Below are 115,343 nucleotides of genomic sequence, written 5' to 3'. Positions count from 1 at the left end.
GAGAGCCGGAACCAGACCCTGTCCATCCAGGGCAGCAGCGACGGCACGAGCTTCTCCACCCTGAAGACGTCCGCCACTTACTCCTTCGACCCCGGCGCCGCCAACACCGTCACCGTCGCCTTCCCGGCCTCCCAGACCCGCTACGTACGGGTCAACATCACGGCCAACACCGGCTGGCAGGCCGCCCAGCTCTCCGAACTCGAAGTGCACGCCGCCGACGGTTCGAGCGGCAACCTCGCTTCCGGCAAGACCCTGACGGCCAGCGGCAGCCAGAGCGGCTACGGCACCGCCAACGCCAACGACGGCGACAAGGCGACGTACTGGGAGAGCACCAACAACGCCTTGCCCCAGTGGCTCCAGGCCGACCTCGGCTCCAGCCTGAGCATCGACCGCGTCGTGCTCCGCCCGCCCGACGGATGGGGCGGGCGCAGCCAGACGCTCAAGGTCCAGGGCAGCACCAACGGAACCACCTTCACCGACCTGACCGCGTCCCAGGCGTACCCCTTCAACACCGCGAACGGGCAGTCGACGTCGATCACCTTCAACCCCACGACCACGCGGTACGTGAGGATCCTGGTCACCGCCAACACCGAGCACCCGGCGGCGCAGATCTCCGAACTGGAGATCTACGGACCCGCCACCGGCGACACCCAGCCGCCCACCGCGCCCGCCAACCTGGCCTACACACAGCCGGGCACGGGCCAGATCAGGCTCACGTGGACGGCGTCGAGCGACAACACCGGTGTCACCGGCTACGACATCTACGCCAACGGTGAGCTGCTCACCACCGTCGACGGTGACGTGACCACCTTCACCGACAACCGCCCGGCGAGCCAGACCGTCTCCTACCGGGTGCGCGCGAAGGACGCCGCCGGCAACCAGTCGGGGGACAGCAACACCGTCACCCGTATCGGCGAGTCCGGAGACACCCAGGCGCCCACGGCGCCGACGAACCTCCAGTACACCGAGCCCGCGGCGAACCAGATCAGGCTCACCTGGACGGCGTCGAGCGACAACACCGGGGTGACCGGCTACGACATCTACGCCAACAACACCCTGCGGGAGAGCGTGGCAGGAAACGTCACCACGTTCACCGACACCCAGCCGGCCTCGGCGACGGTGACCTACCAGGTGCGTGCCAAGGACGCCGCGGGCAATGTGTCCGGGCCGAGCAACTCCGTCACCCGAAACGGCAGTTCCGGTGGTTCGAACCTGGCGATCGGCAAGCCCATCGAGGGCTCTTCCACCACCCAGACGTTCGTGGCGACCAACGCCAACGACAACAACGTCGCCACCTACTGGGAGTCGGCCGGTTTCCCCTCGACGCTGACGACGAAGCTGGACGCCAACGCCGACATCACCAGCGTCGTGGTCAAGCTCAACCCGGACGCGGCCTGGGGAGCCCGGACGCAGAACATCCAGGTCCTCGGGCGTGAGCAGAGCGCCTCGGCGTACACCAGCCTTGTCGCGGCCCGCGACTACTCCTTCAGCCCGTCCTCGGGCGCGAACACGGTCACCATCCCGGTCACCGCGCGCGTCGCCGATGTCCAGCTCCGTTTCACCTCCAACACCGGCGCGCCCGGTGCGCAGGTCGCGGAGTTGCAGGTCATCGGAGCCCCGGCCCCGAACCCCGACCTCGTGGTCACCGGCCTGACGACCGCTCCGGCCTCGCCGGTGGAGACCGACGGGATCACTGTTTCGGCGGTCGTCCGCAACGACGGCACCGCCGCCGCGGCCGCCAGCAGTGTCGCGCTGCGGCTGGGCGGCACGAAGGTGGCCTCGGCCGATGTCGGCGCGCTCGCCGCGGGTGCGCAGACCACGGTCAGCGCCTCCATCGGGGCCCGTGACGCGGGCACCTACCAGCTGAGCGCGGTCGCCGACGACGGCGAGCGGGTCATCGAGCAGAACGAGAGCAACAACACCTACACCCGCCCCACCTCCCTGGTGGTGCGGCCGGTGGACAGCTCCGACCTGGTCGTCTCCTCCGTGGCGACCTCGCCCTCCAGCCCCTCGGCCGGGCAGAACGTGTCGTTCAAGGTCACCCTGAAGAACCAGGGAACGGTGGCGTCCGCGGGCGGCAGCCACGGCCTGACCCTGTCGCTGGTCAACTCCTCCGGAAACACCGTCAAGACCCTCACCGGTGCCTACAGCGGCGCCATCGGCGCGGGTGACACGGCCTCCGCCGTGGACCTGGGACCGTGGACCGCGGCCAACGGCTCCTACACGGTCAAGGTCACCGTCGCAGACGACGCCAACGAGGTCCCCGTCAAGCGGGAGAACAACAGCACCTCTCAGCCCCTGTTCGTCGGCCGCGGCGCCAACATGCCGTACGACATGTACGAGGCGGAGGACGGTGCCGTGGGCGGTGGCGCGGCGGTCGTCGGGCCCAACCGCACCGTCGGTGACATCGCGGGCGAGGCCTCGGGCCGCAAGGCGGTGAATCTGGACGCGACCGGCGAGTACGTCGAGTTCACCACCCGCGCCTCGACCAACACCCTGGTGACCCGCTTCTCCATCCCGGACGCGGCGGGCGGCGGCGGCATCAACTCCACCATCAACGTCTACGTCGACGGAGCCTTCAAGAAGGCGATGCCGCTGACCTCCAAGTACGCCTGGCTGTACGGGGCGGAGGCCTCTCCCGGCAACTCCCCGTCCGCGGGCGGACCGCGGCACATCTACGACGAGGCCAACATCTTCCTCGACGAGACGGTGCCCGCGGGCAGCAAGATCCGGCTGCAGAAGGACGCCGCCAACACCTCCACCTACGCGATCGACTTCATCAACACGGAGCAGGTCGCCGCGGTGCCCAACCCGGACCCGGCCCGCTACGTGGTCCCGGCCGGCTTCACCCACCAGGCCGTGCAGAACGCCCTGGACCAGGCGCGCATGAACACCGCGTACGAGGGTGTCTACCTGCCGCCGGGCACCTACGAGACCAGCAGCAAGTTCCAGGTCTACGGCAAGGCCGTCAAGGTGATCGGCGCCGGGCCCTGGTACACCAGGTTCCACGCCCCCGCCGCACAGGAGAACACCGACGTGGGCTTCCGCGCCGACAACACCGCGCAAGGCTCGGTGTTCCAGGGCTTCGCTTACTTCGGCAACTACACCTCGCGCATCGACGGACCGGGCAAGGTCTTCGACTTCGCGAACGTCGCGAACATCACGATCGACAACATCTGGAACGAGCACATGGTCTGCCTCTACTGGGGCGCCAACAGCGACCGGATCACCATCGAGAACTCCCGGATCCGGAACATGTTCGCCGACGGCGTCAACATGACCAACGGGTCGACGGACAACCACGTCACCAACAACGACGCCCGGGCCACCGGCGACGACAGCTTCGCGCTGTTCTCGGCGATCGACGCGGGCGGCGCCGACATGCTCAACAACGTCTACGAGAACCTCACCACCACCCTGACCTGGAGAGCGGCGGGTATCGCCGTCTACGGCGGCTACCGCAACACGTTCCGCAACATCCATATCGCGGACACGCTGGTCTACTCCGGCATCACGATCTCGTCGCTGGACTTCGGGTACCCGATGAACGGCTTCGGGACCGAGCCGACGACCTTCGAGAACATCTCCATCGTCCGGGCGGGCGGCCACTTCTGGGGCAACCAGACCTTCCCCGGCATCTGGCTGTTCTCCGCCTCGAAGGTGTTCCAGGGCATCCGGGTGAGCAACGTCGACATCGTCGATCCCACCTACAGCGGGATCATGTTCCAGACGAACTACGTCGGCGGCCAGCCGCAGTTCCCGATCAAGGACACCGTCCTCACGGACATCTCCATCACCGGCGCCCGCAAGAGCGGCGACGCCTACGACGCCAAGTCCGGCTTCGGTCTCTGGGCGAACGAGATGCCCGAGGCGGGCCAGGGCCCGGCGGTGGGTGAGGTCACCTTCAACGGCCTGACCATGAGCAACAACGCGGTGGACATCCGCAACACCACGTCCACGTTCAGGATCATCAACAACCCCTAGCGCCGAACCAGCACTTCGGCATGGCACCGGGGCCCAGAGCGATGGGTCCCGGTCGCCGTTGTGCCCTGTGACAGCCGCCTACGTTCGGAGTCCTGTCGCTCATTTACGAAATCAGCGCGAGATCTTGCGTTCAGTTGTCGTGGGTGGTTGAGTGTGCCACGCCTCGCAACGCATCAGTGATGGGGCGATTCCCACGTTCATGCCCGAAGGGGGCCACTCATGAGAAGTGCCCGGATCCGCCGTGCCCGCCGCACAGTTGCGGCCACTCTCGTTTCCGCGCTCACGCTGACCGCACTCGCCGCCTGCGGCACCAGCAGTAACGACAGCGACGACGAATCCGGGAACAACGCCTCGGCTGACCCGTCCGCGCCTCTGGACCCGAAGACGAAGGTGACCATCACCATCGACTGCATGCCCCCCACGGCGAAGGCGGCAGAGCTCAAGGAGTGGAAGGAGGACGTCGCCGAGTTCAACAAGACCTACCCGAACGTCACGATCGAGGGCCGGTCCACTCCCGGTCAGTGCCTGGAGCCGCCGCGGTTCACCGCCATGCTCAAGGCGAAGTCGCAGCCGGACGTCTTCTACACCTACTTCACCGACCTGCCGCAGGTGCTCGACCACGACGGCGCGGAGGACATCACCGCTTACGTCAATGACCAGACCGTGCCCCTGCTCAAGGACATCGACCCGAACGTCCTGGGCTCGCTCCAGCACGAGGGCAAGCTCTACGGCCTGCCCACCAGCAACTACACGATGGGCCTGCTCATCAACCGCAAGCTGTTCAAGGAGGCCGGCCTCGACCCGGACAACCCCCCGCGCACCTGGGAGGAGGTCCGCACCGCGGCCAAGAAGATCGCCGACCTCGGCGACGGCATCGCCGGGTTCGGCGAGTACAGCGCGGGCAACACCGGCGGCTGGCACTTCACCGCGCAGATGTACAGCGTCGGCGGCGACGTGGTGGACGCCGGCGGCAAGAAGGCCGCGTTCAACACCGACCTCGGCAAGCAGGTCGCCGAGAACCTCCACGCCATGCGCTGGGAGGACGACAGCATGGGCAAGACCCAGCTGCTGAAGTGGGGCGACCTGCAGAAGCAGATCGCCACCGACAAGCTGGGCATGTTCCTCGCCGCCCCCGATGACATCGCCTACATGGTCCAGCAACTCGGCGCCAAGTACGAGAACTTCGGCATGGGCCCGATACCCGGTGGCAAGAGCACCCTGGCCGGCGGCAACAACTACATGATCAAGGAGGGCATCTCCTCCGACAAGATCAAGGCCGCCATAGCCTGGCTGAACTTCAAGAACCTCACCGTCGGCAAGGGCCAGTTCGAGTGGGAGCGCACCAAGGCCGACAAGCTCCCCGTCGGCGTTCCGCAGCCCAACTTCTGGCTGAACGAGTCGAAGACCAAGGACGACGCCGCGCGCGCCGAGCACGCCACCATGCCGGTCGCCAACTTCAAGACGTTCATGGACAACCCCGTCGCCGGCAAGGCCGAACCGCCGAAGGCGCAGGAGGTCTACAAGATCCTCGACAACGTCATGTCCGGCATCCTCACCAACAAGGACGCCGACATCGACAAGCTCCTCGACACCGCGGAGTCACAGGTCAACCAGGTCCTGGCCAACCAGTGACCGACCTCCCGGCAGGGGCGGGCCCCGTCACCCCGCCCCTGCCGGGAACGCCGCGCCCACCACCGCGGCCCACGACCACGCGGCCCCCGCGAGACAGCAACCCGGCCATCAGCACCAAGGAGCGACGATGTCGGCCCCGAGCCTGACCCCGACCAAGGGGAACACTCCCCGCCCCTCGACCCACAAGAGGGCGGGCTCAGCACCACAAGGCGGCCGGTTCGCCAAGGAGTTGCGCCGCAACCTCACCGCCCACGGCTTCCTCATCGGCGCGGTCCTCTGCTTCGCGTTCTTCTCCTGGTACCCGATGATCAGGGAGTTCCTGCTCGCCTTCCAGAAGACCGAGGGCGGCGACACCACCTGGGTCGGCCTGGACAACCTCCGCACCGTCTTCAACGACCCCGCCTTCTGGCAGGCCTGGCGCAACACGGTCCTGTTCACCGTGCTTGCCCTGCTGCTCGGCTTCGTCGTCCCGTTCGTCGTGGCCATCGTCATCAACGAGTTCCAGCACGGCCAGGGCTACCTCCGGCTGCTGGTCTACCTCCCGGTGATGCTGCCCCCGGTCGCCTCTGTGCTGCTCTTCAAGTACCTCTACGATCCCGGGTACGGCCTGCTCAACGAACTGCTCGGCTTCCTCCACCTGCCCGCGCAGCAGTGGCTCCAGGACCCCGACCTGTCCATGCTCTCCGTGGTCATCGCCGCGACCTGGATGAACATGGGCGGCGCCACCCTCATCTACCTCGCCGCGCTCCAGGGCATCCCCGGCGAGCTGTACGAGGCCGCCGAACTCGACGGCGCCGGCCTCTTCCGCAAGATCTGGCACGTCACCATCCCGCAGACCCGCCTGATCCTGTCGCTGATGCTGCTCATGCAGGTCATCGCCACGATGCAGGTCTTCGTGGAGCCCTTCCTGCTCACCGGCGGCGCCGGACCCGAAGGGTCCACCACCACCGTCGTCTACCTCATCTACCAGTACGCCTTCAACTTCAACAACTACGGTGCCGCGGCGGCGCTCGGCCTGCTCCTGCTCGTACTGCTCGCCGCGTTCTCGGCGGCATACGTCAAGCTCAGCCGCGCCGACGACGAGTAGCCCGGGGAGACCACCATGTCCACGCGCACCCTCATCTCACCGGCCCAACTCGCCAAGCCCCGCGGCAAGTTCCTCTACTGGGCCACCTTCACCATCGTGATCGGCGGCTTCACCCTGGTCTTCCTCGGCCCGCTGTACTGGCTGGTCTCCAGCGGCTTCAAGGACACCCAGGAGGTCATCCAGACCCCGCCGACCCTCGTCCCGGACTCCTTCACACCGGAGAACTACAGCCGGGCGTGGGACGTCATGGACCTGTCCACCCTGCTCCTGAACACCCTCTTCTACGCCTTCGGAGCTCTCGCCTTCCAGCTCGTCCTGGACGTCGCCGCCGCCTACTCGCTGTCCCGGCTGCGCCCGGTGCTCGGCAAGGCCATCCTCGGCATGATGCTGGCCACGCTGATGATTCCGGCGACCGTGCTCGTGGTACCGCAGTACCTGACCGTGCTCGACGTGCCGATCTTCGAGCGGAACCTGCTGAACACCCCGTGGGCGATCTGGCTGCCGTCCGTGACGAACGCCTTCAACATCTTCCTGCTCAAGCGTTTCTTCGACTCCATTCCCAAGGAGCTGCTCGACGCGGCCGCCATGGACGGCGCGTCCCCGATGCGCATCCTGTGGTCGATCGTCCTGCCGATCTCGCGGCCCATCCTGGGCGTGGTCTCGATCTTCGCGGTCGTCGGGATCTGGAAGGACTTCCTCTGGCCCATGCTCACCCTGCCCGACCCGGCCAAGCAGACCCTGAACGTCGGTATCTACTCGCTGTCCAACGGCGTACCGGTGAACGTCCTGATCGCCGCCCTGACCATCGCCTCCGTACCGACCCTGCTCATCTTCCTGATCTTCCAGCGCAACATCATGAGCGGCCTCACCGCCGGCAGCCTCAAGGGCTGACACCGGGGGCCGGCCATCAGCCAGGCGCGCTCACTCACCATGAAGCCTTCGCCGCCGTCCCGTCGAAACCATGCCCCGCCGCATCCGGGACGGCGGCGAAGAACCAGACCTGCCCGAAAGGACCGTCACGTGGCAGCCCCTCATTCGCCCCGCACCGACGACTGGTGGCGCGATGCCGTCATCTACCAGGTGTACCCGCGCAGCTTCGCCGACGGCGACGGCGACGGCACAGGTGATCTCGCGGGCGTCCGAGCGAGACTGCCCTACCTCGCCGAACTCGGTGTCGACGCCGTGTGGTTCACACCGTGGTACGCCTCCCCGATGGTCGACGGCGGCTATGACGTCGCCGACTACCGTGCCATCGACCCGGCCTTCGGCACCCTCGACGAGGCCGAGAAGCTGATCGCCGAAGCCGCCGCGCTCGGCATCCGCGTCATCGTCGACATCGTGCCCAACCACGTCTCCGACCGGCACCCCTGGTTCCAGGACGCCCTGGCGGCGGGCCCCGGCAGCCCCGAGCGCGCCCGCTTCCACTTCCGCCCGGGCCGCGGCGAGAACGGCGAACTCCCGCCCAACGACTGGCCGTCGGAGTTCTCCGGCACCACCTGGACCCGAGTGCCGGACGGCGAGTGGTACCTCCACCTGTTCACCCCCGAGCAGCCCGATCTGAACTGGGCGCACCCCGAAGTCCGCCGGGAACACGAGGACATCCTGCGCTTCTGGTTCGAACGCGGCGTCGCGGGCGTACGCATCGACTCCGCGGCCCTGCTCGCCAAGGACCCCGCCCTCCCCGGCTTCGAGAAGGGCGTCGACCCCCACCCGTACGTCGACCTGGACGAACTGCACGACATCTACCGCTCCTGGCGGTCGATCGCCGACGAGTACGGCGCCATGTTCGTCGGTGAGGTCTGGCTGCCCGACGCGGAGCGCTTCGCCCGCTACCTCCGCCCCGACGAACTGCACACCGCGTTCAACTTCAACTTCCTCACCTGCGCCTGGGAGTCGAAGCGACTGCGCGCCGTCATCGACGCCACCCTCGCCGAACACGCCCCGGTCGGGGCGCCCGCCACCTGGGTCCTGTGCAACCACGACGTCACCAGGACCGTCACCCGCTACGGCCGTACGGACACCGCCTTCGACTTCGCGACCAAGGCCTTCGGCACCCCCACCGACCTGGGCCTGGGCACCCGCAGGGCCAGGTCGGCGGCCCTGCTGACCCTGGCCCTGCCCGGCTCGGTCTACCTCTACCAGGGCGAGGAGCTGGGCCTGCCCGAGGCCGACATCCCACGCGAACGCATCCTCGACCCCATGCACTTCCGCTCCGGCGGCACCGATCCCGGCCGCGACGGCTGCCGCGTACCGCTCCCTTGGGCCGCGGAGGCCCCTTACGCGGGCTTCGGCACCACCGCGCCGGGCGAGCCGTGGCTGCCGCAGCCCGAGGACTGGACGACGTACGCGGTGGACCGGCAGAGCCTGGACCCGGCCTCGATGCTCACGCTGTACCGCGAGGCGCTGCTCATCCGCCGCTCCACCCGCGGCTTCGGCGACGGCCCCATGACCTGGCAGCCCACCGAGGACGGAGTCCTGGCCTTCAGCCGTCCGCAGGGCCTGGTCTGCGTGGTCAACTTCTCCGCCAGGCCCGTCGAACTGCCCCCGCACCGCGAACTGATCCTCGTCAGCGACCCGCTCGACGACGACGGCCGCCTGCCTCAGGACACGACGGCATGGATCCGCGTGTGACCGTTCACGGCACGACGACGATCTTGCGCCCTTGTCCGGAGGCGAACTGCTCCAGTGCCTGCGGGTATTGCGCCAGCGGCAGTCGGTGGCTGATGAACACCTCAGGATCGAGCACCCCGTTGGCGAACAGTTCGGCCGCGCGCTCATAACTGTGCAGTACCGCCATGGAGCCGGTGATGGTGATCTCCTGGTTGTAGATGCGGTACGGCGAGATGGTGGCCGTCGTCGCGTAGTCGGAGACACCGAACTGGAGGAACGTGCCGGCCTTGGCGACCCGTTCGAGTCCGTCCTGGATGGCGGCGGCATTGCCGGTCGCGTCGACGACGACGTCCCAGCCGGCCGGCCGTTCCAATTCGTCGGCCGAGAGCGCCGTCCGGGAGGAGCCCAGCTTCTCGGCCGTCGCCAGCCGCTGCGGATTGACGTCGACGACGTCCACCGACGCGGCTCCGGTGCGCTTGGCCAGCTCCAGCATCATCAGGCCCATGGTGCCGCTGCCGTAGATCAGCACATGGGAGCCGAGCCTGCTCCTGAGCACGTCGTAGCCGCGCACGGCGCAGGACAGGGGCTCGATCAGGGCCGCGTCCTGGACGTCCACATGGTCGGGCAGGCGTACGCAGTTGGCGACGGGGGCCACCGCGTACTCGGCGGCGCCACCGGCCACGGTCACCCCGATGGCCCGCCACCGGTCGCACAGGTTGTTGCGGCCGACCCGGCAGTAGCGGCACTCGTTGCAGTACAGCGAGGGGTCCACGGCGACCCGGTCACCGAGCGCGAGTTCGGTGACCTCGCTGCCGAGGCCCACCACCTCGCCGGCGAACTCGTGGCCGGGCACGATCGGCAGCGTCGGCGCGAACTCGCCCTGGAGGATGTGCAGATCGGTCCCGCACAGCCCGCAGGCCGCCACATCGACCACGACCTCGCGCGGCCCGGGAGTGGGGTCGGGCACCGTGGTGACGGTGACCTTGCCGGGGGCTTCGATGACGGCGGCTTTCACTTGACTGCTCCTAGGGACAGGCCGCGGACCAGTTTGTCCTGGGCGGCGAAACCGGCGATGAGGACCGGAAGGGAGACCAGCGTGGCCGCGGCGCAGAGCCGGGCCAGGAAGAGGCCCTCACTGGTGATGAAGCCGACCAGGAAGACCGGCGCGGTCGAGGCGTTGGTCGCGGTGAGGTTCACGGCGAACATGAACTCGTTCCAGCTGAAGATGAAGCAGATCAGCGAGGTGGCGGCGAGCCCCGGCATGGCGACCGGCGCGACGATCCGCCACAGCACGGTGAGCAGCCTGGCGCCGTCGACCTCGGCGGCCTCCAGGATCTCCTTGGGCACCTCGGCGAGGAACGAGCGCATCATCCACACCGCGATCGGCAGATTCATGGCGGTGTAGAGGATGACCAGCGTCCACACGTTGTCCAGCATCCCGGCGTCCTTGACGATCAGGTAGATCGGCAGCAAGGCCGCGATGGCCGGGAGGAACTTCGTGGACAGGAAGAAGAACATCACGTCGGTCCACTTCTTGACCGGCTTGATGGACAGCGCGTAGGCCGCGGGCACCGCCAGGGCGAGCACCAGCAGGGTCGAAATGATGCTCGCCATCGCCGAGTTGAGAAGGAACGGGGTGACGTCCCGGCTGAACAGCAGCTTGTACTGGTCGAAGGTGACCGGGGCGAACGGGGTGGGCGGATTGGTCGCCGCGTCCGCCTCCTGGTGGAAGGAGGTGAGCACCATCCACGCCACCGGTGCGAAGAACGCCAGCGTGGCGAGCCAGGTGACGAACGTCCACAGAGGGGACAGCCGGGGCGAGCCGTTGCGGTCGTCCTTGCGGCGGACGATCTTCTTCAGGCGCGCGCCGGGCGCGGCCGTGGCCGGGTGAGTCGCGGCGTGGGTCATCGGGACACCTCCTCGCGGAACAGCGACGCGATGGTGCGCAGCGCGAAGGTCGCGATCACGATCGAGCCGAGCACGACGACGACTCCGGCGGCGGCCGCCTGGCCGTACTCGTACTTGCGGAACATGGTCAGGTAGATCTCGTAGGGCAGGTTGGTCGTCCGGGAGCCCGGACCGCCCTGGGTGATGGTGTAGACGGCATCGAAGGTCTGCACGACGTAGATCGTGCCGAGCAGGATGCCCAGTTCGATGTACTGGCGCAGATGCGGCAGGGTGACGAACCGGAAGGTCGCCATGGCCGAGGCTCCGTCGACGCGGGCCGCCTCCAGGACGTCACCGGGCTGTGCCTGCAGACCGGCCAGGAGGATCAGCATCATGAACGGCGTCCACTGCCACACCAGCGACAGCACGACCGCGGGCATGGGGTAGGAGGACACCCAGTCGATCGTGGGGCCGTTGTCCGCGCCGAACAGGCGGTAGACGGCGTTGAGGGTGCCGTTGAGCAGTCCGTAGTCCGGGTTGTAGAGGGCGTGCTTCCACAGCAGCGCCGCCGCGACGGGCATCACCAGGAACGGCGCGATGAGCATCGTCCGGGCCAGTCCGCGGCCCAGGAAGCGGCGGTCGAGCAGCATCGCCAGACCGAGGCCGAGGACCACGCTGATGAGCACCACGGACGCGGTGAGGACGATGGTGTTGAGCACCGCCGTCCGCAGGCGCTCGTCGGTGAAGACGAACGAGAAGTTGGACAGGCCGACGAAGTGCCGCTCGCCCGGCCTGAGGATGTTCCACTGGAAGGTGGAGATGACGATCGTGGCCACGAAGGGGAGTTGGGTGACGACGACGGTGAAGACGAGCGCCGGCAGCAGCGGGAGGCGGCGGCGCCACTGGCCGCTTCCCTTGGACATGCGTCGGCGGGTGGGCGGCGGTGCGGTCTTGGGCGGAGCGGTGAGCGTGGTCATGGACTTTCCTCTGCCGGTGACGGCCGGGGTGGGAGAAGGTGCCCGGCCGGCGCTGGGGCCGGCCGGGCGGTTGGAGAGGGTCACTGATAGTTCTTCGCGACGTCCTCGGCGAGCTTCTGGCCGTCGTTGAGCGCGTCGTCCACATCGGCCTTGCCGGCGATGGCGGCGGAGATCTCCTGGGTGACCTTGGTTCCCAGGTCCTGGAACTCGGGGATGGCCACGTACTGCACACCCACGGTCGGCCTGGGCTGCATGCCGGGGTTGGCCGGGTCGGCCTGCTCGATGGACTTCAGGGTGATGTCACCGAACGACGCGGCGGCCTTCTGGTACTGCGGGATCTCATAGGTGCTGGCCCGCTTGCCGGCCGGGACCCGCGACCAGCCGAGCTTCTCGCCGACCAGCTTCTCGTACTCCTTGCTGGAGGCCCACAGCATGAACTCCGAGGCGGCGTCGGCCTTCTTCGTGGTCTTGGGCATGGCCCACGCCCAACTCCACAGCCAGCCGCTGCTCTTGGTCTCGACGGTCGGCGCGTAGGCGTAGCCGACATGTCCGGCGATCTTGCTGGAGGCGGGGTCCTCCAGCGATCCGGCCGCGCTGGTCGCGTCGTACCACATCGCGACCTTCTTCTGGCTCATGGCGTTGAGGCACTCGGTGAAGCCGGCCTGGGCCGCTCCGGCCTCGCCGTGCTTCTTGACCAGGTCGACGTAGAAGTTCGTCGCCTTCTTGAACTCGGGGCTGTTGACCTGGGGCTTCCAGTCCTCGGTGAACCAGGTGCCGCCGAAGGTGTTGACCACGGTCGTCAGCGACGCCCCGAGTTCGCCCCAGCCGGCCAGACCGCGCAGACAGATGCCGCGCATGCCGGGTTCGGCGCCGTCGACCTCGGCCGCGATGTCGGCGATCTGCTGCCAGGTGGGGCGCTCGGGCACCGTGATGCCCTTCGCCTTCATGACGTCCTTGTTGTACATCAGGAAGGACGACTCACCGTAGAACGGCAGGGCGTAGAGCTTGCCGTCGGAGCCGGACAGCGAGGTGACCATCGGCTTGAGCAGGTCGGCCTTGTCGAAGCCCGCGTCCTTGTCGGCGTAGGAACTGAGCTCGTGCAGCCAGCCGTTCTTCTCCCAGATCGGTACCTCGTAGGCGCCGATGGTGGCCACGTCGTACTGGCCGGCCTGGGTGGCGACGTCCTGGGTGACCTTGTCGCGCAGTTCGTTCTCGGGAAGGATCGTGAAGTTCACCTTGATACCGGTGTCCTTGGTGAAGGTGTCCTTCGTGAGCTTGGCGATGTCCTCCATCTGCGGGTTGCCGACCATCAGCACGTTGATGCTGCGGTCGCCGTCCCCGGAGCCCGTCGAGCCCCCGGCCCCGCTGCAGGCGACCAGCACCGAGCCCGCGGCTGTCGCCGTGATGAGAGCGTGGACCATTCTTCGTGTGCGCATGACTGACTCCAGGAGTGTTTCGGGGCATGGGGAACCAGGCCCCCGGACGTGCGGGGTCGGGAGACGGATGTGAACTGCGGCTCAGACCCTGATGACTTCAGGGCCCAGTAGTGAGTAGCGGTGGGCTTCGGTGGCGGACAGCCCGGCGTCGGTGACGATCGCCTCGAACTCCGTGACCTCGGCGAAGCGGCAGAAGCTCGCGGCGCCGAACTTGGTATGGACCCCGGAGAAGATCTGACGTCTGGCGGTGCGCAGGACCTGGGACTTGACCTCGCTGACCGCAGGATCGGGGGTGGTGAGCCCGTGCTCGCGGGAGATGCCGTTCGCGCCGACATACGCCAGGTCGATGACGAAGCCGGAGAGCATGCGGGTCGCCCAGTGGTCGACCGTGGCCAGCGTCCCGCCGCGGACCCGGCCGCCGAGCAGCAGCACGGTGATGTTCTGGGCGGAGGCCAGGCCGCCGGCGGTGGCCAGCGACGAGGTGACGACGGTCAGCGGCCGGTCGCGGGGGAGGGCCGCGGCGATGAGCTGCGGGGTGTAGCCCTCATCGATGAAGACGGTCTCGGCATCCCCGAGCAGGGCGGCCGCGGCGGCCGCGATCCGCACCTTCTCGGGGACGTACATGGTCGTACGCGAGGCGAGCGTGGTCTCGAAACCCGCGCTCTCCACGGGATAGGCGCCGCCATGAGTGCGCCGGACCAGCCCCTGCCTCTCCAGGAGGTTCAGATCGCGCCGCACCGTCTCCTTGGAGACGTCGAGGTCGACCGAGAGCTGTCCGACATCCACGCATCCGGAACGGCGTGCCGTTTCCAGGATCCCGCGTCTTCGTTCATGGGCGTCCACGGCGACACCTCCGTTTCCCGGCTCTGGGCGCTGTCCCGCGCCGACTGCTTTACCGAGCCCGGCCCCCGCTCGGGCTCTGGTGGCCAAATTTCTACAAGGGGAAAGCGGGTGCGGCCAGGTTGGTCGTGGCACAGTTCACGACCGAATGTGCCCGTTTGCCGAAGCGCGGAGCCCCTGAGCGACGGGCTGAAGGGCCTGGCGGCGCGGGTAGCGGATGCCCGTGTGCCCGTCCGGGAATGCCCGATCCCTGCCCATTCACTTCCGGGCGGGGGTGTGCGACCGGCGAGATCCGGTTTCAGCCACTAGTTAGAACCTGTCACTAAGGTTCTTGACTCTTGCTATGTTTTCGCGTTAGAACATCTAACGAACGGCAAGGTCTCTAGCTCCCACTGGAGGGGAATCCCATGAGCGCGACATCCATGTCACCCATGCGTCAGCACCGGCGTGTGCCCCTGGCGGTGACGATCTCCGCGTGGGCGGCGCCTGTCATGGTGGTCGGGCAGTTCGCCCTGCTCGCGGCGGTGCCGATCGTGATCGCCCTGCTCCGGGCCCGTGATCGGGCGGTGCGCCGCGCGGCCGGGCTGGTCGCGGCGGTCTATGCGATCCCCCTCGTGATCTGGCTGACGCGGCCCGACGGCGCCCCGAGCCTGTCGAAGGACCTACACCCCGTGTTCCTGGGCCTCATCCCTGCCGCTTCGGCCGTTCTCATCGTGGCCGTTCACCGGGCCGGCCGCCGCTGAACGCACCGTCAGAAGCCCACCTGCCCGCCGCCCAGCGCCGCGCGCACATTCGATCGCTCACTTACAAGGGGAATGCCATGCTGAACATCCGCACCGCCACCGCGCTCGCGATCTCACTCGCCGTCACCGGTGTCCTCGGTGCCGCCGCCCTGCCCGCCTCGGCTCATCCCGGACCGTCCCGCCCCGGCGCCCCGACCTGTCGCGGGGAGGGGGTCGACCCCGCCGCCAAGATCCGCTACTCGACCGACGTGGTGATCGACGCGTCGATCGAGACGATCTGGAAGCTGCAGACCGACGTCGAACGCTGGCCCGCCTGGCAGTCGCCCGTCCTCAGCGCCGAGCGCCTCGACCCCGGACGGCTGCGCGAGGGTTCGGCGTTCCGCTGGACGACGCCCGCACCCGCCACGCCCAGCACCCCCGAGACGACGCTGGAAATCACCTCCACCGTCCAGGAGCTGAAGCGGCACAAGTGCTTGCGGTGGACCGGGCCGGCGGTCGGTGAGGGGCTGCGTATCGATGAAGGAGTCCACGTGTGGACCTTCACCAAGGTCAAGGGCGGCGTCCGTGTCCGCACGGAGGAGACCTGGACCGGTGAGCAGGTCGAGGCGGATGTCCCGCTCGCGACCGAGATCCTCGGGATGGGCCTGGAGGGGTGGCTGGACGACCTCAAGGCCGCGGCGGAGGCGCGGGGTTGACGATGTGCCGACCGGGCAGACGCAGCGAACCGCGTCTGCCCGGCGGCCAGTTGCGGACCTACAGGGGACGCACGGTGAGGATCTGCTCGGCGTGGCCGACAGGTCCGTCGATGTCGTGCAGGACGCTGCTGGTGAGCCCCTGTCCCGTCGGGCCGAAGGTGACGGTGGTGTCCAGACCGGTCCACGGGCCCCGTGGCTGCCGGTGCAGATGGATCGTCAGGTCGAGGTTGGGGAACATCCACGCGGTGGGATCCTGCTGCACGGCGACGCCGTTGGCCGTGTCGACGAGCGCGATGTACGAGGCGAGGGTGGTGCTCGGCTCACCCGCCACCAGGTCGAGGGGCGACGACACCCAGGCCGCCGCGCGGCCCCTGCGGGACGGAGGCATCCGGCGGACGTCGATCGATGAGACGTAGCCCCCGTTCCACTCCTCGTCCATCGCCCAGGGAGTGAGCTCCTCGGGGGCGGGGAGCCGCTCGTGGGGGCTGTCGGCCACGGACGAGGTGTCCAGGGATGCCAGCAGCCAGGCGCGGGCGCGGACGACCGGGCGACCGTTGATGACCACCGTCGCTTCGAGGAGTTCGATGGTCCGGCCGGGGCGAACGGTTTCGACGGCTATCTCGCACTCGTCGAGGGCGAGGCGGCCGAGGATGTCGTAACTGATCCTCGCGAGCGTCAGATTCCCGGGACGGTCGGCGAGGTGCTGCTCGATCGCGTGGACGACAAGCCCTGCGAGCGGACTGAAGTGCTGCTCATCCGTCTGCCATGCACCACCCGCGTGAGCCGTGGGCTTGTAGGTGTGCTCGCCTGTCCGCTCGTAGTAGCTGTCACGCGCGACGATGCCGGTGGTCACGGGATCCGTCTCCTCGGATGGGAAAAACCTAGGGATTGATGTATCTATCACGCATCAGGGTGGGGCGCGGGCCGCGGCCCCCTAGGGCCTGTCGTTTGGATCAGTCCGGCGTCGCGGGCCGCTCGGGCCAGCCGGACTGCACCCTTCCTGCAGCCGGCCTGATCCAAACGACAGGCCCTAGTGCGCGAAGAGGGTGCTGGCCAGGATCACGTGGACGGCGGTGCCGCCGAGGATGCTGAGCAGGGCGTTGCGGCGCCAGAGGTGCAGGCCGACGGTGGTGCCGAGCGCGGCGAGGGGGGTCGCGGCGCGAGCCTCGGTCAAGGGGAGGTCGTGCAGGCAGTACGCGACCAGGATGATCATGACGCCGGCGGGCATGCGGGTGCTGAGGTACTGAACGGTGCCGCTGGCCCGCAGCGGGGCGAGTGCGGCGAACGGCAGGGCACGCAGCGCCCAGGTGACGGCGGCGGCGACGCCGATCGCGGCGATGGCGTAGGTGGTGTCAGGCATGGCACGGCTTCCTGCTCGTGGTGAGGCGACGGGCCAGGAGTCCGGCGGTGAACAGGGCGAAGGCGGCCGGCAGCATCTGGCCCGGGAAGAGCAGGCGGGCAGCCAGGGCGCTCAGTACGGCGAGGAGCGGCGTCGGCAGGTCGCCGCGGAGATCGCGTACGGCGTCGATCGCGAGGACGGTGAACAGGGCGGTCAGGGCGAAGTCCAGGCCCGTGACGCCGGCTGGGATGAGGGAGCCGAGGAGCGCGCCGGCCGTCGCGCTCCCGGCCCAGTACAGGTGCAGCAGGAGTTGGAGGCACAGGATCCGTCGGCTGGTCCAGGAGCGGGCCTGCTCGCCGCTGGTCAGCGCATACGCCTCGTCGCAGAGCGCGAACGTGCTGTACGTCTTGCCGAGGCGGCCCGCTACCCGGTGCAGCGGGAACGACAGTGCGTAGAAGACGTGCCGGACGTTCACCATGAGGGCCGCGAGCGCGATCGACGCCAGCGGAGCCACGGCAACGACCAGGCCGATCAGCAGGAACTCGAACGAGCCGCCGAAGACGAGCGCGGCCGACAGGCCCGCCCACCACCAGTCCAGACCGGACTGGACGCACAGTGCTCCGAAGGCGAGACCGAGCGGAACGAACCCCAGGCCGACCGAGGCGGTGTCACGGAGTGCGACACGGGCATCCGACGGCATCCCGGCTGGCGGGGGAGGCGCAGCGAGAGCGGCAGGACGTGTTTGCATAAGGACATTTTAGAAGGATTCGCCGCTCATATGGTTTCGTATTGTGGCCCTATCCTGGATTGATGAGCAATGATGAGAGCCTGGATGCCGTAGATCGAGAAATTTTGTTTCATCTGCGCCAGGACGGGCGGCTGACGAACGTGGAACTCGCCAAGCGGGTCGGCCTGACTCCGCCGCCTTGTCTGCGCCGGGTGAAGCGCCTGGAGGAGACGGGCGTCATCGCCGGCTATCGGGCCGTCATCGACCCCACGGCCACGGGGCGCGGACTGGAGGTCCTCGTCGACGTCGAGATCTCCGCCCAGGACCGCAAGAGCTTCGAGGAGTTCGAGGCGACCGTCTCCTCCTACGAGGAGGTCATCGAGTTCCGCCGGATGTACGGCCGCCCCGACTACTTCATCCGCGTTGCCGTCGCCGACCACGCGGCCTACGAGACCTTTCTCACCGGCAAGCTCAGCGGCCTGCCCGCAGTCCTGCGCCTCACCTCTCACCTGACCATGAAGAAGATCAAAGGGGAAGGGTGAGCACTGGCCTTCGCGACACCATCTGGCGCAGTAGGCCGCCCCGGTTCCTGTTGTCCCGGCCGTGCCGGGATACTTGCGGGGTGTTGTTGACATGGATCGCCGAGGTGGCGGACGAGCCGCTGGTGCTGGAGCCGGCTGACCGGCGGGTGGAGTGGGAGACCAACACCTGGTGGCTGAACGCGGGGGACGACGACCGGCAGGCGTTGACCGTTCCTGAAGTGGTTGCCGCCTTCGAACGGACCGCTGAAGGCATTCGCCTGCGCATCCGCGAGATGGGCTTCGCCGGGGTGGCGACCTTCTACGTATGGCATGACGAGCAGGCCGGGCAGCTTCGGTGCTCGACCGGGACGGTGGCCGCGGACCAGCTGCCCTTTGGCGGGGCGTACGTCCCAACTGGCGATCTTGGGCAGGTCGTTGAGGGCTTTCTGAGCGACCGGGAGCCGGGCGTGGTGGCTTGGGCGGACCTGGAGGACGTCCAGGAGGAGTCAGAGGCCTGGCGTGAGCAGGAGGCCCGGCCCTTCCCTGTCTGGGTTCGCGGCGTCGGAGGCCGCTGATACCGGGGACCGGAGGGCGTGGTCAGGTCAGCCGTTGCGTGGGGCGACGAGGCCGGACTCGTAGGCGATCACCACGAGTTGGGCTCGGTCGCGGGCGTGGAGTTTGGTCATCGCGCGGTTGATGTGGGTCTTCGCGGTCATCGGGCTGATCACCATGGTGTCGGCGATCTGGTCATTGGTCAGGCCCTGTGCGGCCAGGGCGACCGCCTCGCGTTCGCGGCCGGTCAGCTCCGCCAGTGCGGCGCCCGTCGCGGTGGGGAGGGGCTGGGCGACGTAGCGGTGGATGAGCTTGCGGGTGATGGACGGGGCGAGCAGGGCGTCGCCGCGGGCGGCGACCCGTACGGCGTGCAGGAGGTCCTCCGGCACGATGTCCTTGACCAGGAACCCGGCGGCGCCGGCCCGCAGCGCCTCGAAGACGTACTCGTCCATGCCGTAGTTGGTCAGCATGACCACGTGTACATCGGCCAGGGCGGGGTCCGCGGCGATGCGGCGGGTCGCCTCGATGCCGTCCACGACCGGCATCTGGATGTCGATGAGTGCCACGTCGGGAAGATGCTCCGCGGCGAGCGCCACCCCCTGTTCGCCATCGGAAGCCTCGGCCACCACCTCGATGTCGTCCTCCAGGTCGAGCAGCGCGCGGAAGCCGCTGCGGATGAGTGGTTGGTCGTCGACCAGCAGGACACGGATCATGAGGCTCGTTCCACGGGAAGTTCGGCCTGGACGGTGAAACCGTGCTCGGCGCGCGGTTCGGCACGCAGACGGCCGCCCAGCGCGGTGACGCGTTCGCGCATGCCGAGCAGCCCCAGGCCGGGGACCGTGGCGCTGTCGGGGGTGGCCTTGCCGTCGTCGTCGACCTGGATGGACAGCGCGTCGGGTCCGTACTGGATCCGGACCGTCGCAGTGGTGGCACTGGCATGCCGGGCGGTGTTGGTCAGGGCCTCCTGGACGATGCGGTAGGCGGTGCGTCCCACAGCGGCCGGCACGTCGTGCCGTTGCCCGTCGACGGTCAGCGTCGCTTGCAGGCCCATGGAACGGGCGCGCTCCACCAGCTCCGGCAGGTGTTCGAGGCCCTGGGGCGGGGTCGTGTCGTCGTCCCGCAGGGCTTCGAGGGTCGCGCGCAGTTCCCTCGTCGCCTCACGGCCGGCCGATTGGATCGCCAGCAGTGTGTCGGGCACCTGCTCGCCGCGCCTCCTGGCCACGTGGACGGCGACCTCGGACTGCACCTTGATGATCGAGATCTGGTGGGTGAGGGAATCGTGCAGCTCCCGCGCGATGTGCAGCCGCTCCTCGTCCGCGCGGCGCCGAGCGGTCTCCTCCCGGGTGCGCTCGGCCTCCTCCGCCCGGCGCTCGGCCTGCCGCAGTGCCTCCCCGGCGGAGAAGGCCGCGATCAACCAGGCGATCTCCAGTACGTTCCGGGCCTGCGTGAACGCCTCGCGGGCCGGCCCGTCGTGGAAGAGCAGGGCGGTGAGCGGGAGAACGACGAGCAAGGACACGGATGCCGCCACGATCAGGGCACGATGCCCGGCCCGCACGGCGCCGTAGACCGCGACCAGGTAAGGGACGGCGAGCACTTCAAAACCCGCCGCCTCATACCCCACCGCGCACACGCCGGTGACGGCCAGCACGGCGATCGGAGCCCTGCGGCGCGCGACCAGCGCCAGCCCGCCCGCCGCCAGCAGCACGACGCCCAGCAGTCCGCCGTTCCCGTCCGGGTGCTGCCCGGACAACCCGGTGCCCAGCAGCAGTGCCGCCACACCGATGGCGATCGCCCAGTCCATGGCACCTGCCGGGACGCGAATCCGCCCTGTGTCCATGCGCGCACCCTAGCCGGGCCGCGGGCGCGGGCGAATCCCGCCTGTGGACGAGCGGACGACTACCGCAGCCGTGGTACCGGTCCGTGGCCTGCCGCATCCGTGGCAGTCACCTGCCATGTAGACGGCAGGCCGAAGACACCGCATCCGCCGGACGACCGGCGGTGCGGTCGGCAGGCACGCTCAAGGCACAGCGAAACCACGGATTTCGCCGCGCACTTTGCGATGTCGAAGTGCGATGTACGAAGGAGGAGAGCGGCATGAGCGCAGCAGAGGTTCTGATGGTGGCCGCCGAGGGCGGGGCCATCGGGGATGGACGGACGGGCGCCAACCTGGCCCTCGGGGTCGGACTGATCGGCGTGATCATCGGAGGGTTGGCCCTGGCCCGCCTCGGCGGACGGATCAGCACGGGCAACGCGCGGGTCGGCGCCCTGTCGGCCATGGCGGTGGGGCTGGTGGGCGTGGCCCTCGCGGTGCTGCATCTGGCGACCTCCAGCGGTGGCCCCGGCACCGGCAACGGGATGGTGGGAGCCGTCCTGGCCGTCCCCCTGGGGCTGACCGCCATGGCTCTTGGCTGGCGGGCTCGCACCCGCTCCCTGCGCGGTGAGCGGGCCGTCGACGGCTTCGAGCCCTCGCGGGGGCTCGGATCCACCTGATGAGCAGCGCCGGGACCTGTTCCGGCGGGGCTCGGAGACGGGAGTTCGGGGCGGTGGTACCCGCCCCGCGACTCCGCCGTTCGCCTCACGACTGTCACGCCGCGCGCCTTGCACCATCGGCCTCACGGCGTCGATGCTCGTGTCATGGAGTTCGCCGTCTTCATGACCTTGCCCGGACTGGTCATCCTGCTGACCGCCGTGGCCTTCGTGGATCAACTGCTTCTCCGTGCCGGGAGAGCAGGCCTGTTGCCGTGGCGGAACAGCGTCCGGCAGGGCCAGATATCGGCGACCGGTTTCGAGCAACTCCACGCGAGCTTCTCGCCGGGGAAACAGAGCGAACTCAAAGAACGCCATTCGGCTCTGATCATGCGAGACGACGAGGAGGACGGGGCACCGCCGCGCCGGACCACGGTGGACCTGGAGGGCGGGGTCGCGGTCGTGCGGCTTCCGCAGGTCAACCGATAGACGGTGGCTCCGCAACGCCGATGAAGTTCTCGGCCTCAACCCGGACGTGGACCGACCAACCGCGAGCCGCGAGATCCTTTTTGAGGGTGTCGGCCTCGTGGAACACCTTCACGATGCGGTACTCGCTGCCGTCGTCGAGTCGGCGCAGTGCCGCAGGGGTCGGCTGATCGGTGAGGACCTCCTCGTCCGTGGCGGCGGCCGGACCGTCGTCGATGAAGACCGCTCTGCCGCCCGGTGCGAGAGCGGCGGCGACGGAGTTCCAGAAGTCGGGCAGCCGCTTCGGCGGGACATGGGAGAGCCAGAAGGCGAAGAAGACGGTGTCGTAGCGTCGTGGCGGCCGCCACTCGAACAAGTCGGCCTGGATGAACCGAACTGTGGGGGACGCGGTGCGCGCACGAGCGAGGGCCAACACCTCGGCCGACGCGTCGACAGCAGTCACCGAACGACCCCGCGCGGCAAGCCTCGGGGTCCACTGGCCCGTTCCGCAGGCCAACTCCAGCACATCCCCGCCAATGGGGAGATCATCGACGGCGGACAGCAGCCTCTGCAATTGTTCGTACGCCGCATAGGGCCGGTCGTATTCGGCCGCACCTGCCCTGTAGTAGGCCATCTGCTCCGCCAGGAGAACGTCGTCATCCATCTGGGCTTCCTCCGCTCGGGGAATGGTGCCCCAACCATCATGCGGGCTCATGCCCGCCGAAGTGTCGCCGTGGCGGTTTCCACGAAGTCGCGCAGGACTCTGTCGTGTCGGTCTGCGGCGGTGGCCAGGCATGTCTCGACCTCTGTTGCGTCTGTGACGGGGAGGTGGACGAGGTCGGGGCGCGAGTAGGACTGGGCGACGGCGAGCGGGACCAGCGCGATGCCGTGGCCGGAGGCGATGAGTTCGAACTTCTCCTCCAGTGATGTCGTCCGGCGCTTGGGTGCGTCGAGGAGGCGTTGGTCGTCGAGGTCCGCGGAGGTGAGGTGCCGGCGGGAGGCCAAGGGGTGTGCCGCCGGCATGCAGGCGACTCGGGGTTCGCGGCCGATGGGGATGACGTGCAAGCCCGATTCGTCGAACTGCCGCCGTAGGTAACCGACATGGGCCCGGCCGTTGCGGAGCGGGGCGTCCTGCTGCCACCAGGGTGCCGGGACCACGTCGGTCTCGACCTCGGGGTGGCGGGATGCGAACGCCCGGATCGCGTCCGCCACATGCAGTCCGGGGGAGAAGGCGACCACGAGACGGCGGACGCCCTGATCGGAGTCGTGCACGCGCCGAACGGCCGAGGCGACGGTCGCGAGGAGCTCCTGCGCCTCCTCGTAGAGCTGGTTTCCGGCGGCGGTCAACTCCACGCTGCGGGTGGTCCGGACGAGCAGGGTGCACTCCAGTTCCTGCTCAAGGGCCTTGATCTGACGGCTGAGTACTGGCTGCGTGATGTAGAGCTGCTGCGCCGCTCGCCCGAAGTGCCGGTGCTCGGCCACCGCGACGAAGTAGCGGAGCTTGCGCAGATCGAGATCCATACCCGCACGGTATCAATCGCCGGAAAGGGTATTGGACGGTGCAGTTGGCGGGCCGTGAGACTCACAACATGATCGTCATCACGACACCCACCGGCAGGATCGGCAGCCGACTCCTGGACCTCCTGCTCAACGAGACCTCCGGTCGCGACGAAGAACTGCGCGTCATCGTGCGCGACCCCGACAAACTCCCCGGCACGGTCCGCAACCACGTTGACGTCATCACCGGGTCGCACGGCGATGCCGAAGTGATCGACCGGGCCTTCGCCGACGCCGACGCCGTATTCTGGGTGGCCCCGGTGGACCGGCGGGCGCCCAGTGTGGAAGCCGCGTACTCCGGGTTCACCCGCGCCGCGGCGAAGGCCCTCACCAAGTACCGCGTCGGACATGTCGTCGGCGTCTCGGCCCTCGGCCGCGGCACCGCCGTCGCCGGACACGCCGGACTGGTGACGGCATCCCTGGCCATGGACGACCTCATCGCGAGCACCGGCGTGGCCTACCGGGCGCTGGCCAACCCGTCCTTCATGGACAACCTGTTGTGGCAGACGGACTCCATCCGCGACGACGGCGTGTTCGTCGACACCGTCGCCGCCGACCGCAAGGCACCCATGGCCGCCACCCAGGACATCGCCGCGGCCGCCGCCCACCTGGTGCTCGACCGCTCCTGGACGGGAACGGGCGAGGTCCCGGTTCTGGGCCCCGAGAATCTCTCCGCCGACGACATGGCACGCACCCTGTCCGACGTGCTCGGCCGACCGGTCCGCTACGAGCGACAGACGTACGACGCACTGCGCGCCGCCCTTGCCGGACAGGGCGCGGGAGAGGCATTCGTGGAGGGCTACGTCGACATGATGCGGTCCAAGGACGAGGGCCTGGACGACGGTGTGCCGCGCAGCCCCGGGGCCGTGAGCCCGACGTCCTTCCGTCAGTGGTGCGAGGAGGTCCTCACGCCGGCGATACGGGCATGAGTGCGCCCGGCGCCGACCCGCTCCCGGTGACCGCCGCCGCGGGTCCGTACACATGATCGTCCGGCCCCCGAAGGGAGTAGTGCCGGGGCCGTTCGATGCGTTCGCTTCTATCGTGGAACAACTCACTCACGGTCGGCGCCGAGGCAGGGCAGCACATGCGGGATCCGCAGATCGACTATGCGGCGGTTTTCCATGCCCTGCCCGGCATGGTGGCCCTGCTCACCCCTGACCTGGTCTACGTCGACGCGAACGACGACTTCCTGAGGCTGGCCGGGCGCACCCGCGAGCAGGTACTGGGCCGCTACATCTTCGATGTGTTCCCCGAGAACCCCAATGAGCCGGCCGCGGCCGGAATGCGGGAGACCCGGGAGTCGATGGAGCGGGCGCTGGCCACGGGCGAGCGCGACACCATGGCGTTGCTCCGCTACGACATCGAGGATCCCCATAGGCCCGGCCAGTGGCAGGAGCACTACTGGAGCCCGGTGAACGCGCCCGTCCTCGGCCCCGACGGGCGGGCGGTGCTGATCGTGCACCGGGTGGAGGAGGTCACCGACCTCATCCGCGCCTTCGGCCGCCGGGGCGGCGACACCCGGGACCGGGTGCTGGAGGCCGAGCTGTACACACGGGCTCGTGAGCTCCAGGAACTCAATGAAAGGCTGCGCAAGGCGCACGCCCGCGAACGTGAGGTCGCCCTGGCCCTCCAAGCGGCGATGCTGCCGGTGCCCGGCCCGAGCCGGCACCGTACGGCCGTGCGCTACCGGCCCGCCATCGGCGCCTTGAACGTGTGCGGCGACTGGTACGACCTGGCCGATCTGCCCGACGGGGGCCTCGCGGCCTCCGTCGGCGATGTCGTCGGCCACGGGCTGGTGGCCGCGTGCGCCATGGGGCAGTTGCGCAGTGCCCTGAGCGCGGCCTGCCGTGTCGCGGACGGCCCCGGTCAGGCCCTGGATGCCCTGGGGCTGTACGCCCGCTCGGTCGAGGGCGCCGAGTCGAGCACCGCGGCCACAGCGTTCGTCGACTGGGGTGACCGCTCCATCGTCTACAGCTGCGCCGGTCACCCGCCGCCCGCCCTGCTCAGCCCTGACGGCGCCGTGACCTTCCTCGACGGGGCCACCGATCCGCCGCTCGGCGCCCGCCCCGAACACGTTCCCCGTCTTCAGGCCAGTGCGCCGTTCGTGGCGGACAGCGTCCTGGTCCTCTATACGGACGGTCTGATCGAGCGCCGCGACGAGGACATCGACGTCGGCCTCGACCGCCTCGCCGACTCCCTCACCCGGCACCGCCAGGCCGACCCCGATGCCCTCGCCGACGCCCTGCTGGCCGACCTTCTCCCGCCGAAGGGAAACACCGACGACACCGCCCTGGTCATCATCCGCCTGTAGTCGTGCCGGAAGCCTCGATCTCGCTGCGTATGTGTCCCCCAACCAGCCAGAGGTTGACCGGAGCAGTCGTGGCGGACAGGTCAGGTCGACCATGGAATGTTGCCGCAACGCGCAGGTTCGGTTGGAGTGCGGCCAGTAGCGGTCATTTGAGGGTGGATGGCCCGGTAGTGCGCTGTGATGTCACGGCCCCACTCGTGGGCGGGACCATTGGGGTGTGTATGGGCGAGCATGCCGAGGAAAGGTTTTGGGGACTGCTCGAGGCAGCCCCTGACGCGATGGTGATCGTCGACGAGACCGGCACCATAAAGCTGGTCAACGCGCAGACCCAGGCGCTGTTCGGGTATCGCCGTGACGAACTGCTCGGCCGCCCCGTAGAGGTGCTCGTGCCGGAACGCTTCCGCGGTCACCACTCGACGCACCGAGCCGGGTACTTCGCCAGCCGTCAGGTGCGCCCCATGGGAGCCGGGCTGGATCTGTACGGTCTGCGCAAGGACGGGACCGAGTTCCCGGTCGAGATCAGCCTCAGCCCCCTGGAGACCGACGAGGGGATGTTCGTCTCGGCCGCCGTACGCGATGTCAGCGAGCGCAAGGCAGCCGAGGCGCGCTTCCGAGGGCTGCTGGAGGCGGCGCCCGACGCGATGGTGATCGTCGACGACACCGGGACCATCAAGCTGGTCAACGCACAGACCGAAGCGCTGTTCGGCTACAAGCGTGAGGAACTCTTCGGCAGACCGGTAGAGGTGCTCATCCCGGGCCGCTTCCGCGACGCTCATGCCAGGCACCGCGACGACTACTCCACGACACGGCAAGTACGTCCGATGGGGGCCGGGCTGCAACTGCACGGTCTGCGCAAGGACGGGACGGAGTTTCCCGTCGAGATCAGCCTCAGTCCGCTGGAGACCGCGGACGGGTTGCTGGTCTCGGCCGCCGTGCGCGATGTGAGCGAACGCAAGGCGGCCGAAGCCCGGATCAACGAACTCGCCGCGCTGGTCGAGTCGTCCCAGGACGCGATTCTCGCCAAGACCCTCGACGGCCACATCACCTACTGGAACGCCGCCGCGCAACGCCTCTACGGCTATGCCGCCGCCGATGTCATGGGCCGCCATGTCGGTCTGCTGGCGCCGCCCGGCCACGAGGGCGAGATCGATGAGCTCCTGGAGCGGCTGCGTCAGGGGGAGAAGGTCGAGCACTTCGAGACGTTGCGGGCCACCGAGGACGGCCGTCTGCTGGATGTCGACGTCACTCTCTGGCCGACCCGGGCTCCGGACGGCACCGTGGTCGGCGCCTGCGCCATCGTGCGCGACATCAGCGACCGCAAGAGGGCTGAGGCCGAACTGACCGCGCTCTACGAGCAACAGCGCCACGTCGCCCTGACCTTGCAGCGCAGCCTCATGGGAACCCCGCCCGCGGTGCCCGGTCTCGTCACCGCGAGCCGCTACCGGCCCGCCACCCAGGGCGCGGGCGTGGGCGGCGACTGGTTCGACCTCATTCCGCTCGGCGCGGGACGCGTCGGGGTGCTGATCGGTGATGTGATGGGCCGCGGCCTGGAAGCGGCCGCGGTGATGGGCCAGTTGAGGTCGGCCGCGCACGCCCTGGCCAAGACGGGCATGCAGCCCCGCCAGCTCATGCAGGCCCTCGACAGCTGCGTGGCCGACCTGGACGTACCGGATCAACTCGTCACCTGCTGCTATCTGGTGATCGCCGCCGACGACGGCGAGGTGAGCTTCTGCTCCGCCGGACACCTGCCGATTCTCATAGCCACTCCTGGTCAGGGTGTGCGCAGCCTGCCCTCACCCGTCAACACGCCTCTGGGCGTCGGCGGTGTCCTCTTCCAGCAGGCGCAGGTGGTGATCGAGCCGGGGGCCACGTTCGTTCTCTACACCGACGGTCTGATCGAAACGCCCGGCAGCGACATCGGGGATCAGCTCGCCGCGCTGTCCGCGGCGCTGGAAGGGCTGTTCACCAGCGACGATCCGAGCCTGGAAATGGTGGCGGACCATGTGCTGGAGGCCCTGCTCCCGGACGCAGAGGGCCACAACGACGATGTGACGCTGCTGTTGACCCAGCTGCCGGCAGCTCCCTTGGCCAGCGTCAGCGTGGACCTGCCCGCGGTCCCCTCCTCCGTGCCGGAGGCGCGCGCGTTTCTCGGCAAGGCGCTGTCCTCCTGGGGTTGCGCCAAGGCGACGGACGATGCGCGGTTGTTGCTCTCCGAAGTCCTCACCAACGCGGTTCAGCACGCGCAGGGCCCCATCGGCCTGCGCCTGTGCCGCACCGACTGCGACCTGACGGTGGAGGTCAGCGACCGCAGTTCGCACCTACCTCAGCCCCGCCCGGCCGGCGACCACGAGGAATCAGGACGCGGCCTGATCCTCGTCCAGACCCTCACGGACAGCTGGGGTGTACGCCCCACCGACGAAGGCAAGACCATCTGGTTCACCCTCAAACTGTGAGGGCGCCGCTCAACATGCGCGGACGTGCCGAGGGAGGACGGGGCGGGGAAGGGGTGCGCTGGATGTGCTGGTGTGGATCAACGCCAACAGTGCCGCGAGCGCGGCCGCCGCCCGGCAGGCACGGTGTCATGCCGTGCGGTGCCGCTCCCAGGGCGACGGACCGGTACCACGCGCGTAGCGCGCCGACCGCGAAGGTTGCGCCGTAGGAAAGGGCTGACCCCTGGCGCGACCGGTGCTTCACTGAGGAGGGGCATATGCGGTCGGGGACGGGTTCATCGATCGGGGGGAACATGGCTGACACGGGCCAGGACGCGGATTCCATTCTCGACTTTGTACTCATCCGCTCACCCGAGCCGGTGCCGCCGGAGTCGCTGCGCCGCAACTACATCCATGACGGCGACTTCCTTCACACACCGCCCGGAACCCATGTCCCCGACCCCCCGACCATCGAGGAGTACTCCCCGCTGGGGGCGCTGGTCTTCAAGCACGTGTTTCCGGAGACACCGCCGGCTGACGACGACGCGATGGACGCGCTGGTGGCCGAGCTGCTTGGACAGGTCGGGCCGACCGCGCCCCATCCCACCGGCGGCACGGCCCGCAAGCTCCGGCTGGAGCAGCTCGACCAGCGCGCCGTGATCGTCCGCGGCGGACTGTACTACGTGCTGCCGACACGACTCACCGACGTGAACGCCCCGTACGTGCCGCAGGTCGGGGCCGTGGTCACCGCCCTGCCGGCCGTCTCGGGACTCGGCCTGAAGCGGATGGCGGCCTGCTACCGCACGGCCTTCGGCGCGGACTTGAGCGCGTGCGTCTTCTCGGACGACGGGACCGGACACCACGCCGACTTCGAGGCGACCGTACGCGGCCTGTTCGAAGCGCTGTACCTGCTGTACGTCCTCCGCCGGCTGACGAGTATCGACCTCGGCGAGATCATCGCCGGGCTGCGGGCGCTGCACCTGCTGGAGGCGCTCGCGACCGACGAAGTCCACTCGCGGTGCAAGGGTCCCGGTCCCACGGAGCGGGACAAGCGGATCATCCGGCTCCTCGCCTTGCGGTACCCGGCCTTGGCCCGCTGGGACGGCAAGGCCCCGGTGTCCGGGTTCCCCTTGGTGGGCACCGCTCAGGACGCGGCCGCCTACCTTGCCGCACGGCCGGTCGTCCATCCGCTGTTCGCCCGGCTCTTCCACTACCCGCATCCGTTCAACGACCTCAAGCCGTTGGGCGTAGGCGACTTCAAGGTGGTCAAGCAGTGGCTCGTCGAGTACACGCCCGGCGAGATCTGCGACATCCACAACATCATGAAGGGGGAGACCAAGGAGCGCGTGCACCGGCGGCTGGAGAAGAGCGAGGAGACCTACTCCTTCACCGGCTCGTTCGAGGAGGAGACCAGCAAGGACACCCAGTCGACGGACCGCTTCGAGCTGAAGCGCGAGGTGGAGAACTCCCTCAAGACCGACCTCAACGTCAATGCCAACGCCAGCGTCCGCTACGACAACAAGGTCGTACTGGCCACGGTCGGGGCGGGGTTCGCCTACAACCGGTCCGACGGGACGGCCGACAAGACCGCGCAGGGCTTCTCCAGGGAGCTCGTCAGCAAAGCGGTCTCCCGAGTGCAGACCCGTACCACCGAACAGCGCACGAGCACGCGAGTCTTCGAGACGGAGGAGACCAACAAGCACGTGCTGTCCGCCTCGACCGAGCATGTGTCGGGCATCTACCGGTGGGTGGACAAGCGGTACCGGGCCCAGCTGTTCACCTACGGCAAGCGGATGATGTTCGAGTTCGTCCTGCCCGAACCCGCGGCGCTCTTCGTGGCGGCCCGGCTGCGCGCGTACGAGGCGCGCCTGGACCTTCCCCGGAAACCGGCCGAACCCGCGCCGGTCCAGGTCCGGATGCCAGTTGCGGATCCGGAGGAGATCACTCCTGAGAAGTTCGACGAGTTACGCCGTACCTACGACCTGTCGGCGTTCAGCCATCCCCCGCTGACCAGGACCGTCACCTTCGTGGACACCCAGTCCGGCGCCTCGCTGCAAAAGGAGGAGGGGGTGGACGGGAGCAACAAGTGGTACACCAAGGCCCTCAAGTGCTCCCTGCCGGGCGCCACCGGCTATCGGCTGGACAGGCTGTTCCTCACCGGCCAGCTCCAGTTCGACGACCATCATCAGCCGCCGGAGGAGGAAGCGGACCGCAACCTCGTGCGGATCGAGATCGACGGCTCCAGCATCTGGGAGGCCGAGGACAACCGCATCTACGTGCCGCTCGGCAGCCGCACCGAGTACGCCGCGACATCCCCGTACGTGTTCACGCGCGACGACGTGGACGTCGTCCTCGTCTTCCAGGACATCGAGCTGTACCGCATGATGATCAGCGGGCAGCTGTCGCTGACCGGTACCCAGGCGCTGACGGACTGGCGGACCAAGGTCTACGCGGCGATCCACAAGGTGGAGAAGGCGCGCGCGGACGAACTCGACCGGACCCGGCGACAGCAGTACGACAGCGCGCTGTCCGCGTACACCCAGCGCATGTCCGAGATCGAGGCCGTGGTGCTCAACGACCTCTTGCAGGGCACGTCCGAAGCGCTCAACGCCGAGCTCATCCGCACCGAAGTACGCCGCCAGTGCCTGGCGATGATCACCAAGGAGTACGCCGCGGACGCCGCCGACGACCTCCTCACCGGGTGGGAGTCGATGGGCGTCCGCTCAGTGCAGCACGACGTCACCCGGCTCACCCCGGACCCCGCAGCCGGATTCGTCTGGAGGACCACACAGGAGGAGACGGGGTACCCCGTCCCGAAGCTCGACATCGCCCGCCGCAAGGGGAGTTACATCCAGTTCCTGGAGCAGGCCTTCGACTGGGACAACCTCGCACACCTCTGCTACCCCTACTTCTGGGCCACCCCGCCCAGGTGGATGGAACTCCTCGCGCGCTCGGACGACACCGATCCGGCGATGACCGCCTTCCTCCAGGCGGGAGCGGCCCGGGTGCTGGTCGCCGTCACGCCCGCCTACGACGACGCCGTGCTGCACTTCCTCGCCACGCGTGAGCCGTGGGAGGGAGGGCCCGCGCCGGTGATCGGCGATCCGCTCTACCTGCCGCTGCACGACGAGCTGCGCCGCCGGCAGGACGATCGCTACGGGGCCGAACCCGAGGGCGAGCCCTGGGAGTTCACGATTCCGACGTCGCTGGTGTACCTGCACGACAGCGACACCGCCCTGCCCGACCTGGCCGCCGAGCGCAAGGCCAGACAAGAACGCGACCGGGACGGGTCTTGACCGCACCGGACAGCGGGGAGCCGCGCACCCCGGTACGGGTGGCCATCACCCCACGGCTGCCTGCCGCGTCCGTCGCACGCCTCGACGAGGACCCCGAAGCCGAGGAGGCCCCGTTCCCCGAGGACCAGAGGCTGATGGAGCGGACCCGCGCCGCCTACGACGTACGGCTGAAGCGCTACCTGGCCGCGCTCGGCCGCCGCGCCGCCCCCCATCTGGAGGTCACGAACGGCGAGGGCAGAGAACTGGTCGTCCTCGACGGGGGACTGTGGCAGCAACTGTTCGATCTCTACCTGTACGACGGCTGGGAGGGCATCCGGCGCGTCGACACCGCCGTCCGGTCGCTGTTTCGCGGCAGCATCCCGCCGACATCGGTGTGGGCACCGGCCACCCGCTTCTACGAGCAGACCCGCACACTGCTCGGCGGCATGATCAGGGACACACTCGCCGACCTGGAACGGCTGGCAGCCGCGCGCATCACCACACGTCTGAGTGTCTCGGCCGGCGCTCTGGAGAACGCCTGGGCCCACTACGGCATCGTGCGCACCGTCAGGACGGTGGAGCGCCCGGTCGGGGCGGACGCGACCGCCGAGGAGGACATCGAGACCTTCACCTTCGGACAGCAGGCACCCACCCAGGCACTGTTCGACGCGCTCACCGCGGCCGTCGGCCAACGGGTCCGCTACGAGGCCGAGTTGCAGCGCGTGGCCGGGATGCGCACCCATGTCCAGCGCCTGCGGGACATGATGCGGCGCGCCCGCGCCCGAGGACGCCCGCTCAGCAGCGAGACGCAGCTCGCCCGCGAGTTGGACGTGAAGGACGCGGAGGCGGCTCGCCTCGAGGAGACGGCGACCGCCCTGTACGGCGGCATCGTGCAGATCATGAACGACCACTCCCCGTTCGGTGTGCTGGCGTTGGAGGCGCTGGCCCCCGGCTTCACCAGGGACGACATGGAGAACGTGCTCGGCGCGGCCCTGTGGCAGCTCCACGCTCGCCTGGACGCGCTCGCCGGGCAGATCGACGAGGACCGCAGCAAAGTGAACCTTCTGCTGCCGGGCACCTCCCTCGTGCAGCTGGACCGGCCGGGGCCGGGTGCGCTCGAAGTTCCCGCGGAGGGGCCGGAACGGGCGGTCGTCGACGCGGCGGTCGACCGCCTCGGCAAGGACGGCGGCTGGTTCCCCGTCGTCCACGAGCCGACGCTGCACCAGCTCGTCGAGGAGGAGCGGATACCGGTCGACAGCTGGGCCTACACCGTCTGGAGCCGCTATGTCACGACCCTGGCCCGCGTGCTGGCGGAGCGGCGGCTGAAGGACGATGCCCTGACGGCGTTCTGGTCCGCGTTCTCCAAAGGGGCCGCCGCGGCCTCCCTGGCCCTGCTCGTGAGCCCGGCACCCGAGGCCGCCGTGCCTCTGCGTGGTGCGGTCGCCGTGGCCGACTTCGTCCTGCTCATGCACACGATCACCTCAGTGGCAGGACAGCTCTCCCAACTGGCCGAGTTGCAGGACCAGCAGCTCGTCCACCCCGACGCGTTCTCCATCGAGGGGCTGGGCAGGCTCGGCGAGCTGGGCGCCTACCGGCAGCGACTGCTGACCGGCATGAGCCAGCAACTGCTGATCGAGCTCGCCCTGACCGCGGCCGGCGCGCGATGGCCGGTCGTCAAGGAAGCCCTGCTGCTGCGCGGCTACTACCAGGACCTGGACACGCTGCTCGGCGAGGAGAACTGATCGTGGGTGCTGTTCGGCTGGGCCGCAGGCAGCGGCGGACCAAGGCGCTGAAGGAACTGCAGGGCAGGCTCCCCCCAGGGTTGTGGGACTCCGTCGCCGACCTGAACCCGGCCGAGCGTCCCACCATGTCGGGCTTGCTGAAGGCATGGCGCAGGCTCGGCCGCGTTGCCTCGATCAGCGCGCCGGACCGCAACCTGCTCCGCGCCGCTTTCGTGGACGCCTTCACCCGGGTGCTGCGCGAGCAGGGCAAGAACACCTTCGGCCCGGCCGACTTCGGCGTATCGAACGTGCGTGAACTGGCCGACCTGTTCGTGACGATGCTCGACCGCGTCGGATACACCCGCGCGAGCCGGGCCAAGCTCCGCCGAATGCGCAGTCATCTGGTCGGTGAACTGCTGGAGGTGCTGGTGCGCAATTCCCGGGAGCTGCAACCCGGGCTCCGGTTGATGGCGCAGGCGCAGCTGGCGAATTTCCGGCGGCCGGGCGTCGGGCTCGTCGACGCGCGCGGCAAGGACGTGGTCACGCCCGCCAGCTTCGGGGCGGTCACCACCGGCATCGATCTGGCGGTCACCGGTCCCCGTCGTTCCCGCCGCAAGTTCGTGGACCTCGTCCACGTCAGCGTCGGGGAGTTCCCGGACGGCAAGACATTCCTCGCGATTCTGGTGGAGACCGAGATCAAGATGCCGCGGGCGGCACAGAAGGCCGGCAAGCAGATCGGCCGCGCCCAGGTCCGCTTCCATCTGCGGCGGGGCGACTCCTTGAGCGTCGACGTCGCGGGGCACGGCCCGCTGGAGTTCAAGGCCGACCAGATCCTGTTCCTGCCCGGAAAGGTGCAGCGGAACCTCATCACCGTCGCCGACACCCCGAACTTCACACTCCGCACCACCCGGGCGGGCGGCTACGACGAGGCGTTCTGGGAGGTCGCCCTGGACGTACGGGCCGACGCGCTGCGCCGCCTGGTCGACATGGCCGTGCCTTGATCCGGCCCCGGTTGCCGGCGTCGTGTGCCACGTCGTCGTCGATCAGAGCCGATGGGCCGTTAGGATCACGGCATGGTTACGGCTTGGTCGCCCTGGCGCATCGTCAGGACCCGCTCAGGTGTGGGTCCGCTGCCGCGCGTGCTGGCCTTCGTGGTGCTGTTGTCCGGCTTCCTCGTGACGCACGGCATTCATGTGGACAGCGTCCAGGGAGGTCTCTCCACCAGCGCAACCGCCCCCGTCACCCTGCGGGTTGACGGTGTGCGGCATGAAACCGACGCTCCTGCACCACTCTTCGCCGCCGCCACCGACGATCACCACGGCGGCCACGGGATGTCCCACCCGGGCGAGCACTGTGCATCCGGACAGCCTCAGCAGGTCTCTGCCCTGGGGTCGCCCTGCTCTGCGGCGTCGGTTCGCGAATCGACCAGTTCCGACGCCGCCGGAACCGTACGCGGGTCAGCCGCCGGCAGGCCCATGGACGGGGCCTCTCCCGTGTCTCCGAGATCCCTCTCGGGCGTGCAGCAGGTCTAGGAGTACGGACTCCTCCAGCACCGTTCTGCCCCCACCCATGTCTGCGCCTCGCTCCGACTTTGCCGGAGACGGCAGCAGCACGGAGGACCTGTGCCGACTTGTTCCCGTACGCCCGCGCACGCCCCATCCGACTCGCCCCTGTGGCGCCGATGCGCCTCGGCGGTCCGCGGCCTCTTCGTGATGACGCTCATCCTGTGCACCGTCCTGCACGGCGTGTCCGAGGAGACGCACGCCGCCGTCTCCGAGCCCGCCGGAATCTCGGCGACGGCAGGGGTCGACCACCCGCACGGGCCCCACGCTCCCCACGAGGTCGAGGACTGCGCGGCGGAAGCCATCGTGCGTACGGCCGCGCAGCCGGGTGAGGATGTTCCGCTCGGCGCGACGGCCGTCGTCGTCCTCCTTGCCGTGTCCCTCGCACTGGGACACCCCCTCCCGCGGCGCGAAGGCCGCAGACGTCGCGGCTCACGCAACGGTCGCGTGGCGCTGGTGCGAACGTCGCGGTGGCGGATCTAGACCACCCGCTCGCAGCCGACCGAATCGGCGGCTGCCGCGGCCCGTGGCCTGAGCACCGTTTCACGGCCATGGGGCGCGAGATGAACCCGCACGCGGTATTCATCGAGCGAGAGTGAACACACAGACATGCAGTCATTGACCAAGGCCGCGGTCGCCCCGGGCCGGTCCGCCCTGTCCGGACTGGTGGGCAACACCCCACTGCTGCGGGTGTCGGAGCCGCTGGCTCCGGCGGGGCGTGGCTTCTGGGCGAAGCTCGAGGGCTTCAATCCTGGCGGAATCAAGGACCGTCCGGCGCTGCACATGGTGGAGCGGGCCCGGGCACGTGGCGACCTGCGGCCCGGTGGGCGGATCATCGAGTCCACGAGCGGGACTCTGGGTCTGGGGCTGGCGCTGGCCGGGATGGTGTACGGCCACCCGGTGACGCTGGTCACCGATCCGGGGCTGGAGTTGTCCATGACCCGGCTGCTGAGCGCGTACGGCGCCCAGGTCAACGTCGTCTCCGAGCCGCATCCCACGGGCGGCTGGCAGCAGGCCCGCCGCGAACGTGTGCAGCGGCTGCTGGAGCAGCACCCCGACTCCTGGTGCCCGGACCAGTACAGCAACCCCGACAACGTCGCCGCCTACACCCCGCTGGCTCTCGAACTGGCCGCCGAGATGGGCCACATCGACGTGCTGGTGTGCAGTGTCGGCACCGGAGGCCACTCGGCGGGAGTGTCCAGGGTGCTGCGCCAGCTCTACCCGGAATTGACCGTCGTCGGAGTGGACACGACCGGTTCGACGATCTTCGGCCAGCCCGCGCGTCCCCGCCTGATGCGCGGGCTCGGTTCCAGCATCTACCCCCGCAATGTCGCCTACGAGAACTTCTCGGAGGTGCACTGGGTGGCCCCGGCCGAAGCGGTGCGGACCTGCCGCCGGCTGGCCGCCTCCCACTACGCCACCGGCGGATGGAGCGTCGGCGCGGTCGCGCTGGTGGCCGGGTGGCTGGCCCGGACGACGCCGGCGGACGCACGGATCGTCGCGATCTTCCCTGACGGGCCACAGCGCTACCTCGGGACCGTCTATGACGATGACTACTGCGCCGCCCACGGGCTGTTGGACTCCCCACCGGCGCCCGAACCGGAACTGATCGACCACCTGGACGAGAAGGAGGTCACGCGGTGGACCCGGTGCACCACCGTCGTCGATCCCCTCACTCTGCAACGCGCCGACGAAGCCTCGGCTGCCGAGTCCGGTACCTCCGAGGAGGGCCGGTGAGGGGGCTGTTCGGCCAGGTCCGGTCGTACGAACGCAGTGTGCAGCTGTTGATGGCGAACCAGTTCACCATCAACTTCGGCTTCTACATGCTGATGCCCTATCTGGCCGCCCACCTGTCCGGGACGCTCGGTCTGGCCGGCTGGATCGTCGGACTCGTCCTTGGCGTGCGGAACTTCAGTCAGCAGGGCATGTTCCTGGTCGGCGGAACGCTCGCCGACCGGATCGGCTACAAGCCGCTGATCGTCGCCGGGTGCGTGCTGCGCACCCTCGGCTTCGCGACGCTCGGACTGGTGGACTCGCTGCCCGCGCTGCTGGCCGCGTCCGCGGCCACCGGGCTGGCCGGGGCGCTGTTCAACCCGGCCGTCAGGGCGTACCTCGCGGCCGACTCGGGGGAGCGCAGGGTCGAGGCCTTCGCCTTGTTCAATGTGTTCTACCAGGCGGGAATCCTGCTGGGCCCACTGGTGGGCATGGTGCTGACCGGGGTGGACTTCCGCGTCACCTGCCTGGTGGCGGCGGGGATCTTCGCGCTGCTGAGCGTCGTACAGATCCGCGCGCTGCCCGCCCGGCGGGCCGAGGAAGACCAGCGGAAGGGGAGCGACGGCAGGGCGGGTGTGCTCGCCCAGTGGCGGGGCATCCTCGCCAACCGGTCGTTCCTGCTGCTCTCCGTCGCGATGATCGGGTCGTACGTGCTGTCCTTCCAGGTGTACCTGGCGCTGCCGCTGGAGGTCCGACGGCTGGGTGGCGACGGGGAGTTCGGCACTGCGGCGGTCGCGGCGCTGTTCGCCGTGTCCGGGCTGAGCACCATCCTCGGTCAGACACGGGTGACGGCGTGGTGCAAGGCGCGGTACGAGCCCGGGCAGGCGTTGGTGCGTGGGCTGGCGGCGATGGGGCTGGCCTTCGTTCCGCTGCTGCTCGCCACGGCCGTACCCGTGCCGGAGGCCGGGATCGGGTTGTGGCTGCCGGCGGCGGTGCCGCCGGCGCTGGCCGCGCTGCTGCTGGCCCTGGGCACGATGATCGCCTACCCGTTCGAGATGGACACCATCGTCCGCCTCTCCGGTGGCCGGCTCGTCGCCACGCACTACGGGCTCTACAACACGATCTGCGGCATCGGCATCACTGTCGGGAACCTCGGCACGGGCGCCTCGCTTGACGCCGCCCGCGCGGCCGGGGTGCCCGCCCTGCCGTGGATCACGCTGACCGCGCTGGGACTGACCTGCGCGGCGGCGCTGTACGGCCTGCACCGCACCGGCCGACTGGCGGCACCGCCCGCCGCCGAGCCGCTGGCCGCGACCGCCTGACCCACCGGCCTTCGGCCCAGGGGCGGGGCACTGCGCAGTGCCCCGCCCCTGCTGGGCGGTGCTATGCGCTCCGTGGGCCGTAGTGGTCCAGGAACATGTCGACGCCGCTGGTGATGAGACGGTCCGTCAGGTCCTCGTCGATGTGGGTGCCGTAGGAGCTGAAGACGATGTGGGGGAAGACGAGAAGACCGTAGAACTGGATGATCGCCACTTGGAGGTCGAGGATCTCCAGGCGGCCCTGCTCGGTGAGGGTGCGCAGGGCGCCCGCGACCGCGGGGTGGTGGTTCTCCGTGCCGTGGTGTCTCCAGGCCTCGCCCAGTTCGGGGAAGCGGTGGATCTCGGCGGCGACGAGGTTGCGCAGGGCGGTGACCTCGTGGTTGGTGCGGACGGCGTGGACCCAGGTGCGGGCCGCCTCGACGAGGGCGGTGCGCAGGTCCTCGGCGTCGGCCAGGCCCTCCAGCGCTGCCGCGGACTCTCCGGCGAGCGGTTCGTCGAGCGCGCCTGTGATGACCGCCGTGAACAGGGCTTCCTTGCTGCCGAAGTGGTTGTAGACGGTCACCTTCGACACGCCTGCCGCGGCGGCGATGGCGTCCATGCCGACGCCGAAGCCCTCGCGCAGGAACAGCTCGCGGGCGGCCCGGACGATGGCCTGTCGCTTGAGCTCGGCGCGAGGTCCGCTGGGGGGCTGCTTGACGCTGTCCACGCTCATGACCTCGACCCTAGCACTCAGGTGAACTGTACTGTTGAGTTCATGTGAACTGAACGGTACGGTTCAGATGGGAGCGCCGGCCGAGTGGGGCCGTGCGCGTGAAAGGGGACGTCGTGCCATCTGTGACTCATCAGCCGACCGCTTCACCGGAGACGGGCGACCCACCGGTCCGGCGCGGGCTCACCCTCGCCGTGGTGTGCGTGAGCATGCTGGTCGTCGGGCTCGACACCACCGTGCTGAACGTGGCCCTGCCCACCCTCGTCGGTGAACTCGGCGCCTCCACCAGCGAGTTGCAGTGGATCGTCGACAGCTACGCGCTGATGTCCGGCAGCCTGGTGCTGTTCTGCGGCAGCCTGGCGGACCGGCTCGGCCGCAAGTGGATCTTCATGGCTGGGCTGGCGCTGTTCACGGTGGCGTCCGTCGTCGCCGCGTACGCCGGATCCGTCGCCACCTTGGTGCTCGCACGGGGTGCGATGGGTGTCGGAGAGGCACTGATCATGCCTGCCACGCTCGCCGTCATCGGCAACGTCTTCCCGCGCGGTGCCGAGCGAACCAAGGCGATCGGCATCTGGTCGGCGGCCGTCGGTATCGGGACGGTGATCGGGCCGATGGTCGGCGGCTGGATGCTGAGTCACTACTGGTGGGGATCGGTGTTCCTGATCAACCTCCCCATAGGCATCGCGGGCCTGGTCGCCGCCGCACTGCTGGTGCCCAACTCCCGTGCGCCCGAAAGCGGGCGGCTGGACCCGGCCGGGGCGCTGCTGTCCGTCGCGGCCGTGGCGAGCGTGCTGTGGGCGGTCATCGAAGGGCCCGACCGCGGCTGGACGAGCCCCGCCGTGCTGGCCTCCTTCACGGCGGGCGCCCTCCTACTGGCCGCATTCCTCGCCTGGCAGCGGCGAACCGACTCCCCGATGCTGCCGCTGCGGATCTTCCGGCACCGCGCCCTGGCGGCCGGTGACCTGCTGGTGCTGCTGGGTTCGTTCGCGCTGATCGGCACGCTGTTCGTGACCGTGCAGCACTTCCAGTTCGTGCTCGGGTACAACCCTGGGCAGACCGGGCTGCGGCTCGGCCCCGCCGCACTCGCCCTGCTGGTCGCCGGACCACTCGCGGGCCTCCTCGCGCCGCGCCTCGGCATGCGCGCCGTATCCGCCGCGGGACTCGCTCTGCTGTCCATGTCCGCCGTGGTGCTCGCCACCGTCGAGGCGACGGACGGTTACGACCGGGCTCTGGTGGCGATGGTGCTGCTCGGCGCGGGCGCCGGGTTCGTCATCACCGTGACCAGCGACGCCATCGTGGGCTCACTGCCGGACACGGACCTCGGCGTGGGTTCGGCCACCAACAGCGCCGCCATCCAACTCGGCGCGGCGACCGGGGTCGCGGTCATGGGCAGCCTGCTGTCCAGCCGCTACCGCGCCGGGCTCGACGACACCCCGGCCTCTTTCGTTCCCGAGGGACTCCTGGAGTCCGCCAAGGAATCACTCGGCACCGCCCTCTCTCTCGCCGAACGCCTGCCCGGCGAGGCCGGAACGGCCTTCGTCGAGGACGCCCGCCGTGCCTTCGTCGACGGCATGTCCCCGGCGCTGCTCGCCGCGGCCGGTGTCACCGCGGCAGGTGCGCTCCTCGCCCTGATCCTCGCGCCGCCCCGTGGCGCGGAGGCAACCGGAACCACACACCAGAAGGACGCGTCATGACCCACTCCGCAGCCGACGCCCCGCACACGGCCGAACACGACCACCACCCGACCGCGGACCCGCGCCGCTGGACAGCCCTGGCACTGATCTGCCTCGCCCAGTTCATGCTGGTCCTCGACGTCACCGTCGTGAACGTCGCCCTGCCCCAGATGGCGGCCGACCTCGACCTCGGCCGGGAGACGCTGACCTGGGTGGTCACCGCCTACACCCTCTGCTTCGGAGGGCTGATGCTGCTCGGCGGCCGACTCGCCGACGCCCTCGGCGCCCGCCGCACCCTGCTCGCGGGACTCGTGCTCTTCACCGCGGCGTCACTGGTCACCGGCCTGGCCCAGAACGCCCCGACGCTGCTCGGCGGCCGGATCGGCCAGGGCGTCGGCGCGGCCCTGCTGTCCCCGGCCGCCCTGTCCCTGGTCACCACCAGCTTCCACGGCACCGAACGCAACAAGGCCCTGGGCGTCTGGGCGGCGATCGGCGGCACCGGCTCCGCGGCGGGCGTACTCCTCGGCGGAGCGCTGACCGACGGACCCGGCTGGCAGTGGGTCTTCTACATCAACGTGCCCGTCGGACTGCTCCTGATGGGCGCCCTCCCCGCCTTCGTTCCGGCCCGCGTCCCGCAGCACGCACGCCTCGACCTCCCCGGCGCGCTGCTGGTCACCGCGGGCACCGCGGCCCTCATCTACGGCCTGGTCGAAGCGGGCGACAGCGGCTGGTCGGACACCTCCACCCTGCTGCCTCTCTTCGGCGCGGCGGCGGCGTACACGGCCTTCGCCGCCGTCGAACGAGCGGCCCGGACCCCGCTGATGGACCTGCGGATGTTCACCAGGCGACCGGTCCTCGCGGGCGCGTTCCTCATGCTGGTCGCCACGGCCCTGCTGATCGCGTACTTCTTCCTCGGTTCCGTCTACCTCCAGCACATCCGCGGCTTCAGCCCGCTGAGGACCGGGCTGGTGTTCCTGCCCGTCGCCGTGGCCACCGGTGTCGGCGCCCACCTCGGGTCCCGGCTGGTCGGGCGGATCGGCAGCCGCCCGACCGCCGTGGCAGGCATGGCCGTCGCGGCCGCCGGAACCCTCCCGCTGACCCGGCTGGCGGAGACCGGCAGCGTGTACGCCGGTCTCCTGCCGGGCTTCGTGATCGCGGCCTTCGGCCTCGGCGCGGTCTTCGTCACCGCCACGACGACCGCACTGGCCATGGTGGAGCACAGTGAGGCAGGGCTCGCGTCCGGAGTCGTCAACACCTTCCACGAGGTGGGTGGTTCGATCGGTGTCGCGGTCGTCTCCACCGTCGCGGCCTCCGGCTTCGAGCGAGGCTCGGTGGGCGGCTTCGGTGACGCGTTCACCCTGTGCGCGACAGCGGCCGCCGTCTCAGCCGTCATCGCCCTGGGCCTCGTACCGCGGGGCAAGCCGCGTCCGACCGACGGCCCGCACGTCCACTGACCGGGTCGGCCTCAGCTTGTCGGGAGCCCGCCGGAGCTCACCGCCCGGCGGGCTCCCACCACGCCAGGTTGGCGGCCGCGTGAGCCGTCGGCTCGATGGTCTCCCAGCACTCGGCGACCAGTCCTTCGTCCATGCGGAAGATATCGACGACCGTGATCTCCGGCCCTCCGTCGGGGAGGCGGCGGCGCGAGTGCATCATGACGTGATCACCGTCGGCCAGCACATGGAGGACCTCGACCCGCATATCGGCGAGCGGGGTCATCGCGGCCTGTACGGAGGCGAGCCATTCCGCCTTGGTCGAGGAGGTCGAGTCCGGCCGGTGGTGGACGAAGCCGTCACTCAGCAACGGGGCGAGCACATCGACGCTGCCGGTTTCGAGCAGTTCCGCCAGTGCCCGCTGAACGAGGGTCTTGTTGTCTGTGGTCATGGCCGCAGTGTTCGCCCCGGCCGTCGCGGTTGTCGATGACATGGCATGTCATGGCGTTCAGCGCCACGATGAGTACGCTCGATGACCATGCACACGGTCGGGGAACTCCTGCGGCAGTGGCGGCATCGGCGACGACTGAGCCAGCTCGATCTCGCGATCGCGGCCGATGTCTCGGCCCGCCATGTCAGCCTGGTCGAGACGGGCAAGACCAACCCGAGCGCCGACATGGTGCTCCGGCTCGCGGAGCAGCTCGATGTGCCGCTGCGTGAACGCAACCGGCTGTTGCTCGCGGCCGGTTTCGCGCCCCGCTACACCGAGCGGCCACTCGACGACGACGCCCTGTCGGCGGCCCGGGACGCGGTCGCGAGAGTGCTTCGCGCGCACGAGCCGTACCCGGCGCTGGCCTTCGACCGCCGGTGGAACATCGTGATGACCAATCGCGCCGTCGAACCGTTCTTCGCCGACGTCGATCCCGACCTGCTCCGGCCGCCGGCCAATCTCGTACGGCTGGGACTCGACCCGCGCGGCCTCGCCTCCCTGGTCGTCAACCTGGAGGACGTGCGGGTGATGTTCCGCACCCGGATCAGGCGTCAACTCGCCGTCGCTCCCAGTGCCGAACTCACCGCGCTGTACGAGGAATTGCTGGCATCCACTGCCGGGGAGGCCGAGGCGGCCGGGCGGTCGGTCGCGTCCGACGTCGTGATCCCGATGGTCCTGCGTCTCGGCGGACGAGAGCTGAGCCTGTTCTCGACCATCACCACGTTCGGTACTCCCATGGACCTCACCCTGGACGAGATCGCCGTAGAGTCGTACTACCCCGCGGACGCGGAGAGCGCCGCCTATTTCGAGAAGTCCGACGGTGACGCGTGAGCTGCCGCCCGGCCCGCTAGAGATACGACGTGATCACCACGACCGAGACGAGTTCGCCGCTGCCGGAGCGGCCGAGCCACACCGGCCAAGTCCCGTCGCCGCCCGTGTAGAACGACACCAGGTCGGCGCCGGTCGCCTCGTCGGTGGCACGCAGGTGGCCCTCGCCGATGGACTCGCATGCGTCCGTGTCCTGTTCCTTGTAGTAGCGCCCGACCTTCGCGGACAGCGTCTCCCAGGCCGCGGCGTCGGCGAAGCTGCCGGCCGCGCCGTCGGTGCTGAAGCCGTAGGCGTGGCCGTCGAGAAGCAGACGGGGGTCCTCGCCCTCGCTGAGCGCCAACTCCCAGGCGGCAGCGGGCTCGTCCCGGATCCGCAGCCGTACGGCCGGCTCCTCGGTGACGGGGAAGCGGTCCCCGCCGTACTCGCCCTCGCCGACGACGACGGCCGTCTCCAGCGCGTACTCGCCCGGGGGGATGCGCTCGGTGAGTTCCCGGGGCTTGTGGTCGTGCGGGTCCGAGACGGCCAGTCGTCCGGTCGGGACGCGGAGCGTGGCGATGTGCCGTGGTGCGGCGGTCCGCGTCTTCTCCCAGGGCTCGACGGGGTAGGGATTGCCCGGCTGGAACAGGTCGTCGACCGACTCCTCCAGGCGCATGGGCCGCGGTGGGCGCCACAGCGACACGGGCTCTTCGGCGCCCCCAGCAGTCGCCTCCGCCCCTTCCGGCAGCGGGGCCGGGTCGGCGGTCGCCCGGACTCCGAACTCGCCCCGGTCGTACCACCGTTGCTCTTCCGGAACATCGGCCAGGGTGTGGAACGATCCGCCGTCCTGGCCGCGTTCCTCCAGCACCTTCCTGCCGCGCTCACCGGGGAGGAGTTCCACCCTGAGCCGCCAGGCATCCGGCGCCAGGTCGGGCTGCTCCGGTGCTGCATACCGGCGTTCGACGTACTGCCTCAGGAACAGCCGGTCGTCGTCCAGGAGTCGGAGGTCGATCTCGTGGGTGCGGCGGCCCGCCTCGTCGTAGACCCACTGCCCGACGAAGTGGTCACGCCAGGCGACAAGGTGCACCTCGGCGGGGACCGCGCGCCCGGGGACCCGGTGCAGCACCACGTAGGGCTCGCCTTCTCCGTCCCGCTCCTGCGCCTGCGTCCGCGTCAACGAACCGAACGCCCGGCGGGCACCGGCGTCCCACCCCACGGCATACGAAACCGTCACCACGTCGTCCTGGCGCATGGCCCGCCCCCTTCCGCAACCCACTGATCACCGGACACGGTACTGACCGAGCGTGGCATCCTCTCCGGCCGGTGGTCAGTCGAGTTCGAGGGGCCCGATGCCCAGATCGGCACGCATGCGGCGGCGCATCTCAGCCATGGCAGTGCGGCGCTGCTGGATCAAGGCCGTGTCCTCGGCGGAGCCGACCGCCACCCCGCGGGCGTAGGCGTCGCGCATCCGACGCAGGCTGTGGAACGCCTCGTTCCCAGCCGTCACGACGAGGCTCGGGCCGATGAGCCAGAGCTGTTCGCTCGCCGTGTGCAGTCCGGTCCCGCGGAAGGCTTCGCGTACCGCCGCGTCACGCGCTGACTCGGTCATGTGATCGCCCAGGGCGACGGCCCGTATCTCTTCGCCCGCGTCCTTGAGGGCGGAGGCGTACTCGGTGTACACAGCGCGCCGCACTTCCAGAGCGTGTCGTGCTTCCTCGCGCCGCCATCTGTTGCGATCGGCGATCAGGGTGGCGGCGATGCCGATGGCGGCACCGGCCAGTGTGGAGAGCAGAGGCATCCAGTCCATGCGCCGCATGCTGTCCGACCCGCTGCTACGACACCAGTGGGTCCCGCCGTTGCGCTGCCCAGCCGTCAGTGGCCGACGTCGTGGTCGCCCGCCTCGACGAGTCCGCTCTCGTAGGCGAAGATCACGATCTGGATCCGGTCGCGCAGTCCGAGCTTGGTCAGGATGCTCGACACATGCGACTTGACGGTCGCGGCACCGATGAAGAGCTGCTCGGCGATCTCCGAGTTGCTCGCGCCCCGGGCGACGGCGATGACGACCTCGCGCTCGCGCTCGGTGAGCCGTCCCACGCGGCCCGAGGTGGCCGGGCTGACGACGCGGCGCTGTGCGAACTGGTCGATGAGGCGTCGCGTGATCGAGGGCGCCAGCAGGGCTCCTCCCTCGGCCACGGTGCGTACGGCGACGGCGAGTTGCTCCGGCGGAATGTCCTTCAGGACGAAGCCGCTGGCTCCGGCGTGGAGCGCCTCGTAGACGTATTCGTCCGGGTCGAACGTGGTGAGGATCAGTACGCGTACCGGCCAGTCGGCTTCCCGCAGGACCAGGGAGGTCGCTTCGAGGCCGTCCATCTCGGGCATGCGGATGTCCATCAGGACCACGTCGGGGCGCTGTTGGCGTGCCGTCTCGACCGCCTCACGCCCGGTGCCGGCCTCGGCCACGACCTCGATGTCGTCGTGGATCCGCAAAATCATGGTGAAGCCACGGCGGACCAGCGCCTGGTCGTCGGCGACGACGACGCGGATCGTCACGTGGGCTCCCCTTGGACGGGCAGATGGGCGGTCAGCCGGAAACCGCCGCCGGGGCGCGGTTCCGCGTCGAGAGTACCGCCGAGCAGCAGGGCCCTCTCCCGCATGCCGACGATCCCATGGCCGCCCGTGCCCGCAGGTGCGGCGTCGGACACGGACCGGAGGGCGGCGCCCTTGCCGTCGTCGAGGACTTCGACGGTGATGCCGGGGCCGTGCTTCTCGTGCCCGAGGCGCACTTCGGTGCGCGTCTGCGGGCCACTGTGCTTGAGCACGTTGGTCAGTGCCTCCTGGACGATGCGGTACACCGAGAGCTCCACACGGGCCGGGAGGGGTGCGTGGATGTCGTCGGTGAGGGAGACGTCGAGCCCGGCCTCCCGGACCTGTGCGACGAGCCGGGGGAGATCGGCCAGACCGGGCTGGGGACCGAGCCCGTCGCGCTCGGTCTTGGGCCGCAGCACCCCCAGCAGGTGGCGCAGTTCGTCCAGGGCCTGGCGTCCCGCTTCCTCGACAGCGGTCATCGCCTCCAGGGCGCCCTGGGGGTCCTCGGCCGCCACCATCCGGGCGGCACCGGCCTGCACGGTCATCATGCTCACCCGGTGGGCGACCACGTCGTGCAGTTCCCGGGCGATGTGGGTGCGCTCCTCGGCGACGATCCGCCGTGCCTCGGCGGCCTTTTCCTGACGGCGCTGGACAGCGCGCTCGGCGCGCAGCCGCAGCCGTCGGCCGATGTACCAGGCCCCGGACATGACCAGCCAGCCGAAGCTGATCTGTCCCCAGGGGACGGAGAGGAGCAGGCAGTCGATCGTGGCCGTGGCGGCGGCCGCGACGACGCCGAGGGGCCCCCATCGCCGGTCGTCGGCATGCCGTCCGACGCTGTACAGCGCGACGATCACGATCCCGCCGAGGGTGGAGTAGCTGCTGCCCATGAGCGGTGCCCAGGACGCGAGCGCCACGCACATGACCTCGATCGGCCGGCTCCGACGCCAGTACAGCGCGGCGCCCGCCGCGATGTAGGGCAGGAAGACCGGCAGGGGGATGTCGGCGATGGGGCGGACGGCCATCGCGTCTCCGGGACCTTCCTCCAGGAATGTCGCCGCGAGAAACAGGGCGAGGGCGAGGGTGGCGTCCGCGGTCCGCGGCCAACGGACAAAGGGGCCATGGAACTTGGACGACACGCTGCGTACCGGCGTCCCGGCAGGCTGTGCCGTGCGGTTCATCGTCGCTCCATTACAGGATTCCCGGTGCTCGGACCGTGATGGTCGACGCGCCTGAGCCGCCATCGTATTTGCAGGCCCGAGACGTCGTAACCCGTCGGCAGGCGGATCCGGCTATCCGCCTCCAGGGGGAGGCGCCGCGCTGTTTTCCCCGCCCGGGGCGGGGGTGGCGAACCCCTCCGGCGGCCGGGGACAGCGACGGCCGTGCCGACCACGATGGATCCGCTCACGACTCTCGCCGCCGACGCGCACGGACGTCGGCGGCAGCACTTGGACAGGAGCCAGCGGATCCATGAACCGATTCACCCGACGCCTCGGCAGGGCGAGCGTCCGCCGACCGTGGGTCACTCTCGCCGCCTGGGGGGTCGCCCTGCTTCTGGTGCTGCCCGTCGCCGCAACGGCCGGCGGTTCCTTCGTCGATGACCTGGTCGCTCCGGGCAGCCAGAGCGAGCAGGCGATGGACCTGCTCGAAGAGCGCTTCCCGGAGGCGTCCCGCGGCAGTGCCATGGCCGTCTTCGCAGCACCGGAAGGGCAACGGCTCGAACGCCACCGGACCGCCATCGAAGCGGCCGTCGCACGGATGGCCGAGGTCGAGCACGTCACCATGGTGACCGATCCCTTCCCGGCCGGCACGATCTCGCCCGACGGGCGCATCGGCTTCGCACAGATCACCTTCGATGCGCCCGTGATGAAGGTCGACCCCGGCCAGGTCGACGCGCTGACCCGTGCGGTCGAGCCCCTGCGGGAGGACGGAGTCGTCGCCGAGCTGGGCGGTGACGCGGTGTTCATCAACGCCGAGACACCGACCTCGGGGGCGGAGGCGGCCGGGCTGCTGACCGCACTGATCATCCTGGTGGTCGCGTTCGGCACGATCGTGGCCGCGCTGGTGCCCATAGCGCTCGCCCTGGTCGCCGTCGCCGCGGGCCTGGGCAGCGTCGCCCTGCTGGCCAACGCCATGGACGTCTCCACCGCTGCCCCGACCATCGGCGCCATGATCGGCCTGGGCGTCGGCATCGACTACGCCCTGTACATCATGGCCCGCTACCGCGAGAACCACGCCGCCGGCCAGGACAACCCCACCGCCCTGTCCAACGCCATGGCATCCGCGGGCGCGGCCGTGCTCTTCGCCGGCGGCACCGTCGTCGTGGCGATGGCCGCCCTCGCGCTGACCGGTCTGGGCTTCCTGACCTCGACCGGCCTGAGTGCCTCGCTGGTCGTGCTCTTCGCCGTCGCGACCGCCCTCACCCTCCTGCCGGCCCTGCTGTCGTTGTTGGGGGACCGCATCCACAAGCGGCGCCGCCTGGGCCGTAAGCGCCCGGCCAGGTCCGAGGACAGCGCGTGGTGGCGTTTTGCCCACCGGGTGTCCGGGCGGCCGTGGCCGTATCTGATCGTCGCCTCGGCGGCGCTGCTCGCGCTGGCGGCCCCCGCGCTGCGGATGGAGACGGGCTTCCCCGACGCGGGCGACGACGCGACCACCACCACCCATCGCCGCGCCTACGACCTGCTGGCGGAGGGGTTCGGCCCCGGCGTCAACGCCCCGCTCCTGGTCATCGCCGACCTGCGCAGCCCGGGCGCGGACGCGGGGGACATCCCCGCGCTGTCCCGGCGCATCGCCGCGGACCCCGGTATCGCCACCGTCGGTGAGCCCCAGACGTCCGCGGCCGGGGACACCGTGGTGCTGCCCACGCTGCCCACCACGGCACCCGCGGACGCCGAGACATCCGCGACGCTCGAGCGCATCCGTGACCTGGTCCCGGACAACGTCGCCGTGTCCGGCATGACCGCCATGACCGACGACCTCACCCGGCAACTCACCGACACCCTGCCGGTGTTCGTCGGCGCGATCCTGTTGGCGTCGTTCCTGCTGCTGATGCTGGTGTTCCGCTCCATCGCGATCCCGGTGAAGGCCGTCGTGATGAACCTGCTGTCCATCGGCGGCGCCTACGGCGTCGTGGTCGCCGTCTTCCAATGGGGCTGGCTCGGGCCCCTGTTCAACCTCGACGAGACCATCCCGATCGTCTCGCCCCTGCCGACGATCTTCTTCGCGGTCCTGTTCGGACTGTCGATGGACTACGAGGTGTTCCTGCTCTCGCGGGTTCGGGAGGAGTACGAGCTCACGGGCGACAACAGGGAGTCGGTGGCACGCGGTATCGCGGCCACGGGCCGGGTGATCACCTCCGCCGCGCTGATCATGACGGTGGTGTTCCTCAGCTTCGTCGCCAACCCCTCACCGCTCGTCAAGATGATGGGCCTGGGGCTGGCGACAGCGATCGTGCTCGACGCGACGATCGTCCGGATGGTGCTCGTCCCCGCGGTCATGGCGCTGATGGCCGACGCCACGTGGTGGCTGCCCCGCTGGCTCGACCGCCGACTGCCCCGGGTCAGCGTGGAGAGCGCCGAGGTCCCGCCTAGCCCGGAATCGGACTCAGCTGGGTCAGCGAGCACCGCCAGCGCTCACCGTCCCACACGAACACATCGGTAGCCCACTCGTCGGCGCTGAACGTCTCGCCGCGGAAGACGCCGCTGTTGGTGCCGTGGGTCGTCACCAGCACCGTCGTGTCCGACACCGTCACCACACGCTCGACGTCGAGGTTCATGGTGTCGTGGGTCAGGTCGCCCGCGGCGACCAGCTTGAGGAACTCCGCGCCCGGTGTGATGCCGTTGTCGGCGACGAACACCCAGTCCGGGGTGGCGAAGCGCCCGATCGCCTCGGCGTCGTTGGCCACGATCGCGGCGGCCCACGCGTCGAGCAGGGCGGCGAAGTTCTCGCGATCGGCTTTCGGCGCCGCGCCCTCGCCCCGATAGGTGCCGAAGCTCCAGAGGTTGCCCTCGGTGTCGCGGACGGTGAAGCCGCGTGAGCCGTAGTCCTCATCGACCAGGCCACGGACGATCTCGGCACCTGCGCCGACGGCTCGGTCGAAGAGGGTGTCCGGCTCGTCGCACACGAGATACACCGCGTCATGGCCCGGGGTGCGGCGTCCCCAGGCGGTTTCGTCCTTGGCGGCGCTGCCCAGCATCACGCCACCGCCGAGCGGCCAGCGCAGTTCGGCGTGCTCGACGATCGACGGGTCGTCCTCGCGGGCATAGACCGCGGTCTCCCGGAAGCCGAAGACGTCGGTCAGAAAGGCGATCGCGCCGCGCGCGTCACGGTAGGTGAGGCACGGCCAGACCGCTGCTGTCGTTGTCGTGGTGATTGCGTTCATACGGTGACGATGCCCCCGCGTCACCGGCGCTGTCTTGGACGGATGGAACATCACCCGCGAGCAGTTCGGTCGGCGTGCAGCCGGCCAGCGCCACGAAGTCCCGGTTGAGATGCGACTGGTCGTAGTACCCGCACGCCGCCGCCACCTGGGCGATCGACACGAACGGCGGTGAACGCCGCAGCATCTGCTGGGCCCGCTCGAAGCGCACCACCCGGGCCGCGAGCTTCGGCGTCAGGCCGAACTCGCTGCGGAAGCGACGGGCCAGGTGCTGGCGGCTCCACCCGCTCTCGTCGGCCAGGTCACCGATGGACACCTCGCCACTGGAGGCGACCACCGTCTCCCACGCGAAGCGGAGCTCGGGCGCCGGCGCGCCGTCCCCGGCCAGCCGGCCGAGGACCGCGTCGCAGAGCGCGAAACGGGCCTGCCACCCGGCGGTGTGCTGGAGGCGTTCCCACAGCTCGCGGCCGGTGGACCCGACCACCTCCCCGAGCTCGACGGAGAGGTTCCACAACTCGCCCGCGGGCATGCCGAACAGGGCCCGGCTGCCGAGGGGCGTGAGCTCGATCGCCACGCCCTCCTGGTCGCCGTTGTGGGAGATCAGCGCCGACGTGGCCTGCAGGCCGCTGAGCACGCACCCGTAGTGCTCGGGAGGCTGCGCGGGATCCGTCTGGGCCACTACGTCGATGTCGTCACCGATGCTGACAATGAATGTCATATGTCGGGACGGCAGGCCGCGGTGCAGCCCCGGCGGAAACCCCGTCAGCCGGTAGCCGCAGTAGCTCTCGATGAACGGCCGCAGCGGCGGCATCGGTGCGGCCGTCACCCATTCCTCGCACCGCTCCGCCATGCCGAAAAGTCTACAAGCCGGGCCCCATCGGGCAGCCGGGACCACATGCCGACCGCACCTCATGGGCGTAGCGTCCAGAGAGGGGGCGGGCCCGGGTATGTGCGGAATCCCCGGACCGTGTCCCGAGGGGAGCAGCGGGCATGACCGGTACGGCCGACGCGGCCCCGGACGTCGATGCGCTGGATGCCGCCTTCGCGCGGACAGTGCGTGCGACCGGCGCGTCCATCGGCGCCCTGTACCTGCTCGTACCGGACGAACAACTGCTGTGCCTGGACGTGTTGTGCGGAGCGCCGCTGGAGTTCGCCGCACCGTGGACAAGGGTCGCGCTCGCCGCTCCCGCGCCCGTCGCCGACGCCGTCCGGGAGAACCGCATGGTGTGGGTGAGCGGCCAGGAGGAGATGGCCCGCTCCTACCCGCGCACCGCGATCGCGCTTCCCTACCCGTTGGCGCTGGCCGCCGCGCCGGTCAGCGGGGCACGGCAGTGGGGCTCCCTGCTGCTGATGTGGCCGGCCACCCGGCCGCCGTACATGACCCAGCGGGAGCGGGGCAACATCACGTCCAGTTGTCGGCGGCTGGCCCGGCTGCTGGAGGAGGCCGCCGAATGGGGCGGTGCCGTCCCCCGCCGTGAACAGCCGCGCGTCGTTGCCGTGGGAACCGGCGCCCGCTCCGTGAGCCAGGCGACGGCCGTCACCGGCTTCGTCGAGCGGCTGCCCGGGGGAAGCTGCGCCGTGGACCTGGACGGGCGGCTCACCTACGTCAGTGCCGGGGCCTGCGACCTGCTGGGCCGCGATGCGGACCGGCTGCTGGGCACCCGCCCCTGGCAGTCGCTGCGCCGGCTCGACGATCCCGCCTACGAGGACCGCTACCGTGCCGCGGTGATCACCCGGGAACCCGTGACCTTCACCGCGTGCCGCCCACCGGGCCTGTGGCTGGACTTCCACCTGTACCCGGACGCCAGCGGGATCAGCGCCCGTATCGTGCCCAGCGGTGGGCAGACATCGCCCGCACTGGTGCCCCGCCGGTCCCCGCGCACCGCCACACCGGCCCGCGCCGGTCAGCTGTACCAGCTCATGCATCTGGCCGCCGCGCTGACCGAGGTCGTCGGGGTCCAGGACGTCGTGGATCTGGTCGCCGACCAGATCATGCCCGCCTTCGGAGCCCAGGGCCTGGTCCTGTCCACCGCGAGCGCCGGCCGACTGCGCATCACCGGGCACCGCGGCTACACCTCCGACACCATCAGCCGTCTCGACGGCCTCCCCCTCGACACCCTTCACCCCGGCCGGACAGGCCCTCACCAGCGGCATCCCCGCGTTCTTCGCCGACCCGGAGGAGATGCGGCACACCTACCCCGAGGCGGTGCCGATCAGCGGAAAGGAGGCGTGGGCTTTCCTGCCCCTGATCATCTCCGGCAGACCCGGCCGCCGACTTCCCCGTGACCGAGATCCCCCTCACCGAAGGCACGCTGCTCGCCCTCTACACCGACGGCCTCGTCGAAACACCCGGCGCCGACCTCGCAGGCGCCATCACGCGGCTCGCACAGCACCTGGCCGCCGCCGACGACCAGGATCTGGACCTGCTCATCGACCACCTGCTGGACAAGGCCGACACCAGCGGACAGCGCACCGACGACATCGCGCTGCTCGTGCTGCGTCACGAAACGCACGGCGCGCAGGCGGAGTGACAGCGGAGGCGCGCGACGTCCGCGGCATGGCCCGGTCCGGCCTCGGCGTCCGCCGCGGACCCCGGATCAGTCGAGGAAGTCGGCGATGAGCGCGGCGAATTCGTCCGGTGTGGCCAGGCGGAGCCCGAGGTCCTCGGCCTTGGCGCGCTTGGAACCGGCACCGTCTCCGGCGACGACCAGGGTGGTCTTCTTGGACACGCTGGAGGAGGAACGGCCGCCGGCGCGTTCGATCAGCTCGTTCATCTGGTTGCGGGAGAGCTTCTCCAGGGGGCCGGTCATCGAGCCGGTGACGACGACGGTCATTCCCGCCAGCGGCAGGTCCGCCTCCTGAGCCTCGCTGGAGGTGTCCGAGGCGTCGGTGTCCGCCGCGCGTGGGGTGACGCCGGGTTCGGTCATGTTCACCCCGGCCGCGGCGAGCTTGTCGATGAGCGGGGCGAGTTCGGCCAGCTCGGAGACAATCGACGGGGCCTTCTCGGTGCCGATGCCCTCGACCTGCTGCATCGTTTCCGCATCGGCGGCCCGCACCTGGTCCATGGTGGCGAAGTGGCGGGCGATACGCCGGGACATGGAGCGCCCGGTGCCCCGTACCCCCAGCGCACACAGCACCCGCGACAGCGGCTGGCGCTTGGCGGCGCCCAGCGCGGCGAGGAGGTTGTCGGTGCTGGTCACGCCCATCCGTTCCAGGGCCAGGAGCTGGTCGCGGGTGAGGGTGAAGAGGTCGGCGAGATCGCTGACCAGGCCGGCGTCGACGAGCTGGACGACACGGGTGTGGCCCAGGCCCTCGATGTCGAGCTGGTCGCGGCCGGCGGCGTAGGAAAGGGATGCCACCAGATGGCAGTTGCGGCCGTTCTCGCACCGCCAACGCTGCTCGCTGGTGTCGATGCTCGAACCGCAGCGCGGGCACACCTCGGGGAAGACGATGGGTAGTTCGTCGCCGGTGCGCAGGTGGGCGACGGGGGCTTCGACGCGGGGGATGACATCGCCGGCCCGGTAGACCATGACGTGGTCGCCCAGGCGCAGGTCGCGCCGGGTGATGTCGGCGGGGTTGTGCAGCGTGGCGTAGGTGATGGTGGAGCCGTCGATCTCCACCGGCTCCAGGACGGCGCGCGGGGCGATGATGCCGGTGCGGCCCACGTTCCACTCCACCTCCAGCAGCCGGGTGATCTTCTCCACCGCCGGGAGCTTGTAGGCGATCGCCCAGCGCGGGGCCCGCGACCCGGACCCGGCGGCCTGCTGGTCGGCGGCCAGGTCGGCCTTGATGACGACCCCGTCGATCCCGAACGGCAGCTCGGCGCGCAGTGCCGCGATCTCCTTTACGCGCGCCAGCACTTCCTCGCCCGCGTCGGCGGTGACGCCGGGGACGGCCGTGCTCGCGGTGGTGTTCACCCCCAACTCGGCGGCCCGCGCCATCAGCTCGCTGTGCGCCCGCAGGCCGAGCTGTTCGGTGAGCGCGGGGTCGGTGTCGGGCAGGGGGAGCAGACTGTAGCCGAAGAACGTCATCGGCACGGTGTAGGCACGGTCCTTGGCGCGCAAGGTGCCCGCCGCAGCGTTGCGCGGGTTGGCGAAGGGCTGTCCGCCGTGCTGCGTGCGCACCTCGTTGGCGTGCTCGAACTGGGCCGTCGTCATCAGGACTTCGCCGCGCACCTCCACGCAGACCGGCTCGGACAGCTCGATCGGCAGCCCCTCGATGGTGCCGATCGCGTGCGAGACGTCCTCCCCGGCCGTCCCGTCCCCACGCGTGACGAGCTGTCTGAGGCGGCCGTGGGTGTACCGTGCCGCGATCGCCAGTCCGTCGAGCTTCGGCTCGACGCTGAAGACGGTGACGTCGTGCCCGAGGCGTCGGGCCAGCGAGGCGATCCAGGCGGTGAACTCCTCGGCGGAGAACACGTTGTCCAAGCTGAGCATCGGCACCGTGTGCGGCACGTCCCCCTCGACGGCGCCCCCGGCGACCTTGCCCGTCGGCGAGTCCGGCAGCACCTGCGCGGGATGCTCGGCCTCCCAGTTCGCGATGCCACGCACCAGCCGGTCATAGGCGTCGTCGTCCATGGGCGACGTACCGCCCGCGTAGTACGCGGCCGCGGCCTTCACCGCGTCCTCGACCGCCTGCGCGTAGGCGGCGGCATCCATGATCTCTGCAGCTGGTGTCGTCATGCCCGTCATCTTGCCTGGCACCACTGACATCGGTACGAGGAGCGGGTCGCGGCGGTCGTGATGCGGCCTGGATCAGCGGCCGGGGTCGGACAGCAGACCGGTCAGGAAGACCGTGCGGGAGCGTTCGAGGGCCGCGGCGAAGGACGAGAAGGGGAAGGGGGTGTCGGGTCGGCGGCGTAGACCGCGCGCACGGCCGGTGCCGGATTAGGACCGGCGCGCCGCCAGGACGAGTGCGGTGCGTACGGCGCCCGCCAGGAATCCGAAGGGCAGCGCGAAACCCGCCCAGAAGGCGACCTCGAACGGCAGGAGCGCCAGAGCCAGCGCAATGGCGCCGCGCCGACCTCGCCAAAGGGCCCATCCCATGACGACTTCTCCGAGGCAGACCAGGAGGAACAGACTGAGCAGCGGGACGGTGGTCGTGAGACCCGTGTCCTCGAAAGGTCCGCCGCCGTAGGTGGGAAACTCCAGGAAGGTCCAGACGCGGTCGTGGTCGGCGAGGTACTGGATCGCGTATGCGCACGGCAGGCCGAAACCGAAGCCCACAAGCCATGCGCAACACGCGGCAGCCTTCAGCACTGATCGTTGGCGACTCGGCCGACGCCGGGCTTCCAGGTCATGAGGCCGACCACGACGGCCCAGATCCCGATGAGGGAGGCCAGTGGGAACAGGGCGTCGAAGCGGTCGGTGAAGGCGATCGTGGCGGATGCCAGGGCGAAGGCCAGCCCTCCGACCAGACCGAGGGCGAGAGTCAGCGGGTTGCCGAGGGTGCGTGTGAGGCCGCCGGTGACGGCGAGGGCGGCAACGCTCAGGCCCCACAGCGGATTGGTGAGCGTCTCGTTCCACGTCTGCACGTGGTACAAGAGGGTCTTCTCCCCGTGGGCGATCCCGTCCGCGCCGAGGGCGGCGAACAGGTGCAGGGCCATCCCGGCCGTGGCGACGACGGCGATGACGGAGGCGACGTCGGTCACCCGGGCCATGCCGGAGCCGAGGCCGCCGCGGCGCCGGAAGGCGAGGATCGCGGCCGCGAAGCACACCATCGCGACCAGCATCAGCGCGTGCGAGGGGTACCACATCGAGTCGACCAGCATCTCGTGGAGTTGGTCGACCTTCGACCCCTCACCGTTTCCGGCGGGGTGGATGGCGCCGCCCGCGAAGAAGGCGATGCCGCCCAGCAACAGGAGGGGACCGGGGGACAGTTGGGTTCGGGCCCGAGTCGACGTGCTCATCGTGACTCCTTCGTTCGGGACGAGTCGGTGATCCCACGGTGTCCCTCCCCGACCTTCCGGGGCACGGTGCACACCCTCCATTTCGACCAGGGACAACCCTCATCCGCGAGCGCCGCCGCTGTGCCAGCATGTCCGTATGGCAGCGGCCGCCGAGGCGAACGACCAGGCCCCGCCGACGGTCCGCGAAATCGGAACCGCACTGGTGGCGCTGTTCGTCGCGACCCTCATCGGCTACGGCTGGTACCTCGGCTTCCATCTGGACAATGTGCACAACGGTTTGATCGGCGCTTCCTTCACCACCGTCGGCCTGTACGTCGTACGTGTGCGGCCGAGGCACCCGGAGGGCTGGCTGTTCGTGGCGACCGGCGTGCTGCACGCGATGATGTTCTTCGGCCGCCAGTACGGCCTGTACGACGGCACGACGCCGGCCGGGGCCGCCTGGCTCGGCTGGGTCGGCGTATGGCCGCTGCCGCTGGCGATCGCGCTGGCCGGGTGGACGTTCATGGCATTCCCCGACGGCAAGCTCCCGTCCCCTGGGTGGCGGTTCAGCGTGGTCGTGATGATGGCGGTGGCAGCGGCGCTCGCGGTGATGTCGGCGCTGTGGCCGGTGGAGCACGACCGGATGGGGCTGGCTGCTCCGCACCCGCTGGACGTGCCTGGCGGTGAGACGGCGGACCGCGTCTGGGCGTACGCCCAGTACAGCTACCTGGTCTTCCAAGTGCTGTGGACCGTCGCGCTCGTGGCGCGGATCCGGCGTGCTCGTGGCGACGAGGTACGCCAGTTGCGGTGGCTCGTGTTCGCCGTGGTCACGGCGATCGTGTTGCTGGTGGCCGGGCTGGCGACGTTGGGCAGCCCGCTGCCCGGCCTGCTCGCGGTCCCGCTGATCCCCGTCGCCGCCGGGGCGGCGATCCTGAAGTTCCGGCTGTACGACATCGACCCGGTCATCAACAAGACCCTCGTCGTCGGGGCCATGCTGCTGCTGATCACGGCGGCCTACATGGCGATCGTGGTCGGTGCGGGAGCGGTGGTCCCGGCTGACGAGCGATCACTGGCGCTCGTCACGACGGCCGTCGTCGCGGTCGTGTTCGAGCCGCTGCGCCGACGGGCCCAGCGCCTGGCGGATCGCCTCGTGTACGGGCATCGCGCGACGCCGTACGAAGCGCTGTCCCGCTTGTCGGCCCACCTGGAGGATCCGCCACAGGATCTGTTCGATGCCGTCGCCGCCACGGTGGCAAGTGCCGTCGGCGCCACCGAGGTTGTCGTGTGGGTGGGTGAGGAGCGGCAGTTGGTGCCGCGGGGCCAGTGGCCGGCCGCGGCCGTCGAGGCGGGCCCGGCGACCCTCGCCGGTCTGGGCGGGCCGCGTCGGCTGGTGCGGCCCGTCGTCCACCGGGGCGGGGTGTGCGGGGCGATCACGGTCCGCAAGTCGGTGGGCGGACCGCTCAGCGCCGTGGAGGCCCGGCTGCTGGCGGACCTGATCGCACAGACCGGACTGGTCATCGTGCAGCAGCGACAGGCCCAGGAGATCCAGGCGGCGGCCCGCCGGATCGTCACCGCCGAGGACGCGGCACGGCGGCGCATCGAACGCGACCTCCACGACGGCGCTCAGCAGCGACTGGTCACCCTCGCTCTGGACCTCGGCGCCCTCGCCAGACAGGCGCAGGCCGACGGTGCGCCGCTGGCGGACCGGGTCGAACAAGCGCGGACGCACCTGCTGGAGGCCACCGCCGAACTGCGGGAACTGGCCCGCGGGTTGCACCCGATGGTGCTGGCCCAGTCGGGTCTGGAGCCCGCGCTCGCGGCGCTCGGGGACCGCTCGGCGATCCCGGTGCGACTGCACGTGGCCGACACCGGCCGACTGTCACGCGACGTCGAGGCGACGGCGTACTACGTGGTGAGCGAGGCACTCACCAACGCCGCCCGGCATTCGGGCGCGGACGTGGTCGTCGTGGAGGTGGCACCGGTCGAGGGAGGGCTGTGCGTGGAGGTCACCGACGACGGTCGTGGCGGGGCAAGTCCAGCGCAGGGAACGGGACTTCAGGGGATGGCGGATCGCCTCGCCGCACTCGGGGGCAAGCTCCAGGTGGACAGTCCCGCCGGGGGCGGGACGAGGGTCAAGGCGGTGCTGCCGTGCGAGTGATGGTCGCCGACGACGCGGTTCTCTTCCGGGAGGGGCTGGCCCGTATCCTCGCCGAGGAGGGCTTCGACGTCGTGGGCCAGGCTCGCGACAGCGCCGAGCTGGTCGGCCTTGTCCGCCGCGACCCGCCGGACGTCGTCGTCACCGACCTGCGAATGCCGCCGGGCTTCGCGGACGAGGGTATCGAGGCCGCGGCGGAGATCCGCTCGTTCGCGCCGCGGGTCGGCCTGATACTGCTGTCGCAGTACGTCGAGGTGCATCACGCGCTACGGCTCATGGAGGAGTTCGACGGCGCGGTCGGTTACCTGCTCAAGGACCGGGTGTCCGACCTCGGCGCGTTCGCGGTCGACGTACGACGCGTGGCCGGTGGCGACGTCGTGCTCGACGCCGACCTCGTCGCCCGGCTGGTCGGCCGGCGCCGGGAACGTGATCCACTGGCCGAACTCACCGACCGTGAGCGGGAAGTGCTGTCGCTGATGGCCCAGGGGCTGACCAACGCCGCGTTGTCCGAGGAACTGGTCCTGAGCCCCAAGACCATCGAGGGCTATGTACGAGGCGTCTTCACCAAGCTCGGTCTGGAGCCGAGTGAGCGCGGCCACCGGCGGGTTCAGGCGGTGCTGCACTTCCTGCGCTGCCAGTGAGTCACGTGCCTCGGTATACGTAGCACCCCGATACCTGCATCACTCGACATGGGGCACTGGCGTTCTAGGTTTCACAGAAGCGGATGATCTCTCGGCCGCCCGCGCGACCCGCCGTGCGGAAGTCGCGTTGGTAGCCGTGACGCGGCCGCAGTGACGGTTTTGCTGTTGCCGTGCCGTCGTGCGGATCGTGCCAGGCAAGAACGCGGGGAGTTTCGAAGATGAAGGGACGTGTCGGTGCGCCGGGACCGGGACCGACGATGTGTCGCCTTGAGGGCGGCGCGCGTTTGATCGGCCGGGGTCAGGAGCTGGCGGCTCTCTTGGAGTTGCTCGATGCCAGACGGCTGGTGACGGTGGCCGGCGGCGCGGGTGTCGGCAAGAGTGCCCTGGCAGCCACCGTCGCGGACCGCGTAGCTGTGAGGGCCGTACAGCTGCGCTGGCAGGCCGCCAGGAAGATCCCGTCCGACTCGCTGACCACCGCCGTGCTGGCCGGTGACGACGCGACCCTCGGCCGTCTCGCCCACGTCGAAGGCATGCTGGCCCTGGGCGACGGTGATCCGCACGCCGCGGCCGCGCATTTCGCGTATGCGGCGGCCACCATGCCGGTCGCGCCCGCCTCCGCCGGCCCGTCGTCGGCGGTCAGTCTCGCCGCGCTGGCGGTGACCCAGTCGGCGTTCGCGCCCGGCGCCGCCCTGAACGCCGCCCGCCGTGCCCTGTCCCAGCCCGGGATACGCGACGACGCCTGGTCCGGTCTTCTCGCGGCGTACGCCCGAGCGGTCGTCGATCACCGGCACGGCCACCCCGGCCGGGCCTGGCGCCGGGCCCGACGCGCCCTGGTCGCCCTGGACACCGACCACGACCCCGAGCTTCCGACACCCCACGGCCGTGCTGCCCTGTGCCGGCTGATCGCCGACCTGGAATCCGGCGGCGTGGAGCGGAACGCGGCGGGCGGCCTGCCCGCGCCGTTCCTCCCGAGCCTTCACCCGGCGACGACGCTCGCGGCCGCGAGGACCGCGTCGGCGGTGCGCACCTGATCATCCGTCCCTTCGGCGGGCCGCCCACCCCGCGGGCACGGGCATCGCTCCGGCTGCCCGCCGGCGGTCCGCGCCGGTCTGTGGGGCGGTCACGCCGACTGCCCTCCCGATTCACGACAGGAACCCCGCATGTACTGGGACTCGCCCGGCAGAACATCCAGCCGGGGCCGCGCGGCGCGCCAGTCGATGGTGCGCGCGCTCCGGACGCCCTCCGAATCCACCTCCCTCCAAGGCCGTGGCGCAGCCGAGGTCGAGCCCCTCGCGGATGTGCTCACCCCGGAGACCGCCTTCGATGCCCTTTACGTCTATGCCGCACCCGACCTGATTCACCAGGCATACCTGCTCACGGGATGGCGACGGCTGGCTTCCGAGGCCACCGAGCACGCCTTTCACCAGGCCTGGGAGAACTGGCCCGAAGTCGCGCTCGATCCGGACCCCGTGGGCTGGGTGCGTGAGCGGGCGCATGAGTACGCCCTCGCCCCCTGGCACCGCTTCCGCCGCCCCTTCGTTCGCCGCGATGCCCGAGCGGCCGATCCCGTCCTGACGGTGTTTCAGGAGCTGCCGCCGAGGCATCGGCGCGCCGCCCTGCTGTGCGACGGTCTGGGCCTGAGCGTCGCCGACGCCGCCGCTGAGACACAGGCCAGCACCGACGCCACCCTGAGCAGACTCCTGCACGCCCGTACCGCGATCGGGCGGTACCTGACGGATCACACCCTCGGCGGGCCGCGGCAGTGGCTCCAGGCGCGAGTGGAGGAGGGGCCCGCCGCGGCCTTCGCTCATCCACGGTCGGTGCGTCTGGGCGGAGAACGGCGCCTGCGCATCCTCACCCGCACCGTCTACACGGCGACGGCGGCCCTCGTCGGCCTGATCGTCTTCACCGTGATCACCACACCGGACCACTACGAGGGCTCTGACCGCCCCAGCACCGCGCACGGCCGCACCCGACCCACCCCGCAGACCGACCGGGACGTCCGCGCCGGGACGCGGGACCATCCGTCCGCCACGGCAACTCCGCGGATCCCTGGCGAGTGCCTGGGCCCCGTCGATCAGTTGCGCGCATGGTGTCGGCTGACAGCCGAGGCACGGCATGGCCGACCGGCGGCGAGGCACGACGAGCGATGCGTCTGCCTACCGGCGTCACGATGACCGCATGCGCCGTCCGCGGGGGCGTGTCGAGTTCCACCCGCGCTGCCCAGTGCGCCGCTACGCGCCAGTGACTTGAGGATTCGGGGAAGCCGAGGCGTGCGGACTGGGCAGTCATGACCGGTTCCCCCGGTCGTGACCACCTCGCCGGGTCCCCCTACGCTCGTCCACACGTTCGTCCACCCCCCATCTCGTCGGCAGATAAGGCGGACCCCACCGCTGACGACCCGCGACCAACCAGGCGAACCGTCACTGCATGTCGCGCCACAGCAGAACCAACGCGCTGGGCGGATATGGCCTGTGCGCCGTGCATGGGCGCGTGCCTCCGAGCGGTCCTAGCGTGTGGGGCGGCGTGAAGTAGACCGCGATGCAGAAACGTTCCCGCTTTGTGTGACGGATCCGTCGACAGAGGAACGTACGCCGACGTGAGTCGTTGAGCGGCGCATGAACGCAATGGGCTCAGCAAGCTCGTCCTCCCGGGTCCGGCCCCTCGGCGCCTACTGGATCGAGGAGGCGCTCGGCGGCGATGACGGCTGTGTCTGTTCCGGCGCCGGCGCCGCTCGGGCGGCCCGGATCGCCGACAGCGCCCTGCGGATCTGTCTGGCCGGAATCGGACTGACCTGCATGGCCGCCGCCGTGCTCCTGGCCGTCGTCGGCTCCGGTTCCGGCTCGGCGGCGGGGGACCCCATGCGGCCGACGTCCCATGTGGTCGCCCCGGAGGCCCGACCGGAGTGCGTCCAGCACAGGTGTGCCGATGTGCTCACGGACGAGTGCACCGATCGCGTGCTACGGGCGGGATGGCGACCGGCCCGAATTCCCCGTCACATGATGTGAACCGCTGCTCCTGGCAGGCCGACCGTTCAATGAATCAGGAACACAGAGAATCCACTTATGCCCATTGCCCGCCGCCCATTTCTCTCCCTTCCCTTGGTCGTTCAGCAGGCGGTGCGCGAACGAACAGGGGCGATCAATTCCGCGCGGACGGTGCGAGGCGGTAGCAATTCCAGTGTCGCCGCCTGCCTCGACACGGAGAAGGGGCGGGTGTTCGTCAAGGGCCTCCACGATGGCCATCCCCAGATCGGCACGCTCCTGCGGGAAGCGGAGATCAACCGCCATCTGCCGGACGCTTGCCCTCGGTTGATGTGGCGGGTCCAGGTGAAGGGTTGGGAACTGCTGGGTTACCAGTTCCTCGCCGGCCGTCACGCCGACTACCGGCCAGGTTCCCCGGACCTGCACCTCGTGCGGGCGGCGCTGACCGAGGTGCAGTGCCTGACCGTTCCTCCGCGCGCCCGTGTCCTCTCGGCGCAGGAACGATGGGCCTCCTACGCCGCGCCGGGCACCGCGGACCTGTTCGCGGGCGACGCTCTGCTGCACACGGACCTGGCCCCGGACAACGTGCTGGTCGCTGAACGGGCGTGCCTCGTCGACTGGGCATGGCCGACCCGCGGAGCGGCGTGGATCGACCCTGCGATCTGGGCCCTGCGCCTCCTCGCCGCCGGTCACACTCCCCAGGAAGCAGACGCCGCGGCGGGCGCCTTCCCTTCGTGGAAGCGTGCGGACGACATCTCGAAATCGGCCTTCGCGACGGCCAGCGCCCGGTTGTGGGGCGAGATCGCCGACAACGACCCGGCCGCCTGGAAATACCGCATGGCCCGCAGCAGCGTGCTGTTCGCGGCCTTCCTCGACCGGGTCCGACACCGGGCACCCGGCTGATCGACCGGTTGCGCCGGCCACCCCGTTCCCGGATTCCCGAGGCTTACGGAGCGGGGGAAATGGGGGGTGGGGCCGATGGTGGTGGCGGGTGCGGTGGCGGCGGCGGAATCCGTGTTCGGCGGGGCGCGACGCTGTTCGGGGGCGGTGGAGGCTCCGCCGGAGGGCGGCTTGGGCGGCTTCCGGGCGCACGTGGGGAGGGGGCCGGCGGCGGTGGTCCCGGTGGTGGCGGCGGAGGCGGCTCCATCGCGGGCAGGACCGGCCCACCCGCGCGCAGCCGGGCGATGCTCGCCTCCGTGCGGCGGCGTGCGAGGGGGTTGTCGTCGCGTTCGAAGACGAGGCGGGAACCGGCGGGCCAGAGTTGCTGGACGGTGAGCAGTCGGTAGCCGAGCGCGTGGGCGATTTCCCCGATCCGGCGCCACTGCGCGCTGCTGGGCTGGCCGGAGGGCACGAGTTCGACGCGGCTGCGGCCGTCGAAGTGCGCACGTATGACGTCGTCGTTCATGTGTCCTCCCCCTCCGACGGGCGGATCGGCACCCGCCCGGCAGCCCTTGCACGGAGATCATCGCACCGTTGGGCGCCGGTGGCCCGGACCAGGAACGGCCGGATGGTGCGCACGAGTTCCTCGGGGTGATCGAAGTGCGGGGTGTGCGTGCCCGGGGTCAGGCAGCGGCTCGGCGGGCAGCCGGGCGGCGAGCCAGGTGGCGACCTCGTGGAAGAACTCCGGTGAATCCTCAGGGCGTCGGAGAGCACACGGCTTGGGTCTTGGCGTCCTGCGCTTGGCGGTGCGCATATCGAAGTCACGCCCCCGTAACCTCGTCCTGTGTCAGCCTCCCGTCTGCATCGCGTCGCCGTACTCGTCCTCGAGGGTGCGAAGCCGCTGGATGTCGGAATTCCCGCGCAGGTCTTCACGACCCGCGCGAGCATGCCGTACGAGGTGCGGGTGTGCGGGGCGGCACCGGGTCTGGTGACCGGCGGCGATGGGCTCGCGTACTACGTCGAGCACGGTCTCGACGCGCTCGCGTGGGCCGACATCGTCTTCGTCCCCGGCTACCGGCACCCGGACCGCGACGACCCGCCGCGGGCCGTCATCGACGCACTGATCGCCGCCCATGCCCGGGGCGCGAGGCTCGCCGCCATCTCCACGGGCGCCTTCGCGCTCGCCGCCACGGGCCTGCTCGACGGCAAGCGGGCCACGACGCACTGGCACTACACACGGGCACTCGTGGCCAGGCACCCGCTCGTCCAGGTCGACGAGAACGTGCTGTTCGTCGACGAGGGCAGCGTGCTCACCTCGGCCGGCGCCGCCTCCGGGATCGATCTGTGCCTGCACATCCTGCGCGGCGACCTCGGAGTGGCCGCCTCCAACCACGCGGCCCGGCGGCTGGTCGCTGCCCCGTACCGCAGCGGCGGCCAGGCCCAGTACGTGCCGCGCAGTGTCCCCGAGCCGCTCGGCGAGCGGTTCGCCGACACCCGCGAGTGGGCGCTGTACCGGCTCGGCGAGCCCCTCACCCTCGACATCCTGGCGCGGCAGGCGGGGGTCTCGGCACGCACGTTCTCCCGGCGCTTCGTCGAGGAGACCGGCTACACGCCCATGCAGTGGGTGATGCGCGCCCGCATCGACCTGGCCCGGGAACTGCTGGAACGCTCGGAGCGCAGCGTCGAGCAGATCGCCGCCGACGTCGGTCTCGGCACCGGTGCCAATCTGCGCCTGCACTTCCAGCGCATCCTCGGCACCACCCCGAGCGAGTACCGGCGCACCTTCACACAGGGCGAGTGACGCGGCCCGGCAGCCTTGGCGGGATCCTTTTGAACCATGGCGATGTCGCCACTGTCAGCGGCGCCGCCCGCGGGCGAGCCTGGGGGCAAAGGGAAGGGACCCCACTTATGACTCGCATCGCCATCAACGGATTCGGCCGCATCGGACGCAATGTGCTGCGCGCACTGCTGGAGCGTGACAGCGCCCTGGAGATCGTCGCCGTCAACGACCTGACGGAGCCCGCGACGCTCGCCCGACTGCTCGCCTACGACAGCACGGCCGGGCGGCTCGGGCGCCCGGTGACCGTCGACGGGAACGCACTCGTCGTCGACGGCCGTCGGATCACGGTGCTGGCCGAGCGCGAGCCGGCGCAGCTGCCGTGGGCCGAGCTGGGTGTCGATATCGTCCTGGAGGCCACCGGCCGCTTCACCTCGGCGAAGGCGGCCCGTGCCCACCTCGACGCGGGCGCGAAGAAGGTCCTCGTCAGCGCGCCGTCGGACGGCGCTGACGTCACCCTCGCGTTCGGGGTCAACACCGACGCCTACGACGCGGACCTGCACACGATCGTCTCGAACGCCTCCTGCACCACCAACGCGCTCGCGCCGCTGGCCAAGGTCCTCGACGAACTCGCCGGTATCGAGCACGGGTTCATGACGACGGTGCACGCCTACACCCAGGAGCAGAACCTCCAGGACGGTCCGCACCGCGACGCCCGCCGGGCCCGCGCCGCCGGCGTCAACATCGTGCCGACCACGACCGGCGCCGCCAAGGCGATCGGCCTGGTGCTGCCGAACCTCGACGGCAAGCTGGCGGGCGACTCGATCCGCGTACCCGTGCCGGTCGGCTCGATCGTCGAGCTCAACACGACCGTCGCCCGCGACGTCACGCTGGACGACGTGCTGGCGGCGTACCGCGCCGCGGCGGAGGGGCCGCTCGCCGGCGTCCTCGAGTACTCCGAGGACCCGCTCGTCTCGTCCGACATCGTGGGCAACCCCGCCTCGTCGATCTTCGACTCGGCCCTCACCCGCGTCGACGGCCGCCACGTCAAGGTCGTCGCCTGGTACGACAACGAGTGGGGCTTCTCGAACCGAGTGATCGACACGCTCGAGTTCCTCGCCGCCCGCTGACCGGACGCCGGACCGGACGGCGGACGCCCATCGCTGTCGACAAGCGTGATCCCGTTAATTATGTAGACTGGTCTATCTAATTAACGGGAAGGGTGTCATGTCCGAGATCGAGGCCGCCGCGTCGGGCCCGCGCAGGCGGCGGGGCGCGGCGCGGGAGAAGCTGCTCGCGGCCGCGGCGCGACGCTTCTACGCGGACGGTGTGTCGGCCACCGGCATCGACGCGATCACCGCCGAGGCGGGCGTGGCGAAGATGAGCCTGTACAACAACTTCTCCTCCAAGGCCGATCTGGTCAGGGCCTACCTCGACGCACGGCACGAGGAGTGGCTCGAGCTGTACCGGCGGCGGCTGCCGGTCGTCCCGGACGCGCGGGCCGGCGTGCTGGCCGTCTTCGACGCGTACGCCGATCACGCCAACTTCGCCTACGAGCACGGGTTCCGGGGCTGCGGGCTGCTGAACGCCGCCGCCGAACTGCCGGCGGGGGACGAGGGGCGGGCGGTGGTGCGCCGCCACAAGGAGGAGGTCGAGGACCTGCTCGCCGGTCACCTGGAGGACCTGCTGCCCGGCGACCCGGAGCGGGCGCGCGCGACGGCGGAGCATCTGTCGTTCCTGCTGGAGGGTGCGATGGCCCGCGCCGGTCTGGAGGGCGGGGACACCCGGCTCGACCACGCCCGGACGATGGCCGCGGATCTCCTGGACCGACTGTGACCCGGGCCGCCGGACAGCTGACCGGCTCGGTGTGCGTACTTCTCGCGTCGGTGCTGTGGGGCACCACGGGCACCGCCGCGACCTTCGCCCCGGACGTGGGCCCGCTCGCGATCGGCGCCGTCGCCATGGGCATCGGAGGGCTGCTCCAGGCACTCGTCGCCGCCCCGCGCATCCGCCGGGAAGCACCCGGGCTGCGCGCGCAGCGCCGGATCGTGCTGCTCGGCGCGCTCGCGGTGGGGGCCTACCCGCTGGCGTTCTACAGCTCCATGCACCTGGCCGGGGTCGCCACCGGGACCGTGGTGTCGATCGGCTCGGCCCCGCTCGCCTCGGCCCTCGTCGAGCGCACGGCCGACGGACGCCGCCTCACCCGCCGTTGGGCGGCCGGTGCCGCGCTCGGCGTGGCCGGAACGGTGCTGCTGTGCGCGGCCGAAGCGGCCCACTCGTCCAGCGATACGGGGACGGGTTCCGCCGGGGCGACGGTGCTCGGCGTCGGGCTGGGTCTGGTCGCCGGGTTCACCTACGCCCTCTACTCCTGGGCGGCCCACCGCCTGATCACCCGCGGGGTCGGCTCGGCCGCCGCCATGGGCGCCGTCTTCGGGATCGGCGGCCTGCTGCTGATGCCGGTCCTGCTGGCCACCGGCGCCCCGCTGCTGGACTCCTGGTCCGACGCGGCCGTCGGCACCTACATGGCCCTGGTCCCGATGTTCCTCGGCTACGTCCTGTTCGGCTGGGGTCTCGCACACGTACCGGCGAGCACCGCGACCACGCTGTCCCTGCTGGAACCGGTCGTCGCGGCCGTACTGGCCGTCCTGGTGGTCGGCGAAGGGCTGCCCCTCCTGGGCTGGGCCGGTGTCGCCCTGGTCGTCGGCTGCCTCGCCGTGCTCACCGCACCGGCGGGGGCAGGGACTCGGCGTGGCCGGAACATGGCACGCGGCCCGTCCGCTCCTGTCAGAGAAGAAGGACCGCAGCGCGTTTCGAAGGCTGGTCGGTCCGTCAGGTGAGCTTGCCGGCCCACATCTTCACGGACTCCGAGGGAACGTTTCGCGCGGACGGCTCCTCAACAGGTCGACGCAATCCGACCTCGCCGCCCAGGAGGACACATGCTTCACCGGCCCGACACCCCCGCCCCGACCCGCGCCGCCGCGCTCATCGCCTCGGTGCTCACCGCGGACGCTGTGCTGCACCTGTACTGGACGACGGGAGCCACCTGGCCCGCGGTCGACGAGGGGAGCCTGTCCCAAGCGGTTCTGGGTACGGACGTGCCGTTCACACCACCAGTCCTGCTTCCCCTGGTCGCGCTGCTCCTCACCGCTGCCGCCTTCGTACTCGCCCACTCCCGCCGCCCCGGCCACCTGCTGCTCCGCCTCGGCACCCTTGCAGTGGCCGCGGGCCTGTCGCTGCGCGCCTCGGCGGGGATCTACTGGCTGATCGCCGAAGAGCCGGGCACCGCCTTCTACTGGCTCAACCTCATGCTCTACACCCCCCTGTGCGCCGTCCTGGCCGTCGCCGCCCTGCGCGTGGCGCGATGGAAGGATGCGGCTCGTGCCCGATGAACATCGCGAAGACCGCACGGTCCGCCTGGTGCGAGCCGCCCAGCGAGGCGACACCCTCGCCATGGCCGAACTCCTCGACCTCCTCACGCCGTACGTGGGCCGCATCTGCGCCCCCATCGCCCTGAGCCAGGGAGCGGACGCGGCGCAGGACGCCCTGGTGGCGGTCTTCAAGTCGCTGCGCACGCTGAAGAATCCGGCCGCGCTGCACGGCTGGGTCCGCGCCATCGCCGTACGGGAGGCGATCCGCACCGCACACCGCGCCGCCCGCATCGTACCGGCCGATCTGAGTGCGCTCCCCGCCCGCGGCGACCCCCAACTCTCCGCCGATATCAGGGACGTACTGGACCGGCTCTCTCCCGAGCACCGCGCGGTACTGGTGCTGCGCGACGTCGAGGGCCTCGACGAGCGCACCGCCGCCGCCCTGCTCGGTGTGCGCACGGGCACCGTCAAGTCGCGGCTGCACCGGGCCCGCGACACCTTCCGGAAGGCGTGGACGTCATGAACGAGCCCTGGCCCACTACCGATCTCGACCCCGTCCGCCGTCTGCGCGCCCTGGCCGGCGGCATTCGCGGCGCCCACGTGACCGAGGCGTACATCGACGCACCCTTCGAACGGGTCTGGGACCTGCTGGGCGACCTGGACGGCGGCTTCGGGCGGGTCGTGCCCGACATGGAGCGGCTGCGCGTGGTGCGTCGGCAGGGCGAGCGGGTGGAGGCGCTGGCGCGCAGCAAGTACGGGATGCGCGCACGGCTGCGTGGGGTGCAGCGGCCCGGCTGGTGCTGGCTGCAGAGCCGGTTCCTCCTGGTGGGGGTGGCGGCGACGCCGGATGGGGCGGGCACTCGGGTGGCGTTCACGGGCGGCGTGCGCCTGCCGACCCGCGCGGCGCTGATCCCCCTGGGCGTACGGCGTGAGGGCGGCCGCAGCGTTCAGCGCCTGACGGCGCTGCTGTGACCGGCCGGGCAGTGGCTCCGCCTCTCGAAGCCGGTTGCCGAACTACTCGCGGGACTGGGCGTGCACGATGGGACGCGCGGCACCGTCGGCCGTGCCCAGGCCCGCGAGCAGGCGCAGCCCGTCCTCGGCGGGGCTGCCGGGGGCCGCGGACAGCACCAGCAGCTCCATCGCCGACTCGTCCGCCAGCGCGAAGTTCTCCTGATGCAGTTCCAGCAGTCCGACCAGCGGGTGCCGGTACGCCTTGCGTCCGTGCGTGCGGGCGCGGACGTCCGCACGGGCCCACAGGCGGCGGAAGCGTTCGCTGCCCATCGCCAACTCGCCGATGAGCGAGGCGAGTCGAGGGTCCTCGGGGTACTTGCCGGCGGCCAGGCGCAGGTGCCCGACCACATCGAGGGTGCAGGTCTCCCAGTCCGCGTACAGACCGCGCTCGGCCTCCTCGAGGAAGATGTGCCGGGCGGTGTTCAGGCCCGGTAGCGGTCGGCCGTAGAGCAGCCCGGCGAGGCGGTTCCCGGCGAGGACGTCCATGTGGTGGTCCATGATCAGTGCGGGCGCGTCGGTGACCAGGTCGAGGACGCGCAGCAGCTCCGGCCGGACCCGCCCACTCGGCGCCTTCGCGCGGCGGCGGCGCTGCCGCGCGAGCCGATGGAGGTGCTCGCGTTCGGTCTCGTCCAGGCCGAGGACGCGGGCGAGTGCGTCGACGACCTGCTCGGAGGGCTGCGTCGCGCGGCCCTGTTCCAGGCGCACGTAGTAGTCCACGCTCACCCCGGACAGATGCGCGACCTCTTCACGACGTAGCCCCTTGACCCGGCGGCGGCTGTCGGTGGGGATGCCGACGACCGCCGGGTCGACCCGGGAACGCCGGGTCCGAAGGAAGCCCGCGAGATCGTCCATGCCTTCCAGTATGGCCTCGTCGGTGCCCGCGAAGGTGGCCCTGCCGATACCAGGAAGTCCGGGCCGACGGAAGAACCGCCCTCTGAACTCCCCGCGTTGCAGCGCCCAGGATCGAAGGCATCCGATCCGAAGGAGTTCCCATGAAGACGCTGATCGTCTATGCCCACCCGGAGCCGAAGTCGCTCAACAGCTCACTGAAGGACCTGGCGATCTCTACCTTGGAGTCCGCCGGTCACGAGGTGCGGGTGAGCGATCTGTACGCGATGAAGTGGAAGGCGGTCGTGGACGCCGGGGACTACGGCCCCCATGCCTCAAGTCCGTTGAAGGTCGCGGCGGACTCGGGTCGGGCCTTCGACGCCGGGACGTTGACCCCGGACGTCCTCGCCGAGCAGGAGAAGTTGCTCTGGGCCGACACGATCGTCTTCCAGTTCCCGATGTGGTGGTACACGATGCCCGCGATCCTCAAGGGCTGGGTGGACCGGGTGTTCACCTACCACTTCGCCTACGGCGTCGGCGAGCACAGCGATACCAAGTACGGCGAGCGTTTCGGCGAGGGCACTCTCGCGGGCAGGAGGGCGCTGCTGTCGGTGACCGCCGGCGGTCCCGAGTCGCACTACTCAGCGCGCGGGATCAACGGCCCCATCGACGATCTGCTGTTCCCGATCCACCACGGCATCCTCTACTACCCGGGCATCGAGGCGCTGCCGCCGTTCGTGCTGTACGGCACCGACCGGATGAGCGGCGAGGATTACGCGGACGTCGCCAAGGCGTGGGAGCAGCGCCTGCTCACCCTGGAGTCGACGGATCCGATCCCGTTCCGGCGGCAGAACTTCGGCGACTACGACATCCCGTCGCTGCACCTGAAGGCGGGGCTGGAGCCCGCGGGGCGGACGGGTTTCGGGCTGCACGTGCGCGGCTGACCCCCGGTTACGGGCCAGCCTCCGCTTCGGCCGCGCACGCGTCCGCCTCGGCCAGGCAGGCCCCCGCGCGCTCCGCGTCGCCCGCGGCCCGCAGCGCGTCGGCAAGTGCCCGGTAGGCCACGGCGCTGTCCATCGGGTCGCCGAGGCGGCGACGCAGGGCCAGCCCCTGCTCCGCCGCCCGCACCGCGGCACGGTGCTCGCCCAGGACCAGCAGGCTGGGCACCCGGTCGACGAGCGTGAACGCCTCGCGGTAGACATTGCCCTGGGCCCGCGCCAGTTCTTGTGCGCGGCGGTGGCAGTCGACCGCCTCGGCGTAGCGGCCCTGCGCGTGGCGGACCATGCCGAGGATGTGCTCCGCGGCGGAGGCGGTCTCCGGACGCTCGCTGCGGCCGTAGTGACGCAGGCTCTCCTCGCAGTACTCGGTCGCCTTCGCCGACGCCCCCCGGCGCAGCTCCAGCAGGGCGAGGTTGTCCAGGGTGATGGCGACATCGAGGGCGTTGCCCGCGGCCCGCTGGATGGCCAGGGCCCGGACCATGCACTCGGTGGCCGTGTCCAGGTCCCGCGCCTCGACGTGGGCCAGGCCCAGATTGTGCAGGGCGCGGGCCTCGCGGGCGGTGTCGCCCTGGGCGGCGAACAGGCGTACCGCCGACCGGAGATGCTCGGCAGCGGGCCGGGCGCGGTGCCGCATGCCCTCCAGGGTGCCGAGTTCCAGCCGGGCGACGGCCTCGGCTCCGCGGTCGCCGGCGGCGGTGGCGACGGCCAGGGCGGCGGTGGCGAGGCGTTCCCAGTCGCCGCGGTGTCCCTGGCGGTTGAGGAAGGCGCGCAGCGCGGCGGTCAGTTGGGCCAGTTCCCCCGGGTCCGCGGCGCCGAGGGACGCGGCCTGCGCGGCGGCCGCGACGATGGTCCCGCGTTCGGCGGACAGCCAGCTCAGCGCCTCCTCGGCATCAGTGATCAGGTGCTCGGGGCAGTCCGCCGTCGGCTCGTCGAGGGGCGGCAGCGCGCCGCCGGGCCGGAGCAGCGCGTCGGCCCGGCGGACGCTGGTGTGGTGGGCGGCCAGGATCCGGCGCAGCGCGGCCGACCGGGTCGTGGGCGGGTCCTGGGCGCGGCTCAGTTCCCGGCCGAGCAGCCGCAGCAGGTCGTGGTAGCGATAGCGGTAGGGGCCGACCGAGGGAGGTTGCGCGGTCTCCAGCAGGTGTGCGTCCACCAGTGCCTCCAGGACGTCCTCCGCCTGCTTGTACGGCAGTTCCAGGGCCGCGGCGGCGGTCGCCGCGCCGAAATCCGGTACGGCGAGCAGGCTCAGCATGCGGAACGCGCGTGCCTCGGTCGGGCCCGGCAGTGCGTCGTAGCCGGCCTTGAGCCCCGGGGCCACCGCCAGCTCGCCGACGCGCAGTTCGCCGAGCCGTCGCTCCTCGTCCCGTAGCCGGCGGGCCAGTTGGCGGAAAGCGCTCGGGGGACGGCCTGCCACGCGGGCGGCGACGACACGCAGGGAGAGCGGATGTCCGGCGCAGACGTGGAGCACCTGGGCGATGGCGTCGGGAACGGTTGGTGGGCCGGGCGGCTCCGCACCGGGCGCCGGTTCCTGACGGTCAACAGGGCCGGTGTCCGCCTCGGTGTGGCCCGCTGCCCGGCGCAGCAGCCCGTACGCCTCGGCCTCCGCCAGCGAGCCGAGCCGCAGCACCCGCCGCGCCGGGAGCCCCGCGAGGCGGCTGCGTGACGTGATCAGCGCCAGACAGTCCGGCGCGCCCGGCAGCAACGGCTCCACCTGGGCCGCGTCGCGGGCGTCGTCCAGGACGAGGAGCAGCCGGCTGCCCGCGACCAGTGAGCGGTACAGGGCCGAGCGCCGGTCGGTGTCGTGCGGGATCCGGTCGGCCGGCAGCCCGAGGTCGGTGAGTACTCCGGCCAGGAGGTCACCGGGGTCGGCGGGCGTGCCGCTGCCGCCGCCCAGGCGCAGATACAGCTGCCCCTCGGGATAGCGGGGAGCCAGCCGGTGCGCGGCGTGGACCGCCAGCGCGGTCTTGCCGATGCCCCCGACTCCGGTGATGAGCGCGACCGGCAGTGCCGTCCCGGTGGTGCGCAGCCGGGCCAGCAGGGCCAGTTCGTCCGTGCGCCCGGCGAAGTCGGCGATGTCGGGCGGCAGTTGGGCCGGTATCACGCGCTGCGGAGTGGGCTCGGGAAGCCGCAGCGCCGGATCGTCGGCCAGGATGCGCCGTTGCAGCTCGCGCAGCTCGTGCCCGGGTTCCAGACCGGTGCTGTCGACCAGGGTGCGCCAGGCGTCCTTGAAGACGGCCAGCGCCTCGGCCTGCCGACCGGACCGGTACAGCGCCAGCATCAGCAGGGTACGGACCCTTTCCCGTACCGGATGGGCGGCGGCCAGGGCCGAGAGTTCGGGGACGCAGTCGTGGTGCCGGCCCAGGTCGAGGGCGGTCGCGCAGCGCTCTTCGCGGGCGGTCAGCCGCTCTTCCTGGAGGAGCCGGCGGTGGTGGGCGGCGAGCGGGCCGGGCAGGCCCTCCAGCGCCTGGCCCTGCCAGAGCGCCTCGGCCGCGTCGAAGTGGCGTGCGCAGTCGGTGTGGTTGCCGGCCGCGCGGGCGGTACGGGCGGTCTGGACGGTGGCGCGGAAGGTGCGGGCGTCGAGCGCATCGGGAAGGACCTGCAACCCGTAGGCACTCTTGTCGGACACCAGGACGGCCGGACGGGACCGCTTGGGCCGTTCCGGTTCCAGTGCCTTGCGCAGCCGGGCCACGTAGGAGGCCACCAGCTGGTGTGCGGTCGCCGGGGGGTCGGCGCCCCACACCGCCGCGACCAGGTCCGTGCGCTGCACGAGACCTCCGTCCGCGAGCAGCAGGGCGGCCAGCACCGCTCGCTGCTTGACCGGGCCGAGGTCCAGCTCGCGCGGACCGTCGAACGCGCGGACCTGGCCCAGCACGCGGTACCGGAGCGTCACCGCACGGCCCGGAGGCGCGGGCGGGGGAGCATGGCGCAGTCCCTTCTGCCGGGTGGACCCGGCCGCCCGCAGGGGGGTGCGGGCGGCCGGGTCGGGGGCGACGGCCCTTGCACGGGTGTCGCGGTGGTGCACACGGTCCAGCGGATGGATCAGCCCGGCCTCCGCTCCGGCCCACACCGGAGCAGTGGTCCCGGGCACGGGTACCAAGGTGGATTAGACCAATGCGAGCGTCAAGGAGGCGGCGGCTCTCATTTCGGTCGATTCCATCCGTGGTGCATTCGCTCCCGCGCGGCGTCCCGGTGTCGAGGTGCCTGCCCTGCCGGGTCCGGGTTGACGGGACATTGACAGATTGGTACGTACCAAGTGCGTTCCATTAGGCCCGGGTTCGGCGGCCCCACAGCCGGCACCCCACTCCCGCGGCCGCGCACACGGTCCCCGCGACGCGTTCTGCCGACCCCCCCATCGCGTCAGGGAGGAAACGTGAGACAACCGCCCCCGCCCCGCCGCCCGCTCAGAGTGCTCGCACTGCTGACCGCGCTGCTGCTGCCGCTGGGCGTGCTCGTGGGCCTCGCGCCCCAGGCCCAGGCGGCCGCCGGTGTGACGGCGACCTTCACCAGCCAGGACAACGGCAGTTGGTGGAAGGGCACCTTCGTCATCCGCAACGGCTCCACCACCGCGCTGGACGGCTGGACCCTGGAGTTCGACCTCCCCGCCGGGGTCACCGTCAGCGGCCACTACAACGGCGAGGCGACCGTCAACGGCAGCCATGTGACCGTCCGCAACGCCTACTACAACGGCAAGGTGGCCCCCGGGTCCAGCACCGAGCCGTACAGCTACTGGTTCGTCGCGAGCGGCCCCATCGGCGCCCCCACGGGCTGCACGCTCAACGGCGACAAGTGCGACGGCAGCGCGGACAAGCCGCCGGGCGCGCCCGGCACTCCGCGCGCCACGACCGTCACCGCCCGCACCGTCACCCTCGACTGGTCGCCCGCGACGGCCGGCGACCACCCGGTCACCTCCTACGAGGTGCTGCGCGGCGGCACCGTGGTGGCGACCAGCACCTCGACCTCGGCCACCGTGGAGGGCCTGACGCCCGCCGCGGCCTACACGTTCACCGTCCGCGCCAAGGACGCCCGGGGCAACCTGGGCCCGGCGAGCCCGCCCGTCACGGTGACCACGACCGATCCGGCGAGCGATCCGCAACCGCCCAGCGCCCCCGGCAACCTCCGCTCCACGGGCAAGACCTCGACGACGGTCTCGCTGGCCTGGGACGCGGCGACCGACAACGTCGGCGTCGTCGCGTACGACATCTACCGCGGCGGCACCCTGTACCGCACCGTCGCCGCCACCACCCGCACCATCACCGTCAGCGGCCTGTCCCCGGCCACCGCCTACACCTTCACCGTCCGGGCCCGGGACGCCGCCGACAACGCCTCCGCCGCGTCCAACGCGCTGAGCGTCACCACGGACGACCAGGCCGCCGGGCGCCATCTGCGCGTGGGCTACTTCGCGCAGTGGGGCATCTACGGCCGCCAGTACTTCGTCAAGAACCTCGACACCTCGGGCAGCGCCGCCAAGCTCGACGTGATCAACTACGCCTTCGAGAACATCGACCCGGTCAACCTGACCTGCCTCGCCGGGGTCACCAAGGGCACCTCGACCAACCCCCAGGACCCCGACCAGGGCACCGGCGCCGGAGACGCGGAGGCCGACTACGCCCGGCCCTTCGCCGCCTCGCAGTCCGTCGACGGGGTGGCCGACACCGGCTGGGAGAAGCTGCGCGGCAACTTCAACCAGATCAAGAAGCTCAAGGCCAAGCACCCCCACCTGAAGGTCGTCGTCTCGCTCGGCGGCTGGACGTACTCGAAGTTCTTCACCGACGCGGCGGCCACCCCGGCCTCCCGCGAGAAGTTCGTCCGCTCCTGCATCGACGTCTGGATCAAGGGCAATCTTCCGGTCTACAACGGCGCCGGCGGCGAAGGCACCGCGGCCGGGGTCTTCGACGGCATCGACCTCGACTGGGAGTGGCCGGGTTCCCCGGACGGCCACCCGGGCAACCACTGGAGCCCGCAGGACAAGGCGAACAACACCGCCCTGATCCACGAGTTCCGCAAGCAGCTCGACGAACTGGGCGGCGGCCACAAGCTGCTCACCGCGTTCACCCCGGCCGACCCCGTGAAGATCAACGCGGGCTGGGAGCTCGACAAGATCTTCACCTCGCTCGACTTCGCCAACGTCCAGGGCTACGACTTCCACGGCGCCGGCAGCGACAACTCCTGGGAGCCGAACCGCACCGGCCACCAGGGCAATCTGTACACCGACGCACAGGACCCGTACACCACCCACTTCAGCATCGAGAACGCCGTACAGCCGTATCTCGACGCCGGAGTCAGCCCGCGGAAGCTCACCATCGGGCTGCCGTTCTACGGCCGCGGCTGGCAGGGGGTCGCCGACGGCGGCGTGCGCGGCGAGTGGCAGACGGCCAACGGGGCCGCACCGGGACAGTTCGCGGAAGAGGCGGGTGTGCGCGGCTACTCCAACCTGCTCGCGTCCGTCCCGGGCATGACCGTGTACCACGACGAACAGTCGGTCTCGACCTACGGATACACCGGCGCCGGGGGCCAGTGGTGGTCGTTCGACGACGCCTGGTCCATCGGCCGCAAGACCACCTGGCTCAAACAGAAGGGACTGCTGGGCGTCTTCATCTGGGAGATGTCCGGTGACACGTCGAACGGCTCGCTGATGACAGCCATCGACAGCGGGCTCAAGGGCTGAACCGCGCGGGTGCCGCGACGGCGGGATCGTCGCGGCACCCGCCACCGGTTGCATTGGAGCTCCATCGCCCTTCGTTGACGACTTGGTCCAGACCACATAGCTTCCCCGTGGCCCTCCCGGCGGCGGCCCCACAGCCGGCAACCCACCCAGGACGGGCCCGCGCACACGGTCCGGCGGCAGCGACTCACCCCCCACTCCGACAGTGAAAGGGAGTAGCCCGTGCCGCGCATGCACACTCTGCGAAGAGAACCCCGCGCCGTCCGCTTACCCCGCCCCCACCCCGCAGCCGTCGCCGCCATCTCCGCGGCCGCCCTCGCCGCCCTGCTCCTCCCCGCCGGCCTCCCGGCGACCGGCGCCGACCAGGGCCCGCGCCCCTTCACCCCGAGCGACACCGCGGGCCCCGGCGAGCGGACCGTCCGCACCGTCACCCTCATCACCGGTGACCAGGTCACCGTCGTCCCGGGGGCGCAGGACAAGCCCGAGGCGCTCATCGCCCCCGGCCCCGGACGCGAGCACATCGCCATGATCCGCGAGGTCACCCAGGGCAAGGACGGCAAACCCCACCTGAGTGTCATCCCCGCCGACGCCGTGCGCCTGCTCGCCGCCGGGAAACTCGACCGCCGGCTGTTCGACGTGACCGCCCAGGCCGAGACCTGGTCCGACGCGCACCATGGCGCCAAGGCCGGTGGCCCCGGCGTCGCCGCCATCCTCACCTACCGCGGCAAGCCCCCCGCCCAGCCTCCGGGCGCCGCGGACGGAGTGCGCCAGACCCACCGGTTCACCGGCATCAACTCGGCCTCCGTCGAGATCAAGGCCCAGCGCGCGGGCGAACTCTGGGACGCCGTCACCCGGCGGTACGGCTCCGTCCGCACCCTGGCACCCGGTCTGGCCAAGGTGTGGCTGGACGGCCGCAGCGAACTCGCCGACGACGTCAGCAACGGCCAGATCGGCGCGCCTGCCGCCTGGGAGGCCGGCTACACCGGCAAGGGCGTCAAGATCGCCGTACTGGACTCCGGAATCGACGCCAACCATCCCGACTTCGCCAAGAAGATCCTCGACAGCCGCGACTTCAGCGACTCCCCGGACGGGGTCGAGGACACCGTCGGCCACGGCACGCACGTCGCCTCCATCGCCGCGGGCAGCGGCGCCGCCTCAGCGGGCAAGTTCCGGGGCGTCGCCCCGGACGCGGACCTGTTGATCGGCAGGGTGTGCGGCACGTCCTACTGCGACGACTCCGCCGTCCTCGCCGGTATGGAGTGGGCCGCGCAGAGCGGCGCCGACATCGTCAACCTCTCCCTCGGCCAGGACGGCGGCGACGGCACCGATCCGATGGAGCTGGCCGTGGACCGGCTCAGTGAGAAGTACGGCACCCTGTTCGTGGCCGCCGTCGGCAACTCCTTCTGCCGGCCGGGCACCGCCGCGTCCCCGGCCACCGCCGCCGCCGCGCTCGCCGTGGGCAGCGTCGACCCCTCCGACAACCCGAGCTGGTTCACCAGTTGCGGTCCGCGCCGCGGCGACGGGGGCGTCAAGCCCGACCTCGGCGCCCCCGGCGAGGACATCGCGGCGGCCCGCGCCGCCGGCACCACGATGGGTGAGGTGGTGGACGAGCACTACGTGCGCTCCAGCGGTACGTCCATGGCCACCCCGCACGTCGCCGGAGCCGCCGCACTCCTCAAGCAGCGCCACCGCGACTGGACGGGCGCACAGCTCAAGGCCGCCCTGGTCTCCGCCGCCGATCCGCACACCGACGCCTCCGTCTTCCACACCGGCACCGGCCGCCTCGACGTACCCCGCGCCCTGAACCAGTCGGTGTACGCCGAGACCAGCGGCGTCGGCTTCGGCCTGCTGCGCTACCCGCAGCGCGAACTGCCCGCCGTGCACCGCACGGTGACCTACTGCAACACCGGAGACAGCGCCGTCGACCTCGACCTGTCGGCCTCCCTCGCCACCGGGGACGGCACACCACTGCCCGACGGCGCCCTCACCCTGTCCGTCGACCGGCTGACCGTCCCCGCGGGCGGCACCGCCCAGGTGCGGCTCACCCTCGACCCGGCCAAGCTGGACGACAGCGCGGTGGGCGAACTGTCCGGGCGGCTGAAGGCGTACGCGGGAACCAGCCGTGTCGTCACCGCCCTCGGGGCCGTCGTGGAACCCGAGTCCTACGACGTCACCGTCAAGGGCATCGACCGCGACGGCAAGTCCGTCTCGGACGAACTGCCCCAGTATCTGGGCGTGTTCACCCAGAACTCGCGGTACATGTCAGATGTGTCACCGGAGTTCAAGAACGGCCGGGCGACGTTCCGGATCCCCGTCGGCACGTACTCCATCAACTCCATCCTGGTCACGCCGGACCCGGCCCAGCCCGCCGAACTGCAGCCCGGCACCATGGCCATCAGGCCCGACACGGTCGTCGACCGCGATCGCACCATCACCCTCGACGCCCGCGCCGGAAAGCCGGTGACCGCGACGGCGAGCGACCGCCCCCGGGCCCAACGCCAATACGGCGAGCTGGCCGCGCTGATGCGCAACGACGAGGCCGACCACAGCCTCAGCCTCAACTTCGGCTCCATCGGCGGCGCGCCCATGTACGCCGTGCCGGTGCGCACAAAGGCGTCGACACTGGTGTTCGGGCACAACGCGGTCCTGATCTCGCCCGACGACGCCCCCGATCCGCGCACCTACTACCTGGCCTATCCGCCCACCGGAGGCGGCATCCCGCAGCGGCTGACGTTCTCCTCGAAGGACAGCGAACTCGGCACCGACCGCGCCCGCTACCGGGCGCAGGGCATGAAGGCGACCGGCGGACGCGGCGAAGCCCCCTGGTACCTGCCCGACCAGGTGTTCGGCGTCGCGGTGCTGCACGACATCCCGCTGCCCGGAAACCGCACCGAGCTGTTCACCCCCGGCCCCGGCGACGGCACCAAGGGCGCCGAATGGTCCGACTACCTGTTCCCGCGCCCGTCGGGCACCCCGTACGGACTGCCCGACGGCATCATCCTCGGAGAGCGGGCCCGGAAGGCGGGGGACACCTTCCGGCAGGACTGGAACGCGCCGGTCATCGGACCCGATATGGACCTGCACCTCTGGAACAACGGAGTCGTACGCTTCGGCAACGCCATACAGACGCTCATCGGCCCGTTCTCGCCCAACGAGCCGAACCACGGCTCGCCCGCGATCGTGCAGTCCCAGTTCAGCCGGGGCACGATGGTGCTCAGCAAGGACGGCAAGGAGATCGGCCGCGGGCCCGTGCCAGGCCTCGGCTTCTTCGGCGGCCTCCCGCCCGAGAAGGGCCGCTACACCCTGACCATGGACGCCCACCGCACCGTGGCGTGGAGCCAGCTCGCCCCGCGTGTGACCACCGAGTGGAGCTGGGAGTCCGAGGAGGCACCCCTCGCCAACCAGCCCCTGCTGAACGCCACCGTCAGCGGTGACTTCGACGAACTGGGCCGTGCCCCCGCGTTCTCGTGGTTCTCCCTGCAGGTGACGGCCGCGGCCCAGAAGGGAGCACCAGCCGCGACGCTGGACGACCTCTCCGTGGAGATCTCCTTCGACGACGGCGAGACCTGGGAACGAGCCTGGATCCAGGAGCGCCACGGCAACACCGCCAAGGTGGCCGTCTTCAACCACGCCCTGGGCAGCGGCACGGACTTCGCGTCCCTGCGCGTCAAGGCGTCCGACACGGCGGGCGGCACGGTCGAGCAGACCGTGATCCGCGCCTACGGATTGGAGTGACCGTCAGGTGGGGTCGCCCCGGCGACGGGTCGCCCCCACCCCCGTCGCGGACTCCGGTCGCACGGGCGTCCGTCGCATGCCCCGTTCGGGGGAGCGGCGGCGAACTCGCGTAACGGCAGCGGCGCACCGGCCTCCCTCTCGTGACGCCGTGGACGGCGCCCCACCTCATGGACGGAGACACCTGCTGTGACCGACTCGATGTCCGGTTCGACGACCAAGGCAGCGGCGGAATGGCTGATGTCGGCCGCGCCCGATCCCCTGACGTGCCGTCGGGAGTGGGAGGACAACCCGTACGCGACCGTGCTGCTGCCCGCCGGCAGACGCTGGGACGTGCTCCTCGTCCCCGGCAGACTCGGCTACCCGGCGTTCGACGTACTCACCCGGCGCGTCCATGACCCGGGCCCCGTACTCGCCGACGTCGGCGGCACCCGCACCGCCTTCTTCGTCCCTCCGGGCCAGGCGAACCCCAGGACCGGCAGCGGCATTCGCGGCGCGGGCTCCGGAACCTGGATCGCCGTACCCCAGCCCGGCCGCACGACCGATGGAATGCGCTGGCTGGTCCCGCCGGACGGCACCGGCACCCTCAATGATCCTGCCCTGCTGGACGACGTCCTGGCCGAGGCGGCAGCCCGGCAGCTTCCCTGAGAACATCCGACGCTCCTGCTCGACCCACCGCAGGCTCAATGATCGACCGGGGCGTCCAGCCAATCGTCGGTTCCGCCCAGCAGTTCGGTCAGATCGAGTCCGGGGTCGTCGGCCTCCGCGGACCAGCGGTCGTAGGTGGCCTCCCACAGCGGGGCGAGTTGAAGGGCCCACGGCAGCCGGTAGCGGTAGGTGAAGGTCGCCTCGCCGGGCTGCTCGATGACAAGCCGCTGTCCCAGCAGGCCGCCGCGGTGCCGCACGGCGGCCTCGGGCCGCACAATGATCCGCCGATCGCCGATGACGAGCACCCGCCGGCCGTCGACCTGGCGGAGCGTCGCCCGCCGGCGCCCGAGCTGCCCGGACCAGAGGACGGCTCCATCCGATTCACCGGGCTGGGCCTCCGGCGGGAAACCAGCCGTCGGGGCGGCGCGCCTGGCGCCGCGCCATCGGAGTGTCACAGTGCCCGTCGCATGCAGACCCGCGGCCATCGGTCCAGGCCATGTGCCGCTTCGTGCTCGCGGATCTTCCGCAGACCGGGGGTCAGCCCGTCGTCCGCCATGAACTCGAAACCGCAGCGTGCGTAGTAGGGACCGTTCCACGGGACCTGGGTGAACGTGGTGAGGGTCAGGGCGGGCGCGCCCTCGCTCCTGGCGGCGGCCGCCAGGTGGTCCAGCAGCAGCCGGCCGATACCGCGACGCGCACTGTCGGGATGCACGGAAACCTGCTCGACATGGAGGTTGCCGTCGACGCGTTCGGCGATCAGGTAGGCGACCGGGCCGTCGGCGTCGTCGGCCATGACCCAGGCGAGCCCGGTGTCGTGGTAGCGGGCGAGCTCATCGAGCGCCAGCGGCTCGTCCTCGGCGATCTCCGGCATCCCGATGTCCCGGAAGCAGAGTCCGGCAGCCCTCTCGATGTCCTGGAGGAGGGGCAATTCGTCCAGGCGCACGGCTCGGATGTGCATGGACGCATTCTCCACGGCACGCCGGTCGCCGCCCGCGATTTATCGATCCCGTGACGGCGACCGCTTCGGCCGGCGGACAGGGCGGCCGAGGCGCACCGGGACGCCGGGTGAGTACAGGACGCTGACCGGGGCGGTGCTCGGCGTGGGCAGACCGGCCGCCGGGAGCAGGTTCTCCTCACAGGTGACGAGCTCCGCACGGTGCAGGGGCCAGCGGGGATGGTGGTTGGGCAGGTACGCCGCTCCTCCGGCGAAGGGGTTGTGCATGCCCCATCGGGCCGTGAGGAAGTGCTCCAACTCGGTCGGCTCGTCGATGCGTTCACCGGTGCGTACGGTGATCCGGCTGTACGCGCCGCGCCCGGTCGGCCAGCGCCGCGAACTGGTGTAGCTGACGGTGTCACCGGCGCCTCGCACGGCCATCCGCGACCACAGGTAGGGCAGCCGGAAACCGAGGCGTCCCATCACCACGGGGACCAGCCGGGAGGCGTCCATCGAGCGGAAGACGACCCCGCGGCGGCCGTGCGCGTCCACCGAGTACAGGCGGACGTTGGTCTCCGGGAACGAGCCGAGATACGGCACCCCGGGCAGCCGGAACCACCCGACCTTGTGCATCCGGAAGGCGACGAGCCCGACATACGTCCTCCCCTCATGGACGTCGGGCACGGTCCCGGACGGCAACAGCGGCGCCACGGTGGCCGGTTCGACGGCCCAGTGGATGAACGTCAGATCCAGCCACTGCTGGGTGAGCAGCGGAAACCGTATGTCGACGGGAGCGTCCGGCGAGACGGCCGCGCCGGGGGAGTGGGGAGCGTCAGGACCGGTCTTCTGCATCACCTGAGCATGCCAGCCGACGGACCGCAGGCGCGAGCGGGGGGCCGGACGAACCGAAGCGCTCAGTACATCTACGGCAGACGGTCGGTGCCGTCGTCGGTTGCGGTGGGTGCCAGGCCCGTGCGGTAGGCGATGACGACGAGTTGCGCACGGTCGCGGGCGTCCAGCTTCGTCATGGCGCGCTGCACATGGGCGCGGACGGTGAAGGGGCTGAGGAACATCCGCTCGGCGATCTCCTGGTTGGACAGGCCGGTCGCGACGAGGGCCACCATTTCGCGTTCGCGCGGGGTGAGCACGTCGAGTTGTTCGGGGTGGTGTGGCGGGGCGTCTTCCGGTGTGGCCAGGAATCGGGCGACCAGGGAGCGGGTCGCGGCGGGGGACAAAAGGGTGTCGCCGTCGGCGATCGTCCGTACGGCGTCCGCCAGTTCCTCGGCCCCGATGCCCTTGCCGATGAAACCGCCGGCGCCCGCGCGTAGCGCCTGTGCGACGTATTCGTCCGTCTCGTAGGTGGTGAGGATCAGGACGCGGCTGGCGCGCAGTTCCGGGTCCGCGCAGATCTCCGACGTGGCGGCGAGACCGTCCACGTCGGGCATACGGATGTCCATGACCACCACGTCCGGTCGCAACTCCCGGGTGAGCCGCACCGCTTCCCGGCCGTCGGCGGCCTCGCCGACCACGGTGATGTCGTCGGTGCTGTCGAGGAGCATGCGGAAGGCGCCGCGCAGCAGGGCCTGGTCGTCGGCCAGCAGCACTCGGAGCGTCACGGCGCATCACCGGACTCGGTGTCGCCTGCCGCGCCGTCCGCTCTGCGTGACGTGTCCTTGGTGGGCGGGAAGGGCAGTTGGGTGGAGACGAGGAAGCCGCCCTCCGGGCGTCTGCCCGCGGAGAGGCGTCCTCCGACCGCAGTGGCACGTTCGCGCATCCCGATCAGACCGTAGCCGGGCGGAGGATCCGCTGCCGTACGCGCCTCGCGTCCGTCGTCGGCGACGGTGATGGCCACGCGATCATGGTGCCAGGCGAGGCTTACCCGGGCGCTGCCCGTGCCGGCGTGTTTGGTCACGTTGGTCAGGGCCTCCTGGACGATGCGGTAGGCGGTGAGGTCGACGCCCGGCGGCAGCGGCCTGGCCGTGCCCTCCTGGTGCACCGACACCTCCAGGCCCGCGCGGCGGAAGGACTCGAGGAGCGTGGGCAGCCGGGACAGCCCGGGCGCCGGTTCGGCGGGCGCGGCCGCCTCCCCGGACTGGCGCAACAGACCGACCGTGGCCCGCAGTTCGTCGAGTGCGTGGCCGGTGGTCTCGACGAGTTCCCTCAGGCTCTCGCGGGTCTGCTGGGGGCGGGAGTCGAAGAAGTGGGCGGCGACCGTGGCCTGCGCGTTGGCGAGGGTGATCTGGTGGGCCACCAGGTCGTGCAGTTCCCGGGCGATGCGCACCCGTTCCTCGGCCACTCTCCGGTGCGCCTCACTGTCCCGGCTCTTCTCGGCCCGCCGGGCCCGCTCCTCCACGGCCGCCAGATAGGCCCGCCGGTTCTGCACCGAGTGCCCAAGTACGCCGGCCACCAGCGGGAACGCCGCTACCACTCCCATCCTGCTCGCGTCCTTCCACGAGAGGTCCCCGAACAAGGGGATCGCGGCGGCCAGCGCCGCGGAAGTGAGCAACACCGCGCTCACCGCGCGCCGTTCGCTGCGCGCGGTGAGCGAGTAGGAGTAGACGGTGATCACGGCGGGGGCCACGATGAGCGGGGTCAGCAAGAGGCCGAAGGGCGGCACCAGCACGCCGATCGCGGTCGTGGCCGCAAGAGCGGCCGGCGGCGCCCGGTGCCGTACCGGCAGTACGGCACAGGACACCAGGGCGATGAAGTAGGCGGCGGCGGGCGGAGCCGACAGCGTGTCGTCGACCCGCATCACGCCGCCGAGCAGACACAGTACGAACGCCGCCGCGGTGATCGCCCCTTCCCGCCACCACGCGCCGTGTGATCGCGGGCCACCGCCACCCGTGTTCGTCATGGCCGGTTCAGTCCCGGCCGACGGTCAGCCGTCGCACCGCTGCGCCCGGCCCGGTCGCCGTCGCCATCTCCTGCTCCGGGACATGCCTGTTCAGTGCCTCACCCTCGATATCCACGTTCGGCAGCACACGGTTCAGGATACGAGGCAGCCACCAGGCCCGGCGGCCGAGCAGTGCCAGGACCGCGGGCGCGATCGCCATCCGGACCACGAAGGCGTCGAAGGCGACGGCGGAGGCCAGGCCGACGCCCATCGTCTGGATGGTGGGGCTGTTCATCCCGATGAACCCGGCGAACACACTGATCATGATGATCGCTGCCGCGGCCACCACACGTCCGCTGTGCCGGAACCCGCTCACGATGGCCTCGTCGGGGGACGCGCCCTGGACGTAGGCCTCCCGCATCCGGGTGAGGAGGAAGACCTCGTAGTCCATGGCAAGGCCGAACACGATGCCGATGATGAGAACCGGCATCAGCGACATGACCGGTCCGGTCTGCTCGATGCCGAGCAGATCCGCCGCCAAGCCCCACTGGAAGACGGCGACCAGGACACCGAAGGCGGCACCCACGGACAGCAGGAAGCCGAGCGCGGCCTTGACCGGGACCAGGACCGAGCGGAAGACCACCATCAGCAGGAGCAGGGCCAGGCCGATGACGACGGTCAGATAGGGGACGAGGGCGTCTGACATGGCTTGGGAGATGTCGATGTTCATCGCGGTGGTGCCGGTGACCAGGACGGCGGCGCCCGTGTCGGCTTCGATGCCGGTGACCGCGCCCCGGATGGCGTGCACCAGGTCCTTGGTCTCGCCGCTGTTCGGCGCGGTCTGCGGAACGGCGGTGAACACGGCCGTGTCCTCGGCCCGGCTGAGCACCGGATCACCGACCGACGCGACCCCGTCCATTCCCTTTACGGTCTTGGCGGCCAGGTCGGTGGCGGCCCCGGCGTCCGCGGACTTCGAGGTGTCCACGACGACGGTCAACGGGCCGTTGAAGCCCGGACCGAAACCTTCCGACAGCAGGTCGTAGGCACGGCGCTGAGTAGTGGCCACCGACTTGGACTCGTCTCCGGGCAGCCCCAGTTCGAGACTGAGCGCCGGCAGCGCGACGGCACCGAGACCGAGTCCGGAGATCATCAGTACGGCCACCGGCCGACGCAGCACGAACCGTGCCCAGCGGATACCGAGGCCGGCCCGGCCGGCCGCGGCAGGCACCCGATGCGCGCGCTCGCCGCCGGGGCCAATGGCTTTGCGGACGGCACGGGGCAGTACCAGACGCCCGAAGAAGCCGAACAGCGCAGGCACCAGCGTCAGTGCGACGAGGACGGCAAGGGCCACGGCACCCGCGCCGCCCAGGCCCATCTTGGTGAGTTCGGGGATTCCCACCACCCCCAGCCCGACCAGGGCGATGAAGACGGTCGCGCCGGCGAACACGACGGCGGATCCGGCCGTGCCCACCGCCCGGCCGGCGGCCTCCTCCGGCGCGTTGCCCTGGGCGCGCTCGTCGCGGAAGCGGGAGGTGATGAAGAGCGCGTAGTCGATGCCGACCGCAAGGCCCAGCATCAGCGCCAGGATGGCGACGGTCGACGTCAGCCCCAGCGGCACGGCCAGCGCGGAGACCAGGCCGAAGGCGATGGCCACCCCCGCGAAGGCGGTCAGCAGCGACAACCCGGCCGCGACCAGCGACCCGAGGGCGAGCACCAGCACCACCGCCGCCACGAGCACGCCGATGAGCTCCGTCGTACCGCCCGGTTCCTCTTCCGAGTCCAGGGCCGAGCCACCGATCTCCACGGTCAGCCCCGCGTCCCGGGCCTGGCTCGCGGCGTCCTCAAGGGCGCTCCTAGCCTGGCTGTTCAGGTCCACGGCGGCCACGGTGTAAGTGATCGTGGAGTAGGCGATGGTGCCGTCCTCGCTGACCGTGCCGCTCTCGAAGGGGTCGGTGGCGGAGGCGACTTGACCGGTGCCGTCCAGCGAGCCGAGCGTGTCCTCGACGACCGCCTTGTTCTGCCCGGCCGTCACCCTCTGCCCGTTCGGGGCCTGGAACACCAAACGGGCCTCGGCGCCTTGGGAGTTGCTCTCGGGGAACCGCTCGTCCAGCAGGTCGAAGGCCCGCTGCGACTCGGTGCCCGGCATGGAGAGGTCCTCCTCCTCCCCGGACGGTGCCACGGCGGCGGCGACCACAGCCAGCACCACGACACCCAGCCACACACCACCCACGAGCCGGCGCCGCAGGAAGGCCCATCGTCCGATCCGATAAAGAAAGTTCGCCACCGGTTGATCACTCCAGACACCGCTAGGCAAGGGGAATGCGTGAGATCCACGCGACTCCCACACTCGCCTCCGGCACCCCTGCCGGGCATCGTCTCTGGCCGCCGTCTTCCCCTGGTGCAGTCGCACCAGCACTCACGTCTTCTGGTGCCTACGCACTACAAGCCGACTTGGGCCCGGGGCGGGTCCTGCGGGGCGAGTGCGGCGAAGAACTCGCGGATGTCACCTAGGAGGAGGTCGGGCGCCCGGCCTGGTGCAGCGCGGCCAGCTCAGCGCTGCGGGCCATGAAGGTGCAAGAGCAACCGCCAGATCGCCGCCGCGCTGTTCATCAGCGGCAACACGGTCGGCGTGCACGGCTCACGGATACTGACCAAGCTGCACGCGGCCACCCGAATCGAAGCGGCACGCAGACTGCCAGACGCCGCCGTGGGATGACCCGCCGGTCCTCACACGCCGGCCTTGTCGAGGGCACTCTGCAGGGACTGCTTGTATCCCGCGCTGGTGTAGGTGGCGCCGGACACCGTGTCGATGTCCGCGCTCTGGGCCGTCAGCGTCTCCTGGTTGAGTTTCGGGACGGCGGTGGAGGAGATCTCCTGGCTCCTCGGTGAGGAGGAAGGGGACTGGACAGCGGTCGCCCCCGTGATTCTGCCGTCGGTGAGCGTGATCCGTACCTGGACGGGGCCATATTTGGTCTGGGCTGTGGCGCCGGTGACGGTGCGGATGGAGGGGGCGGCCGCCGTGGTCTTCGGAGCGTCGGGGGTGGAGGGGGCGCTGCTGGTCCTCGTGGGGGCCGGGGCGTGGGACGCGGAGCGCGACGTCGACCGGCCGGGGCTGGGCGAGGCCGAGGCACGCCGCTTCCCGGCCGTCCTCGAAGGCGATGCTGTCGCGGACGATGACGCCGTCGGGGAGGGGGACAGGGCGGCGGCGGAGGTGGGGGTGGCGGGGGACTGGGCGAGCGCCGGGTCCGTGTTCGGTTTGAGCGCGAGCAGCAGCACGATCGTGCCGGCCGTGGCGGCGCCGGCCAGGACCATGCGGCGGAGCGGGTGGATCTTCCTCACGCCACTCACAGCGCATACGGGGCCCCGACTGTCACTCGCCGCACCCCGTGCTCGCAGACGCCCCGGCTCAGAACTCGAAGGATTCGTAGTGGATACGACGGCCGGGAACCCCCGCCTCGCACAGCGCCGCGTACCACTCCTCGGCCAGGCCCGGTGGGCCGCACAGGTACACGTCGTGCCGGGCGATGTCCGGCAGGAGCCTGCGCAGCGTCTTCGTGGTGATCGAGGCTCGGCTGCCGTCGGGTTTGTTCACGACGTACAGCAATCGCGCCCCGCGCGCGTCCGCGATCGCCTCCAGCTCGCCGCGCAGCGCCAGTTCCTCGGGTGTTCGGGCCCGGTAGAGGAGCGTCAGGTCGCCAGGTGCCGCGGGCAGTGTCTCGAACAGGGCTCGAAGGGGGGTGATGCCCGCGCCCCCCGCCAGCAGCAGCACCTTGCCACGGCTGCGGCGCGCCGCGGTCAGGGCGCCGTACGGGCCCTCCGCCCACACCCGCGTGCCCGGCCGCAGCCCGGCCAGGGCCGCACTGTGCCCGCCGACCGCCTTGACGGTGATCCGCAGCAGGTCGGGACGGGGCGGGGCCGACAGGGAGTAGGGGTTCGCGGTCCACCGCAGGCCACCCGTCAGGAACCGCCAGCGGAAGAACTGCCCTGCCTCGGCACCCAGCCGGTGCAGCCGTCGGCCCCGGATCAACACGGACACCACGCCCGGTGCCTCGCGCACCACCGACTCGACCCGCATGCGGTGGCGGAGGTTGAGCCTTACCGGGGTGAGCACCCGGAACCACAGCAGCAGGGCGCCGACCGTGACATAGAGGCCGTACCACGCCGTACGGGCTGCCGCGTCGTCGGCGAACTCGCTGCCGGTCGCCAGCTGGTGCCAGAAGGCGAGGTAGACAGCGCCGTAGGTGAGCAGGTGCAGGTAGTACCAGGTCTCGTAGCGCATGCGGCGCCGCACGGCACCGGCGGAAACGAAACCGACGAAGAGCAGCAGCAATGTGCCGACCGTGGCCTCGATCATCGACGGGTAGTCCGTCACGATCGACACGGACTGCGCTATGACGCCCAGGTCCGCCTGTGCAGCGTACCCGTACACGATCAGCACGACATGGGCGATGGTCAGGCATAGCGCGTACCTGCCGGTCATCGCGTGCCAGCGTGCCACGCGGTCCGAACCCACCCGGCGTTCCAGCGCCGGCACCCGTGCCATCTGGAGAATCGTCAGAGCGATCGCGTAGCCGGCCAGCAGCCCGGTCATCCGGCCGGCGCCCACCAGCCACTCGGCGCCCGTCAGGGGGACCGCCGGGGTGTTCCGCCACCACAGCCACAGCACGGCTCCGGCACCCGCCCAGCCCAGCGCCAAGAGGGGTACGGCCGGGGAGCGCCGGGAGCGGATCCGGCGCATGGCCTGTCGTCTTCCGGCCCGGCTCTGCTGGATCGTCGTCAAGGCATCGGCCCTTTCCATGCGTGAAGCTCCGGCACTCTATACGTCGTCCACCTGTGTCCAGCGGCGTGGTGGTCGCGGCCGAAGGTGGGGGTGGTCGCCGCACCGGTCGAACTGCAGGGCCACGGCTCGGACTCGGTGAGCTGCGGGATCTGATTCAAGCCCGAGTGAGCGTCGTGAAATTCGGTCGACAAGCGGAGGCGCGAACCACTGTGATGGCCCCGACTGTCCGCCGCGCTGAGCGCGCCGACCACAGGAGCTGACTTGTCGACCGCGCCAACCGCGGACACCCGCCCGGACATCGATGCCGCACTGGTCAGACGCCTGGTCGACAGCCAGTTCCCGCAGTGGGCCGGGCTGCCCCTGAAGCTGCTCGACCCGGCCGGCTCCGACCATGTGATCTACCGGCTGGGCGAGGAACTCTCGGTCCGGCTGCCCCGTCACGACGGGGCCATCGGGCAGGCGAGGAAGGAGTTCGAGTGGCTGCCCCGACTCGCCCCTCACCTTCCCCTGGCCATCCCGATGCCGGTAGGGGTGGGTGAGCCTGACCTCGGCTACCCGTGGCCGTGGGCGGTGTCCCGCTGGCTGGACGGCGAGGTGGCGACAGTCGACGCACTGGCCGACTCCTCCGCGGCCGCCGTCCAACTGGCGCAGTTCTTGACGGCGTTGCAGCGATTCGCGCCCGAGGACATGCCCGCCGAGAACACCCGGGACGACCTCACCGGTCAGCCGTTGTCCGACCGGGACGGCGCAACGCGGGCCGCTATCGCCCAGCTCGACGGCGTGTTCGACGCAACAGCGATGGCCGAACTGTGGGACGCAGCGCTGAGCGCGCCCGGATGGGACCGCTCCCCGGTCTGGTTTCACGGTGACTTCCACACCGGCAACCTGCTGACCGTCGAGGGCCGCCTCAGCGCCGTCATCGACTTCGGCGGGCTCGGCATCGGCGACCCGGCCAGCGACCTGATGATCGCCTTCACCCTGATGTCTGTCGTCGGCCGAGCAGCCTTCCGCGACGCACTCGGCGTGGACGACGCCACCTGGACGCGCGGCCGCGGCTGGGCCCTGGCCACCGGCCTGAACGCCTACGTCCACTACGCCGCCGTCAATCCCCGAGTCGCGGCGCAGACCACGCGGCAGATCACCGAGGCCCTCATCGGCTGACTGCTGATTAGAGGATGTCTCATGTGGTGACGCGGTGAGCTGGGGCATGAGCCGAAGCACGGTAGCTGTCACGTAGGCACGCTTGTTGTCACCGGCGTAGTGGAGTACGTGCGGTGTGACTGTTCGGCATCACCGAGCAGACCGCCATGCGCCACCTCTGCGCGGCCTGCCCGCGGTAGCCCGCCTGGTTCAGCCCTGAATAGTGGCGAGCCAGTCGATCAGGAGGCTGTTGACCTCGTCGGGGCGTTCCTGCTGGACCCAGTGGCCGCAGCCGCCCAGGAGGTGGGAGGCGGACAGGGCGGGGAGGGTGGTGGGGTAGGCGTCGATGGCATCGGCCATCCAGGTGGTGGACGCGTCCAGTGCGCCGCCGACGAACAAGGCGGGCTGTTTGATGGGGGATCCGCGGTGGGGGGCGAGGTCTTCCCAGTCGCGGTCCATGTTGCGGTAGCGGTTGAGGGCGCCGGTCAGGCCGGTGCGCTCGAACTCTCCGGCGTAGACGTCGAGGTCCTCCTCGCTCAACCAGGCCGGGAGCGGGCCGGCGGGGAAGCGGTCGCGCAGCTGGCCGCCGTGGGCGACGAAGTGCGGGTCGGGCTCGCCCTCGGCCGGCATGGTGTCGGCGGACAGGGCCGCGTAGAAGCCTGCGAGCCAGCCCCGGACGTCGGGCTCGATCTCCGCTTCGGCGCGGCCGGGCTCCTGGAAGTAGGAGACGTAGAACTCCTGCTCGGGCCCGCCGATCCGGCCGAAGATGTCGGTGGGGCGGGGGCCACCGGGCGGCGCGTACGGGACGCTCAGCAAGCCGACCGCAGGGAAGACTCCGGGGTGGAGCAGGGCGGAGGCGGCGGCGATGTTGGAGCCCCAGTCGTGGCCGACGACCACCGCGCTGTCCTCGCCGAGGGCACGTACTACGGCGACGTTGTCCTCCACCAGGTCGAGCATTCGGTAGGCGTCGGTCGCGGCGGGCTTGGAGGAGCGGCCGTAGCCACGTACGTCGATCGCCACCGCCCGGTACCCGGCCGCGGCGAGGACCGGGAGCTGGCGGCGCCAGGAGTACCAGGACTCGGGGAAGCCGTGCACGAGCAACACCAGCGGGCCGGTGCCCTGCTCGACCAGGTGCAGGCGCCCGGCCGGGGCCTCGACGGTGCGGTGGCTGAGTGCGGCGGTCGGCTCGGATCGCATGGGCGACTTCTCCTCGGTTCGCGGGCGGCCGGCGGGTACCCATCGATCATGCGACGCGGGGGCCACTCGACGCGATCAGCATTGCCATTCTGGCAAGCTTGCAGGCCAAGGCGGTGAAGCGGCACAGCGAGGAGGAACGGGGACGGTGGCAGGAGACAACGTGGCGCAGACGCTGGCGGCGATGGGGCCCCGGCTGCGGGTCGTGCGCGAGCGCCGTGGCGTCACACTCGCCGATGTCAGCCGCGCAACCGGCATCTCGCCCAGTACGCTGTCGCGGATCGAGACCGGCCAACGCAAGCCCACCCTGGAAGTGCTGCTACAGCTGGCGAAGGAATACGCAGTCGCCCTGGACGAGCTGGTCGGCACCGCACCCGCCCCTGCGGCCGCGCCCCGCAGCACTGCGCCGCACAGCTTCGGCGACGACAAGGCGGTGTTGCCACTGACCCGCTACGTCGGCGGCCTGCACGCCCACAAGCATGTCCTGCCTGCCGGTGCGGAGCCGCCTGGGCGGCCCCGGCAGGTGTCCCACGAGGGCTACGAGTGGCTGTGTGTCTTGTACGGGCGGTTGTGGCTCGCACTCGGTAGCCAGGACCTCGTCCTGACTGCCGGGGACGTCGTCGAATTCGACACCCGCATCCTTCACGGAGTCGCGAACGCCGGATCCGACGGGCCGGTCGAGTACCTGATCATGTTCGGGCCTCAGGGAGAACGTCTACGGCTGCGCACCCCTCCGGCAGTTGGTCGCGGGACTGGTGACAGAAAGGCTGCTGAATGAGCAGTTGTGACAAGCCCCATGCCTCGTCGGTGACAACCAGGCTGCTTCGTTCGGTCTGATTCGCCACGTCATCCGGCTCTGCCGGTGACAACTACTGTGCTTCGGCTCAGGGCTCATTGCCGCTTGTGGGTGTCGATCTGTCGTACCGGCCGGTTCCTGACGGTCTGTGGGAGCTGGCTGCTCCGTTGCTGCCGTCGTTCAATTCCCGTCCGCAGGGCGGCGGGACCGCTCCGTGTGACAAGCGGGCCGTGTTCACGGCGGTTGTGTCTGTGCTGACCAGCGGGTGTGCCTGGCGGCATCTCCCGGAGACGTTCGGCGTCTCGCCCGCGACGGCGCATCGCCGGTTCACCGCGTGGACCCGGGCGGGGCTGTGGCGTCGGCTCCAACGGGCGGTCCTGGATGAACTCGGCGCGCGGGGCGAGCTGGACTGGACCTCGGCGATTGTCGATGCTGCCTCGGTTCGGGCCAAAAGGAGGGCACGCTGACCGGACCGAACCCGGTCGATCGCGGCGAGAAGGGGAGCAAGCTGCACGTGCTGTCCGAGGCCCAGGGCATCCCTCTGGCCGTCGCGGTGTCCGGTGCGAACACCCACGACAGCCTGGCCCTCAAGCCCCTGATCCGTGGAATACCCCCGCCCGCTCCCGCCGAGGGCCGCGGCGGCGTCGGCCCGTCAAACTCCGCGCAGACAAAGCCTACTTCTCCGCCGAACACCTCGCCTGGCTGCGCGAACGCGGAATCGTCCCACGCATCGCACGTCCCGGGATCGAATCGAGCGAGCGGCTCGGCCGATACCGCTGGAAGATCGAGCGGTCGATCGCCTGGCTGTTCGGCTACCGCCGGCTCACCGTCCGGTACGAGCGAAAGGGATCTCACTTCTTCGCCTTCCTCGGCCTCGCAGCCGTCCTCACCTGCTACAAGAAGCTCGCCAAACTCACCACGTGAGACGTCCTCCTAGGCGCTGGTGTTCACCGCTTTCGCTGGCCTGGCGTGAACGGGCCGGTCACAGGGGCTACGCACGTGTCGATGATGGTGTTCTCGCCGGCCACCGTGCCCACAACGCAGAGCCGTCCGCCCTTGTCACGCAGATCGAGGGAGAACCGCGTGGTCGCACCGGACTGCTTGAGGTCGTGGATGCGCTCGTCGATGTAGCCGAGGTTGTTGAGGATCGCCCGGACCTTGGCGGGGGTGGGATCCGCCAGATCCCAGAGGGCTTGGGTGATGCGCTCTTCATGCAGGGCGCTCGCGCACCAGTCGCGAGCGTTCAGCTCCACCTCCGGACCCGACGTGGGGGCGACGGGCTCCACGTCCGGCGACACCTCCACCGCGCCGGGCGGCAGTGACTGCGCCGGACCGCTCGGCGGCGCCTCGGGCGCGGCACTGGGAGGACACGACTGCGCGACCTCGTCCAGCATCGCCGTGAAGGCGGCAACGGGCCTGCCCTGAGCAGTGCCGGCAGGCTTGCCTTGCGGGTCCTCGGCGCTCGTCTTCTCGGTGCCGCAGGCGGTGAGCACCAGAGCGGCAAGGACCGCTGTCGCAAGCGCGGCCTGCGGGCGGCGCGGGGAGCTGGCAATCGTGCTGGTCAGGGCGGGGGTTCGTCTCATGCGCCAAGTTTCCGATCAAGCCGCCCTGCTGCACGTGAGTACACGTACTCAGGTGCAGAGGGGGAATGCGCTCAGTTTTCCGCACCACCGGCGGCGAACCCGAACGACGACACATGCGGCGCTGACCTAGCCTTCTGCCATGACCTCCCCGGACGACGACACCAACGACAAGCTCAGCGTGGCCATCCGCTGCCAGGACAACACGTCCGTCGGCGTGACGTTCTGCGACCGGTTCAGCTTCGACGCGGACTCCGTGCACTATGCCGTCGAACTACGGGCCCCGGGTCTGACGGCTCGAGTCGACGAGGTCGTCGCCTGGATCTGGGACAGCGATCTCGCCGCGTTCCTGGAGGAACTCGCCGCCGACTACCGGGGATGGGACGGCGAACGGAGCTGGCAGACCAACGACCGGGACCTGGTCGTGTCAGCCGTTGTCCGATCGGGTGGGCACGTCGGGCTGACCTGGACCCTGCGGCCATGGCCCAAGGCCGCGGGCGGCTGGGGAGCGTCGGTGACCACCTGGCTGGAGGCCGGCGAGCAGATGGCTTCGCTGGCGGCCGACGTCCGGCACTTCCTCGCAGGGGAGCGTGGTCAGCAGATGTGATGCCCCGCCCTGGTACTTCAACCTCAAGGCCGACCCGCAGGTGGATCTGGCTGGCCAGTCAGGTAGCAGTCACGATCCTGCAGCCGGTGGCTGAGCCGGGCTTGCTCACTTCTGGCTGCAGGGTGAAGTCGCCAAGGTCAGGACTTCGCTGCTACGGCGGCGCGGCACTGGTTGAGGAGGCGGCGCAGGGTGTCGCGGTCGGCTGGGGTGAGCGCGTCGTACATGCGCTGCTCGATCGCGCCGGCGGCGGAGTCCGCGAGGTCGATCAGGCGCTGCCCTTCCTCGGAGAGGCGGTTGGGCCGGCTGTTGCGGTTCCAGTCGTCCTGCTCACGTACGACGAGGCCCTTGGCTTCCAAGGTTTTGAGTGTGGCCGCTGACGCCTGAGGTGTGACCAGGCATGCCCTGGCGATACCTGCGCCGCTGATGCCGGGATTGTCGCGGAGTGCCAGCAGGGCGGCGTACTGGGCCACCGTGAGGCCCATCGACCGCAGCGCCTCGGTCTTCGCCGTCATGAACGCGATCTCAGTGGCCTTGATGTCGTACCCGAGCCGTTCGCTCACCGTCAGTGCCATGCTTTGAGCTTACAACCCTTGAGGACCATCAAGCTCTTGATAGTCTTCAAGGTATGAATACTGCTTTGGTGACGGGCGCCACCTCCGGGCTTGGGCGTGAGATCGCACTGGACCTCGCCCGACGTGGCTGGAGGCTGGTGCTGCCCGTGCGCACCGCGACACGAGCCCATGAACTGGTGGTAGCCACAGAGGCGTTGCGTGCACCCACACCGTCGGTCGTCGAATGCGACCTGTCCGACCACGCGGCGGTCCGGCAGATGTGTCGCACCGTCATCGGCGAGGGCCCGCTGGACCTAGTGGTCAACAATGCGGCGGTCGGCGGCGGGGTCGATCCCACCTTGAGGGAGACCAACACCGCGGCGGTCGAGCTGCGGATGGCGGTGAACGCGATCACGCCGCACCTGATCGCCCAGGAGCTCTCCGGCGCCCTCACCTCCACAGGGCGGATCGTGCAGGTGGGCAGTATGGGACAACTACCGCTCGATCTCGACGATTTGAACTATGAGCGCGACTATGAGGGCATCCAGGCCTATTGCCGCAGCAAGGTCGCGCTGGTGATGTCCGCGATCGAGCTGGCTCAAGGCGGGATTCCGGTGAACGTCGTCCACCCGGCCCGGGAGATGCCCACCCGTATGGTCGTCGAGGGCGGATTCCCCATCGCCTCGACACTCGACGACGGGACCCTGGCGGTCCTCCGGGTGGCGCTCGACTCCGAGCTGTCCGGCGTGCGTGGCGCGTACTTCCACCGGTTCGACCGCGCAGAGCCCCACGGGCAGGCTCTCGACGCTCACGTGCGAGGTCGCGTAGTCGCCTGGATCGAGGACCGGGCGACTCTTCACCATGTCTAGCGGTGCGTAGGCGCGAGCCGTTGGTCGCGGCGACCACTGGGTTCCCACGGCACACCGAGGCACCAACTCGCTACACCGCAAAACGCGTTCAGATGTAGCTACGCCACCGAGGCCGGACCCGCGCTGTTGACGGTCGCCGCCAGCTCGTCAGCGGACTCGGGGGTCAGTCGGTAGAACCCCTGGAGGCTGACTGAGCGTTCGAGGCGGCCGTCCACCACGTACTTCAGAGTGCGGGTCTGGCCCTTGCGGTTGCGCCAGGTGAGCCGTGCAAGGAGATCGCCGGGGATCGGGACGTCGAAGCGTACGGGCGTGGCGTCCACGTGCACCGCCATGGCGCCACAGCCACCGGCGCCGAGCATCGACCAGTCGCCGTGCCCGGGATACGCGGGGGCGTCCCATGTCGCGGGGGTCGTGCCGCAGCAGTCCCGGCGCTCCGTGTCGATCACCCGCATCTGGCTCACGACGAACACCTGGCACTGGTTGACGTGCAGCGCGTACACCTCGTCCCCGGAACGAGCACCCGACCATGCGGGCAGAGAGGAATGAACGCCGCTGAAAGCGACGGGCGGACGCTCACCCACGCGGCCCGCTTTGCGCAGGGCATGGCACGTGGCATGGGTCCACAGGACGGTGAAGGCATCAGACATGCCGTGATCCTATGAACGGGCACTGACATTGGACCTCGCGGACCGTTCGCATCCTTCGCTGTGCTCTGACTGGCTCCGGAGGAGGCCAGGGAGGCCGCCCCGGAGTGTTACCCGTACGAGCCAGCCGAGGCTCCGTAGCTGGCTAGTCCGTCACGTGACTACCGAGCCCTTGAGTAGCCACCAAAGTATGTGCCAGAACTCTGTTCTCAGGATCTGGATCAGCTCCTGGGGTGCTGTCCGCGAGCCATGCTCTCGGCGAGCTTCGCGTCGGCGTCACCGGCTCCGCTCCCGGGCCGCTGGCGCTGAGGACGTTCACTCCTGAGGCCCCCAACACGGTCCTCATGGCCCGGCCACGCGCTGGACCAGTGCCATCGTCGAAGCGAGGACGTGACTCGGGGTGTCGAAGACATCCGCGTAGTGCTCTGTGTATGGGGGCTGAGCCTGCCACAGGCGGCAACCGGCTCGGGATGCCGGGCCTGGGTGGGTCAGGGTTTCCCAGCACCCGGTGCCGGTGCCGGGAACGCCACCACCTGTCCGCTGGGTTTCTGCGTCTGGGCTCCGCCCCAGGTCTGACCGACGACGAAGAGGCGGGGGTCATCGCCGCGGCTGAGTGCGCAGGCGAAGGCGCCCCGGTCGAGGGCGAGGGTGGCGAGCACTTTGCCGCCCTCGCGCACACGGACACAGCGCTGGTTGCCGACGTCGGCGTACCAAGCGGCGCCCTCGGCATCCAGGCAGATCCCGTCCGGGTGGTCGTCGGGTGTCTCCGCCCAGACACGCCGGTTGCCGAGGCTGCCGTCGCTGTCGATGTCGTAGGCGGTGAGCCGGTTCGCGTACGACTCCGCGACGATCAGCGTGGCACCGTCCGGAGTGATCGCCATGCCGTTGGGGAACGCCAGGTCGTCGGCGACCCGGTGGACCTCTCCTTCCGGCGTGACGAGCACGACCTGGCCCGGTGCGAACTCACCGCCGGGGAAGTCGAAGCCGATGGTGTTGACATAGGCGTTGCCCCGGCCGTCGACCACGATGTCGTTCCACGGTTTCTCCGAGATCTTGGCGAGGTCGGCATGCGGGACGAGTGATCCGTCGGGTTCGTGGCGCAGCAGCCGTTGGTGTGCCGAATCCACGACGAGCAGTCGTCCGTCGGGGAGGAAGTCGATGCACATGGGGAAGGACGGAACGGTGACGACGACCTCGTGGTGGCCGTCGGCGTCCAGTGCGATCACCTGGTGCGCGCCCCAGTCGGAGAACCAGAGCCGCTCGTCGTGCCAGCGTGGTGACTCGCCGAACACGATGCCTTCCATCAGGACTTCGGGTGTGCTCATTCCGCTTCTCCCCTCGCTGCGTACAGCGGTGGACCACCCCGGGCGTCGGAACTCATCGATGCGAGACGATGTGCATCGAGCGCGTGCTCGGGGTGTGACGCTTAGTGACCAGTGAGGTTAGCGGTGTTCGTCGGCTGTGACGGTGTGACAGGCCGACCGCAACCAGGCCCACCCAAGACCGCGGCTGCGGTGTCACACCGCTGAAGTATCCTTCCCGCCGCCGCACATCGACTGGGAGGACCAAGAGAATTGACCGGCCTGTCTGCTTTCCCGCTGCCCTTTCACGCATCCGGTTCCATAGCGTTCGCGACACCGCGAACGCTGCGGGAACTTGAGATGATGCAGTGCAGCGCCCACATTCGGGCGAAGCCTGGGTGGTTCGACAAGATGAACGACGCCTCCATCGTCGCCAGGTGGACGCAGGAGGCGGTCGCCCAGGGCCTCACCGAAGCGCAGGTCCGTTACGTGCTTGCCGAACTCGCGCACTATGCCGCACTGCGGGACGGGCGAACCGGTGCCGAGGTGTCCGCCGTTGACGGCGTGTGGCAGTCGGACACCCTGGTCGACGACGAGCTCAGATCCCGGCTGCGCGACGCGGTTCGGGTTCTGGAAGAGGTCCCCGAGGCGGAGAAGGACTGGCATCCCGGATCCGATGGCCAGGTGCTGGACCTGGTTCATCCCTCACTCTTCTGCCTGGTGCACGAGGTGAGCGGCGCACCCGAGCAGGCTTGGCAGAACCCGACGAACCGGTACTCCCGGTACGAATTCTCCGAGAAGTTCCAGTGGTTGCCCACGGACGTCGACGTCAGCGACGAAGGCGACGTCGCCTTCCGTTCATACGTCAACAACGTCCACCCCGAGACGCACCGCGAACTGGCCTCCGTCCTCCCGGACTTGTTCGCGCGCATGCGCCCGCTGCTGGAGAACGTGCTCACCGATCTGCGTCATCCGCGACCCCTGCGGATCGAGGTCGATCCCTACGGGTGGTACGACTCGGAGCCGGAGTATCCGGACAAGTCTTCCTACAGTGGTGATGAGGCCTACGCCGAAGCCGTCCGTGCCTGGGAGAGGGCCCAGGACGATTGGTGGGAGAACCGCCGCCCGGTCATCCCCGACGCCCCGGAATTCACCCAGCCCGAGTTGCCCGACGACTCCGCCCGCGTCGACCTGCGCGGCCGCCGTGTCCAGGTCATCGTCAAGCTGGCCACCATTCATCTCACCCCGGAAAAGCCCGAGTACGACGGCGGTTCCTGGCATGTCGAGGGGATGATGAACGAGCGGATCGTCTCGACCGGCATCTACTACTGGGACAGCGAGAACATCACCGAGAGCCGGCTGAGTTTCCGGGCGGCACTCGATGACCCGGAGTACGAACAGAGCGACGACAACGGAATGCGTGACGTCTACGGCCTGGAGGACGAGGACGCCCTGAACCAGGTGCTGGGGTCGGCAGCGACCCCGGCGGGCCGTTGCCTGGCGTTCCCGAACATCCTGCAGCACCGCGTCGGCTCATTCCGCCTCGCGGACCCCACCCGCCCCGGACATCGCAAAATTCTCGCGTTCTTCCTGGTCGACCCCTCGGAGAAGATCGTCTCGACATCCGATGTGCCGCCGCAACAGCCATGGTCCGACACCTCGACCATGACCCTGGAGCAGGCCAAGGGCTACCGCGAACAACTCATGCAGGAACGCAAGTTCTTCGTCGACGAACACAACGAGCAGCTCTACGAACGAGAGTTCTCGCTCTGCGAGCACTGAGCCAGTTCATCCTGAAGACGAGTACGTCAGGCGGCGCTCACGCACCCAGGTGCCCCCCGTCGCCGACGCCGAGGAGGGGGATCGCGAGCCTGCGTTCGACGGCAGTAGGAACGGACCACAGTGCCGTACGCCGCTTGCGGTCCTCCAAGCCCTGGCGGTCGGCGCGGCGGATGCCGGGCACGGCCAGGGCGAGGGCGGCCAGGGAGACGGCGAGCCCGGTTCCGAGGAGTGCACCGGCGAGTACGGCGCCGTCCGCCAGGGCGAACGGGAGCGCGACGCCGAGGCAGAGCGTGCCGAGCCCGCCGAGGACGGCAACCATCCACCACAGTGGGGTGAGCGGGTGCTCGTCGCGCAGGTGGTTGGCGAACTGCCGGTCGGTGGGCCGCCGCCGCGGGTGGTCTCCGGCGGCGGTGAACAACTCGGCCCGCCCACGCAGCGCCCACACGGCGTGCACCCCCACCCATGCGACGGGCAGCGCGAACAGCGTGACCAGCACCAGCCCCGCCTGAATCGCCCGCGGCACCGACACCCACCCGGAGGCGTCGGCGACCACGGATGCCACAGTGGTTCCCGCGAGGACGGCGCCCGCCGCGCTCGTGGCGACGAGCCGGCGCCGGGCCCCGCGCACCCGAGCGCTGAGGGGGAACTCGACCGCGTCCAAGATCTTCTCCATTCGATGACCGCAGGTACTTTACGCAGCCCCGAGGAGAAGCCACCTCCGATCCCAGCGATCAGGAACGTGGCTGGTGAAGTGAGGTCGCCGTGTCATTGACCTCCACGTCGTCGGTGAAGGCACCGCCCGCCGACGCACCGCCGAGAAGTGCCGCGGTGAGCGCCACGGCCACCGCGAGCGCCCAGCGGGGCCGGCGGAACATCCTGTTCCGCTTCCGCAGAGCAGGCGTGGGCGTCGGCACGGTCGTGGTCTCGGCTGCCCGCCCGCCGCACGCGATCATCATGCGCGCGTCCAGCCACGCCTCCGCCTCGTCCGCCCCCACCCCGCACGCCGCCACGAACGCGGCGACCAACTCCGCACGGGGCAGCCGGTCCCTGCCGAGCATGGTCGCGGCGGTGGAGTAGGGCAGGGTGTGGCCTGCCTGCGTCGCGCGGCGTTCCAGTTGGCGGTAGCTGAAGCCCGACCATGCCTTGAGGCGGCGCAGTGCCGCGACGAAGGCGGCGGCGTCGCTGTCGGCCGGTGTGGGCGGTGCTGTGGTCATGGTGGTCCCCCTGTTGACCTGGACGTACACGAGCTCGCACAAGCTCGAACACCATTGTGGCTTGAGGGACGGCGAGAGCGGCAGCCAACCTCGGGGCGGATTCCCGATGTTGGAGGTCACATGGGTACGACTCTGTCCCGCCACCGCCGCCGTACGATCACCGCTTCCGCTGCCGCCGTTGTGCTGATGCTGGGCGGGTGCGCCGTCGAGTCCGGCGCCGGGGCGCCGACGGTGCGTGATGCGAAGTCCCCGTCCCGGCCCGGAGAGGCGGTCGCCGACTTCCTGCGCCGTACTTTGCCTGCCGGGCCCAGCGGCACGGTGGTCGCCGCGCGCGGGGACCGGCTCGCGTACTGCGGCGGATTCGGAGCGGCGGACCGAGCCGCCGGTACGCCCGCGAGCTGCGCGACCGTGTACGACGTCATGTCGATGACGAAGCAGTTCACCGCGGCCGCGATCGTGAAGCTGGAGGCGATGGGGCGGCTGCGGGTGAGCGATCCGATCAGCCGGTTCCTCGGCGTCGGGCGGCCCGTGCCCGAGGACAAGCGCGCCATCACGATCGAGCACCTGCTCACGCACACGTCGGGTCTGGTCGAGGCACTCGGCGATGACTACGACCCTCTGTCACGGGAGGAGTTGGTGAGCGGGGCTCTGTCGTCGCGGCTGCGGTCGGACCCGGGCGAGGAGTTCCACTACTCCAACACTGGATACAGCGTGCTGGCCGCGATAGTCGAGGAGGCATCGGGGGAGACGTACGAGGGGTTCCTGGCCCGGCACCTGTTCGCCCCGGCCGGAATGGAGCAGACCGGATACGTGCTGCCCCGCTGGCCGCGCCACCTGGTCGCGGTGGAGTACGACAGCAAGGGGCGCAGCAAGGGCAGGCCCTTCGACCACCCCTGGGCTGCCGACGGACCGTATTGGAACCTGCGTGGCAACGGCGGCATGCTCTCCACCGCCCAGGACATGCTCCGCTGGCACCGTGCGCTCCTGGGTGAGGAGATCCTGCCGGCGCGGGCCAGGGACAAGCTGTTCGAACCTCGTGTGTCGGAGCCGGGATCAGAGGACTCGTACGGCTATGGCTGGGTCGTTCGCGACACCCCGGACGGCCCTCTCGCCTGGCACGACGGCGGCAACGACTGGTCGCTCGGGCTGGTGAGCCGGTCCCTGCGTGACGGCGTCCTCGTGTTCTGGGTCAGCAACCACGCCTACCGCGACGGGAAATGGAACCTGGAGGATCAGGCGGAGGAGCTGACCTTGGGTATCGCGGAGCGTGTGCGCGCGGAGGGGCGCTGACACCACCCCACCCCGGTCAGTCCCGGACCTCGCAGTCCAGGATCCGCCCGTCCACCGTCCCCACGAGCAGCCGCTGTTGGTCCGCCCGGTACGCGGCGGACACCGGCGTGACCGGGTGGCCGTGTGCGCGCAGGGTGTGCCGGGCGCGCACCTCGCCCGTCTCCGGGTCCAGGGTCTCCATCTCGCCGGTGAGATACACGGCGTACAACTTCCGCTCGTCGCCGTCGAGATCGGCGAGCGGCTTGTCGGTGCGGTACACCCAGCGTGCCTCTCCGTCCGGGAGTCGGCGGCTGACGACGTACGTTCCCTCACGGGCGTCCGCGTAGGTGGCGCCCCGTTCGTAGGCCCGGCCCGCGTGGACGAGGGCGTGCGTCAGCTCGACGGCGGGGCCGTACCAGGGCTGGAGCGCCGAGGCAGGGTCCCAGTGCAAGGGGAAGAGGGCGCGCAAGGTGGCGGAGGCGTGGGCGGTCGGAGGATCGATCGCGTGGATCCACGGCGCGTCGTCGTCCGGGCCGGGGCCGTCCACGTACAGCCGACTGGCGCTGTGTCTGACGCGCAGTGCGGGGGAGTTGGAGCGGTTGGGGGCGAGGTCGAGGCGTGCCGTCTCCTGGTGCGTGGGGGCGAGCAGCAGCGTGGCGTGTGCGTCGCGGCCTTGCGGGCGCAGGGCGAGCCAGCCTTCGGCGGCGGCGCACAGCGCGGGGGCCGACGGCAGGTCCAGGCGGTCCGACTCGCCGCCGTCCGCCGTCGATATCCGCCGGACCGTGGTCGCGCGGTCGACCGTGCGGCCCGTCGTCTCGTCGCGCCGGTAGCCCCGGTACGTGACCCACGCCGAGGTGTCGTCAGGCGCCGCCTCGATCCGTACGCTTCCCTCCCCGTCCGTGGGAAGGGACCACGCAGGGGCGCCCGACGGATCCCAGCATTCGAGGTCGGTGTGGGGTCCGGTGGCGAGCACCCGGCCGTCCGCCAGCACCGCCAGGTCCCGCACCTCCGCCCGCCGTTGCCACCGGCCCTGCGTCAGCCGCGCGAGGGTGTCCTTCACCTGGGGGTCGTACAGCAGCCCGCTCTCGACCATCGGATGGCGTGTGTCGTCGGGGTCGACCAGTCCGGCCGGCGCGGACAGCCAGTCGTCCACCGCGACGGCCAGCTCGAAGCCCTTGCGGAAGCCGCTGTCCTTGTCCTCGGGGGAGATCAGCATCGCGAGCCTGCCGTCCTCCAGCCAGCGCAGGTGGCGCACCTGGCGGCTCTTGCTCAGCAGGTTCGTCACGTGCCCGGTCTCCAGGTGCAGTAGGAGCAGCTGTCCCTGGAAGTCCCACGAGCCGTCGTAGCGGCCGGTGCCGATCGCGGCGAGCGGCAGCTCGGGGTGGGGCTCGATGGCGCAAACGGGGTAGCGGGAGGGGACGACGTGGCGTGGACGGAGGGTGTCGGCGTCGTAGACGCCGATGCGGTGGCCGAGCCACTGGCCCGTACCGCGCCACGTGACGTGCCCGAGGTCACCGGCGGCGATGACACAGCCGTGACGTGGGTCGGTCACGGCCCACACGGGCCGGCCGATCTCGGCGAACGGCTGGTCCCCGAGTATCCGGCGCACGGTCAGCTCATGCGGCACGACGATCTCCCTCCCCCAAAGGTGGCGCACAGTCTGCCAGGCCCGAGGCTTCCCTGCGATCTCCAGGGGGATGGGCCAATCCGGTGCCGGACCGGGGTCTTCTCAAGTCCGCTACGCAGGGCCCTCGTTGAGGTAGATTCGGCTGATCGAGGGACGAAAGCGGGGGCACATGGAGCGGGCGGACACGCCGGACGGAATCGAGCTCGCCGACGCGATCGAGGCCGTCCGGGACCAGCTCTGGAGCTGCGCATGGAGGCCACCACGGGAGCCAAGGTCCGCGCATGGGTGGTCGACGCCGGTGTCGACGGCACCCGCGCCGACACCCGTACGCACCGCGTCGCCTTCACTCTGACCCCCAAGGACACCCGTACGGGAGGGGCCGTCGAGGTGGGCAACCCGGAACAGGGCAGCAGTGCCCGCTTCGGCCGCGACACCACGCGCTGAACGCCATGGCACGAGCCGCTTCGCCCGCGGACCGCGTGGTACCGCCCAGGGGACCGGTGTGCTTCTGGCGCCCCGGCACATCCTCACCGCGGCACACGTCGTGCGGAAGGCGAAACCGGAAGAGTCCGACGGCGGCTCGGGTCCCGCCGCGGACGGGTCGCCTCGCGTGACCGCCGGGCACGAGACGGTCGCGGTGATCCACCCGAGTGGCTCGCAGTGGACGGCCTGCGAGGTGCGCTGGGTCGACGAGAAGCGTGACCTCGCGCTGCTGGAGGCCCGCGCCGACGTGCTGCGGCAGAGTGGTCTCAAGCCGCTCGGCAGACTGCGCTGGGGGCGCGTCGCCACCGCCCAGCCGGTGCGGGACTGCCAGGTCGTGGGCTTCCCGCACGTCCAACGCGACCCCTTGACCGGCGAGATCGAATGCGATCAGTACGAACTCACCGTGCTGCCCATGGCGAGCCGACTGCGGCCGAACATCCTGGTCGGCGAGTTCGCCCGGCCACCCGCGGTGGAGCGGGAGGACGGGCGTTCGCCCCTGGCCGGGCTCTCGGGCGCCCCGGTGTTCGCGGGCGGCGTGCTGATCGGCGTGGTGACGAGCGTCCCCGCCGGGCGCGGACACCTGCGGATCGAGGCGGAGTGTCTCGACGAGGACGTCACCTCGGCGTTCACCCTGCCCGAGGAACACCGGCCGCGGAACCTGGAGCCGGTCACCGAGTTCCACCGCCACGACGAGCTGTTCGAGCAGGAGTACCGGGAGGCGATCAAGGCCCGGTTCCACAGCATCGCGATCATCGGGATCGACGACCTGGGCCCGCACGAGTCGCGCTGGAACCTGGACACCGCCTACCTCCACCTGGAGGCCGAGGACGCCTCGTCCTCCCGGCGGGCACGCGGCGTGCCCCGGTGGGCCCGGCGCGTCGACGACCAGCTGATGGCGGCCGGGCCCCGCGTGCTGCTGCGGGGAGAGGCGGGCGCGGGGAAGACGACGCTGGTCGAGTGGATCGCCTCGCACTCGGCCTCGGTCACCCTGGAGGGCAGCCTCGGCGCCCTGAACGGTCTGGTGCCCTTCGTCGTGCCGCTGCGGCGGCTGCGCGCCCACGGGCACGGCTTCCCCGCGCCGAACGCGCTGTACCGGGTGGCCGGCCTGATGACGGGCGATCCCCCGCGGAACTGGGCGCGCCGGGTGCTCGACGCCGGGCGGGCGCTGTTGCTGGTGGACGGGCTCGACGAGGTTCCGCAGGAGGACCGTGAGGAGGCTGGGCAGTGGCTCAGCTCGCTGCTGGCCACGTTCCCCGCCAACCTGTGCCTGGTGACGGTCCGGCCGCTCGCGGTGGAGGAGAACTGGCTGGCGGGCGAGGGCTTCAAGGAACTCCGCCTGCTGCCCATGCGGGACACGGACATCGAGACGTTCGTGCACGCCTGGCACGACACGGCACGCCTGGAGGAGTCCGTCTCCGCCGAGGAGCGCGACCAGCTGTCCGAACTGGAGGCGACCCTCAAGGCGGAGTTCACCTCCAACCCCGCGCTGCGCAACCTCGCCCGGACCCCGCTGCTGTGCGCTGTGGTCTGTGCGCTGCACCGGCGCAGCGGCGGCGACCTCCCGGTGAGCCGCCCCGAACTGTATCTGGCGGCCCTGAAGATGCTCCTGGGCCGACGGGACGCACGGCGGAAGATCCCGAAACCGGAAGGGATCGAGCTGCCGGCGGAGGCGCATCAGGCGCTCCTCCAGCGCATCGCCGTCTGGCTGGTGCGCAACGGACAGTCACAGCTCTCCCACGAGCAGGCGATCAAGCAGCTGACCCCGGCCCTGGAGGGTATGCCGAAGGTCCGGGGGCAGGGCTCCGCGCAGGCGGTCCTGCGCCACATCCTCAACCGCAGTGGCGTCCTGGAGGAACGGACGGCGGACAGCATCCAGTTCATTCACCGCACCTTCCAGGACTACCTGGCCGCGGCCGAGTTCCGCAACAGCGACTGCCTCGGCGAACTCCTGCGCCATGCCTCGCAGGAGGAGTGGCACGACGTCGTGCTGCTGTCCGTCGGCCACTGCACGGACGCCGAAGTACGCTCCGTGATCGAGGACTTGATGGACCAGGGCGACGAGTTCACGGGGCACGAGCGGTGGAACCTGCATGTGCTCGCGGCGAGTTGCGCGGCCGAGGCGGTGTTCCTGCCGGCCAGGACGCTCCAGGCCGTCGAGGACCGGGTGAAGGCGTTCATGCCGCCGAAGAACGACATCCAGGCGACGGAGGTGGCCAGGCTGGGGCCGTATGTGCTGCCGATGCTGCCTGGTCCGAGGGGGCTCGCGCAGGACGTGCAGCTTCTGGTGGTCACCACCCTGAGTAGGATCGGCACCCCGGAGTGCCTGCCGCTCACCCTCGCCTACGCCGCGCAGCCGAGTGCCGTCATTCGCCAGTTCGCCGTCTCGGCCTGGCGGGACTTCCCGGTCGAGCGCTACGCCCGTGAAGTGCTGGCCCGGATCCGGCTGGACGACGTCGTGGTGCACGTCGACCGGGACCACATGATCCGGAATCTGCATCACCTCGGTCCGTTGCTGGACGTCGTGGTCAGCGGCGCCTTCCCCGCCTCCCAGCTGGACCGGGACCTGCCGCGCACCGAACTCGGCAGGCTCACCGTGAAGGACAACCACACGCTCGGCAACCTGTCCTTCCTCGGCGGACGCCCCGGAATCAAGGCCCTGTGCCTTGGCGCGGGCACCTGGGTCCAGGACATCTCGGCTCTGCGGGGCACGGACCTGACCATGCTCGCGCTGGAGGCCACACTGCTGGACCCGGCGGAAATGGCCGTCATCCCGAGCCTGCACCACCTGCGGGAGCTGCGCCTGCGGGGCCTGGGGCGCGACATGTTCCCCCCGCCGCATCCCGGGGTGGCACGGCTGTCCGTGGCCGCGGACGGCGGACGACTGGACTCCCTGCGCCACTGGACGGGGCTGCGCGGGCTGGCCGTGTGGCAGGAGACCTCGCTCGTCGACCTCTTCGAGGAGATCACCTGTCTGCCGAGGCTGAGAGCGCTGCAGATCCCGGTGCGCGACCCGGCGACGGAACTCGCCGGACTGCCGGTCCAGCACGGCATCCACTCGCTCACCCTGCCCAGCCTCGACGGAGAGGCCGATCTGACCGGACTCGCACGGACCTTCCCGGGCTTGCGGCGGGTCACCCTGGGCCCGGTGCCCGAGCAGTCGACAGTGGACCTCACCCCCCTGCACGAACTTCCAGGGCTGTCCGTCACGCTCGTCTCCGAGGGGCATCCCCCTCACCTCAAGGGCCGCGAAGCCCTCGGCGGCCGGTTCCGGCTCACGGCGACGTCCACTCTCGACCTGCGATGAGGCACACCGGGCCGGCGAGCCCGGCCTGAGCTGAGCGGCTTGGCACCGGACCGGGCTTCGTCGTCCTTCCACGTGGCTCCGGCAGTCGTATGCTCCAGGGTCATTTATGGTGATTCAAGAAGTACGTCTCTACCGGAGGTGCAATGATGCGCGCCGCGGCAGCGATCGTCTCTCTGCCTGTCAGTGTGGCGTTCATCGTCGCGACAGCGGCGTGTGACCAGGGCGGATCGGAGGCGCCGAAGATCCGGTATGGGGACTGCCCGGTCTCGGGGACCTACGGGGAGTTCGACCTGTCGCCCGAGACGGCGGGTGCGCTGACGGTCAAGACGACCCTGCCCGCGCCCGGCTGGTGGAACGGCACCACGCCGGAATCCGTCAACAGCGGCTACGAGTACTGCATGGCCGCCAACATCGCCTACCGGTCCGGACTCGACCGGGTGAAGGTCAAGAACGCCCCCTTCCCGGAGGTCGTGTCCGGCCGGACCACGGACTTCGACCTGGCCCTGGCGCAGATCACGATCACCGTGGAACGGAGCAGGGTCGCCGACTTCTCCCCGCCCTACCTCTCCTCGACCCTGGGCGTGCTGATCAGGGACGGCGAGAAGATCAACGAGGACAACATCCGTGACGTCCGTATCGGGGTGGCCGAGGGCACCACGGGCGAGGAGTTCGTCGAGAACCGCCTCAAGCCGACGAAGCCCGTCACCAGCTACGCCAACGACCCGGAGATGGTCGAGGCGCTGGAGGAGGGCCGGATCGACGCGGTCGTCCACGACACGACCATTTTGCTGGCCTATCCGCAGAAGCAGGAGAGCCGGGTGCGCCTCATCGGCCAGTACAGGACCGATCAGGGTTACGGCGCCCTGTACCCGAAGGGGTCGGACAACCAGGACGAGCTGGACCGGATCATCAGGCAGCTGATCGACGACGGGACGCTCGCCAAGCTGTCGGCCGTCTATCTCGGGGCCGCTTTCGGCCAGGACCCGGCCAAGATCCCGTATCTCACGGTCGACGACAGCTCCTGAACGTTCCGGGGCGCGCACGCCCGGGGGCGGGCGGCGGTCCCCTTCACAGGTCCGCCATCAGGAGACCGCTGAGGTCCCCGGCGGCTCCGGCATCGAGTGCCTGCTCGGCCCAGATGATCTTCCCTCGGTCTGTGTACCGGGTGCCCCAGCGGCGGGACATCTGCGCGACGAGGAACAGACCGCGGCCACCCTCGTCCGTGGTGGCCGCGCGGCGCAGGTGCGGGGAGGTGCTGGTGCCGTCGGCGACCTCGCAGATCAGGCTGTCGCGGTCGCGGAGCAGCCGCAGACTGATGGGGCTGGCTCCGTACCGGATGGCGTTCGTGACCAGCTCGCTGAGGATCAGCTCGGTCGTGAAGGCTGCCTCCCCAACCCCCCAGGCTTCCAGCCTGCGGGTGGCCTCGGCGCGGATCCGGGGCACGGCCGCGGGGTCGGCCGGCACGTCCCACTCCGCGACCTGTTCCGGGTCCAGGAGCCGGGTGCGTGCGACGAGCAGGGCGACATCGTCACCCGACCCGGTGGGCAGCATCGCTTCGAGCACCGCCTGGCAGGTGTCGTCCAGGCCGGCGCCGTTCGTCTCGGCGAGCGCGTCCCTCAGCATGCCGAGCCCGACGTCGATGTCACGGCCCCGGGCCTCGACCAGGCCGTCGGTGTAGAGGACCAGCCGGCTGTCGGCGGCGAGCCGGAGTTCGGCCGTTTCGACGGGCAGGCCGCCGCCCACGCCGAGTGGCGGGGCGACAGGGATGTCGGGGAAGGTCACGGAGCCGTCGGGCGAGACCAGTGCCGGACCGGGGTGACCTGCCCGGGCGAGAACGCAGCGCCCGGTGACCGGATCGTAGACCGCGTACAGGCAGGTGGCACCGCTGACGGCCTCGGTCTCGCCCTGGGCCGCCGCGTCCTGGTCGATCTGGGTGATCAGGTCGTCCAGGTGCGCGAGGAGCTCGTCCGGGGGCAGGTCCAGGGCGGCGAAGTTGTGCACCGCGGTCCTCAGGCGGCCCATCGTCGCGGCGGCGTGCAGACCGTGCCCGACGACGTCGCCGACCACCAGGGCCACCCGCGCCCCGGGCAGCGGGATGACGTCGTACCAGTCGCCGCCCACTCCCGCCTTGGCGGGCAGGTAGCGGTGCCCGACCTCCAAGGCGGACAGCTCGGGGAGCGTGCCGGGCAGCAGGCTGCGCTGGAGGGTGACGGCCGTGGTGTGCTCGCGGGTGTAGCGGCGTGCGTTGTCGATGCACACGGCGGCCCGGGCGGCGAGTTCCTCGGCGGGGGACAGGTCGTCCGATTCGAACGGGTCCTGCTCCGAACGCCAGAACTCCACGACCCCGAGCAGCTGGCCTCGGGCGCGGAGCGGCACCGAGATCATGGAGTGGATGCCGTAGTCGATGACCTGCTTGGCACGTTCGGGGTTCTGGGCCCGCCACCCGTCGGCCAGGGCGAGCTCCGCCACCAGGACGGGCCGGCCGGTGGTCATACCGATGGCCACGGGGTTGTCGGGCGCGTAGTGCATCCGCCTTCCCACGGGGTAAAGGGGGACGTCGTCCCGGACGCCCTCGGACGCGATGCGGTAGAGGTCCATGCTCGCCCCCGTCGGTTCCCCGCCACTCAGTACGGGCTCCACCAGCTCGATGGTGGCGAAGTCGGCGAAGCGCGGGACCGCCACCTCGGTGAGCTCCTCGGCGGTGCGCGTCATGTCGAGGGTGGTACCGATCCGCGTGCTGGCCTCGTAGAGCAGTTGCAGACGCCCGCCCGCCACGTCCGCCCGGCCCGCGAGGGCGCGCAGCTCCGTGGTGTCCCGCAGGGTGGCCACGCTGCCCTCCCGCGGGCCCACCGGCCGTACGTTGACCGCGAGCAGGACGTCCCCGGCCAGGAAGACCTTGTCCGTGGCCGCCTGGCCCGATCCCAGCAGTCCGGCCAGGGACGGGTTCAGCCCGAGTCCGGTGACCGGCCTGCCCTCGATCTCCGGCGGCAGCGCGAGCAGCCGGCGTGCCTCGTCGTTGACCAGCAGCAGCTTTCCGTCACCGTCCAGAATGATCACGCCTTCACGGACCGCGTGCAGCACCGCGTCGTGGTGCTCGTACATGCGGGTCATCTCCTCCGGCCCCAGGCCCCGGGTCTGGCGCCGCAAACGCCCGCTGACCAGTGCCGACCCACCCGCGGCGAGCAGCAGAGCGACACCGCCGGCGGCGAAGATCACCGGTAGCTGGTGCTGGACCACACTGGTCACCTTGTCCACCGTGACCCCTACGGTGACCAGGCCGACCGCGGTCCCGTCCTCGTCGAAGACGGCCACCGTCGAGTCGACCGCCTTGCCCAGGCTGCTGTCGAAGGTGGTCTGGTGGGGCTCGCCCTCCAGCGCCCCGCTGTAGGACGTGGAGACGTGCTTCCCGATCTGGTCCGGGTCCGGGTGGGTCCACCGGAAGCCGTACGGGCTCAGTGCCACGACGTAGTCGACGCCGGTCTTCTTGCGCACCGCCTCGGCATGGGGCTGGAGCTCCGCCGTCGGGTCATCGCTCGTCATCGCCTCGGCGGTGCCCGGGGCGTTCGCGAACGACTCGGCCGCCACCAGTGACCGGTCGCCGGCCTCCTGGATCGCGCGGTTGCGGTCCTGGATCACGAGGGCCACCACGGCCGTGGCGATGAGCAGCAGGACGACCACCAGTTGCAGCCGGAAGACCTGACCGGCGACGCTGCGCGGCTTCAGTAAAGACAGCACCCGTCGGCCGACCGAACGGTGACGGGCCTCCCCGCCGGATTCCGGCGGTCCGGCCTTCGGCGGCACCCGGTCGCCCTGTCGGCTCGCTGGGACATTTCGCCCGAGTTTGCCCATTTTCTCAGTATCAGTGACCGGCCCGGTGGGCGCGGCTCAGGGCGGCCCCGGCGGACCCGTGGCGGCGGGCTGCCGTCTGTCAGGGTTCCTTGACATCTTCTGACTGTCAGGGCAACCTGACAGTCATGGGAGCTGAGGAGACTCCGGCCTCGCTGGCCGGACAGGTCACCAACAAGGACCCCGCAGTGGGACTGCAGGCCGTCGTCGCACTGCGTCGTCTGCTGGAAGAACTGGAGCGGGTCCACGTCGACAACGCACGCGACCAGGGCTGGTCGTGGCAGAGCATCGCCACGTCGCTGAACGTCAGCCGGCAGTCGGTCCACGAGAAGCACGCGAGCAGGCGCAAAGCCGAAGGCAAGGAGACCTAGAGTGTTCGAACTTTTCACTGATCGCGCGAGGCAGGCCGTAGTGGCCTCCCAGGACGAGGCGATCGCCCTCGGCCACGACTTCATCGGCACGGAACACCTCCTGCTCGGCCTGGCCGGCACTGATGGGAGCACGGCCGGGGAGGTGCTGCGCGAGCAGGGCGTCGAGCTCACGCGCGCCAGGCAGGAGACGCTGCGCGTCCTGGAGGCCGCCGGGATCGCCGCCACCGGCGGCCGCCCCGCGAAGGACGCCCTGGCGTCGCTCGGTATCGACGTCGAGGAAATCCAGCGTCGGGCCGACGACAACTTCGGGCCCGGGGCCTTCCAGTACCCGAGGCCCGCCTATACCGAGGACGCCAAGAAGGCACTCGAACAGACCCTGAGCGAGGCGCGCGCGCTGGGGCAGGAGAGGTTCGGCACCGAGCACATCCTGCTCGGCATCCTGGCCGCCGGCGAGGGTCGCGGTCTCGATGTGCTGGCGGCTCTGGAGGTAGACCCCGACGGCCTGCGCGGGGCGACGCTGGCCCGGGTGAGCGGGGACGCCACGTAGGAGCTGTCCGGCCGATGATGTGCAGGGCCAGATGAGTGGGATGGGGCGGCCGAACACCCGTCTCGATCCGCCGAGTTCGGACGCTCCCTTGGCGTCGGCTCGGGCCGGGACCCAGCTTGGTTCGCGAGGCTTCTCAGGGCGCCGGGGCGGAAGCCATGATGACGGAATGGTCATCAGCGAGGATCTGCTCTGGGACGCGGAGGAGAAGGGGACGCCGACCGTTTCGCGGCTGCGGCGTACGGCGGTGACGGCCGGCTGTGTCGGCCTGTTCGTCCTGGTGCTGTGGACGGCTTCCGACGCTACGTGGGCGGCCTGGGCGGCTGCGGCCTACGTGCTCGCGGAGATCGCGTACCGGGTGTGGGACCGGCGGCGCCTGGTCGAGGCGCGGATCGTCGTCGGCGAGGCTGACGGCCGTGCCAGGCTCCGCCTCCGGCAGGCCGGCGGACGGACAACCGAACACGACCCCCACCAAGTGGCCCGGGTGCTCATCATCCGCGACAACGTCGTCGACTCGGCGAATCTGCGCCTGCGCCTGCACGGGAAGCGGGTCCTCTTCGGGCGCCCAGGCCGCCCCCCGGCAGTCACGACGTGGCGGAGGACGTGCCCAAGAGCCCACGTCCATGAGAGAAACGCCTGGTGGGGCATGCCGGGGGTCCCCGACTAGGACGTGTCCGACCGATCGAGTCCGTCGGGATCGTGTGCCGACCGCGCCGCGCGAGCGACCCGGGCCCTCGCTACTCGCGCGGCATCCGTCTGATCACCCGCCCCACGCCCGCTGTCACGGCCCTGACGAAGCGCGGCACGGCTGTGCGGGCCGACTGCGGCCAGCGCAGCGGGTAGCGTTCCGGCATGACGTCAGCGCTGTCCCGGTTTCCGCCGTATCCGATCCGTGGCGTGTCCGTGCTGCACCAGAAGCAGAACTGCGCGCCGCAATTCGCGGAAATCGAGGTGGATTTCGAGCCGGCGGCCGAGGGCTTCGTCTTCGAGGTGGCCCCGGATCTGACGGTGGAGTACCAGCCCGCCGAGCACCTGCCACGCTTCTTCGCGGCTGCCGCCGTAGGTATCGAGGAGCAGCTGCGCCTGCCCGGGATCGGAGTCCTGATCGCCACTCGGGTAGTGCTGCGGCGTGCCAGCGCCGACACCTTCGGCTCCCATGAACTGGCCTTCAGGATCGCGGGTTACCTGGCCGCCCGTAAGGCTTTGGAGCGTACGGGGTTCCCGTCACTCTGAGTTCCGCCTCCCGCGACGCATGCCGGCGCCGTGAGTGCGTCAACAGGACCCCTGCGCCGCACTCTTGACGGTGAGTCAACCTTCACCGAATATTCAATTCGCATCGCCGCACCAGGCACAGGCATCACACAGCTCCAGCGTCCCGCGTCACCAACGCAGCGGGACGTTTCGCACGTTCCGTAACCCATCCTCAGTTCGGAATCACGGAGCCCCCACATGAACCTCTCCGCTCGTCAGCGTGCGCTCGCAGTGGCCGGTGTCGCTCTCGCCGGGCTGCTCGCCGGGGCCGTCCCGGCAGCCACCGCCCAAGCGGCCGCCGCCGCGCCCGACATCCCGGTCGCCAACGTCAAGCAGCACCTCGCCGATCTCCAGTCGATCGCAAGCGCCAACGGCGGCAACCGCGCCCACGGCAGACCCGGCTACCAGGCCTCGATCAACTTCGTGAAGGCGAAACTGGACGCCGCCGGATTCACCACGACAATCCAGCAGTTCACCTCCAGCGGCGCCACCGGCTACAACCTGATCGCCGACTGGCCGGGCGGTGACGCCAACCAGGTCGTCATGGCCGGCTCGCACCTCGACTCGGTGACGTCCGGCCCCGGCATCAACGACAACGGCTCCGGCTCGGCGGCGATCCTGGAGACCGCCCTGGCCGTCGCACGGTCCGGCTACCAGCCCACCAAACACCTCCGGTTCGCCTGGTGGGGCGCCGAGGAACTCGGACTCGTCGGCTCCCGGTACTACGTCAACAACCTCCCCGCCACCGACCGCGCGAAGATCAGCGGCTACCTGAACTTCGACATGATCGGCTCGCCCAACCCGGGCTACTTCGTCTACGACGACGACCCGACGATCGAGAAGACCTTCAAGGACTACTTCGCCGGCCTCGGTGTCCCCACCGAGATCGAGACCGAGGGCGACGGCCGCTCCGACCACGCTTCCTTCAAGAACGTGGGCATACCCGTCGGCGGTCTGTTCACCGGCGCCAGCCGGACCAAGACCTCCGCGCAGGTACAGAAGTGGGGCGGCACCGCCACCGCCTTCGACCGCTGCTACCACTCGTCCTGCGACACGACCGCCAACATCAACGACACCGCCCTGGACCGCAACAGCGACGCCATAGCCCACGCGATCTGGACCCTCTCGTCCGGCACGACGAACCCGCCGGGCAAGGTCTTCGAGAACACATCCGACGTCTCCATCCCGGACAACGGCGCAGCGGTGACATCGTCCGTCAGCGTCACCGGCGTCACGGGCAACGCGCCCAGCAACCTCGCCGTCGGCGTGGACATCATCCACACCTGGCGCGGCGACCTCGTCGTCGACCTCGTCGCTCCCGACGGCACGGTCTACAACCTGAAGCCGTTCTCGTCCTCGGACTCCGCCGACAACGTCCAGACCACCTACACGGTCAACGCGTCAGCGGAGGTCGCCAACGGGACCTGGAGCCTGCGCGTCCAGGACAGGGCCACCTATGACACCGGCTACATCAACGGTTTCAAGCTGACCTTCTCCTGAGTCCAGCGGCCCGTCGCTCTGCTCAGGGCGACGGGCCACTGTCCGAACCCGGAAGCTCAGGTCGCCTTCCGCCCGGTCGCCGCCCGCGTCGGCCCGTGCCGCGGGATCCGCTGGTCAGCCCTCTCACCATCCTCCAGACTTGAAGGTGTGCGAGGAGCTCTCGGGGATCAGCGCGGGGAACCCGGGACCGAAAGAGGGGACGAGCATGGCCCACCTGCGATTCTCCTGGGTCCTGTCCGGACCGGGTTGGGCCAAGTGCACCGTCAGTGACGACGAGGCGGAGGCCGAAGTCACGGCCTCCTACATCACCGCCGCCCCCGAGGGTCTCTTGACGGCCGTATCCCGGCTGATCGTCGGCGAGACCGAATGCCGAGTGCAGTTCGAGGCCGAGCCCACCGCCTTCCGGTGGATCTTCCGCCGTCAAGGCACCCGCGTGTGGATCCG

101 protein-coding genes and 2 pseudogenes (2 of these 103 only partly in view) are annotated in these 115,343 nt (G+C 70.3%); 60 read left to right on the top strand and 43 right to left on the bottom strand.

The features are described 5' to 3' along the window. The 5 genes from STRCI_RS01045 to STRCI_RS01025 all read left to right on the top strand — a co-directional run. Positions 1 to 3,984 carry the 3' portion of a discoidin domain-containing protein gene (locus STRCI_RS01045; RefSeq protein WP_269656859.1) on the top strand. It extends 294 nt beyond the left edge of the window, so only the last 3,984 of its 4,278 coding nucleotides appear in the window; the start codon falls outside the window, past its left edge; the stop codon is at positions 3,982 to 3,984. Between the two features lie 219 nt (positions 3,985 to 4,203). Beyond that, the gene (locus tag STRCI_RS01040; RefSeq protein WP_269656858.1) at positions 4,204 to 5,616 is read left to right on the top strand and encodes an ABC transporter substrate-binding protein; all 1,413 of its coding nucleotides are present in this window, start codon (positions 4,204 to 4,206) and stop codon (positions 5,614 to 5,616) included. 127 nt (positions 5,617 to 5,743) lie between these two features. Further along, positions 5,744 to 6,703 (top strand): carbohydrate ABC transporter permease, encoded by a 960-nt coding sequence (locus STRCI_RS01035; RefSeq protein ID WP_269656857.1) that lies wholly within the window; start codon positions 5,744 to 5,746, stop codon positions 6,701 to 6,703. 15 nt (positions 6,704 to 6,718) lie between these two features. Further along, positions 6,719 to 7,594 (top strand): carbohydrate ABC transporter permease, encoded by an 876-nt coding sequence (locus STRCI_RS01030; protein WP_269656856.1) that lies wholly within the window; start codon positions 6,719 to 6,721, stop codon positions 7,592 to 7,594. 129 nt (positions 7,595 to 7,723) lie between these two features. Continuing rightward, positions 7,724 to 9,334: a glycoside hydrolase family 13 protein gene (locus STRCI_RS01025; RefSeq protein ID WP_269656855.1), complete on the top strand. Its 1,611-nt coding sequence runs from the start codon at positions 7,724 to 7,726 to the stop codon at positions 9,332 to 9,334. 4 nt (positions 9,335 to 9,338) lie between these two features. Here the strand turns inward: STRCI_RS01025 and STRCI_RS01020 are convergent, their stop codons facing one another. The 5 genes from STRCI_RS01020 to STRCI_RS01000 all read right to left on the bottom strand — a co-directional run bounded on the left by STRCI_RS01020 (position 9,339) and on the right by STRCI_RS01000 (position 14,456). Then, positions 9,339 to 10,328 carry a zinc-dependent alcohol dehydrogenase family protein gene (locus STRCI_RS01020; RefSeq protein WP_269656854.1) on the bottom strand — a complete coding sequence of 330 codons (990 nt, stop codon included), beginning with the start codon at positions 10,326 to 10,328 and terminating at the stop codon, positions 9,339 to 9,341. Next, a complete protein-coding gene (locus tag STRCI_RS01015) occupies positions 10,325 to 11,221 on the bottom strand; it encodes a carbohydrate ABC transporter permease (protein ID WP_269656852.1) in 897 nt (298 codons plus the stop codon). The genes STRCI_RS01020 and STRCI_RS01015 overlap by 4 nt, the downstream gene beginning before the upstream one ends. Further along, complete coding sequence (locus STRCI_RS01010; RefSeq protein ID WP_269656851.1) at positions 11,218 to 12,177, bottom strand: carbohydrate ABC transporter permease; 960 nt, start codon at positions 12,175 to 12,177, stop codon at positions 11,218 to 11,220. Before STRCI_RS01010 ends, STRCI_RS01015 begins: the two co-directional genes overlap by 4 nt. Before the next feature lie 80 nt (positions 12,178 to 12,257). After that, complete coding sequence (locus STRCI_RS01005) at positions 12,258 to 13,613, bottom strand: ABC transporter substrate-binding protein (RefSeq protein WP_269656850.1); 1,356 nt, start codon at positions 13,611 to 13,613, stop codon at positions 12,258 to 12,260. Between the two features lie 81 nt (positions 13,614 to 13,694). Further along, entirely contained in the window at positions 13,695 to 14,456 is a 762-nt protein-coding gene (locus STRCI_RS01000; protein WP_269656849.1) for a DeoR/GlpR family DNA-binding transcription regulator, read from the bottom strand. Positions 14,457 to 14,860: 404 nt separating this feature from the next. Here STRCI_RS01000 and STRCI_RS00995 point away from each other — a divergent pair, with 404 nt between their 5' ends. After that, positions 14,861 to 15,196: a hypothetical protein gene (locus STRCI_RS00995; protein WP_269656848.1), complete on the top strand. Its 336-nt coding sequence runs from the start codon at positions 14,861 to 14,863 to the stop codon at positions 15,194 to 15,196. Between the two features lie 77 nt (positions 15,197 to 15,273). Then, a complete protein-coding gene (locus STRCI_RS00990) occupies positions 15,274 to 15,891 on the top strand; it encodes an SRPBCC family protein (RefSeq protein WP_269656847.1) in 618 nt (205 codons plus the stop codon). A gap of 58 nt (positions 15,892 to 15,949) precedes the next feature. Here the strand turns inward: STRCI_RS00990 and STRCI_RS00985 are convergent, their stop codons facing one another. From STRCI_RS00985 to STRCI_RS00975, 3 genes are all read right to left on the bottom strand, one after another. Next, complete coding sequence (locus STRCI_RS00985; RefSeq protein ID WP_269656846.1) at positions 15,950 to 16,744, bottom strand: thioesterase family protein; 795 nt, start codon at positions 16,742 to 16,744, stop codon at positions 15,950 to 15,952. A gap of 177 nt (positions 16,745 to 16,921) precedes the next feature. After that, positions 16,922 to 17,251 carry a branched-chain amino acid transporter permease gene (locus STRCI_RS00980; RefSeq protein WP_269656845.1) on the bottom strand — a complete coding sequence of 110 codons (330 nt, stop codon included), beginning with the start codon at positions 17,249 to 17,251 and terminating at the stop codon, positions 16,922 to 16,924. Then, on the bottom strand, positions 17,244 to 17,978 hold the full coding sequence (locus tag STRCI_RS00975) for an AzlC family ABC transporter permease (RefSeq protein ID WP_418953298.1): 735 nt from the start codon (positions 17,976 to 17,978) through the stop codon (positions 17,244 to 17,246). The genes STRCI_RS00980 and STRCI_RS00975 overlap by 8 nt, the downstream gene beginning before the upstream one ends. Positions 17,979 to 18,040: 62 nt before the next feature. Here STRCI_RS00975 and STRCI_RS00970 point away from each other — a divergent pair, with 62 nt between their 5' ends. Beyond that, a complete protein-coding gene (locus tag STRCI_RS00970) occupies positions 18,041 to 18,499 on the top strand; it encodes an Lrp/AsnC family transcriptional regulator (RefSeq protein ID WP_269656844.1) in 459 nt (152 codons plus the stop codon). Positions 18,500 to 18,579: 80 nt separating this feature from the next. Next, entirely contained in the window at positions 18,580 to 19,053 is a 474-nt protein-coding gene (locus STRCI_RS00965; protein ID WP_269656843.1) for a hypothetical protein, read from the top strand. Positions 19,054 to 19,080: 27 nt separating this feature from the next. Here the strand turns inward: STRCI_RS00965 and STRCI_RS00960 are convergent, their stop codons facing one another. Together STRCI_RS00960 and STRCI_RS00955 are read right to left on the bottom strand one after the other, a co-directional pair. Further along, positions 19,081 to 19,743 (bottom strand): response regulator, encoded by a 663-nt coding sequence (locus STRCI_RS00960; RefSeq protein ID WP_269656842.1) that lies wholly within the window; start codon positions 19,741 to 19,743, stop codon positions 19,081 to 19,083. Beyond that, on the bottom strand, positions 19,740 to 20,867 hold the full coding sequence (locus STRCI_RS00955) for a sensor histidine kinase (RefSeq protein ID WP_269656841.1): 1,128 nt from the start codon (positions 20,865 to 20,867) through the stop codon (positions 19,740 to 19,742). Before STRCI_RS00955 ends, STRCI_RS00960 begins: the two co-directional genes overlap by 4 nt. Positions 20,868 to 21,124: 257 nt before the next feature. Between STRCI_RS00955 and STRCI_RS00950 the strand changes: the two genes are divergently transcribed. Both STRCI_RS00950 and STRCI_RS00945 read left to right on the top strand, forming a co-directional pair. Continuing rightward, positions 21,125 to 21,520: a DUF6223 family protein gene (locus STRCI_RS00950; protein WP_269656840.1), complete on the top strand. Its 396-nt coding sequence runs from the start codon at positions 21,125 to 21,127 to the stop codon at positions 21,518 to 21,520. Between the two features lie 144 nt (positions 21,521 to 21,664). Further along, complete coding sequence (locus STRCI_RS00945) at positions 21,665 to 21,985, top strand: DUF6191 domain-containing protein (RefSeq protein ID WP_269656839.1); 321 nt, start codon at positions 21,665 to 21,667, stop codon at positions 21,983 to 21,985. Here STRCI_RS00945 and STRCI_RS00940 read toward each other — a convergent pair. After that, positions 21,975 to 22,625 carry a class I SAM-dependent methyltransferase gene (locus tag STRCI_RS00940; protein WP_269664461.1) on the bottom strand — a complete coding sequence of 217 codons (651 nt, stop codon included), beginning with the start codon at positions 22,623 to 22,625 and terminating at the stop codon, positions 21,975 to 21,977. The two genes, STRCI_RS00945 and STRCI_RS00940, sit on opposite strands and share 11 nt — an antisense overlap. Before the next feature lie 47 nt (positions 22,626 to 22,672). Further along, positions 22,673 to 23,482 (bottom strand): LysR family transcriptional regulator, encoded by an 810-nt coding sequence (locus STRCI_RS00935; RefSeq protein WP_269656838.1) that lies wholly within the window; start codon positions 23,480 to 23,482, stop codon positions 22,673 to 22,675. Positions 23,483 to 23,550: 68 nt separating this feature from the next. On the opposite strand from STRCI_RS00935, the gene STRCI_RS00930 reads away from it, so the two are divergent. The 6 genes from STRCI_RS00930 to STRCI_RS00905 all read left to right on the top strand — a co-directional run bounded on the left by STRCI_RS00930 (position 23,551) and on the right by STRCI_RS00905 (position 34,252). Further along, positions 23,551 to 24,447 carry an NAD(P)H-binding protein gene (locus STRCI_RS00930; protein WP_269656837.1) on the top strand — a complete coding sequence of 299 codons (897 nt, stop codon included), beginning with the start codon at positions 23,551 to 23,553 and terminating at the stop codon, positions 24,445 to 24,447. A 155-nt stretch (positions 24,448 to 24,602) separates the two neighbouring features. Beyond that, entirely contained in the window at positions 24,603 to 25,829 is a 1,227-nt protein-coding gene (locus STRCI_RS00925) for a PP2C family protein-serine/threonine phosphatase (RefSeq protein ID WP_269656836.1), read from the top strand. 218 nt (positions 25,830 to 26,047) lie between these two features. Further along, positions 26,048 to 28,279, top strand: coding sequence for a SpoIIE family protein phosphatase (locus STRCI_RS00920; RefSeq protein WP_269656835.1), 2,232 nt, complete (start codon positions 26,048 to 26,050; stop codon positions 28,277 to 28,279). Positions 28,280 to 28,569: 290 nt separating this feature from the next. Next, positions 28,570 to 31,551 (top strand): hypothetical protein, encoded by a 2,982-nt coding sequence (locus tag STRCI_RS00915; RefSeq protein ID WP_269656834.1) that lies wholly within the window; start codon positions 28,570 to 28,572, stop codon positions 31,549 to 31,551. Continuing rightward, a complete protein-coding gene (locus STRCI_RS00910) occupies positions 31,548 to 33,272 on the top strand; it encodes a hypothetical protein (protein ID WP_269656833.1) in 1,725 nt (574 codons plus the stop codon). Before STRCI_RS00915 ends, STRCI_RS00910 begins: the two co-directional genes overlap by 4 nt. 2 nt (positions 33,273 to 33,274) lie before the next feature. Further along, positions 33,275 to 34,252, top strand: a complete 978-nt coding sequence (locus STRCI_RS00905) for a hypothetical protein (protein ID WP_269656832.1) — start codon at positions 33,275 to 33,277, stop codon at positions 34,250 to 34,252. Between the two features lie 114 nt (positions 34,253 to 34,366). On the opposite strand, the gene STRCI_RS00900 is transcribed toward STRCI_RS00905, so the two are convergent. Then, a complete protein-coding gene (locus STRCI_RS00900; RefSeq protein WP_269656831.1) occupies positions 34,367 to 34,579 on the bottom strand; it encodes a hypothetical protein in 213 nt (70 codons plus the stop codon). 384 nt (positions 34,580 to 34,963) lie between these two features. On the opposite strand from STRCI_RS00900, the gene STRCI_RS00895 reads away from it, so the two are divergent. The 3 genes from STRCI_RS00895 to STRCI_RS00885 all read left to right on the top strand — a co-directional run bounded on the left by STRCI_RS00895 (position 34,964) and on the right by STRCI_RS00885 (position 37,848). After that, positions 34,964 to 35,296 (top strand): hypothetical protein, encoded by a 333-nt coding sequence (locus STRCI_RS00895; protein WP_269656830.1) that lies wholly within the window; start codon positions 34,964 to 34,966, stop codon positions 35,294 to 35,296. Positions 35,297 to 35,422: 126 nt separating this feature from the next. Beyond that, positions 35,423 to 36,550, top strand: coding sequence for a PLP-dependent cysteine synthase family protein (locus STRCI_RS00890; protein ID WP_269656829.1), 1,128 nt, complete (start codon positions 35,423 to 35,425; stop codon positions 36,548 to 36,550). Then, positions 36,547 to 37,848, top strand: a complete 1,302-nt coding sequence (locus STRCI_RS00885) for an MFS transporter (RefSeq protein WP_269656828.1) — start codon at positions 36,547 to 36,549, stop codon at positions 37,846 to 37,848. The genes STRCI_RS00890 and STRCI_RS00885 overlap by 4 nt, the downstream gene beginning before the upstream one ends. 61 nt (positions 37,849 to 37,909) lie before the next feature. Here the strand turns inward: STRCI_RS00885 and STRCI_RS00880 are convergent, their stop codons facing one another. Next, positions 37,910 to 38,557 carry a TetR/AcrR family transcriptional regulator gene (locus STRCI_RS00880; protein ID WP_269656827.1) on the bottom strand — a complete coding sequence of 216 codons (648 nt, stop codon included), beginning with the start codon at positions 38,555 to 38,557 and terminating at the stop codon, positions 37,910 to 37,912. A gap of 113 nt (positions 38,558 to 38,670) precedes the next feature. Here STRCI_RS00880 and STRCI_RS00875 point away from each other — a divergent pair, with 113 nt between their 5' ends. Then, positions 38,671 to 40,248 carry a DHA2 family efflux MFS transporter permease subunit gene (locus STRCI_RS00875; RefSeq protein WP_269656826.1) on the top strand — a complete coding sequence of 526 codons (1,578 nt, stop codon included), beginning with the start codon at positions 38,671 to 38,673 and terminating at the stop codon, positions 40,246 to 40,248. Next, positions 40,245 to 41,681 (top strand): MFS transporter, encoded by a 1,437-nt coding sequence (locus STRCI_RS00870; protein ID WP_269656825.1) that lies wholly within the window; start codon positions 40,245 to 40,247, stop codon positions 41,679 to 41,681. Before STRCI_RS00875 ends, STRCI_RS00870 begins: the two co-directional genes overlap by 4 nt. Positions 41,682 to 41,718: 37 nt before the next feature. Here the strand turns inward: STRCI_RS00870 and STRCI_RS00865 are convergent, their stop codons facing one another. Continuing rightward, on the bottom strand, positions 41,719 to 42,108 hold the full coding sequence (locus STRCI_RS00865; protein ID WP_269656824.1) for a nuclear transport factor 2 family protein: 390 nt from the start codon (positions 42,106 to 42,108) through the stop codon (positions 41,719 to 41,721). Positions 42,109 to 42,195: 87 nt separating this feature from the next. On the opposite strand from STRCI_RS00865, the gene STRCI_RS00860 reads away from it, so the two are divergent. After that, a complete protein-coding gene (locus STRCI_RS00860) occupies positions 42,196 to 42,978 on the top strand; it encodes a helix-turn-helix domain-containing protein (RefSeq protein ID WP_269664460.1) in 783 nt (260 codons plus the stop codon). Between the two features lie 16 nt (positions 42,979 to 42,994). Here the strand turns inward: STRCI_RS00860 and STRCI_RS00855 are convergent, their stop codons facing one another. From STRCI_RS00855 to STRCI_RS00840, 4 genes are all read right to left on the bottom strand, one after another. Further along, positions 42,995 to 44,203, bottom strand: coding sequence for a DUF4241 domain-containing protein (locus STRCI_RS00855; RefSeq protein WP_269656823.1), 1,209 nt, complete (start codon positions 44,201 to 44,203; stop codon positions 42,995 to 42,997). A gap of 75 nt (positions 44,204 to 44,278) precedes the next feature. After that, entirely contained in the window at positions 44,279 to 44,758 is a 480-nt protein-coding gene (locus tag STRCI_RS00850; protein WP_269656822.1) for a hypothetical protein, read from the bottom strand. A gap of 65 nt (positions 44,759 to 44,823) precedes the next feature. Next, the gene (locus STRCI_RS00845; protein ID WP_269656821.1) at positions 44,824 to 45,501 is read right to left on the bottom strand and encodes a response regulator transcription factor; all 678 of its coding nucleotides are present in this window, start codon (positions 45,499 to 45,501) and stop codon (positions 44,824 to 44,826) included. Further along, on the bottom strand, positions 45,498 to 46,715 hold the full coding sequence (locus STRCI_RS00840) for a sensor histidine kinase (protein ID WP_269656820.1): 1,218 nt from the start codon (positions 46,713 to 46,715) through the stop codon (positions 45,498 to 45,500). Before STRCI_RS00840 ends, STRCI_RS00845 begins: the two co-directional genes overlap by 4 nt. Positions 46,716 to 47,004: 289 nt before the next feature. On the opposite strand from STRCI_RS00840, the gene STRCI_RS00835 reads away from it, so the two are divergent. After that, on the top strand, positions 47,005 to 49,194 hold the full coding sequence (locus STRCI_RS00835; RefSeq protein WP_269656819.1) for an MMPL family transporter: 2,190 nt from the start codon (positions 47,005 to 47,007) through the stop codon (positions 49,192 to 49,194). Here the strand turns inward: STRCI_RS00835 and STRCI_RS00830 are convergent. Further along, positions 49,121 to 49,915 (bottom strand): DUF4440 domain-containing protein, encoded by a 795-nt coding sequence (locus STRCI_RS00830; RefSeq protein WP_269656818.1) that lies wholly within the window; start codon positions 49,913 to 49,915, stop codon positions 49,121 to 49,123. The two genes, STRCI_RS00835 and STRCI_RS00830, sit on opposite strands and share 74 nt — an antisense overlap. Beyond that, complete coding sequence (locus STRCI_RS00825) at positions 49,857 to 50,762, bottom strand: helix-turn-helix transcriptional regulator (protein ID WP_269656817.1); 906 nt, start codon at positions 50,760 to 50,762, stop codon at positions 49,857 to 49,859. The genes STRCI_RS00830 and STRCI_RS00825 overlap by 59 nt, the downstream gene beginning before the upstream one ends. 140 nt (positions 50,763 to 50,902) lie before the next feature. On the opposite strand from STRCI_RS00825, the gene STRCI_RS00820 reads away from it, so the two are divergent. After that, entirely contained in the window at positions 50,903 to 52,198 is a 1,296-nt protein-coding gene (locus tag STRCI_RS00820; protein ID WP_269656816.1) for a PAS domain-containing protein, read from the top strand. Further along, positions 52,195 to 52,443 (top strand): SpoIIE family protein phosphatase, encoded by a 249-nt coding sequence (locus STRCI_RS00815; protein ID WP_269656815.1) that lies wholly within the window; start codon positions 52,195 to 52,197, stop codon positions 52,441 to 52,443. The genes STRCI_RS00820 and STRCI_RS00815 overlap by 4 nt, the downstream gene beginning before the upstream one ends. A gap of 66 nt (positions 52,444 to 52,509) precedes the next feature. On the opposite strand, the gene ligA is transcribed toward STRCI_RS00815, so the two are convergent. From ligA to STRCI_RS00800, 3 genes are all read right to left on the bottom strand, one after another. After that, a complete protein-coding gene (gene ligA, locus STRCI_RS00810; RefSeq protein ID WP_269656814.1) occupies positions 52,510 to 54,594 on the bottom strand; it encodes an NAD-dependent DNA ligase LigA in 2,085 nt (694 codons plus the stop codon). A gap of 204 nt (positions 54,595 to 54,798) precedes the next feature. Then, complete coding sequence (locus STRCI_RS00805) at positions 54,799 to 55,137, bottom strand: hypothetical protein (protein WP_269656813.1); 339 nt, start codon at positions 55,135 to 55,137, stop codon at positions 54,799 to 54,801. A gap of 26 nt (positions 55,138 to 55,163) precedes the next feature. Continuing rightward, on the bottom strand, positions 55,164 to 55,820 hold the full coding sequence (locus STRCI_RS00800) for a hypothetical protein (RefSeq protein ID WP_269656812.1): 657 nt from the start codon (positions 55,818 to 55,820) through the stop codon (positions 55,164 to 55,166). A gap of 136 nt (positions 55,821 to 55,956) precedes the next feature. Between STRCI_RS00800 and STRCI_RS00795 the strand changes: the two genes are divergently transcribed. The 13 genes from STRCI_RS00795 to STRCI_RS00735 all read left to right on the top strand — a co-directional run bounded on the left by STRCI_RS00795 (position 55,957) and on the right by STRCI_RS00735 (position 68,575). Next, a complete protein-coding gene (locus STRCI_RS00795; protein WP_269656811.1) occupies positions 55,957 to 57,957 on the top strand; it encodes a sensor histidine kinase in 2,001 nt (666 codons plus the stop codon). Continuing rightward, positions 57,957 to 58,595, top strand: a complete 639-nt coding sequence (locus tag STRCI_RS00790; protein WP_269664459.1) for a response regulator transcription factor — start codon at positions 57,957 to 57,959, stop codon at positions 58,593 to 58,595. Before STRCI_RS00795 ends, STRCI_RS00790 begins: the two co-directional genes overlap by 1 nt. Before the next feature lie 317 nt (positions 58,596 to 58,912). Continuing rightward, positions 58,913 to 59,626 (top strand): hypothetical protein, encoded by a 714-nt coding sequence (locus STRCI_RS00785; RefSeq protein ID WP_269656810.1) that lies wholly within the window; start codon positions 58,913 to 58,915, stop codon positions 59,624 to 59,626. Between the two features lie 129 nt (positions 59,627 to 59,755). Beyond that, positions 59,756 to 60,772, top strand: coding sequence for an RNA polymerase sigma factor (locus tag STRCI_RS00780; RefSeq protein ID WP_269656809.1), 1,017 nt, complete (start codon positions 59,756 to 59,758; stop codon positions 60,770 to 60,772). Between the two features lie 450 nt (positions 60,773 to 61,222). After that, a complete protein-coding gene (locus STRCI_RS00775) occupies positions 61,223 to 61,603 on the top strand; it encodes a hypothetical protein (protein WP_269656808.1) in 381 nt (126 codons plus the stop codon). 57 nt (positions 61,604 to 61,660) lie between these two features. Further along, on the top strand, positions 61,661 to 62,482 hold the full coding sequence (locus STRCI_RS00770) for an aminoglycoside phosphotransferase (RefSeq protein WP_269656807.1): 822 nt from the start codon (positions 61,661 to 61,663) through the stop codon (positions 62,480 to 62,482). 820 nt (positions 62,483 to 63,302) lie between these two features. Beyond that, positions 63,303 to 64,259, top strand: a complete 957-nt coding sequence (locus STRCI_RS00765; protein ID WP_269656806.1) for a GlxA family transcriptional regulator — start codon at positions 63,303 to 63,305, stop codon at positions 64,257 to 64,259. 107 nt (positions 64,260 to 64,366) lie between these two features. After that, on the top strand, positions 64,367 to 65,365 hold the full coding sequence (gap, locus tag STRCI_RS00760; RefSeq protein ID WP_269656805.1) for a type I glyceraldehyde-3-phosphate dehydrogenase: 999 nt from the start codon (positions 64,367 to 64,369) through the stop codon (positions 65,363 to 65,365). 97 nt (positions 65,366 to 65,462) lie between these two features. Beyond that, entirely contained in the window at positions 65,463 to 66,071 is a 609-nt protein-coding gene (locus tag STRCI_RS00755; protein WP_269656804.1) for a TetR/AcrR family transcriptional regulator, read from the top strand. Continuing rightward, the gene (locus tag STRCI_RS00750) at positions 66,068 to 67,072 is read left to right on the top strand and encodes a DMT family transporter (RefSeq protein ID WP_269656803.1); all 1,005 of its coding nucleotides are present in this window, start codon (positions 66,068 to 66,070) and stop codon (positions 67,070 to 67,072) included. The genes STRCI_RS00755 and STRCI_RS00750 overlap by 4 nt, the downstream gene beginning before the upstream one ends. A gap of 99 nt (positions 67,073 to 67,171) precedes the next feature. Continuing rightward, positions 67,172 to 67,624, top strand: a complete 453-nt coding sequence (locus tag STRCI_RS00745) for a DUF3995 domain-containing protein (protein WP_269656802.1) — start codon at positions 67,172 to 67,174, stop codon at positions 67,622 to 67,624. Beyond that, positions 67,614 to 68,126, top strand: coding sequence for an RNA polymerase sigma factor (locus tag STRCI_RS00740; RefSeq protein WP_269656801.1), 513 nt, complete (start codon positions 67,614 to 67,616; stop codon positions 68,124 to 68,126). Before STRCI_RS00745 ends, STRCI_RS00740 begins: the two co-directional genes overlap by 11 nt. Next, complete coding sequence (locus tag STRCI_RS00735) at positions 68,123 to 68,575, top strand: SRPBCC family protein (protein WP_269656800.1); 453 nt, start codon at positions 68,123 to 68,125, stop codon at positions 68,573 to 68,575. Before STRCI_RS00740 ends, STRCI_RS00735 begins: the two co-directional genes overlap by 4 nt. 42 nt (positions 68,576 to 68,617) lie before the next feature. Here the strand turns inward: STRCI_RS00735 and STRCI_RS00730 are convergent, their stop codons facing one another. Then, positions 68,618 to 69,466 (bottom strand): helix-turn-helix transcriptional regulator, encoded by an 849-nt coding sequence (locus STRCI_RS00730; RefSeq protein ID WP_269656799.1) that lies wholly within the window; start codon positions 69,464 to 69,466, stop codon positions 68,618 to 68,620. Between the two features lie 140 nt (positions 69,467 to 69,606). On the opposite strand from STRCI_RS00730, the gene STRCI_RS00725 reads away from it, so the two are divergent. Next, positions 69,607 to 70,386 (top strand): NAD(P)H-dependent oxidoreductase, encoded by a 780-nt coding sequence (locus tag STRCI_RS00725; RefSeq protein ID WP_269656798.1) that lies wholly within the window; start codon positions 69,607 to 69,609, stop codon positions 70,384 to 70,386. A 7-nt stretch (positions 70,387 to 70,393) separates the two neighbouring features. On the opposite strand, the gene STRCI_RS00720 is transcribed toward STRCI_RS00725, so the two are convergent. After that, the gene (locus STRCI_RS00720) at positions 70,394 to 73,525 is read right to left on the bottom strand and encodes an AfsR/SARP family transcriptional regulator (protein ID WP_269656797.1); all 3,132 of its coding nucleotides are present in this window, start codon (positions 73,523 to 73,525) and stop codon (positions 70,394 to 70,396) included. A gap of 282 nt (positions 73,526 to 73,807) precedes the next feature. On the opposite strand from STRCI_RS00720, the gene STRCI_RS00715 reads away from it, so the two are divergent. The 3 genes from STRCI_RS00715 to STRCI_RS00705 all read left to right on the top strand — a co-directional run bounded on the left by STRCI_RS00715 (position 73,808) and on the right by STRCI_RS00705 (position 80,479). Beyond that, a complete protein-coding gene (locus STRCI_RS00715; protein ID WP_269656796.1) occupies positions 73,808 to 76,102 on the top strand; it encodes a glycosyl hydrolase family 18 protein in 2,295 nt (764 codons plus the stop codon). 228 nt (positions 76,103 to 76,330) lie between these two features. Beyond that, a complete protein-coding gene (locus STRCI_RS00710; RefSeq protein WP_269664458.1) occupies positions 76,331 to 79,834 on the top strand; it encodes a S8 family peptidase in 3,504 nt (1,167 codons plus the stop codon). Between the two features lie 198 nt (positions 79,835 to 80,032). Then, entirely contained in the window at positions 80,033 to 80,479 is a 447-nt protein-coding gene (locus STRCI_RS00705; protein WP_269664457.1) for a bifunctional DNA primase/polymerase, read from the top strand. A gap of 35 nt (positions 80,480 to 80,514) precedes the next feature. Here the strand turns inward: STRCI_RS00705 and STRCI_RS00700 are convergent, their stop codons facing one another. The 6 genes from STRCI_RS00700 to STRCI_RS00675 form a co-directional block, all read right to left on the bottom strand. Beyond that, a complete protein-coding gene (locus tag STRCI_RS00700) occupies positions 80,515 to 80,934 on the bottom strand; it encodes a hypothetical protein (protein ID WP_269656795.1) in 420 nt (139 codons plus the stop codon). Further along, on the bottom strand, positions 80,931 to 81,437 hold the full coding sequence (locus tag STRCI_RS00695) for a GNAT family N-acetyltransferase (RefSeq protein ID WP_269656794.1): 507 nt from the start codon (positions 81,435 to 81,437) through the stop codon (positions 80,931 to 80,933). The genes STRCI_RS00700 and STRCI_RS00695 overlap by 4 nt, the downstream gene beginning before the upstream one ends. 39 nt (positions 81,438 to 81,476) lie before the next feature. Continuing rightward, a complete protein-coding gene (locus tag STRCI_RS00690) occupies positions 81,477 to 82,265 on the bottom strand; it encodes a YqjF family protein (RefSeq protein WP_269656793.1) in 789 nt (262 codons plus the stop codon). Positions 82,266 to 82,336: 71 nt separating this feature from the next. Then, entirely contained in the window at positions 82,337 to 83,029 is a 693-nt protein-coding gene (locus STRCI_RS00685) for a response regulator transcription factor (protein WP_269656792.1), read from the bottom strand. After that, on the bottom strand, positions 83,026 to 84,267 hold the full coding sequence (locus STRCI_RS00680; protein WP_269656791.1) for a sensor histidine kinase: 1,242 nt from the start codon (positions 84,265 to 84,267) through the stop codon (positions 83,026 to 83,028). The genes STRCI_RS00685 and STRCI_RS00680 overlap by 4 nt, the downstream gene beginning before the upstream one ends. Positions 84,268 to 84,274: 7 nt before the next feature. Beyond that, on the bottom strand, positions 84,275 to 86,530 hold the full coding sequence (locus tag STRCI_RS00675) for an MMPL family transporter (protein WP_269656790.1): 2,256 nt from the start codon (positions 86,528 to 86,530) through the stop codon (positions 84,275 to 84,277). Positions 86,531 to 86,833: 303 nt separating this feature from the next. Between STRCI_RS00675 and STRCI_RS00670 the strand changes: the two are divergent. Next, positions 86,834 to 86,962: pseudogene (locus tag STRCI_RS00670) on the top strand (LuxR C-terminal-related transcriptional regulator); the annotation flags it as partial. 11 nt (positions 86,963 to 86,973) lie between these two features. On the opposite strand, the gene STRCI_RS00665 reads toward STRCI_RS00670, so the two are convergent. Next, positions 86,974 to 87,585 (bottom strand): FMN-binding protein, encoded by a 612-nt coding sequence (locus STRCI_RS00665; RefSeq protein ID WP_269656789.1) that lies wholly within the window; start codon positions 87,583 to 87,585, stop codon positions 86,974 to 86,976. A gap of 67 nt (positions 87,586 to 87,652) precedes the next feature. Beyond that, entirely contained in the window at positions 87,653 to 89,044 is a 1,392-nt protein-coding gene (locus STRCI_RS00660) for a ferredoxin reductase family protein (RefSeq protein WP_269656788.1), read from the bottom strand. 243 nt (positions 89,045 to 89,287) lie between these two features. Here STRCI_RS00660 and STRCI_RS00655 point away from each other — a divergent pair, with 243 nt between their 5' ends. Then, on the top strand, positions 89,288 to 90,187 hold the full coding sequence (locus tag STRCI_RS00655) for an aminoglycoside phosphotransferase family protein (RefSeq protein ID WP_269656787.1): 900 nt from the start codon (positions 89,288 to 89,290) through the stop codon (positions 90,185 to 90,187). A gap of 189 nt (positions 90,188 to 90,376) precedes the next feature. On the opposite strand, the gene STRCI_RS00650 is transcribed toward STRCI_RS00655, so the two are convergent. Beyond that, positions 90,377 to 91,363 (bottom strand): alpha/beta fold hydrolase, encoded by a 987-nt coding sequence (locus tag STRCI_RS00650; RefSeq protein WP_269656786.1) that lies wholly within the window; start codon positions 91,361 to 91,363, stop codon positions 90,377 to 90,379. A 145-nt stretch (positions 91,364 to 91,508) separates the two neighbouring features. On the opposite strand from STRCI_RS00650, the gene STRCI_RS00645 reads away from it, so the two are divergent. Further along, a complete protein-coding gene (locus tag STRCI_RS00645) occupies positions 91,509 to 92,138 on the top strand; it encodes a helix-turn-helix domain-containing protein (protein ID WP_269656785.1) in 630 nt (209 codons plus the stop codon). Positions 92,139 to 92,263: 125 nt separating this feature from the next. Further along, a pseudogene (locus STRCI_RS00640) lies at positions 92,264 to 93,080 on the top strand (IS5 family transposase). A gap of 23 nt (positions 93,081 to 93,103) precedes the next feature. Here the strand turns inward: STRCI_RS00640 and STRCI_RS00635 are convergent. Next, a complete protein-coding gene (locus STRCI_RS00635; protein ID WP_269656784.1) occupies positions 93,104 to 93,739 on the bottom strand; it encodes a hypothetical protein in 636 nt (211 codons plus the stop codon). 139 nt (positions 93,740 to 93,878) lie between these two features. On the opposite strand from STRCI_RS00635, the gene STRCI_RS00630 reads away from it, so the two are divergent. Further along, a complete protein-coding gene (locus tag STRCI_RS00630) occupies positions 93,879 to 94,343 on the top strand; it encodes a DUF6228 family protein (RefSeq protein ID WP_269656783.1) in 465 nt (154 codons plus the stop codon). A 137-nt stretch (positions 94,344 to 94,480) separates the two neighbouring features. On the opposite strand, the gene STRCI_RS00625 is transcribed toward STRCI_RS00630, so the two are convergent. Continuing rightward, a complete protein-coding gene (locus tag STRCI_RS00625; protein WP_269656782.1) occupies positions 94,481 to 94,915 on the bottom strand; it encodes a MarR family winged helix-turn-helix transcriptional regulator in 435 nt (144 codons plus the stop codon). Between the two features lie 53 nt (positions 94,916 to 94,968). On the opposite strand from STRCI_RS00625, the gene STRCI_RS00620 reads away from it, so the two are divergent. Then, on the top strand, positions 94,969 to 95,763 hold the full coding sequence (locus STRCI_RS00620; RefSeq protein WP_269656781.1) for an SDR family NAD(P)-dependent oxidoreductase: 795 nt from the start codon (positions 94,969 to 94,971) through the stop codon (positions 95,761 to 95,763). Positions 95,764 to 95,861: 98 nt separating this feature from the next. Here STRCI_RS00620 and STRCI_RS00615 read toward each other — a convergent pair whose 3' ends face one another. Together STRCI_RS00615 and STRCI_RS00610 are read right to left on the bottom strand one after the other, a co-directional pair. Further along, on the bottom strand, positions 95,862 to 96,410 hold the full coding sequence (locus STRCI_RS00615; protein ID WP_269656780.1) for a hypothetical protein: 549 nt from the start codon (positions 96,408 to 96,410) through the stop codon (positions 95,862 to 95,864). 485 nt (positions 96,411 to 96,895) lie between these two features. After that, on the bottom strand, positions 96,896 to 97,732 hold the full coding sequence (locus tag STRCI_RS00610) for an SMP-30/gluconolactonase/LRE family protein (RefSeq protein ID WP_269656779.1): 837 nt from the start codon (positions 97,730 to 97,732) through the stop codon (positions 96,896 to 96,898). A gap of 249 nt (positions 97,733 to 97,981) precedes the next feature. Between STRCI_RS00610 and STRCI_RS00605 the strand changes: the two genes are divergently transcribed. After that, positions 97,982 to 99,490 (top strand): DUF4246 domain-containing protein, encoded by a 1,509-nt coding sequence (locus STRCI_RS00605; protein WP_269656778.1) that lies wholly within the window; start codon positions 97,982 to 97,984, stop codon positions 99,488 to 99,490. A 37-nt stretch (positions 99,491 to 99,527) separates the two neighbouring features. Here STRCI_RS00605 and STRCI_RS00600 read toward each other — a convergent pair whose 3' ends face one another. Then, positions 99,528 to 100,163: a hypothetical protein gene (locus tag STRCI_RS00600; protein WP_269656777.1), complete on the bottom strand. Its 636-nt coding sequence runs from the start codon at positions 100,161 to 100,163 to the stop codon at positions 99,528 to 99,530. A 58-nt stretch (positions 100,164 to 100,221) separates the two neighbouring features. Next, positions 100,222 to 100,704, bottom strand: a complete 483-nt coding sequence (locus STRCI_RS00595; RefSeq protein ID WP_269656776.1) for a hypothetical protein — start codon at positions 100,702 to 100,704, stop codon at positions 100,222 to 100,224. A 120-nt stretch (positions 100,705 to 100,824) separates the two neighbouring features. On the opposite strand from STRCI_RS00595, the gene STRCI_RS00590 reads away from it, so the two are divergent. Then, positions 100,825 to 101,994, top strand: a complete 1,170-nt coding sequence (locus tag STRCI_RS00590) for a serine hydrolase domain-containing protein (protein ID WP_269656775.1) — start codon at positions 100,825 to 100,827, stop codon at positions 101,992 to 101,994. 16 nt (positions 101,995 to 102,010) lie between these two features. On the opposite strand, the gene STRCI_RS00585 is transcribed toward STRCI_RS00590, so the two are convergent. Next, positions 102,011 to 103,600: a hypothetical protein gene (locus STRCI_RS00585; protein WP_269656774.1), complete on the bottom strand. Its 1,590-nt coding sequence runs from the start codon at positions 103,598 to 103,600 to the stop codon at positions 102,011 to 102,013. 249 nt (positions 103,601 to 103,849) lie between these two features. On the opposite strand from STRCI_RS00585, the gene STRCI_RS00580 reads away from it, so the two are divergent. The 3 genes from STRCI_RS00580 to STRCI_RS00570 all read left to right on the top strand — a co-directional run bounded on the left by STRCI_RS00580 (position 103,850) and on the right by STRCI_RS00570 (position 108,412). Then, positions 103,850 to 104,044 (top strand): trypco2 family protein, encoded by a 195-nt coding sequence (locus STRCI_RS00580; protein WP_336298780.1) that lies wholly within the window; start codon positions 103,850 to 103,852, stop codon positions 104,042 to 104,044. A 58-nt stretch (positions 104,045 to 104,102) separates the two neighbouring features. Continuing rightward, positions 104,103 to 107,387, top strand: a complete 3,285-nt coding sequence (locus STRCI_RS00575) for an NACHT domain-containing protein (protein ID WP_418953297.1) — start codon at positions 104,103 to 104,105, stop codon at positions 107,385 to 107,387. Positions 107,388 to 107,533: 146 nt separating this feature from the next. Next, positions 107,534 to 108,412 (top strand): ABC transporter substrate-binding protein, encoded by an 879-nt coding sequence (locus STRCI_RS00570; protein WP_269656772.1) that lies wholly within the window; start codon positions 107,534 to 107,536, stop codon positions 108,410 to 108,412. A gap of 43 nt (positions 108,413 to 108,455) precedes the next feature. On the opposite strand, the gene STRCI_RS00565 is transcribed toward STRCI_RS00570, so the two are convergent. Further along, on the bottom strand, positions 108,456 to 111,236 hold the full coding sequence (locus STRCI_RS00565) for a SpoIIE family protein phosphatase (protein WP_269656771.1): 2,781 nt from the start codon (positions 111,234 to 111,236) through the stop codon (positions 108,456 to 108,458). Between the two features lie 125 nt (positions 111,237 to 111,361). Here STRCI_RS00565 and STRCI_RS00560 point away from each other — a divergent pair, with 125 nt between their 5' ends. From STRCI_RS00560 to STRCI_RS00535, 6 genes are all read left to right on the top strand, one after another. Further along, positions 111,362 to 111,604 carry a hypothetical protein gene (locus tag STRCI_RS00560; RefSeq protein ID WP_269656770.1) on the top strand — a complete coding sequence of 81 codons (243 nt, stop codon included), beginning with the start codon at positions 111,362 to 111,364 and terminating at the stop codon, positions 111,602 to 111,604. Position 111,605: 1 nt separating this feature from the next. Then, the gene (locus STRCI_RS00555; protein ID WP_269656769.1) at positions 111,606 to 112,151 is read left to right on the top strand and encodes a Clp protease N-terminal domain-containing protein; all 546 of its coding nucleotides are present in this window, start codon (positions 111,606 to 111,608) and stop codon (positions 112,149 to 112,151) included. A 166-nt stretch (positions 112,152 to 112,317) separates the two neighbouring features. Further along, a complete protein-coding gene (locus STRCI_RS00550) occupies positions 112,318 to 112,815 on the top strand; it encodes a hypothetical protein (RefSeq protein WP_269656768.1) in 498 nt (165 codons plus the stop codon). A 185-nt stretch (positions 112,816 to 113,000) separates the two neighbouring features. Next, complete coding sequence (locus STRCI_RS00545; RefSeq protein WP_269656767.1) at positions 113,001 to 113,381, top strand: hypothetical protein; 381 nt, start codon at positions 113,001 to 113,003, stop codon at positions 113,379 to 113,381. 216 nt (positions 113,382 to 113,597) lie between these two features. Next, positions 113,598 to 114,899 carry a M28 family peptidase gene (locus STRCI_RS00540; protein WP_269656766.1) on the top strand — a complete coding sequence of 434 codons (1,302 nt, stop codon included), beginning with the start codon at positions 113,598 to 113,600 and terminating at the stop codon, positions 114,897 to 114,899. A gap of 205 nt (positions 114,900 to 115,104) precedes the next feature. After that, on the top strand, positions 115,105 to 115,343 hold the 5' portion of the coding sequence (locus STRCI_RS00535; RefSeq protein WP_269656765.1) for a hypothetical protein. The gene runs 235 nt beyond the window's last position; only the first 239 of its 474 coding nucleotides appear in the window; its start codon is at positions 115,105 to 115,107; the stop codon falls past the right edge of the window.

The organism is Streptomyces cinnabarinus, assembly GCF_027270315.1.
Classification (GTDB): Bacteria; Actinomycetota; Actinomycetes; order Streptomycetales; family Streptomycetaceae; genus Streptomyces; species Streptomyces cinnabarinus.
This window is presented reverse-complemented; position numbering and strand designations above follow the sequence as displayed.

Coding starts and splice junctions, on each gene's coding strand:
- STRCI_RS01040 (WP_269656858.1), top strand. CDS start 4,204: ATGAGAAGTGCCCGGATCCGCCGTGCCCGCCGCACAGTTGCGGCCACT.
- STRCI_RS01035 (WP_269656857.1), top strand. CDS start 5,744: ATGTCGGCCCCGAGCCTGACCCCGACCAAGGGGAACACTCCCCGCCCC.
- STRCI_RS01030 (WP_269656856.1), top strand. CDS start 6,719: ATGTCCACGCGCACCCTCATCTCACCGGCCCAACTCGCCAAGCCCCGC.
- STRCI_RS01015 (WP_269656852.1), bottom strand. CDS start 11,221: ATGACCCACGCCGCGACTCACCCGGCCACGGCCGCGCCCGGCGCGCGC.
- STRCI_RS01010 (WP_269656851.1), bottom strand. CDS start 12,177: ATGACCACGCTCACCGCTCCGCCCAAGACCGCACCGCCGCCCACCCGC.
- STRCI_RS01005 (WP_269656850.1), bottom strand. CDS start 13,613: ATGCGCACACGAAGAATGGTCCACGCTCTCATCACGGCGACAGCCGCG.
- STRCI_RS00995 (WP_269656848.1), top strand. CDS start 14,861: ATGAGCGCGACATCCATGTCACCCATGCGTCAGCACCGGCGTGTGCCC.
- STRCI_RS00990 (WP_269656847.1), top strand. CDS start 15,274: ATGCTGAACATCCGCACCGCCACCGCGCTCGCGATCTCACTCGCCGTC.
- STRCI_RS00980 (WP_269656845.1), bottom strand. CDS start 17,251: ATGCCTGACACCACCTACGCCATCGCCGCGATCGGCGTCGCCGCCGCC.
- STRCI_RS00975 (WP_418953298.1), bottom strand. CDS start 17,978: ATGCAAACACGTCCTGCCGCTCTCGCTGCGCCTCCCCCGCCAGCCGGG.
- STRCI_RS00970 (WP_269656844.1), top strand. CDS start 18,041: ATGAGCAATGATGAGAGCCTGGATGCCGTAGATCGAGAAATTTTGTTT.
- STRCI_RS00960 (WP_269656842.1), bottom strand. CDS start 19,743: ATGATCCGTGTCCTGCTGGTCGACGACCAACCACTCATCCGCAGCGGC.
- STRCI_RS00955 (WP_269656841.1), bottom strand. CDS start 20,867: ATGGACACAGGGCGGATTCGCGTCCCGGCAGGTGCCATGGACTGGGCG.
- STRCI_RS00950 (WP_269656840.1), top strand. CDS start 21,125: ATGAGCGCAGCAGAGGTTCTGATGGTGGCCGCCGAGGGCGGGGCCATC.
- STRCI_RS00945 (WP_269656839.1), top strand. CDS start 21,665: ATGGAGTTCGCCGTCTTCATGACCTTGCCCGGACTGGTCATCCTGCTG.
- STRCI_RS00940 (WP_269664461.1), bottom strand. CDS start 22,625: ATGGATGACGACGTTCTCCTGGCGGAGCAGATGGCCTACTACAGGGCA.
- STRCI_RS00935 (WP_269656838.1), bottom strand. CDS start 23,482: ATGGATCTCGATCTGCGCAAGCTCCGCTACTTCGTCGCGGTGGCCGAG.
- STRCI_RS00930 (WP_269656837.1), top strand. CDS start 23,551: ATGATCGTCATCACGACACCCACCGGCAGGATCGGCAGCCGACTCCTG.
- STRCI_RS00925 (WP_269656836.1), top strand. CDS start 24,603: ATGCGGGATCCGCAGATCGACTATGCGGCGGTTTTCCATGCCCTGCCC.
- STRCI_RS00920 (WP_269656835.1), top strand. CDS start 26,048: ATGGGCGAGCATGCCGAGGAAAGGTTTTGGGGACTGCTCGAGGCAGCC.
- STRCI_RS00915 (WP_269656834.1), top strand. CDS start 28,570: ATGGCTGACACGGGCCAGGACGCGGATTCCATTCTCGACTTTGTACTC.
- STRCI_RS00895 (WP_269656830.1), top strand. CDS start 34,964: ATGACGCTCATCCTGTGCACCGTCCTGCACGGCGTGTCCGAGGAGACG.
- STRCI_RS00890 (WP_269656829.1), top strand. CDS start 35,423: ATGCAGTCATTGACCAAGGCCGCGGTCGCCCCGGGCCGGTCCGCCCTG.
- STRCI_RS00880 (WP_269656827.1), bottom strand. CDS start 38,557: ATGAGCGTGGACAGCGTCAAGCAGCCCCCCAGCGGACCTCGCGCCGAG.
- STRCI_RS00870 (WP_269656825.1), top strand. CDS start 40,245: ATGACCCACTCCGCAGCCGACGCCCCGCACACGGCCGAACACGACCAC.
- STRCI_RS00865 (WP_269656824.1), bottom strand. CDS start 42,108: ATGACCACAGACAACAAGACCCTCGTTCAGCGGGCACTGGCGGAACTG.
- STRCI_RS00860 (WP_269664460.1), top strand. CDS start 42,196: ATGCACACGGTCGGGGAACTCCTGCGGCAGTGGCGGCATCGGCGACGA.
- STRCI_RS00855 (WP_269656823.1), bottom strand. CDS start 44,203: ATGCGCCAGGACGACGTGGTGACGGTTTCGTATGCCGTGGGGTGGGAC.
- STRCI_RS00850 (WP_269656822.1), bottom strand. CDS start 44,758: ATGGACTGGATGCCTCTGCTCTCCACACTGGCCGGTGCCGCCATCGGC.
- STRCI_RS00840 (WP_269656820.1), bottom strand. CDS start 46,715: ATGAACCGCACGGCACAGCCTGCCGGGACGCCGGTACGCAGCGTGTCG.
- STRCI_RS00835 (WP_269656819.1), top strand. CDS start 47,005: ATGAACCGATTCACCCGACGCCTCGGCAGGGCGAGCGTCCGCCGACCG.
- STRCI_RS00830 (WP_269656818.1), bottom strand. CDS start 49,915: ATGAACGCAATCACCACGACAACGACAGCAGCGGTCTGGCCGTGCCTC.
- STRCI_RS00825 (WP_269656817.1), bottom strand. CDS start 50,762: ATGGCGGAGCGGTGCGAGGAATGGGTGACGGCCGCACCGATGCCGCCG.
- STRCI_RS00820 (WP_269656816.1), top strand. CDS start 50,903: ATGACCGGTACGGCCGACGCGGCCCCGGACGTCGATGCGCTGGATGCC.
- ligA (WP_269656814.1), bottom strand. CDS start 54,594: ATGACGACACCAGCTGCAGAGATCATGGATGCCGCCGCCTACGCGCAG.
- STRCI_RS00800 (WP_269656812.1), bottom strand. CDS start 55,820: ATGAGCACGTCGACTCGGGCCCGAACCCAACTGTCCCCCGGTCCCCTC.
- STRCI_RS00795 (WP_269656811.1), top strand. CDS start 55,957: ATGGCAGCGGCCGCCGAGGCGAACGACCAGGCCCCGCCGACGGTCCGC.
- STRCI_RS00790 (WP_269664459.1), top strand. CDS start 57,957: ATGGTCGCCGACGACGCGGTTCTCTTCCGGGAGGGGCTGGCCCGTATC.
- STRCI_RS00780 (WP_269656809.1), top strand. CDS start 59,756: ATGTACTGGGACTCGCCCGGCAGAACATCCAGCCGGGGCCGCGCGGCG.
- STRCI_RS00775 (WP_269656808.1), top strand. CDS start 61,223: ATGGGCTCAGCAAGCTCGTCCTCCCGGGTCCGGCCCCTCGGCGCCTAC.
- STRCI_RS00770 (WP_269656807.1), top strand. CDS start 61,661: ATGCCCATTGCCCGCCGCCCATTTCTCTCCCTTCCCTTGGTCGTTCAG.
- gap (WP_269656805.1), top strand. CDS start 64,367: ATGACTCGCATCGCCATCAACGGATTCGGCCGCATCGGACGCAATGTG.
- STRCI_RS00755 (WP_269656804.1), top strand. CDS start 65,463: ATGTCCGAGATCGAGGCCGCCGCGTCGGGCCCGCGCAGGCGGCGGGGC.
- STRCI_RS00745 (WP_269656802.1), top strand. CDS start 67,172: ATGCTTCACCGGCCCGACACCCCCGCCCCGACCCGCGCCGCCGCGCTC.
- STRCI_RS00735 (WP_269656800.1), top strand. CDS start 68,123: ATGAACGAGCCCTGGCCCACTACCGATCTCGACCCCGTCCGCCGTCTG.
- STRCI_RS00730 (WP_269656799.1), bottom strand. CDS start 69,466: ATGGACGATCTCGCGGGCTTCCTTCGGACCCGGCGTTCCCGGGTCGAC.
- STRCI_RS00725 (WP_269656798.1), top strand. CDS start 69,607: ATGAAGACGCTGATCGTCTATGCCCACCCGGAGCCGAAGTCGCTCAAC.
- STRCI_RS00710 (WP_269664458.1), top strand. CDS start 76,331: ATGCACACTCTGCGAAGAGAACCCCGCGCCGTCCGCTTACCCCGCCCC.
- STRCI_RS00705 (WP_269664457.1), top strand. CDS start 80,033: ATGTCCGGTTCGACGACCAAGGCAGCGGCGGAATGGCTGATGTCGGCC.
- STRCI_RS00695 (WP_269656794.1), bottom strand. CDS start 81,437: ATGCACATCCGAGCCGTGCGCCTGGACGAATTGCCCCTCCTCCAGGAC.
- STRCI_RS00690 (WP_269656793.1), bottom strand. CDS start 82,265: ATGCAGAAGACCGGTCCTGACGCTCCCCACTCCCCCGGCGCGGCCGTC.
- STRCI_RS00680 (WP_269656791.1), bottom strand. CDS start 84,267: ATGACGAACACGGGTGGCGGTGGCCCGCGATCACACGGCGCGTGGTGG.
- STRCI_RS00660 (WP_269656788.1), bottom strand. CDS start 89,044: ATGGAAAGGGCCGATGCCTTGACGACGATCCAGCAGAGCCGGGCCGGA.
- STRCI_RS00650 (WP_269656786.1), bottom strand. CDS start 91,363: ATGCGATCCGAGCCGACCGCCGCACTCAGCCACCGCACCGTCGAGGCC.
- STRCI_RS00635 (WP_269656784.1), bottom strand. CDS start 93,739: ATGAGACGAACCCCCGCCCTGACCAGCACGATTGCCAGCTCCCCGCGC.
- STRCI_RS00630 (WP_269656783.1), top strand. CDS start 93,879: ATGACCTCCCCGGACGACGACACCAACGACAAGCTCAGCGTGGCCATC.
- STRCI_RS00625 (WP_269656782.1), bottom strand. CDS start 94,915: ATGGCACTGACGGTGAGCGAACGGCTCGGGTACGACATCAAGGCCACT.
- STRCI_RS00620 (WP_269656781.1), top strand. CDS start 94,969: ATGAATACTGCTTTGGTGACGGGCGCCACCTCCGGGCTTGGGCGTGAG.
- STRCI_RS00615 (WP_269656780.1), bottom strand. CDS start 96,410: ATGTCTGATGCCTTCACCGTCCTGTGGACCCATGCCACGTGCCATGCC.
- STRCI_RS00610 (WP_269656779.1), bottom strand. CDS start 97,732: ATGAGCACACCCGAAGTCCTGATGGAAGGCATCGTGTTCGGCGAGTCA.
- STRCI_RS00600 (WP_269656777.1), bottom strand. CDS start 100,163: ATGGAGAAGATCTTGGACGCGGTCGAGTTCCCCCTCAGCGCTCGGGTG.
- STRCI_RS00595 (WP_269656776.1), bottom strand. CDS start 100,704: ATGACCACAGCACCGCCCACACCGGCCGACAGCGACGCCGCCGCCTTC.
- STRCI_RS00590 (WP_269656775.1), top strand. CDS start 100,825: ATGGGTACGACTCTGTCCCGCCACCGCCGCCGTACGATCACCGCTTCC.
- STRCI_RS00580 (WP_336298780.1), top strand. CDS start 103,850: ATGGAGGCCACCACGGGAGCCAAGGTCCGCGCATGGGTGGTCGACGCC.
- STRCI_RS00570 (WP_269656772.1), top strand. CDS start 107,534: ATGCGCGCCGCGGCAGCGATCGTCTCTCTGCCTGTCAGTGTGGCGTTC.
- STRCI_RS00565 (WP_269656771.1), bottom strand. CDS start 111,236: ATGGGCAAACTCGGGCGAAATGTCCCAGCGAGCCGACAGGGCGACCGG.
- STRCI_RS00560 (WP_269656770.1), top strand. CDS start 111,362: ATGGGAGCTGAGGAGACTCCGGCCTCGCTGGCCGGACAGGTCACCAAC.
- STRCI_RS00550 (WP_269656768.1), top strand. CDS start 112,318: ATGGTCATCAGCGAGGATCTGCTCTGGGACGCGGAGGAGAAGGGGACG.
- STRCI_RS00545 (WP_269656767.1), top strand. CDS start 113,001: ATGACGTCAGCGCTGTCCCGGTTTCCGCCGTATCCGATCCGTGGCGTG.
- STRCI_RS00540 (WP_269656766.1), top strand. CDS start 113,598: ATGAACCTCTCCGCTCGTCAGCGTGCGCTCGCAGTGGCCGGTGTCGCT.